The sequence below is a fragment of the Thiohalophilus thiocyanatoxydans genome (genome assembly GCF_004366735.1).
GTDB lineage: Bacteria > Pseudomonadota > Gammaproteobacteria > UBA6429 > Thiohalophilaceae > Thiohalophilus > Thiohalophilus thiocyanatoxydans.
This window is the reverse complement of record NZ_SOQX01000002.1, coordinates 518,223-630,084: the sequence shown is the minus strand read 5'-3', so window position 1 is coordinate 630,084 and position 111,862 is coordinate 518,223. Positions and strand designations below refer to the sequence as shown.

Sequence of the window (111,862 nt, the reverse complement as noted above, 5' to 3'; positions counted from 1 at the left end):
ACGCGACAGTTGTTGGCGAAGGCACCAGCCGGCGCAAGGCCGAACAGGCGGCGGCCGAGAAAATGTTACAGGCACTGACAAACTGATATGAAAAATGAAACTTTTCGTTGTGGTTATGTCGCCTTGGTCGGGCGCCCCAATGTCGGCAAATCCACGCTGATGAACCACTTGCTGGGGCAGAAGCTCAGCATTACCTCCCGCAAACCCCAGACGACCCGGCATCGGATCATCGGGATCAAGACCACGGAACACGCTCAGATCGTCTATGTGGACACACCCGGCATTCATCAACAGGCCAAAAAGGCGATGAACCGGTTTATGAATCGTGCTGCCAGTTCGGCGATTGATGATGTCCATGTTGTGGTTTTCGTCGTTGAGGCCCTGAAATGGACGGACGAAGACGAGATGGTCCTGTCCGCATTAAAAGATATCAGCGTGCCTGTCATACTGGCGGTCAATAAAGTGGATCGTCTCAAACAAAAAGAAGAGTTGCTGCCTTTTTTACAAATGCTGCACGAGAAGCTCAATTTTTCTGAAGTCGTACCGATCTCGGCCAAAGGGGGTACCAATCTGCCGCAGCTGGAGTCAGAAATTATCCATCACCTGGACGTTTCTGAAGCGTATTATCCCGAGGATCAGTTGACCGATCGCAGCAGCCGTTTTCTGGCGGCGGAGATCGTGCGTGAAAAACTGATGCGCAATCTGGGCCAGGAGCTGCCCTATGCCACGACCGTCGAGATCGAGAAATTCGAGGAACTGGAACGGCTGAACCGGATTCATGCCCTGATCTGGGTAGAGCGGGATAATCAGAAGTCTATCGTCATTGGCGAGAAGGGCGAACGGCTGAAAAAAGTCGGCCAGCAGGCGCGTCTGGATATGCAGAAGCTGTTCGACAAGAAGGTCCATCTCGAACTCTGGGTCAAGGTCAAGGCCGGGTGGTCGGATGATGAACGCGCACTGTCCAGCCTGGGTTATCGGGACGACCATTGACCCCAAAGTAGCCCAAACCCATGCCGGCGGACCATCGTCAACACTTGCAATACGGCTTTATCCTGCACAGCCGGCCGTATCGCGATACCAGCAGCCTGCTGGAAATCTTTACCCGTGACGGGGGCCGGGTCTCGCTGGTCGCCCGGGGCGTTCGCGGTAGTCGCGCGCGCAATAGCGCCCGTCTGGAAGCGTTTGTCCCGTTGCTGTTTTCCTGGGCCGGCCGCGGCGAGTTGCGAACCATGACCGCCGTGGAATCCGCCGGTGGGGTTTTTACGCTGCCGGGCAGTCGCATCATCAGCGGGTTTTACATGAACGAGCTGATCCTGCGATTGTTGCACCGCGACGATCCGCATCCCGAACTGTTTGTCTGTTATGAACGGGCTTTGCAGGCCCTGCTAGATGAGTCCAGGCCCCAGGAAGCGGTACTGCGTCGTTACGAGCGGGAGTTGCTGGACGAGCTGGGTTACGGGCTGCAATTGATGGAAGACGCGCACAGCGGCGAACCGCTGCACGCCGACAGCCAATATTGTTATCATCCGGAGCAGGGACCGATACAGCAGCCGGATCGGCAGCAAGCGGATTATCCACTGATCAGCGGGCGCACCCTGCTGGCGATTCGCGACAACGATTACCGCGATCCGCAAATACTGCGCGAAGCCAAGATCCTGATGCGGTTTTTGCTCAGCCAGCATCTGGACAACCGGCCGCTCAAGTCCCGCGAGCTCTACTGGCAAAGTCGTGACTTGTAAGTTGCTAGTATCTAGCGACTAGTAACTAGAAACTGATTTTTACCGAGGTAACCACTCCGTGTCCGACGCAAGCAATGAAATTTTACTGGGTGTCAACATCGATCACATCGCGACCCTGCGCCAGAGCCGGGGGACCCTGTATCCCGAGCCCATCCAGGCGGCGTTGCTGGCCGAGCAGGCCGGCGCCGATTCCATTACCCTGCATCTGCGCGAGGATCGACGGCACATTCAGGATCGCGACGTGGCGATGTTGCACGATATCCTGCAAACCCGGATGAATCTGGAGATGGCGGTCACTGATGAGATGCTGGCCATTGCCGAAAAAATTCAACCGGCGGACTGTTGTCTGGTGCCCGAACGACGCGAGGAGCTGACCACCGAAGGCGGCCTGGATGTCAAAGGTCAGCGCACGCGGATCGCCGAAGCCTGTCGGCGCCTGGCGGATGCCGGGGTGCGGGTCTCATTGTTCATCGACGCCGAGCCGGAACAGATCGCGGCGGCGGCCGACTGCGGCGCGCCGGTGATCGAGATTCATACCGGCCATTATGCCGATGCCGATTCAGCCGCGGGTCAACAGCGGGAATTTGTGAAAATTGCCGAGGCGGTGGAACACGGTGTGGCCGCGGGCCTGCAGGTCAATGCCGGTCACGGGTTGCATTATCACAATGTCTCCCGGATCGCCGCACTGCCGGCAATTCGCGAGCTGAACATCGGCCATGCGATTATCGCGCGCAGTCTCTTTACCGGTCTGGAGGAGGCGGTGCGGGAAATGAAACGGCTAATGGTAAACGCCCGGGTGAACCAGGGCGTTTAACCGCTCAGCGCCGATCATCGTGGCGCACCGGCAGAGGCGCAAGCAGAGAAACGGTCTTTGGCTTACCGCTGCCTGTCCCGGGCGTCAGGCGTTCACTCATCCCGCCGGAGCTGTTCGGTCAGTTGCGGGCCCTGTTCCAGCAGACGTTCGATCTCCGCGGCCAGTTGGGCAAAACAGGCTGTCAGCTCGGCTTTGTTCTGCTGCTTGATACATTCCTCCATGGCCCGGGCCGCCTCGCGCAGCGCGGGGACACCGCAATAGACGGTTGAGCCGTACAGCTTGTGGGCGTGATCCCACATGGCATCGGCCCGGTCATCGGCAATGGCCTGCTGGAGTTGCTGGCGCAGCACGGGCAGATCGTCCAGCAGCATGCCGAACAGCTCCCGGGCCAGGCTTTCACTGCCCCCGGCCTGTTCGAGTGCCTGATCTTTGTCCAGGAGCGCCCGGTTGTCGGTTGATGATGAATTCTCCGCCATACTCTCAGTAATCCGGTTCGTCCGATTCCCGGACAGGCCGGCTGGACGGTTTATTCTCGTTCTGGTATCGGTTATGGGCAAAATGGTAGCGGGTAATGAAAAGTCATGCCAGAACAAGGTAAACTGTCCCGATGAATTATCCCACGATTGAAGCTTTCGTCGGCAATACGCCGCTGGTGCGCCTGCAACGCCTGCCCGGCGAGACCAGCAATACCCTGCTGGTCAAGCTGGAGGGCAATAATCCCGCCGGCTCGGTCAAGGATCGGCCGGCGCTGAGTATGATCCAGCACGCCGAACAGCGCGGTGAAATCCGACCCGGGGCGACCCTGATCGAGGCGACCAGCGGCAATACCGGGATTGCCCTGGCCATGGCGGCGGCGATCAAGGGCTATCGGATGATACTGATCATGCCCGAGACGATGAGCGTCGAGCGCCGCGCCGCCATGAAAGCCTACGGTGCCGAGCTCGTCCTGGTCAGCGAACAGGAAGGCATGGAAGGGGCCCGGGATCGGGCCGAGCAAATGGCCGCCGACGGGCAGGGCAGGCTGCTGGATCAGTTTTCCAATCCGGATAACCCGCTGGCCCATTATGAAGGCACGGGGCCCGAGATCTGGCGGGATACGGACGGCAGCGTGACCCATTTTGTCAGCGCCATGGGGACCACGGGCACCATCATGGGGGTTTCCCGCTACCTCAAGGAGCAAAGTCCGGCGGTGCAGATCCTCGGCGTCCAGCCGACCGAGGGATCGAAGATTCCGGGTATCCGGCGCTGGCCCGAGGCCTATCTGCCGCGTATTTTCGAGGCCGCCCGGGTGGACCAGACTCTGGATGTCAGCCAGCAGGCCGCCGAGGAGACCACCCGCGCGCTGGCCGCGCAGGAGGGGATTTTCTGCGGGATCTCCTCCGGCGGGGCGGTGGCCGCCGCGCTGCAATTGTCACAACAGGTGGAGCAGGCCACCATTGTCTCGATCATCTGTGATCGCGGCGATCGGTATCTCTCCACCGATGTTTTCCCCGCCTGATCCGGTTGCGCTGCATGACGCTGTTTGCCAAACCCTGTCCCCGGTCAGGTAACCGACCGGCATCTGATCACTGATCCGTTTTTATGTCACGCAAACGTCGCAGCCTGCCGAGCGAACCCGTCGTCGCCAGGATCGAAAATATGACCCAGGAAGGCAAAGGGGTTGCCCGGATCGCGGGTAAAACCGTCTTCATCGATGATGCCCTGCCCGGCGAGCAGGTGGAGTTTGTCTATACCCGCAGCCGGCGCAACTATGACGAAGGCCGCCTGCATCAGGTGCTCGAGGCCGCCCCGGCACGGATCGAGCCGGCCTGTGACCATTTCGGACTCTGCGGCGGTTGCCGTTTACAGCATGTCTCCAGTGAGGAACAGGTCCGTCTCAAACAGCAGATTCTGCTGGAGGATCTGGCCCGTATCGGCCATGTGACGCCACAGACGGTCTTACCGCCGCTGACCGGTCCGGTGTGGGGTTACCGTAACAAGGCCCGGCTCGGCGTCCGTTATGTGGATAAAAAAGAAAAAGTCCTGGTCGGGTTTCGCGAGCGGGGCAGTCACTTTCTGGCACAACTGCAACACTGCAAAATTTTGACCCCGCCGCTGGGTGATAAACTGGTGGAACTGGGCGAACTGATCGGTCGGCTCAGCTGTTACCGACGCATTCCCCAGATTGAAGTGGCGGCCGATGATGAAAAGATCGCCCTGGTATTTCGCAACCTGGAGCCGTTGACCGAAGCGGATAGGGCCTTGCTGGTCGACTATGGCAAAACGACCGGCTTTGTCATTTATCATCAGCCCGAGGGACCGGAGAGTATCACGCTGCTGTATCCGCAACAGGCAACTTTGCGTTATTCGATTCCGCAGTTCGATGTCAGCCTCGAGTTTCAGCCGGCCGACTTTATCCAGGTCAACAGCGACATCAACCGGCGCATGATCAGCCAGGCCCTGCAATGGCTTGAGCCGCAGGCCACGGATCGGATCCTGGAACTGTTTTGTGGCCTGGGTAACTTCTCCCTGCCGCTGGCGCGTCATGGCGGCGACGTGGTCTCGGTGGAAGGCGAGGCGCAATTGATCGAGCGGGCGCGGGCCAATGCCGCATCGAACGGGATCGAGAATGTCCGCTTTCATGTCGCCAACCTGTTCGAGCCGACGGATCACGAACCCTGGATCAGGGGGCAACAGTATGACAAGGTCCTGCTGGATCCGCCGCGCAGTGGTGCCGCCGAAATAGTGCCATATCTGGCGGCCAGCGGCGCCCGGCGTATTGTGTATGTTTCATGTAACCCCGCTACCCTGGCCCGGGATGCGGGCGAACTGGTCAACCGTCATGGCTATCGTCTGCAACAGGTCGGTATGATGGATATGTTCCCGCACACGGCCCATGTGGAAACCATGGCCCTGTTTACCAAAGGCGCCTGATGGCAACCGAGATTGAACGTAAATTCCTGATTCGTGATGATCGCTGGCGCCAGCAGGCTGACGCGGGACAACGTATTGCACAGGGGTATCTGATCGGCGCCCGGGATGCCTCGGTGCGTGTTCGCATCGAGGGCGATCAGGCCAACCTGAATATCAAAAGCGCCACGCTGGGGATATACCGGCAGGAATACGAGTATTCCATCCCGCTGGAAGATGCCCGCGAGATGCTGGACAATCTGTGTGAAAAACCGATTATCGACAAAGTCCGCTACCATGTGTCGCATGCCGGCCATCTGTGGGAGATCGATGTCTTTGAGGGGGAAAATGTCGGCCTGGTGGTGGCGGAGATCGAACTGGACAGCGAAGATGAAGCGTTTGAACAGCCGGACTGGCTCGGTCAGGAGGTCTCCGACGATGCACGTTATTACAACGTCAGTCTGGTCAATCACCCCTATAAGGATTGGCAGTGATGCCTGAACAGATTGAGATCAAAGTCAGTGTGACGCGCCAGGAATTGTCTGTGCTGGAGCAGGGCCATTGTGTTGCCACGTTTTCCGTCTCAACCGGGAAAAACGGCGTCGGTGAACGCAATGGCAGTGAACAGACCCCCCGGGGGCAACACAAGATTCGCGCCAAAATCGGTGCCGGACAACCGGTCAATACGGTATTTGTCGCGCGGCGCCCCACCGGCGAGATCTACTCGCCGGCTTTACGTGAACAATATCCCGGGCGTGACTGGATTCTGACGCGGATTCTGTGGCTCAGCGGCCTGGAGCCGGGTATCAACCGGCTGGGCGTGGTGGATACCATGCGTCGCTATGTCTATATCCACGGCTGCCCCGACGAGGACAAAATGGGTGTACCGGGTTCCCATGGCTGTATCAAGATGCGCAACACCGATATTCTCACGCTTTTCGACATGGTACCGTATGGTACCCGAGTCCTTATAGAAGAATAGGCAAACAACGATGTCACTGGGTCCTGTCATGCTTGATATTGCCGGTACGGTCCTCTCCGATGAAGATCGGGCGGTACTGCTGCATCCGCATGTCGGTGGTGTCATCCTGTTCACCCGCAACTTTGAGTCCGTCGAACAACTGCATGCCCTGATCAGGGAAATCCATGCACTGCGAGAACCCCGCCTGCTGGTCTCGGTCGATCACGAGGGCGGTCGTGTGCAGCGCTTTCGCGACGGCTTCAGCCATATTCCGCCGGCACGTCTGTTTGGCCAGCTCTATGAACAGGATCATCAAAAGGCCCGGGTATTAACCCGGCAGGCCGGCTGGTTGATGGCGATCGAATTGCGCGCCCTGGAGATTGATTTCAGTTTCGCCCCGGTGCTGGATCTGGATTACGGGGTCAGCAATGTCATCGGTGATCGTGCCTTTCATCATAAACCGGAAATCGTTGCCGAACTGGCCCATGCCTGGATGCAGGGAATGGCCGATGCCGGCATGGCGGCTACCGGCAAGCACTTTCCCGGCCACGGTGCGGTGGCGGCGGACTCCCATCACGCCATTCCGGTCGACGGCCGTGACTATAATGAGATTTATGCCCACGACATACTGCCGTTTCGCCGCATGATCGGTTACGGCCTGAGCGCCATCATGCCGGCACACATTATTTATGACAACATTGATCGACTCCCGGCCGGTTTCTCCCCCGTTTGGCTTAAACAGATCCTGCGCGAGCGACTGCAGTTTCAGGGTGTGATTTTCAGCGACGATCTGGATATGGAAGGGGCCAGTGTGGCCGGCGAGCAGTATAGCGATCGGGCCCGGTCGGCCCTGCAGGCCGGGTGTGATATGGTTCTGGTTTGCAATAACCGCACTGCCGCTGTCGAGGCGCTCGACAATCTGGGCGAGTATAACGATCCGGTGGCGCACCTGCGACTGGCGCGCATGCACGGCAGGGGCGAGGTGGAACGACAGCAACTGCATAGCTCAAGCCAATGGCGCCAGGTTACCGAGCATCTGGATAAATACAGCGCGAATCCGACGCTGGCATTCGATTTTTAGCAACAGGCATATAAAGAATGGACATGCTTGAACTGATTACCCACTATGTCGATCAGCTGCTGGGCGGCAACTGGTGGATCGTGCACAGCTTTATCATCATTTTCGCCACGCTGTTGCTGGATTTTATTCAGAGACGGGTTCTGAAGCGTCTGGAGAAGCATCTTCAGCCAACCAAAAGTATCTGGGATAATTCGCTTGTCTATTCGATCCGCCATCCGATAACCCTGTTTATCTGGGTTCTCGGTGCTTCGTTTATCATGGCGCTGTTCGAATTCGAGATCGTCCGTGCGGTGCGGGAAGTCGCCGCGATCATTGCCATCGCCTGGGCGCTGATGCGCTTTGTGGAACAGATGGAGAAAAATATTCTTCAGCGCAATGATTTTGAAGACAAACCGATTGATCGAACCACGGCAGATGCTATTGCCCAGTTGGTGAAAGTGTCGGTGCTCATCACCGCCACCCTGGTGATGTTGCAGACCCTGGGTGTTAATATCTCGGCGATTATCGCGTTTGGCGGTATCGGCGGGATTGTGGTCGGTTTTGCCGCCAAGGATATGCTGGCCAATTTCTTCGGTGGCATGATGGTCTACTTTGACCGGCCCTTTGCTATCGGGGACTGGGTACGCTCTCCGGATCGGAATATTGAGGGGAATGTCGAGAAGATTGGCTGGCGACTGACGGTTATCCGCACCTTTGACAAACGGCCGATTTATGTACCCAATGCGCTGTTCTCCACCGTTGTGGTGGAAAATCCTTCACGCATGTTCAATCGACGGATTTTCGAGACCATCGGCTTACGCTACTCGGATATGGCTGTATTGCCGAAAATTATTGATGACGTCAAGGCCATGCTGCAGTCTCATCCGGAGATCGACCAGGAGCAGACCCTGATTGTCAACTTCAACACTTTCGGCGATTCATCGCTCGAGTTCTTTATTTATACGTTTACCAAGACGGTTAAATGGATCGAGTTTCACGAAGTCAAACAGGATGTGCTGTTCAAGATTAGTGACATCATTGCTCATCATGGTGCCGAGGTTGCCTTCCCGACCCGTACACTGCATATGCCGGATCTGATCGAAGGTGCGGCTTTACCCCAAACTCCAACAAAATAATCATGAATATTGAAACTGTGAACCAGACACTGTCCGAGGCGGATTGCCTCTACGATCAGCAACAGGTCGAAGCGGCGCTGGACAAGATGGCCGCAGCCATGACCCAGGTGCTTAAAAACAGCGATCCGCTGGTTTTATGTGTCCTGACCGGGGCGATTATCCCGGCCGGCCATTTACTGACCCGGCTGAACTTTCCCATGCAGATCGATTACATTCATGCCACCCGCTACGCCGGCGAGACCAGCGGTGGCGAACTCAACTGGCAGGTGCGGCCCAGTCACCCGCTGGCGGGGCGCAATATTCTGATTATCGATGATATTCTCGACGAGGGGATCACCCTGGATGCGATCATGGCGCATTGCCGTGCCGAGGGTGCCAGCGAGGTCTACAGTGCCGTGCTGGTCGAAAAACAGCATGATCGTAAAAATGGCTTGCAGGCGGACTTTGTCGGTCTGCGAACCGACGATCGCTATCTGTTTGGTTATGGAATGGATTACAAAGGCTATTTGCGCAATGCACCAGGAATCTACGCAGTAAAAGGGTTATAACATGTCAAAAGTCGCAATAATCGGCGGTACCGGACTGACCAGTCTGCAAAACCTGGAAATCTCCGGTCGTGAGATCATGCATACGCCGTATGGCGAACCCTCCAGTACCCTGGTGCGGGGGACGCTGGGTAATAACGATGTACTGTTTTTACCGCGTCACGGCTCGGGGCATACGATCACGCCGCATCGTATTAATTACCGCGCCAACCTCTGGGCTCTCAAGGAGGCGGGCGCCGAGATGATCATCGCAATCAACGCCGTCGGCGGGATTCAACCTGAGTATCAGCCCGGCTGTCTGGTAATACCCGATCAGATCATCGACTATACCTGGGGGCGCAATAACACATTTTTCGAAGAAGGGGACAACCCGGTCGTCCACGTCGACTTTACCTGGCCCTATTGCGAAACCTTGCGCCAGTCCCTGTTACAGGCGGCCAGCCAGGCCGGTGTCGACGTAATCAAGCAGGGCACCTATGGCGCTACCCAGGGGCCGCGACTGGAAACCGCAGCGGAGATCAACAAGCTCGAAGCTGACGGCTGCAACACCGTCGGCATGACCGGCATGCCCGAAGCGGTACTCGCAAGGGAACTGGAAGTCTGTTATGCGTCAGTCGGGGTGGTTGCCAACACTGCCGCCGGCCGGCATGAGGGGGAGATCACCATGGAAGAGATCGAACAACACCTGGCCGAAGGCATGAAAAACGTCCGCACCCTGCTGGAACACGTGATCCCATTGTTATAAATAGCTAGGACTCTGGAAGTAACGCAAAGGACGCGAAGGCGCAAAGAACGCAAAGTTTTATTTGTTAACTATTTTTCTTTGCGTCCTCTGCGCCTTTGCGAGCTCCGCGTTATTTGCGGAGAATACATAAGAGAATGTTACTCCGTCGAACTAGCTATTGATGGTTAGAGTTTGTCGGTTTCGACCGGATGCATGGTGATCAGCATCCCGAGCACGGGATGGTCGAGGTAGTGCAGTTCGGTACTGCGTATACGACGGCGCAGTTGTTTGAGCTGGTACACAACCGGCTCGTCGGCTTCTTCAATGAAGAACTCAAAGCGGTTTGTTTCCGGCCGGGTCCGTAACATGATATCGGCATCGACATGCAGGTAACGTGACAGGATCACGCGGATATACGCTTCCAGTTCGCCACGTTTGCCCTGGAGGGCCGTCTCTGTTTCCTCTGCATCCTCGGCTGATGCGGGAATTGTCCGGCTCAGGTGGACATTGAGCGCCTCTTTGTCGCTCATACCGGGCTGGCGCCATGCGGTATGCATCAGCACCCGGCGAGTCGATGACTCCTCGATTTTTTTAGCCGCATCGTTCAGGCGATACTCGCTCGTGGGCAGGCTTTTGAAGGTCAGTGACGGATCGTAGTTATCCGGGATCGGGCCCGGAAAGGGGCGGTCGAGTTCGAGCATGACCTCGGACTCGGGCAGACCCTGTTCCACCGAGCTTGGCCAGATTTCACTTTCTCTGCCGCGCTGACCAAGGTGCTCGAAGATGATCAGTTCGACATCGTAATAACGCACTTCCTCCTCGTCGGCGCCAATCGCGCCCAGTGGCAGCAGAGCGAGAATCGCCAGGCACAGATATTTTTTCAATGCTATATTCCTTGCTAACTATCAGGAGTGTAATGTAACCAATTATACCCCGACTTGACCAGCGAGAGGTGTTATGGCCGTCAAAGAAGTGCTAAAAATGGGGCATCCGCTGTTGCAACAGGTTGCCGGGCCGGTGAGCGAATTCAATACGCCGGAGCTCGACGACCTGGTCGCGGACATGCTCGATACCATGCAGGCCCTGGACGGCGCCGGCCTGGCCGCGCCCCAGATTGGCGTGTCGCAGCGGGTGGTGATCTTCGAGGTGGCCGCCAACCCTCGCTATCCCGAGGTTGAGAGCGTGCCGCGGACTATCCTCATTAACCCGGTCATCACCCGGATGGATGAGGAGCGCGAAGTGGGCTGGGAAGGGTGCCTGAGCGTGCCGGGCATGCGGGGCCTGGTCCCGCGCTATACCCGGATCCGCTACAGTGGCCTCGATCCGGCCGGGACGCCCATCGAACGCGAAGTCAGCGGCTTTCACGCCCGGGTCGTGCAGCACGAAGTGGACCACCTCGACGGCATCCTCTATCCGCAGCGGATGGAGGATATGCGCTATTTCGGCTTCGAGGAGGAACTGGTTCAATACGGCGTGCCTGGTAGTGGGCCAGCGTCCCGGGAATAAATCCAAAGATAGTTGGCAGAGGGCAGTTAGCAGTCGGCAGTTGCCGGAGCGGCTACACTGCGATTTGATTCGGGACAGGGTGCGGTACAGTGGTGTTCCATCGTGCGTGATGCTATGACGCACATGACAGAGAGAAAATTATTTTGGCAAGAATAAATAAAACCGGATAAAAATACAGAAAAAGTCAGACAGGATTGGATAGATGGGTTGGTTGAAAATTATTCATGTCAGTACGGTGGTTATCACGATCAGTCTGTTTGTGATCCGCGGATTGGGGCTGTTCATGAACGCGGGCTTCATGCGCCAGAAGTGGGTGAAGATCGTTCCGCATGTTAACGATACCGTGTTGCTGGTCAGCGGTATCTGGATGGCCGTGCTGATCCAGCAGTATCCGCTGGTGCACGGCTGGCTGACTGCCAAGTTGATCGCCTTGCTGGTGTATATCGGGCTGGGGTTGATGGTGTTCCGCTTTGCCAGAAGCCGGCGCGAGCGACTGGCGTACTGGCTGGTGGCGATTCTGGTGTTTGTGTATATGGTGAGTGTGGCGTTGTATCATCATCCGCTCGGGTGGCTGGTCACTCTCTAATACTTTCCCTCCCCTTCAAGGGGAGGGGTAGGGAGGGGTGATCTGTCGTCATGTCGGCACAAGCCGGTGTCCATTTTGCTTTGTGGGAGGCGATTTCATCGGCGACTTGCGTTAGGGCCACCGTGCTATCAAAAGGATCGCCCTGCGGGCGAGCTGTGATTTTGAAAGCGGGCTCTCGCGCCCGCGCGGCGAGTAACTTTTTGAAGCGGCAAAAAGTCACCAAAAACCGCTCCCGAAAGACGCCGCCGGTCCAGCCATTTCCAATGGCTGAACCGGTTCCCTGCGCTTCTCGCTCCAGTCGGGCTCGCCAGACGGCACCTCCGTGTGCCGACTGGCGAGTGCGCGCGTCCATGCGCGCACCCTTCGGGCGATTCCTCCCTCCACTGCGATGCTCGGCGGCGTCAGACGGGAATTAAGAGCCCACTAGCCAGGATTAGGGGTTATCGCGTATTGTGTCTTTATTCATAGCTGAGCTGGATCTTAAAGATATGCCGCAAGGTCAACAAAGTCATAACTTATTGATCCTGATCGCAATTTTTTGGGAAGGGGCTCAGGGGTAGTATACTAATTTATACTCCAATGTGGTTTAGTAGGTAAATAGCTGTATTGTCCCCGGAATTTAGAAAAACGGGGAAATGCTTGCTAAGATTGAAGAACTATATATGAATTGCTTATAGATATACTGGCGCAATAATTCATTAATTTATAAAGCTGTTGCAAATAGTTATGGAAGAATTACTTAATTTTTCAGTTAAGGCCAAGAATCTAAAATGTTTTGGCGAACAAGAACAGGGCTTTGATCAGATAAAGTCAATTAATTTAATAATAGGCCGGAACAACTCAGGAAAATCAACTCTTATTGACTTAATCGACTATGCAATAAAAGGAAAGGTTGATATTCCTGAGGGGAATTGGCATGGCCGAAATAATCCAGAAATAATTGCTGAAGCCAAATTGGTCGAGCAAGAACTAAGAGGGGTTTTTCGTGAAAACACAAGTGGCGGGTTATTAACCGGAAATCATTGGCAATTTGGGAAAAGATTCATTGGTGCGGTGTTAACGTGGAGTTTAGGGGCTGCGCAAGGGCAAAAGTTTGTATCAATCGGAAATTGTTTAGATGGTTCAAGACCTCTAGATCAAATTGAGAATGGGCATAACTTTTTGCAGAAAATAGCTGACAAAAAGAAAAATCCACTATCCCAAAAACTATTCCGCCGTATTTATGCTGAAAGAAATATTGCGCCAGAAAGTGATAATTCTAATCTGGATATATATGGCGATGGCAGGGGTGCTACTAATATAATTCAAAATTTTATTAATAAGGCTAACTTACAAAGCGAGTTGGTTGAGCGAAATCTACTTGATGAACTGAATAAGATATTTTTAACAGACGCTGTCTTCATTGATATCGTATGTCAACAACTTGATTCTGGGTTGTGGGAAATATATCTCGAGGAAGAATCTAAAGGTAGAGTCCCTTTGTCGCAATCAGGTAGTGGCCTTAAAACAATTATCTTGGTGCTTATTTATATTCATCTTATCCCGGTTGTTGCTGAAAGACCATTGTCTGATTTCGTTTTTGGGTTCGAAGAATTAGAAAACAATCTCCATCCTGCACTACAAAGAAGGCTTCTTTCATACCTGCGCAATATTTCTGATACATTCGGATGTATATTCTTTCTTACTACTCATTCTAACGTTGAAATAGATCTCTTTAGTAAAGATCAGGAGGCGCAATTACTGCATGTAACTCACGATGGTGCTAAGGCAGCTGCTCGAACTGTAAAGACATATATCGAAAATCGTGGGATATTAGACGATTTAGATGTTCGTGCTAGTGATTTGCTGCAATCTAATGGCATCATCTGGGTAGAAGGCCCTTCAGATAGAATTTACTTAAATCGATGGATTGATCTCTGGTCTAATGGTCAACTAAATGAAGGCAACCATTATCAGTGTGTTTTTTATGGTGGAAGACTTTTAGCTCATTTATCTAGTGAGGAGCCAGAGCTGGTCGAAGAAGGTATTTCAATATTGAGGGCGAACAGAAATTGTGCAATTTTAATCGATAGTGACAAGCGTACACAACAGGCGAGACTAAACTCTACGAAACGACGCATTATTGAGGAAATTAGTGACAATGAAGGGTATTCATGGGTCACAAAGGGAAAAGAGATAGAGAATTATATTCCAGCTGAGTCTATTGCCACTTGGCGCGATAGCCAGAATATTGAGCAAGTAGATCAGTACGCTAATTTTTTTGATTACCTTGATGGGGTAGAGAATGGCCAAGGTTATTATTATTCTAGTAGAAAGTCACTCCTTGCTGAAAAATTAGCTCCACATATGACTCGAGAGTCAATAGCTGGAGTGCTCGATCTGGGAGAAAAGCTTGAAGAGCTATGCCGAGTTATCAGAAGTTGGAATAACTTATAACAGCACAAGAAAAAGGTGGTAGATTTATTTCTGTAATTTCTTTTCTTTGCGTCCTCTGCGCCTTCGCGCCTCTGCGTTGAAAAAATATTAAATTCAGGCTGCTTCTTTTTCTGCCAATGTCGCCAGCAAGTTGTTGAGTTCCTTGATCCGGTCCCCGGTATCAGGAAGTTTCTTGTTAATACGTATTTTCTAGACAACATTGAATTTGTACCCGTTAGGATATTTCTGGATTGGCTGGATGATCCACATAATCCGTAAAGTTCCCTTTTTTAGTCTTGACCGAGAGATCGAAAACATATCTACTTGGGCCGACAATCATTGTTTCCTGACAAAAAGATGGCTGATCAATTTTGGTGGGACAAAATGACTAATCAGGTAAAGGCCCTGGTGGCCGATGTTGGATCGGATTTCTTAACCCCGCTTCCCCGGCATTGGGTTCGTATGGGGCTGATCCTGATCTTCCTTGTTCTGGGTGTGTTCCTCGTCTATGCAACCGGTGGCGCTGGCGGACCCTATACCTACGCCTTGCTGTTTCCGATCCTGGTTGCCGGTTTTTTCTACGGAGTGACGGGTGGAGTGGCGATAGGCGTGGTGGCCCCTCTTCTGATCGGTCCCTGGATGCCCTTTGACGTGGTTCTCGCGACTCCACAGACGATTGAGCAATGGCTAATCCGGTCAGGAGCCTTCCTGCTTGTCGGGTCTGTCACCGGGGTACTGTTCACTACGTTGTATCGGCGTCAGGCTGCCCAGTTGGCGATGATGCGAAAGGACCCGGCAACCGGTCTTCCCAATCAGGCGGCCTTTCAGAACGATCTTGACGCTTGCCTGGCCCAATTGCCGGACAATGTTCCCAGCCCCGGGGTGGCCCTGATACGGGCCACCGATCTGGCGGAAATCGTGGATATCCTCGGTCTTGAGGGTGCCGACCATGTGATGCGGAAGTGGGCCGATCAGATCAATCGGACCTTGCCGGAACTCGGTGGGCTCTATCGCTTTTCCAGCTCGGAGCTGGGTCTGATCCTGCCTGTGGACCCGGGAACCTCAACCCGACGGCTTGCCCGACAAATCCACGATGCGGCCAGAGCCTCGCTGGAGGTGGATGACGCCCCCGTTCGGCTGGAACCGGCCATCGGGGTGGGCCACGCGGGGCCGGATACGGGTGTTCAAGCCACAGAGCTAATCCGCCGTGCGCGGGTGGCCCTGCATCGGGCTCAAACACTCGACAGGGACTGGGTCAACTACGAGCCCTCGCTCGAAACGGACAACCACCAGAGTGTCACATTGATCGCCCAGGCCGAGGAAGCCCTGGAGGCGGGGGAGTTTGAGCTCCATTTTCAGCCCAAGGTCCGCCTCAGTGATCGGCAACCTGGCGGGGTGGAAGGCCTGATCCGCTGGCGCCACCCGGAGAACGGATTGATTCCCCCCGGACAGTTCATGCCCAAGCTCGAGCAGACCAGTCTTATCGAGCCTTTTAGTCGGTTCGTGATCCGTCAGGCGGTCGAACTCGCCCGCAGCGGCCTGGCCACGCCGGTAAGCCTCAACCTGGCCACCCGCAACCTGGCTGATTCGGCCATGGTGACCTATCTGCTCGATCTTCTGCGGACTACCGGGACCGATCCCGCCAGCCTCCTGGTGGAAGTCACCGAAGGCGGTATCATGCGGGAGCCGGACATGACCCTGGGGCTGCTCCATCAGCTTCGCGACTCCGGGGTGGGCGTCAGCATCGATGATTTTGGAACCGGTTACGCCTCCTTTGCCTACCTTCGGAACATCCCCGCCACGGAGCTCAAGATCGATCGCTCATTCGTCTCACCTATTGTGGGTGACGAGCGCGTCCGGCGGATGGTAAGCGCCATGATCGAAGTGGGCCACGCTCTCGGGATGAAAACGACGGCGGAAGGCGTGGAAACCGAGGCGCAGGCCAGCGTTTTAGCGGAACTGGGTTGCGAGCTTGGCCAGGGATTCCTCTGGAGTCCGGCGTTACCGGAACCGGAGCTCCAAAACTGGATAGCCCACTTCGGTGAGGACAAGGACGAGAACTGAAAAGAAAGATGACAGATTCATTTTCTTTATCCAAGCTTCCTCTCTGTGGGAGGCGATTCCATCAATTCACGGGGACAGTATACCTATTTCCGTATTTAACTAGAGACTAGCCCCTAGCCCCTGATCTTCAGGCTGCTTCTTTTTCTGCCAGTGTCGCCAGCAGGTTGTTGAGTTCCTTGATCCGGTCCCCGGTATCGGGCAGTTCCTTGTTGATGCGCAGTTTTTCGCCGCCGTCGAGTTTGTAGTCGTTGGGGTGTTGCTGGATGAGCTGAATGATCCGCATGGGATCGATGTCGGGTTGTTCGACGAACAGGATGCGGCCGCCTTCTTCGCCCAGTTCGATCTTGCGGATGCCCAGTGGGAGGGCCTGCAGTTTGAGTTGGGTGACGGCAAACAGGTTTTTGACGGCGTCGGGCAGCAGGCCGAAGCGGTCGATCATCTCAACCTGCAGATCCTTGAGTTCCTGCGAGTCGGCGGCGTTGGCGATGCGTTTGTAGAGGATCAGCCGCTCGTGGATGTCGGGCAGGTATTCCTCGGGGATCAGGGCGGGACAGTGCAGATCGATCTCGGCGCCGTGATTGAGGGGTTTGTCCAGTTGGGGTTCGTGGCCCTCTTTTAATGCCTTGACCGCGCGCTCCAGCAGTTCGGTATACATGTGATAACCGATCTCCATCATCTGACCGCTCTGTTCGTCGCCCAGCAGCTCCCCGGCGCCGCGGATCTCCAGATCATGGGTGGCGAGGGTGAAGCCGGTGCCCAGGGTCTGGATCGATTCGATCGCTTCCAGGCGCTTGAGCGCGTCCTGGCTCATGGCCCGGCGCGAGGGGGTGATCAGATAGGCGTAGGCGCGATGGTGCGAGCGGCCGACTCGGCCGCGTAACTGATAGAGCTGGGCCAGGCCGAAGCGATCGGCGCGGTTGATGACGATGGTGTTGGCCGACGGGATGTCGATGCCGGTTTCGATAATGGTGGTGCAGACCAGAATATTGAAGCGCTGGTGATAGAAGTCGGACATCACCTGTTCCAGCTCCCGCTCGCGCAGCTGACCGTGAGCGTGACGAATCGTCGCTTCGGGCACCAGCTCGGTCAGTTTGGCGACCTGTTTTTCGATGGTTTCGATATCGTTGTGCAGGAAGTAGACCTGGCCGCCGCGGCGGATCTCGCGCTGGCAGGCTTCCTGGATCAGGCCGTCCTGCCATTCACTGATAAAGGTCTTGATCGCCAGACGCCGCGCCGGCGGAGTGGCGATGATGGAGAGATCGCGCATACCGGACATGGCCATGTTCAGGGTGCGCGGGATCGGGGTGGCGGTCAGCGTCAACACGTCCACCTCGGCGCGCAGTGCCTTGAATTTGTCCTTCTGGCGCACGCCGAAGCGGTGCTCCTCGTCGATGATCACCAGCCCCAGGTTGTTGTACGTCACATCACTTTGCAGCAGCTTGTGGGTGCCGATGATGATGTCCACCTTGCCGGCTTCGAGCTCGCGCAGGATCGCCTGTTGCTGCTTGGCACTGATAAAGCGGGAGAGGACCTCGACCCGCACCGGCCAGTCGGCAAAGCGATCGCGGAAGTTCTCCAGATGCTGCTGGGTGAGCAGGGTGGTCGGGGCCAGCACCGCCACCTGTTTGCCGTCCTGTACGGCGATGAAGGCGGCGCGCATGGCGACCTCGGTCTTGCCGAAGCCGACATCACCGCAGACCAGGTGATCCATGGGCTGATCGGCACGCATGCTTTTGAGGACGTTGTCGATGGCCTGTTGTTGATCGGGCGTCTCTTCAAACGGAAAGTCGGCGGCGAAAGCGCGATACTGGGCCTCGTCAATATGATAGGCGTAACCGTGGCGGGCCTCGCGCTGGGCGTAGATGTCCAGCAGTTCGGCGGCCACGTCGCGCACCCGCTCGGCGGCCTTGCGCCGGGCCTTCTCCCACTGGCCGCTGCCCAGCTTGTGCAGCGGCGCGGTCTCCGGCGAGGCGCCGGTGTAGCGGCTGATCAGATGCAACGAGCTGACCGGCACATAGAGCTTGTCGCCGCCGGCGTACTCCAGAGTCAGAAACTCGGTGTCCTGGCCGTTGAGCTGCAGGGTCTGCAGCCCCTTGTAGCGGCCCACGCCGTAATCCTCGTGGACCACCGGCGCATCGACAGTCAGCTCGGCCAGATTGCGGACGATGGCGTCGCTGTCGCGATCGCTTTGTTTGCGCCGACGCCGCTGCAGGACCTGCTGGCCGAACAGCTGGGTTTCGGCGATGACCGCCAGGGCGGGGTCGTTCAGCAGCAGCCCCTGATCCAGCGGCGCCACGGTGATGGCCAGCGGCTCGTCGCTGTCGACAAACTGTTGCCAGCTCTCCACCTCGCGCGGGCGGATGTGGTAGTGGCCGAGCATCTCCAGAATGTATTCGCGCCGGCCGGTGGTTTCGGCGGCGAACAGGGCGCGGCCGGGGAAGTGGTCGAGAAATGCCTTGAGCTGGCGGGCCGGCTCGGCGGCGCGCACGTCCAGGTTCAGCGGGGGCGGGGCTTCGGTGGCGAACTGGATCGCCGAGTCATCCTCGAACTTGAAGTTTTGCAGCGCGACCCGTGGGTGCTGTTTGAGGCCGGCGAATAGCTCCGGGACCGGTAAAAACAGCTCGGGCGGGCTGAGCAGGGGGCGTTCCTGATCGTGGCGCAGCTGCTCGTAGCGGTGGCCGACCTCACCCCAGAACGCCTCGGCGGCCTCCTCGAGGGAGGCTTCGCCCAGGAACAGGGTTTCGCCCGGCAGGTAGTCGAACAGGGTGGCCATCTGTTCGTGAAACAGCGGCAGGTAGTATTCGATTCCGGCGCTGGCCAGCCCCTCGCTCACATCCTGGTAGACCCGTGCCTTTTGCGGATCGCCCTCGAAGCGGGCGCGAAACGCCTGGCGAAAGCGGGAGATGGCCTCCTTGTGCAGCGGGTACTCGTGGGCCGGCAGCAGGCGGACCTGGTCGACCTTGTCGGTGGAGCGCTGGGTTTCGGGATCGAAGATCCGGATGCTTTCGATCTCGTCATCGAACAGTTCGATGCGATAGGGCCGGTCACTGCCCATGGGAAACAGATCGAGAATGTTGCCGCGTACCGCGAACTCGCCGTGCTCCATCACCGCCGAGACACACTGATAGCCGGCTGACTCCAGGCGCCGGCGCATCGCGTCCAGTTGCAGCGTCTGGCCGAGATCCAGCATCAGGGTATTGGCCTGCAGATAATCGGGCGGTGGCAGGCGGTGCATCAGGGTCTGTACCGGAATCAGCAGGATGCCCTGCTGCATAGCGGGCAGCTGATAGAGGCTGGTCAGGCGCCCGGAGATGATGTCCTGATGGGGCGAGAAGACATCGTAGGGCAGGGTTTCCCAGTCCGGAAAATTGAGAATCGGCAGCTCGGTGTCGGCCAGGTAAAAGCGCAGCGCGTATTCCAGCCGCTGGGCGGCGGCGGTGTCGGCGGCAATGACCACCAGCGGCCCGTTGTGTTCACGGGCCGCCTGGCTGATGACCAGCGCCGGGCTGTTGCCATACAGCTGTCCCCAGCGGGACAGTTCGCCGGCACGGGCGGGCAACGGCGGATGAAACGGATTACACAGGGAGACGTCTGACATGCGAACGGTTGGCGGCTGACCACGGCGAAAACAGGGCGGCTATTTTAGCCGGTTCGGTGGCGGATGTGAAAACTATCCGCGCCGTTCACGGCCGGAATTCAGCGAATTTCATCGATCGAGAGTTTTTTATCCATAATATTGGGCGTGATCAGCCCGTGCCCCTGCTGCTGCCAGTGGACCAGTTCGGTGATGGCCGACGGGGCCAGTTTGATGAAATCCTGGAAGTCGTCGGTGCTGTAATCATAATCCTTGGCGGCCAGACCGCAGACGATGAACTCCACCCCCAGCTGGTCGTAATACTTCATCCGATCCACCGCGTCTTTGTATTTTTCATAATTATGTTTGGCGACTGTGACGATCTCGGTGCCGTGAATCACCACCTTGACACTCATGAACTCGGGCGAAAAGTTATACGGCGCCTCGCCCAGCGGATTGATATAAGAACGTACCCAGTACAGTGCCGAGTTGATCTTCTCCGGGTGATCGAAATAGAAGTCGAACACCACTTTGGGATCCTCGTACGGGGTTTTGACAATCTCCCCGCTATGCACAGGGCTATAGAACAACAACAGAGCGGACAACAGAACAAGTGGACGGGTCATGGCGGCACTCCTTTAACGGGGCCTGTATAACCCAGTATAGAAGAGACAGGGCCGAGTAACGAGGAACGAGTGACGAGTAAAAGCGCCGTTAACAGAAATAAATATGTCTTGTTAAGCGTAATGTTATTGCGTCGGGCAAAAGAAAAGGGCCGGGGAAGAGGATGATATTGCTCCTCGTCCCTCGGCCCTCGTCACTCGTCCCTGTGTTTTTAGAAGTCCAGATAAAGTCCGACAAAGGGTCCGTCGAATTCCATGTTGGCATCGACATCATCCAGATCATCCAGTTCCAGTTCCAGTGAACGGTAACCGGCTTCAACCCCGAGCAGGAAGTCCGTGGTGTAACTGACCTTGGCGGTATAGTCGGTCAGGCTGTTATCACCTACGCTCAGGGCGCTGCCTTCCAGGCGCAGTTCCACGCCGGGCCACGGTGTGGCGCCGATACCGAGATACCCCATGGGGACGACGCCGTCGAAGCTGTTGGTGACAGTTTTCTCGTTACCGCTGGTCTGACGCAGGGTCGCCTCGGCGTCAATCATCTTGGCGGTAAGCCCGAAATCAAAACTGACCACATTATCCAGCAACTGCCAGTAGAGTGTGACGTCGGTGTGATCCAGTTGCAGTTCGGAGGTAATGTCTTGGTTGGCCTCGTAGGTTTCGCCGCCATAGGTGAATTCCGAATTGATCGTCCCGGAGCCGTTGCTGGTCAGGCCGGTCCGCATCAGCTTGACGTTGGGGATCAACGGCACGGGGTGTTCGACCAGGGCGTAGAAATAGCCCTCCTGGTCATCCTCCAGATTGAGGTCGTCCTGCAGATCCGCGTTGTGGTTGCTGTTGGAGGTCTGATAACGGAGGTGACCGCCGGGGGTGTGGTCCCACATGCCGGCACCGAAGCGTGCGCCAAGGGTGTCCGCGAAGGCTGTCGAGCTTACCGCCAGCGCGGGCAGGATAATGGCAAGTTTACGTAACATCATGATCGGTTCCTTATTGGGTAGTGCGTGAATTCCTGATTATAAGTGTAATTATTATCGTATTGATTGTGAATGCAAGGAGTTTAATTCAGATTTGTGCGGCGGTTACAGACCCGGTGAGGCCGGGTTACTGCCGCAGGGTCAGGGTATCGCCCTTCTGGCTCATCTCCAGCTGGCGGAGGAAACTCATACCGAGCAAAATTTCGTCATGTCCGGCATGGGGATTGATGGAGGCGGGCAGATCGCCAAGCCGGATATTGCCGAGGCTGACGCTGTCGAGCCGGGTGCTGTATCCCCGGGCCACGCCGTTGGCGGTCTGAAACTGAACCTGCCGCCCGCGGGGAAGATCGAGCCGGTTGGCGATTTTTTCCGGAATGGCGATATCCGTGGCACCGGTGTCGAGCAAAAAGGTGACTTCCTGGCCGTTAATCCGGCCGTTCGCAATATAATGGCCCTGGCGGTTTTGCTTGAGCACCACCTCGCTGCGACCGTCGTCGGCCTGGCGTTGGGTTACCTGCTGGTTGGGGTTGTGCTGATCGCCCAGGTACTTGTCAAAAAACAGGGTCAGCAGGGCCAGGATCACCAGCCACATGGCAAACACCATGCTCTTGCCGATCTTCTGTTGCTGTTGTTCGGGTGAATTCATCTCACTATCCTGTTGCGCCGTTCCGGCAGGTTGTCCTTTCGAGCACACAGCGCACCGAAACATTGTACACATTGACCGCAAACCAGGTTCTCGCAAAGGCGCAGAGCCCGCTGAGTATGATCGATATCAGGTTACTTTGCGCCGTGGCGTCTTTGCGAGAGATAAGCTTTTCCTTCTGCTGCATACCCGACCAGACCACGAAAAAACTGCGCTGTGGCGGGCGCTTTTGATTATTTGCGGTCGCGATAGCGCAATAACAAGTCATCGTAGGCGTCGATGCGCCGATCCCGCAGATAGGGCCACATACGCCGTAGCGTCTCGCTGCGGGTCAGGTCGATCTCGCTCATCAGCAACTGCTCCTCATCGGCGGGGGCTTCGGCGAGTATTTCGCCCTGCGGACCGGCGACGAAACTGTGGCCCCAGAAATGAATGCGATCGCCGTTGACCGGATCGGTTTCCACGCCGGTGCGGTTGCAGGCGAGCACCGGCAGGCCGTTGGCGACCGCATGGGCGCGCTGGCTGAGCTGCCATGCGTCCAGCTGGCGCTGCTGTTCCTCGTCGGTGTCCCGTTCGTCCCAGCCGATGGCGGTGGGATAGAGCAGCAGCTGGGCCCCGGCCAGCGCCATCAGCCGCGCCGCTTCCGGGTACCATTGATCCCAGCAAACCAGCACGCCGAGACGGCCGACAGAGGTGTCGATGGGGGTAAAGCCGAGATCGCCGGGGGTGAAATAGAACTTCTCGTAATAGCCGGGATCGTCGGGGATGTGCATCTTGCGATAGATCCCGGCAATGCGGCCGTCGGATTCCAGTACCACGGCGGTGTTGTGGTACAGGCCGGCGGCCCGTTTTTCGAACAGCGAGGCGACGATCACCAGGCCCAGTTCGCGGGCCAGCGCGCCCAGCCGGTCGGTGCCGGGCCCGGGGATCGGTTCGGCCAGATCGAACAGGGCCGGATCTTCGCGTTGGCAGAAATAGAGCCCGGTATGCAGCTCCTGCAGTAATACCAGCTGTGCACCGGCCCCGGCTGCCTCACGGATACGCGTTTCACTGGTTTGCAGATTGGCCTCGCGCTCGGCACTGCAACGCTGCTGGACCAGGCCAACTTTCAGAGACTGTTTCATGCGAGCGATTTCCGGTTACTCCAGGGGGATAGTGTAGCAATGCCGCGACCGTCAAGGATATACGCATTTATCAAATCTGGTTATACTGCAAATGATGAGTGGATTCACGGCAAGGGGAAACGGATGAAATCATTGCTGGTTATCGGCCTGGCACTGTTACTGGGTGGCTGCAACACCACGCCGAATGAGCTGGATGCACTGGACAAGGTCTTGCGCGCTTACGAACACAGCATCCGCTGGTCGCGCCTGGAACTGGCCGGGCAATACTATAAAGATCCCCCCACCTTCAGCAAGCGCGATAAAGAACGCCTCAAGGAGATCAAGGTAACCGGTTACAAGGTCATGGACCTCAGGGCTTCCAAAACCGAAGCGGTCCATTTGGTGGAAATCAGTTACTTCAACACCAACAACGCCGTCGAAAAGGAATTCACCGATACCCAGCAATGGGAGTATGACGGGGAAGCCGAACGCTGGCAGTTGACCTCGGACTTTCCTGAATTCAAATAGTGGCCGGTTAACGGGCGCTGTCAAAGGTACTCCAACCCTCGATTTCAACCAGCAACTCCTTGCGGCATATATCGGCCTGCAGATAGAGCGGGGGACAGGCGCTGGCGAAGTGTTGCTGCATATAATCCCGAACCAGCGTGAAATCATCGGCGCGGCGCAGGTAGATCTTGAGCAGGGCCAGGTTGTCCAGATTGTCCCGGATCGGCGGGCATTGTTCCCGGGCCCGGGTCAGCAGGTGTTCTATGTTATCCAGGGTTAACTGCAACTGGCCCTGTATATCGCCCGTACGCCGGCTTTCATGACCCCGAATGCTGGCCGTTCCAGAGAGGTAAAACTGGGTACTGTCGGGCCAGTGTTTAACCGTGGCCCGGGAAAATGACGGACTCTTGGGTGCATAACAGGCCGGGTAATGAAATGCGCTTACCTGCAAGGGATTTTCAATCTGCAGCGCGGGTTCGTATGCGGCGATGAAGTAGATGACAAAACCGGCGCCGGTTGTGCCCAGCGCACTGGCCGCCGGCAGACGCGATTCGTAACCAGGCTCTGTTGCCAGTGCGGTATGTCGACCGGCGCAAAAAAGCCGGTAACGTTCCACGCCATGATCCGGGCCGACAATATCCGGCAGATAGTTCCACATACGCAACAGGTAGGGATAACCCCGCCTGCGCAGTTGCTCCAGGATTAGCGTATAGGCGTCTTGCGTTGCCTGTTCAAGTCCATTTCGCTCATCCACCTCCAGGGCACCGAATAAAAAGATACCATTGTAAAGCAGCTGCAACGGCCCGCTTTGTTCGTGTTGCATGGGGCGGTCGCTGCGCCATACCTCACAAGCGTGTTGCTGATCGCCGAGCACCGGCATTGCCACATCGATTTTCAGCAGATCGTCTTGATTGCGCGCAATGCGGCTGTTGCCGGCGCCGTAGCGAATTATCGCAAACGGCGGCGTTTTGCTGTCACTGTCAGTCGGGACAGGGGCGGTTGTGCCGAAATTGATAGACAGAAGTGACATAGGTGGTGGGGGGGTGGTTACGGCATCGCCATCCGGTTCGAGTGGGGGGTTAATTGAATACTGACACAAATTATATATAATCTGGCACCCGGCGGCCATACAAACACCCGTGTACCGCCTTGGCATAATTGCCGGCAATAACAATAATTAACGTGAGCCTCCCGGAATGGGGCCGTCTTTTACAGGATAACGAGCATGCCAGACTCTCTCACAGCGCTGTATGCCGGTGTGCACAGCACGGTCTTCGAACGCCCGGGCACGGATCCCATGCGGGGCGTTTGGTATTTTTTTGCCCCGGGCGCAGTCATTTATCCCTTGGCGCCGGTTGTCCATTGCATCAGCTAAGCTTGGCCCGCCGCGCTTCTTCATTGCTGGTGATTGCCTATCCGGTTGCCGTGCATTACGGCGTGGTCACGGGGCATTTTTTCCCGGCGATCGTGGTGCTGGGGGTGTTGGCCGGGGTGCTGGCGGGGGTGCGTACGCAGGGTTTTCGCTATTTGCCTGCCCTGCTGATTGCGACGCTTGTCATCCTGCTCGGGCTGAATCTGCAGGACCGCTTCGAATTGCTCATCTGGCCTCCACTGTTGTTTTACTTTGGTATCGCCGCGCTTTTTGCCCTGAGTCTGTTGCCCGGCCAGGAGCCGCTGGTGACCCGCTTTGCCCGCTTGCTGGATGGCGAGCCGGATGCGGCGGTGCGCCGCTACACACGGCAGGTCACACTGGCCTGGGTACTGTTTTTGACCCTGCTGGGGGTGGTGAGTGTCTTGCTAGCGTGTTGCGCCAGTCGTCAGGAGTGGTCGCTGTTTACCAACCTGCTGGGGTATCTGTTGGTGTTGCTGTTTTTCTTTATTGAGTTTGTTTTGCGCCGGCGGCGTTTTCCGCAGCGTTCGCGATACGGTTTTATCGGCTTCATGCGTAACATGGTACAACTCGTCTCCCGGGGTGGCTGGAAATGAGCCGGAAGCTACCGCTGACAACGCATCCGCCCGAGGCGATCATTGCCTGGCATCAGGGGGAGGCCATATCGACGCAGAAGTTTCTTGCTCAGGCGCAGGCGCTGGCGCAAAGCCTGCCCGAGGCGTCACACGCCGTGAATTTGTGTGAGGACCGTTATGCGTTTCTGCTGGCGTTTGCCGCGCTGTTGATTCGGGGGCAGGTGTGCCTGTTGCCGCCCAATCGGGCTACCGGCGTGGTCCACGCGGTGGCCGCGGATTATCCGGGCAGCTATTGTCTGGTTGATCAGCCTGGCACGGAACTGGCACTGAGCCAGTTTGCTGTCACCCCGCAGTCTGAGGTCAGCGGTATCAACCGCACCCCGCTGATTGACGCCAATCAGCAGGCGCTGGTGATCTTCACTTCCGGCAGTACTGATACCCCCCGGTCCTATGGCAAATACTGGGGCGATCTGGTGCGCGGGGCCGAGCTGGCCGCGGATCGTTTTGCGCTGGATCAGTTCGCCGGTGGGACGCTGGTTGCCACGGTGCCGCCACAGCATATGTACGGACTGGAATCCACCATTTTGTTTGCCTTGCATTCGCCGTTGGCGATGCAGGGAGAACGCCCGTTTTATCCGGAAGATGTGCGCCAGGCGTTGTTACAGGTGCCGGCCCCCCGGCTGCTGATCACCACGCCGGTGCACTTGCGTGCCTGTGTGGGTGCCGGGCTGGCATGGCCACCGATGGAGATGATTATTTCGGCCACGGCGCCCCTGTCCACTGCGCTGGCGGCCGAGGCGGAACGCCATTTTGGTTGTCCGGTGCAGGAGATTTACGGCTCGACCGAAACGGGCGCCATCGCCAGTCGCCACACTTTGACCGAACCGTTGTGGCGTCCCTATGAGAGCGTGCGCCTGCACTGCAAGGAGGGGCGTTGTCATGTGGAGGCCGATTTCCTGCCTCGGGCGATGCCGTTGAATGATATTATTGATTCCCGGGCGGCGGGTTTCACGCTGCTGGGGCGCGACAGTGATATGATCAATATTGCCGGCAAGCGCGCATCGCTGACCGATCTGACTCGCCGTTTGCAGGAAATCCCCGGGGTGGAAGACGGGGCGATGGTCTTGCAGGACGAAGAGCGCGAACGCGGCGGCCGGATCGGCGCGCTGGTGGTTGCCCCGGCCTTGTCCGAACGGGCGATACTGGCGGCCATGGGATCCGTGATGGATCCCGTCTTTATTCCGCGAACCCTCTATCGGGTGGAGCGGTTGCCCCGAAATGAAACCGGCAAGTTGCCACGTGCTGAACTGCTGGCCATGCTGGAACGTCTGCGTCAGCGCGATACCTGAACGTATGCCACAGCCAGCCAACGTGGCACCTTGCAACCTAACGTGAAGAGTGTATGTCGTTCGAGCCCTTACTGATTACCGCCTGCAGTACCATCAGCGCGCTCGGCCGGGGGCGCCAGATGGCGCAGGCGGCCTTGCTGCAGGAACGCAGCGGGTTGCGCGCCAATGATTACGATGACGGGCGCCTGACGACCTGGATTGGGCGGGTTGATGGTCTTGAATCGGTAGTGTTGCCCGATTCGCTGGCGCCGTTCGACTGTCGCAATAACCGTCTGGCGGCACTGGGGCTGGAGAGCGACGATTTTGCCGCCCGGGTGGCCACGGCCCGCCAGCACTACGGGGCCGGACGTATCGGCCTGTTTCTGGGTACCAGCACCTCGGGTATCGAGGCCACTGAACAGGCCTATCTGCAACGGGCTGACGACAACGGGCCGCTGCCGGCCAGCTTTGATTACCGGCATACCCACAATACCTATTCCAGTGCCGACTTTACACGCCGTTATCTCGAACTGGCGGGGCCGGCACAGGTGATCTCGACCGCCTGTTCCTCCAGTGCCAAGGTGTTTGCGACCGCCAGCCGCTACATCGAGGCGGGCTGGTGTGACGCGGCGGTGGTCGGCGGGATCGACAGCCTGTGTCTGACCACCTTGCTGGGCTTCAATGCCCTGGAACTGGTCTCCAGCGAGCCTTGCTGCCCCTGGGACAAGCACCGCAGCGGTATCAACATTGGCGAGGCGGCCGGCTTTGCCCTGCTGGAGCGGGCCGGCGGGCGAGCGGGCGTCGCGCTGCTCGGCTATGGTGAAAGCAGCGATGCCTACCACATGTCCACCCCCCATCCGCAGGGGGAGGGGGCCTTGCAGGCCATGCAACAGGCGTTGAATCACGCCAGCGTGACCCCGGATCAGGTGGATTATATCAACCTGCACGGTACGGCGACCCCCTCCAACGATCAGGCCGAGGATCAGGCGCTGGCCCGGCTGTTTGCTGATGTGCCGTGCAGTTCGACCAAGGGCTGGACGGGGCACACACTGGGTGCGGCGGGTATCACCGAAGCGATCTTTTGTGCTCTGAGTATTGAACAGGGATTTTTACCGGGAAGCCTCAATACGCAGGAGATCGATCCGGCCCTGGCCACGCCGGTATTGCGTCACACTGTGCAGCAGCCGGTACGGGTGGCGATGAGCAACTCCTTCGGTTTTGGTGGCAGCAACTGCGCCCTGGTATTCGGGTGGTGTGACTGATGCGGGTGAGTGTCGACAGTGTGGGTCTCATGGCCCCGGGGATGGCCGGATGGGACGCGGCCCGGTCGGTGCTGCGTGGTGAGCAGACGCTGGATCGGCAGCAGTTGCCGACATTTCGGCCCAATCTGCTGCCACCCAACGAGCGCCGTCGTACCACCGCCTTAATCAAGCTGGCGTTGCAGACCGCCGAGGATGCCTTGCAGCACAATCGCTATAGCATGAGCGAACTGGCCTCGGTGTTTGCCTCGTCGGAGGGCGACGGCGAAGTCGTGGATCGGATCTGCCAGAGCCTGACCTTGCCGGAACGGCCGGTCTCGCCGACCCACTTTCATAATTCCGTTCACAATGCGCCGGCGGGCTACTGGGCCATTGCCAGCCATTCACGGCAATTTTCCACTAGCCTGGCGGCGGGCGCGTATACCTTTACTGCCGGGCTGATTGAAGCGGCGACCGCCGCGACACTGCAACAACAGCCGGTATTGTTACTCTGTTATGACTCTGCCCTGCCGCCTGCCCTGGCCGGGCGTGGTTACGTGGACACCAGCTTCGCCACAGCACTCCTTTTGAGTGGGCAAGCGAATGCGGCAGCGCTTGGGAGTCTGCGACTCGAACTGAAGGCGGGCTCAACCCGGTTACCGGCGTTATCAAAAGAGCTGGAACAACTGCGCGAACACAATCCCGCGGCGGCATCATTACCGCTGCTGGTGGCTCTGGCGAAGGAGGAGGGGACCGACCTGAGCTTGCCATACCATGACGAACTGGCCGTGCAGATCGGGATTGATGTGTAAAATCGCGGGGGCTATCCCGCCCCCGCCCTGAACTGTTTGAGCGGAGCAGGGCGGGAACGCCGGGATAACAGTCCGACTGAGGTCAGACGCTGTCACCCAGGTGTTGGCCGTCGATGGGGTCCTCTAACCAGAAGGCGATATCTTTGCCCAGTGCCTTGACGGTGCGTCCCAGTACGGAGCAAGAACCTTTAAACCCGCCAAAAGCGCCACCGCCTGAGAAACGGGCGGCGGTGAAGGAGGCTACTTCCTTGCCGTTTTCATACAAGGTGCCGCTGACTTCGGTAAATTTTCTGTGTCCCAGAAAAGGGTTGCCCCGGCTGACTGCATCGACAATCTCGACTGACAGAACATGCCCTTCGCCCGCCGTATTGATACTGTCCACGCGATTTACCGCAATATTGTTCTCGCTGCCATAGGTGCGGATAAAGTTGGAAAGTTGCTCATTAATTATACATTCCGCCTTGATGTTGGGAGAGATTCTGGCGTCTTTCTTAAAAGGTATGAATTCGCGGATGGTGACATTCATGCTCGGGTTCTCAGGCAGGGGAGCCTCGCTGATGCCGCCATTAGCTTGCGTACCGGTTTGACAGGCGCCCAACAGTGGCAACATTGCCATAATGAACAGGATTTTTTTCATTGTCTGACTTCCTTTTGTTATTGGCTTGGACGGTAAATAGTCAGTGTCAGTGGGACAGGACTAATTAATTAAGCATACTGGCGTGTTTTTTTCTGTCAATAGACACATTGTTTATATGTGAAGCTCGTATCGCGCAGGCTGCCTGTATTATTCCTCATCCTGGGGGGTCGTCCCGCCGGCAAATTTCAGACGCGCATTACGTCGTCGGCGTATATAGAAACGTAGTGCACGCGGCAAGTTGGTAATAAAGCTCAGGTGGTAAATACCCTTGAACACCATCAGTGCCCAATGCACACGGGTGGTGCGGTAGACATCGCCTGCCAGCAGGGAGATGACAGCCTGTTCCATCTTTAATGTGTTACGGGGCGCCATAAACAAGTGGCGCATGGCCGGACTGTTGAACCGGTATATCATCCAGGAGAAGCGTTTGACGGCCCGACGCACATCCCGCTCGTAGGCTTTGAGTATGCGTTCGGCTTTGTGCGGCTGTTGCAGGCAACGATCGATCGCATCGGCGGCACGAAATGCACTGGACATGGCGATATACACGCCGCTGGAGAAGACCGGATCAACAAAGGTAAACGCATCGCCGACCAGCAGATACCCGGGACCGTGTGCCGTGTCGGAAATATACGAGAAATTACCGGTCGCGTTGACTTCGCTTACGCAGCGCGCCCCTTGCATGCGTGCCAATGCCGGCGGGCACAGGGCCAGTGTCTGCCAGAGAAATTCTTCCGGCGGGCACTGACGTTGTTTCAGGTATTCGGGGAAACAGACCGCGCCGACACTCATGGTTCCGTCGCGTAGCGGAATCATCCAGAACCAGCCATGCGCAAACCAGTAGATACTGATATTGCCGGCATCGCGGCCGGGCCGCCGGGATACGCCTTCGAAATGGCCAAAAATCGCCGCGCTGTTGTGTGCCGGATTGCGCTGTTTGAGCCCAAGCCGACGGGAGAGAAATGTATCGCGACCGGAGGCGTCGATGACAAAGTCTGTCTCGTAATAGTGCTGCTGGCCGGCGTCGTCCTGCGCGGTGATCCGTCGGGTTTGATCCTGATTTAACTCGACCTGGGTCACTTTCATGCCTTCCTGGACCCGGGCACCGAGGCGGGCGCAATTTTTCAGCAACAGGTGATCGAATTCGGAACGGCGTACCTCATAAGCATGGGGCGGGGTATCGGTATTCAACGCACGCTCGAAGTAATAGGTGCGGGGGTTGTCCGGTGCCTCGGGAACATTAAACTCGGCGCCGTATTTCATCACGCCAATCTGTTGCACTTGTTTGTCGATACCAAGCGCCCTGAACAGCGGCAGGTTCATCGGCAACAGCGACTCCCCGATATGAAAACGGGGATGGTGGTCTTTTTCCAGTAACACCACGTCGCGGCCTTTTTGCGCAAGCCGGGCTGCGACGGTCGAGCCAGCGGGGCCGCCGCCGATGATCAGCACCTGGCAGCGATGCGGTTTAGGACCCAGGGTATTTATTGTTTGATCGGTGGTGTCATGCATTAAGCCGGCCCCGGGTAATTATTCAGGACGATAGACGATTATCCATCATGTTGATCGATCGAATGCGTCGAGATTATGAACAGACGAGCGCGTTAATCAGTTCCCGGTTCGGCCTGGTTAATGTTGCCTGCCGAATCGGTCATTAAAAAAGTAGCATTTTTATTGTGCAATGCCAACGGAGGTATCTTTGTACCGGCGCAATATCGACGGCAGCTTGTTAAGCATACCTGCACGGTGCGATATTAAAGTACACCTGCGGGGAACTGCATGGTCAGGCAGTGCAGACTGCCGAACTGTTCAATTAATGGTCGACAATCGATACCGATGATCTCGCTGTCTGGAAAACAGCGTTGTAGCTGTGACAGTGCTTGCGGATCTTTCTCATCGCGGTACTGCGGGACCAACAGCGCGTCGTTCAGGATCAGAAAATTGGCGTAGCTGGCGGGCAGGCGTTCGCCCTGTGCATTGAAGATTGGTGCGGGCCAGGGCAGCGGGATTAACCGGTAGGGATGCCCATCACGGGTGCGCAGTTGTTCCAGTTCGCCCTGCATCGCCTGTAATTCCGGATAATGTTCATCTCCGGGATCATCGCACTGCATATAGGCGATCGTGTTGTCGGGGCAGAAACGGGCCAGCATGTCGATGTGACTGTCGGTGTCATCCCCGGACAGATAACCATGACTCAGCCAGTGGATGCGTTCGATCCCCAGCCACTGCTTCAGATGCTGTTCGATCTGCGCCTGCTCAAAACCGGGATTGCGATTCGGGTTGAGCAGACAGGCGCGGGTCGTCAGCAGGGTACCTTCGCCATCGGTATCGATGCTGCCGCCTTCCAGCACAAACTCGAGCGATTCCAGCGGTATCTCGCCAAAGCTGTCCTGACGTTGCAGCTCCCGGTTGATGGCGTTGTCCAGCCCGGCGGGGTGCTTGTTGCCCCAGCCGTTAAAGGTAAAGTCGAGCAGTCGCGGTTGATCGTTGGCCAGGACGGTAATCGGCCCGTGATCCCGGGCCCAGGTATCGTTACTCGGCGCGATGGCGAAGCGGACCTGGGTCAGCAGACAGGAGTGGCGAACAAGCTGCTGTTCGACATGCTGGCGATGGGAGGTGCCGGTCACCACGATCAACACTTTCTCGCGCTGGGCGATCTGACTGGCGATCTCGGCAAAGACGGGCTCCACCTCGTCCAGGCGTGACCCCCAGTCGCTGTCGGCATGCGGCCAGGTGAGCATGACGCCGCTTTGCGAGTTCCACTCGGCGGGCAACCGGCGTGTGATCATACAGGTTCAGGTTTTTGCAAAGGAGTGACTGTGGCGGTTATGGCTGGAGGGGTGCGGCGGCATCATCATGGGCTACCGCGTTAATGACATACTGATGTTCAAAGTAGACCGTGAAATCGGAATAGACCCAGCGGGTGATGGGTGGATCGCCCACCTTATTGTGTTTTGTGCGCGGTGTGCCAAAACGGTCTTCCACGGCGTTCATGTTCATGCCGCGACCGGGCAGGGTGAGACTGTGCGCCGCTGCGGACTCATCCTGCAGCGCCGGGGGAGCGGACGGCATCTCCAGCGTGTCGGCGTGAGCCGGTAGCAGAGAGATGGCGCTGAAAAGCGCGGTGAAAGCGGCGGTTTTCCACAACCTGGTCATGGGCGGACTCCTCTGGCACAGTGTTCGGCCGTCTATGCGGTAAAATATACTCTATCAATGATTTACACGCAAAAGTTTAAGCAGTTTTTCCAATGTTTGCCCTGACAGGTTGCCCAAATTGTGAATTTTGACCCGCCTCTGATTCCCGCCACACTGCTGTGTCGCTACAAGCGGTTTCTGGCCGATGTCCGCCTGGACAGTGGCGAGGAGCTGACCGTCCACACCCCCAATACCGGTTCCATGCTGGGCTGCGCCGATCCGGGGACCCGGATCTGGTTGCGCGACAGTGCCAATCCGGCGCGCAAATACCGCTATTCCTGGGAACTGGCCTCGAGCCCGGAGGGCATCCCCGTGGGAGTCAATACTCATCTGGCCAACCGGCTGGTAGAGGAGGCGATTGAGCAGGGGGTGATCCCCGAGTTACAGGGCTACACGCAGATCCGCCGCGAGGTGAAGTACGCCCAGGGCAGCCGGATCGATCTGCTGCTGTCGGCGCCCGGACGGGTGGATTGCTATGTGGAAGTCAAAAACGTGACGGCCCTGGATGACGGGCAGAGTGCGATCTTCCCCGATGCGCCCACCGAGCGGGGCCGCAAACATTTGCAGGCGTTGCGGGAGATGGTCCGGGCCGGCTATCGGGCCGTTCTGGTATTGCACGTGGCGCGCGATGATGCCCGGACGTTTCGCCCGGCGGCGGAGATCGATCCGGCGTATGCGCGACTGCTGGGCGAGGTGCACGCGCAAGGCGTGGAAGTGCTGGCCTGGGTGTCCCGTGTCTCAGCGCAGGCGATTGACCTGTATCGTTCGGTGCCTGTGCGCCTGGCGTGATGTGTTTTCACGCCAAGTATGTATAATGCCGCCCTATGTTCAGACCCTACGCCCTTTATGTCGGCCTGCGTTATACCCGCGCCAAGCGCCGTAATCACTTTATCTCCTTCATCTCGCTGACCTCCATGCTGGGGATCGCACTGGGGGTGATGGCATTGATTACCGTACTGTCGGTGATGAACGGTTTTGAAAAGGAGGTGCGCGAGCGGATTCTCGATATGGTCGCGCATCTGACGGTGACCGATTACCGGCGCGGGATCCCCGATTGGCCGGACGTGGCCCGTGCCACCGAATCCAATCCAAAGGTGATCGGCACCGCCCCCTTTGTGGAAGGCGAGGGCATGCTGATCCGGGGCAAGGGGGTCAATGGCGCGCGGATTCGCGGCGTGTTGCCCGACCAGGAGCCGAAGGTGTCGGCGGTCGGCGGCAAGATGGAAGTCGGCCAGTTGTCGGATCTCAGACCCGGGGCGTTTGATGTGATTCTGGGTCGCGATCTGGCCCGGATTCTGGGGGTGGACGTGGGCGACAAGATCACCATGGTCACACCCAGCCTCAACGTGACCCCGGCCGGCATGGCCCCGCGCATGAAACGTTTCGAAGTGGTCGGACTGTTTCATATCGGCATGTATGAGTACGACAGCGCGCTGGCGGTAATTCACATGGAGGATGCCCAGCGCCTGTTCCGAATGGGCAATCGGGTCACCGGCGTCCGGGCCAAACTGGACGATCTGTTCGCGGCACCCCAGGTCCGTTATGAGCTACAGGAGGAGGCCCTCAGCGGGTTTAACGTCCGTGACTGGAGTTCCTATCACGCCAACTGGTTTCGCGCGGTCAAGATCGAAAAGCGGATGATCTTCCTGTTGCTGCTGCTGATCATTGCCGTAGCGGCATTCAACATCGTCTCCACGCTGGTGATGGTGGTCACCGACAAGGAGAGCGACATCGCCATTTTGCGTACCCTCGGCGCTTCGCCGGGACACATCATGCGGATATTTATGGTCCAGGGCACGGTGATCGGGGTGATCGGCACCCTGCTGGGCACGATCCTGGGGGTCAGTCTGGCGCTCAATCTGGATGTGGTGGTGCCCTGGCTGGAAGGCCTGTTCGGGATCCAGTTCCTGGATCCGGGGGTCTATTACATCAGTGAACTGCCCTCGGATCTGCACTGGGATGATGTCGGGATGATCACTACGGTGTCGTTCCTGCTCGGCATCCTCGCCACCCTTTACCCGGCCTGGCGCGCCAGCCGGACCCAGCCGGCGGAGGCCCTGCGTTATGAGTGATCCGATTCTGGCCTGCCGCAACCTGACCAAGGTGTTCCGCGAGGGCAGCCGCGAGGTGGCCGTGCTCAAGGGCGTGGATCTGGCCGTCGCCCGGGGCGAGCAGGTGGCCATCGTCGGCGCCTCGGGCTCCGGCAAGAGCACGTTGCTGCATCTGCTGGGGGGACTGGATCTGCCCAGCGCCGGCGAGGTGGAGGTTAACGGCGAGAATATGGCCAAACTGGATGACGCCCGACGGGGACAACTGCGCAACCGCGATCTGGGCTTTGTCTATCAGTTTCACCATCTGTTGCCCGAATTTACCGCGCTGGAGAACGTGGCCATGCCGTTGCTGATCCGCGGTCTCAGTACCGCGGACGCGAGTGAACAGGCGGCGGCGATGCTCAGCGAGGTCGGCCTGGGCGATCGCCTGCGCCATAAACCCAATGCCCTCTCCGGTGGCGAGCGCCAGCGGGCGGCCATCGCCCGGGCACTGGTGACCCGCCCCAAATGCATTCTGGCCGACGAACCCACCGGCAACCTGGACAGTCAGACCGCCGAGCAGGTTTATCAGCGGATGCTGGAACTGAATACCGCGCTGGGGACCAGCTTTGTGGTGGTAACCCACGACACGGCCTTTGCCGAGCGCATGGACCGGGTGATGCATCTCAAAGACGGCATTCTTGAATTATAATAAAAACAGTGTCTTATAGAATAAACTTGATGTTGACTTAAAGTTATTTGTCAACATTGTTCGCGTCCTGATCCCGGCGTCTCAGGGAGAAGCGCAGCCTGCGATCGCGCAGATAATTGCGCAGCCGCAGACGCCAGAGCAGCCGGATCACGCCATAGCCCAGCGCCGCACTCACCAGACCCACCACGAAACTGCCAAGCAACAGCGGTTGCCAGATCACCCCCAGCTCACTGCTGAACCACTCCCAGGAGGGGGCGAACTGCACGGCCCGGATCGGCGTGCCCAAAAACCAGGTGCCGACCTTGTAACTGAAGAAAAAGATCGGCCCCATGGTAAAGGGGTTGGTGATCCAGACCAGGGCGACGGCGAGGGGCAGGTTGCAGCGCACGATGATGGCCGCTGCCGCGGCCAGCAGCATCTGGAACGGCACCGGCACAAAGGCGATAAACAGCCCCACGGCAAAGGCGCTGGAGACGGAGCGACGGTTCAGGTGCAGCAGATTCGGATCGTGGAGCAGATTGCCGAACACCCGGTTTAACTGGACATGGTTGCGGATCTTGTCGTGATCCGGCATATATTTTCTTATAAACTTGCGTGGCATGTCTGGCGATTCAGGGAACGTTGTCAGCCGGGCTATTATCCAGTAATTGTATTACAAGCGATAACCTTTTATGCGATCAGGGACGATAGCATTTCTTCTGGGCATTCTCTGCCTGCAATGGTTCAGTGTTCTGCCGGCGCCGGGCTGGATCGGCCTGTTGCTGCTGTCGATCCCCGCCGCCCTGTGGTTGCCGCTGCCCTGGCGTCTGCTCGGCTGGGGCGTGAGCGGTTTTCTCTGGTGTCTGTGGAGCGCCCATCACATTCTTGGCGTCAGCCTGCCGCCCGAGCTTGAGGGCCGGGATATTCAGGTGGAAGGGCATGTCGCCGGTTTGCCCGAATTTTTCGAACGCCGCACCCGGTTTGAATTCGTGGTGAGCCAGCTGTGGGTGGATGGCGAGCGACGCCAGTGGCCGGCGCGGATCCGCCTCAGCTGGTATGGCCGGACCCCGCCGGCCCTGGAGGCCGGTGACGCGTGGCGCCTGCAGGTGCGGCTCAAGCGGCCGCACGGATTTCGTAATCCCGGCGGGTTTGATTACGAGCGCTGGCTGTTTGCCCAACGCCTGCGGGCCACCGGCTATGTGCGTCATGAGTCCGTCGCACTCGAGCAGCCCGTGCCGTTGCGTTATCGGCTTGATCGTTATCGACAGCGGTTGAGCGAACGGTTGCAGAGCGCGTTGCAGGGACCGGCCGAAGGGCTGTTTCTGGCGCTGACCGTCGGCGATCGCCGGGCCATCGAGACGGACACCTGGGAGGTGCTGCGGGTGACCGGTACGGCCCATCTGCTGGCGATCTCGGGCATGCATATCGGGCTGCTGGCCGCGCTGGTGTTCTGGCTGGCCCGCCGGCTCTGGCCGCTGGCCGGCGAGCGGGCGTTGCTCTGGCTTGCGGCGCCGCGGGCGGCGGCGTTGCTGGCCACCCTGGCGGCCACGTTTTATGCCGCGCTGGCCGGGTTCGCCATTCCCACCCAGCGGGCGTTGATCATGTTGCTGGTGGTGATGCTGGCGTTGTGGCGGATGCGTCCATTACCGCCGGGCCGCACCCTGGCCTGGGCCGCCTTGCTGGTGTTGTTACTCGATCCGCTGGCGGTCCTCTCGGCGGGGTTCTGGCTCTCGTTTGCCGCGGTGGCGCTGATTCTGTATGCCCTGGGCGGACGCCGGGAACGGCTGGCCCGACCCTGGCAGTGGTTGCGCATCCAGGGCTGGATCAGCCTGGGCCTGGCTCCCTTATTAATACTCTGGTTCCAGCAGGTATCGCTGATCGCCCCGCTGGCGAACCTGGTGGCGATTCCCCTGGTGAGCCTGCTGGTGGTGCCGCTGGCCCTGCTGGCAGTGATCGGACTGCTGCTGGCTCCGGGCCTCGCCGAGGGACTGATCGGGGTGGTGAGCGGGTTGCTGGCGGGGTTGCTCGAGCTGTTGACGGCGCTGGCCGCCTGGCCGGGCTCCCACTGGCAAAGCGGGGTGGTCAGCGGCATCGCGATCCTGCTGCTGGCGCTGGGTCTCATCGTGTTACTGGCCCCGCGCGGCCTGCCGGGGCGCTATCTCGCCCCGTTGTTGTGTCTGCCACTGTTGCTGGGCGCCTTTGCCCGGCCCCCGCCGGGGCAGGCATGGCTGACCCTGCTGGATGTGGGCCAGGGCCTGGCGGCGACGGTGCAGACCCGTTCCCGGCTGCTGGTATTCGATACCGGGCCCCGTTACAGCGCGCGGTTTGATACCGGCGCGGCGGTGGTGGTGCCATATCTGCGCCAGGCGGGCTATCGGCGGATCGACCGGCTGGTGATCAGTCACGGCGACAATGATCACATCGGCGGCCTGGCGTCGGTGCGTCAGGCCCTGCCGGTCGGGCGGATCGATACCAGCGTCCCGGCGGCGATCGAGGGCGAGGGCGTGCATTCCTGCCGGGCCGGGCAGCAATGGCGCTGGGACGGGGTTCATTTTGCGTTTCTGGGGCCGGTGGCGGACAGCCGCGCCGGCAATGACGCCTCCTGCGTGCTGCGGATCGAGGCGGGCGGCCAGGTGGCGCTGCTCAGCGGGGATATTGAACAGGCCTCGGAGCGTGCCCTGGTGCGCCGGCAACGCAGCAAACTGGCGGCCCGGATCCTGGTGGCGCCGCATCACGGCAGCCTGACCTCTTCAAGTCCGGCGTTTGTCACCGCGGTCGACCCCGACTATGTGCTGTACCCGGTCGGTTATCGCAACCGCTACCGCTTTCCGCGCCCGCCGGTGGTCGAACGCTATGCCCGGCGGGGCGCGCGCCAGTACCGGGTGGATGAAGAAGGGGCCCTGCGCTTTGTGCTGGGGGAGCCAGACGGGCCGCGCAAACGGTTCAGTTATCGTCACGCCAGTCGTCGCTACTGGCACGATCCGGGTGGTGGTGAGCGAGAGTCGAAGGAGTGATCGGGGCGGCATGGGCGCGATCACGGCGATCAGCATCGGTGGTTTAATTTCGTCCCGAGTGACCCCCGCACTTTCAGGGGTGGCCGGTCTTTGTTAAAGTTAGCCGCAGTTTTTACATCTCCTTGTTTATCATCAAAAAGGACGTGCTACGTGTTTGAAATGATCCAGGCGGGCGGCTGGTTGATGCTGCCGATTCTATTGTGTTCCGTTATTGCGTTGGCCATCGTCGGCGAGCGTTTCTGGACCCTGCAACAAACGCGTATAGCGCCGAACTATCTGGTCGCGCAAGTCTGGCAGTGGTACAAAAACCAGTCACTCGACGAAACTCAGCTCCAATCCCTGTCACGTAATTCACCTCTGGGTCGGATTCTGGCAGCCGGACTGGTCAATCGCCAGCATCCGCGCGATATCATGAAAGAGAGTATCGAGGAGACCGGTCGTCAGGTGGTACTGGAGCTGGAACGCTATCTCAATACGCTGGGGACCATCGCCTCGATCACCCCGTTGCTGGGTTTGCTCGGTACCGTCATCGGCATGATCAAGGTGTTCGCCGCGATTACCACCGAAGGTGTGGGTAACCCGTCGGTACTGGCCGGCGGAATTTCCGAAGCATTGATCACAACCGCGGCCGGCCTGTCGGTTGCCATACCCAGTCTGATTTTCTACCGCTATTTTCGCGGCAAGGTCGAAATCCTGGTCCTGAAAATGGAAGAGGAGGCGATGAAAGTCGTTGATGTCATGCATGGCGATCGGGAAACCGGTCAGGATACCGCGGCATGATACTGCGTCACGATCGCAACAAGGAACCGGAACTGAATATCACTCCATTGATCGATGTGGTATTTCTGCTGCTGATCTTTTTTATGGTATCCACCACCTTTGAGAAAGAGTCGGAGATCAGCATCGAGTTACCCGAAGCGGCGGGTGAAAAAAGCGAGGACGAACGCTTTACTATTGAGGTTACTATCGACGGTGAAGGTCATTACTTTATTAATGAAAAACGGACCCGCGATGAACAACTGTCAACTTTGAAAAAAGCGTTGCGGGACGTGCGTGCCGATCACGAAGATCCCCGGCTGATACTCAGTGCCGATCGTAATACACCACATCAGGCCGTGATTCGGGCCATGGATGCGGCGCGCCAGATAGGGCTGGTGAATCTCACCTTCGCCACCAAACAGAACGAAGAGAAGTAGCCGCTGATGCGTTCGTCACCCGGTGACAGTGCCGATGGTTATGTGATTTATCGTCGGCTGCTTAGGCATGCCTTCCCGTACTGGAAAGTCTTTTTGCTCGCCGTGTTCGGTATGGTGATATTCTCCCTGAGTCAGGGGGCCTTCGCCAAGCTGATCGAACCGATGGTTGACGGCAGTTTTGTCGACAAGGATCCGGCGATGATCAAATGGATACCGATCCTGATGATTATCGTCTTTGCCATACGCACAATTGGCAGCTTTTTATCGGAATACGGTATGGCCTGGATCGCCCGCAGTGTCATCCAGAATCTGCGCAGCATGGTCTTCAACAAGTTGCTCTGCCTGCCCATCGGCTATTATGAAACAACCTCGTCCGGCGGCCTGTTGTCGAAGATGGTATATGATATCGAACAACTGGCGGATGCCGCATCGACAGTCGTAACTACCCTGATCCGTGACTCTCTGACCATAATCGTCCTGCTCGTTGTTATGATGTATCTGAGCGCCACGCTGACCCTGATCTTGCTGGTGGCTATACCGGTGATTGCCGTGGCCGTGGTGTTGGTCAGCAAACGTTTTCGTAAGCTCAGTCATCGAATCCAGCGCTCCATGGGTGATGTTTCCAATGTTACCGAGGAGACCATCGAAGCTAATCGTGAAATCAAGATTTTCGGCGGCCAGGAATACGAGACCGAACGATTTGAAAAGGTTAATGCCTACAACCGCCGCCAGCATCTCAAGCTGGTCGCAACCAATGCCATCAGCTCCCCGCTTATTCAACAAATTGTGGTAACGGCGTTTGCCGGGATTGTCTATATTGCCACCAAGCCGGGATTCCTTGACGAGATGACCGTTGGTAAATTTATGTCCTTTATGTTGTCAATGATTCTGTTATTGCAACATGCCAAGCGTCTGACCACCATTAATGCCAAGTTGCAGCGCGGTATCGCTGCCGCCTACAGTGTGTTCACTTTTGTGGACAGTGAACCCGAACCGGACAGGGGCACCCGCGAACTGACACACGTGGAGGGAAGGGTGCAATATCAATCGGTGACCTTCAGCTATGAGGGCATGGAAAACGAGCCGGTGCTGTCCGATATCGAACTGACAATTGAGCCGGGCGAGAGCGTCGCCTTTGTCGGCCGCTCCGGTGCGGGTAAATCCACTTTGGTCAGTCTGTTACCCCGGTTTTATGAAATCAAACAGGGCCGGATTTTAATTGACGACGTTGATATTAAGGATGTCACCCTAACCAGCTTGCGCAGTCAAATAGCTCTGGTTAGCCAGCAAGTCACACTTTTCAATGATACGATTGCCCATAATATCGCCTATGGCGCACTGGAACATGCGGATGAGACCGCGATCCGTGAAGCGGCCGAGGCGGCCTATGCCCTGGACTTTATCGAGCGATTGCCCGAGGGGTTTGATACCGTGGTGGGCGAGAACGGCGTACTGCTTTCCGGTGGACAACGTCAACGACTGGCGATTGCCCGGGCCATACTTAAAAATGCACCTATACTGATTCTGGATGAGGCGACTTCGGCGCTGGACACCGAATCAGAACGTTATATCCAGGGTGCTATCGAGCATCTTATGGAGGATCGTACCACACTGGTGATTGCTCATCGGCTGTCAACCATCGAGAGGGTCGACAAGATTGTGGTACTGGAAGCCGGACGGATTGTGGAAGTCGGCCGGCACGATGAACTGCTTGCCAAAAACGGACAGTACGCCAGTCTCCATGGCATACAATTCAGCACCACTTGATAAATAAACGGACTCAATACGTGTTGCAACAGAAACTGCAAGTCATTTGGGAAAAACGCTCGCTATGGGCGAGTTTGTTATTGCCCTTGAGCGGGCTGTTTTGTCTGGTGGTGGGATTGCGTCGTTATGCTTATCGCAAGGGGTTCCTGTCCCGGACACGGATGCCGGTTCCGGTGATTGTGGTCGGTAATATTACGACCGGCGGTACAGGCAAGACACCACTGGTGATTGCGGTGATTAGTATCCTCAAGCAGGCCGGCTTTAAACCGGGGGTTATCAGCCGCGGCTATGGCGGCAAGGCCAGCTCCTGGCCGCAACAGGTTCGTCCGGACGCGGATCCGGTGATAGTCGGTGATGAGCCAGTGATTATTTCCCGTCGCACCGGCTGTCCCATGGCGGTTGGACCCGACCGGGTCGAGGCAGCCCATTCGTTGCTGGCGCATCATGACTGCGATATTTTGATCAGTGACGACGGGCTTCAGCATTATGCCCTGGAAAGGGAAGTCGAAGTGGTGGTGGTTGACGGTGTGCGCCGTTTTGGCAACGGCTGGTGCCTGCCGGCCGGTCCGTTACGCGAGCCGGTATCGCGCTTGAACGAGGCCGATCTGATTGTGACCAACAGTGTCCCGGTGGGTGATGAATATCCCATGGATTACGTTGGACGCCAGTGGGTGAATGTTAAGGATAACAGCCGCACCGCCGAGATGGCGCAGTTTGCCGGCCAACGCATCCACGCTATTGCCGGGGTTGGCAATCCGCAACGTTTTTTTAATATGTTACGTTCTGAGGGGTTGGATGTTATCGAACATACCTACCCGGATCATCATGTGTTCCGGTCCGATGATTTTGATTTTGAGGAACGACAGCCGATTCTGATGACCGAGAAAGACGCGGTTAAATGTGAAAGACTGGAACTTGATGATGCCTGGTATGTGCCGATTCAGGCAACTATTGAGAAAAAATTTCATTACCATCTTTTAAATGTACTGGAGGCCAAACGTGGACACAAAACTGCTTGATATCCTGGCCTGTCCGGTTTGCAAGGGCACGCTGGTTTACAACAAGGAAAATCAGGAACTCATCTGCAAGCTGGATCGTCTTGCTTACCCGATACGTGATGATATTCCGGTTATGCTGGAAGACGAAGCACGGCAATTGAGCCCTGACGAAGAAGTTGAGTAATGTCTCCGGCAATCAAGCCCGGAGTGAAGCTCATGAACCACTGTAGTGTCTGTGATAAACAGCGCTTGTAGGACGGAAATACGTTAGATAGTGATTCTGTCGTGGATCAGGGGAGCTCGAGCGCCAGATACTGAGGGTGAAATTCGTATTTGTCGCGTGTCAGCACCGGGACCGTGAACGTCTCCTGTACCCGGCGATTGCCTTCGCCGTGTTGATTGGATTGTACGGGTTTGTTCGGGTTGCAGCTTTGCAGCACGATGGCGGGTCCGTCATCCAGAACCTCGATAATCTGACATGGAATGCCCTGGTGTACGACATGCAACCCGATCATGCCGCGCAGCTGTTGCAGGGTGATTCTGAGTTCACTCATTTTGTTTTATACCGCTTGTTGTGTTTGTTCGGATTAATGCAGAGCTCATGCCGCGTAGTCTTTGAGTCGCACCGGCTGACGTTTGGCGCCCCAGTTCCCCGGCCGGGATTCAAATACGCCGGCACAGGCGGTGCCGCACTGGTTACATTTACCGTCGGCAGTCAGATTCCATTCGCCCAGAACATACCAGTCACGGCCAATCAGTTTGTTTCCGCAATGATGGCAATAGGTGCTGCCGCCGGTTTCATCATGAACATTACCCGTATAGACATAACGCAGCCCGTTTTGCATGGCAATGTTGCGAGCCCGCGTCAGGGTGGCGGTCGGGGTTGGCGGGATGTCCATCATCTTGAAATCGGGATGAAAGGCGCTGAAGTGCAGCGGCACATCCGGTCCCAGTTCGTCGACAATCCACTGGCTCATTGACTCAATTTCCTTGTCCGAGTCGTTTTTATCGGGAATCAGCAGGGTAGTCAGTTCCATCCAGACATCGGTTTCGTGTTTGAGATATTTAATAGTATCCAGTACCGGCTCCAGGTGACCGCCGGTCAGTTTGTAATAAAAGTTCTCGGTAAAAGCTTTGAGATCGACATTGGCCGCGTCCATATGTTGATAGAATTCGACTCGCGGCTCCGGCGTGACATAACCGGCCGTCACTGCCACCGATTTAATGTCCCTCTCATGACAGGCTTTGGCCACGTCGATGGCATATTCGTGGAAAATGACCGGATCATTATAGGTATAGGCGACACTGCGACAGCCGAGCTGCTCCGCGGCGCTGGCGATCAGTTCCGGGGAAGCCTCATCAGCCAGGGTATCGATCTCGCGGGATTTACTGATATCCCAGTTCTGGCAGAACTTGCAGGCCAGATTGCAGCCGGCGGTGCCGAATGACAATACCGGTGTGCCGGGCAGGTAATGGTTCAGCGGTTTTTTCTCGATGGGATCGATGCAGTAGCCGCTGGAACGCCCGTAGGTGGTCAGCATGATCTGGTCGTCGATATTCTGGCGGACAAAACAGAGCCCGCGCTGCCCTTCGTGCAGCTTGCAAAAGCGCGGACAGAGATCGCACTGGATGCGACCATCATCGAGTTTGTGCCAGTAGCGGGTAGGGACGGTATCTTGCATGGTATTCGGCGACGGCTTCCAAAGAGTGATAGTTACAATATAGGGTGTCTCAGCCTGAATTCAAATACAGCCGGCAATCCGGCGAGTTTCGGGAACGGCCGGATTGCCAACGGCCGCCGGGAATCTGCTAAAATCGCGACTCAGTTTTTCAGGTGCTTGAAAAAAATGGAAAAAGTCAGTGTGTTGTTTGTCTGTCTGGGCAATATCTGCCGCTCGCCGACCGCCGAGGGGGTTTTTCGTCATCTGCTGCGCCAGGAGGGGCTGGACGGACAGATTGTGACCGATTCGGCCGGGACCCATGCCTATCATGTCGGATCGCCGCCGGATCAGCGCGCCCAGGAGACCGCCCGCGGTCGCGGAATCGATCTCGGGGATCTGCGCGGCCGCAAGGCGCTGGCTGACGATTTCGAGAAGTTCGATTATGTGCTGGCGATGGACCGTGAGAACTACCACAATCTGGCGAAGATCTGCCCGCCCGAACATCGCGATAAATTGCACATGTTTCTCGATTTCGCCCCGCAGCTGAACGAATCCGAGGTGCCGGATCCCTATTACGGCGGGCCGAAAGGATTCGATCGGGTCTTCGATATGGTGGAAGCCGCCTCGCGCGGGTTGCTCGCGGACATTCGCCAGCGCCATCTCGGGTGAAAACATAAAGATATTCACCACGAAGACACGAAGGCACGAAGAAAAACCAAATCAATTGAAAACACTTCGTGTCATCGAGCCTTCGTGGTGATATTTTATAAAAGACAGGAAAGCAGACGCTCCTGCCGATGCGGAAAATGTCAGGTAGCACTGCGCTCAACCTGACCTATGCCTCTGCGAACCTTTTAGGAACAGATATAGATATTTAACCACGAAGGCAGGAAGGGACGAAGAAAACAAATCGCTTGAAAACAAACACTTCGTGTCTTCGAGCCTTCGTGGTGAGGCTTTTAAATCAGGCAGGATAGCAACGCGTCTTCGACTTTGTCCCAGTCCGGATCACCCTGCATGATGATTTCAATCCGGTTTTGCGGCGGAGTTTCCCGGGGGCTGACCTGCATGTCGCCCTCGATGCTGTTGAACAGATAATCGCCCTGATCCGTTCTTAGCGAGGCCTTGATGCGCTCTGCGCTCATGGCTGTAAGCAGGCTGTTGATTTTCGGGTAATCGAAGCGCAGCTGCTCGGCAAACAGCCAGCCACAACCGGCAAACTCGCCGCTGCGGTTCTCCAGCCGCCGCCAGGACTCGCCCGCCTCAAGTTGAACGGTCTCGATTTGCGTGCCGGCCTCCGGCGCTGCGCGGGCGTGTACCAGGGAGCGGCCGCTATCTTGCCGACGGGCATGGGGCAGATCCAGCCAGGCGAGTTGCAGTTGTCCGTGTGAAACCTGGCCACTGGCGCCGGGCTGGCGGGTCTCGACCAGTTGAGCGAAGGCGGCCAGCTGCGCATCATCACACTGGTCCACCTTGTTGGCCACCAGCACATCCGCGATATCAAGCTGTTCACGGTAGTATTCATTCTCACGGTAACGGGGATTATCCAGATGCCGGGGATCGATCAGGGTAATACAGGCGCGCATAGCGAGCGTCTGATCAAAGGGCGGTTGGGTCAGTTGCTTGATAATCTGTTTCGGGTGACCGATGCCGGTTGGTTCGATCAACAGACGATCAGGCCGTGAGTTGGCCAGCAGGGCATTGATCCCGACCTGGACCGAAACACCGGCGGCGCAACACATGCAGCCGCCGGGTAACTCCTTGATCGCCACCCCGTCCTGTTCCAGTATCTGTCCGTCGATGCCGATCTGACCGAATTCGTTTACCAGCACGGCCCAGCGCTCTGTTGCCGGTTTGTGCTTGAGCAGATGCAGGACCGCCGTGGTCTTGCCGACCCCGAGAAAGCCGGTAATGACATTGGTGGGAATATGCCGGATTAATTCAACCATAAAAGTCTCAGACAATAAGTCGCTTGCGGGTCAGCACCACGGCGAAATAATACCCGATGAGGGTATAGCCGGCCAGAACCCCAAGGTGGAGTAATGGATGCTCCACCGGATTGCCGGCGATCAGTGGTCGGGTCAGTTCCACCGCATGGGTTAACGGCAGGAGATAGACGATGGACTGCATCACCTCGGGCAGGGTCGAGATGGGATAGAAGACCCCGCACATTATAAACATCGGCGTAACAGCCAGCACGAAGTAGTAATTGAAAAAGTCATAGCCGGGCGAGAGCGCGCTCATGATAATGGCCGGTCCGGCGAAACAGAGTCCGGTTAGAAACACCACCGGAATGGCCCACAGGGCGTGCCAGCTGTGCACCGCACCCAGCAGGGCGGCGACCAGCAAAATGGCAATGCCGCTGAACACACTCTTGGTGCCACACCAGAGCATTTCACCGGCCAGAATGTCATCGATATCCAGAGGCGTGGTCAGGATCGCTTCATAGGTGTTTTGCGGCACCATGCGGGTGTAGACCGAGTACATCCCTTCAAACGAGGCGGTGGTCATGGCGGTGGAGGCGATGATGCCGGAGGCAAGAAAGGTCAGATAGGGCATGTTGGCCATCTCGCCGATGAAAAAGCCGAGCCCGAACCCCAGGCCCAGCAGATAGAGCGCCGGTTCACCGAAGTTCATGACGATCGCCGGACCGATTAGCTTGCGCCAGACCAGGATGTTGCGCCGCCAGATGGTCAGCGCGCTGCGCCGGATAATCGGTAACTGCCAGTTCATCGCGTTCATGTATCGCGCAACTCCCGGCCGGTCAGCTTGAGAAACACGTCTTCGAGATCCGCCGGACGATGCAGGAAGATGAGATCCTGCTGGTTCTGGAGATGATCCAGCAGAGGGCGCGGATTATGGGCATAACAATAGTGTGAGCGGCCGATGTGTTCGATCCGGCAGAGTTGCTCGAGCTCACTGCTGTCGGGCAGCTCGCCGCTGATCTCGATCACTTCCGGTTCCACATGGCGTTTGATCAATTGTGCCGGGCTGCCCTGGTCCAGAATCAGCCCGTGATCCATCACCACCAGCTCGTCACACAACCGTTCTGCCTCTTCCATGTAATGGGTGGTGAGCACCAGAGTGGTACCGCGATCGCGCAGCTCACTCAGTTTGGCCCAGATGACATGCCGCGCCTGGGGATCCAGACCGGTGGTCGGTTCATCCAGAATGACCAGCTCGGGGTCGTTGATCAGGGCCCGGGCGATGGTCAGTCGCCGCTTCATGCCGCCGGAGAGATGCTCGGTTTTGGCATCGGCGCGTTCGCTCAGGGCGGCGAATTCGAGCAGTCTGTCGATCCGGCTTTCGATTTCGCGTCGGGGAAGTGCAAAATAGCTGGCATAGATCTGCAGATTTTCACGCACCGTAAAGTCGGGGTCCAGATTGTCCTGTTGTGGCACCACCCCGATACGCCGACGAATCTCGCGCGCCTGTTGCTGAATATCCAGATCAAAAACGGTTAGTTGACCGCCGGTGGCCGGCGACAAACCCAGCAGAATGCGCAGGATAGTGGTTTTGCCGGCGCCGTTGGGACCGAGAAAACCGAAACACTTGCCGCGCGGAATAGTGAAGCTGACATCCTTCACCGCGGTAAATCGGGCAAAATGTTTTTCCAGGTGCCGTGCCTGAACGATGGGCTGCATCTCAGTTTCGCTGCGGGTTGTAGTCAATGGCATTGATATAATAGGTCACGCTGCCGCCCGGGGTCTCGACCCGGACTTCATCATCGACTGCCTTTTTCAGCAGTGCCCGTGCCAGGGGCGAGTCGATACTGATATCGCCCTGATCCGGCGCCAGCTCGTCGGGTCCGACAATACGGTATTCTACCGTTTCTCCGTTGTCGCTCTCCAGCGTTACCCGGGCACCGAAAAAGATCTGTTGCGGATTGGAGGGAGCATCCGGGGCAATGGTCAGTTCCGGAAGGCGTTTTTGCAAATAGCGGATACGCCGGTCGATTCCGCCCAGTTCCTTTTTACGATAAATGTATTCGGCGTTCTCGGAGCGATCCCCTTCGGCGGCCGCCGCGGCCAGCGCCTGGGTCACTTCTGCGCGCCGATCCCACAGGCGGCGCATCTCCTGCTGCAGCCGATCGTACCCCTCCCGGGTAATATAGGGTGAGGCTTTGGGTTGGGGAGGGCGGTAACGTCCCATCTATATCAAGTTCCGAGTTCCGAGTTCTAAGTTCCAAGTACTAAGTACTAAGCACCAAGTTCTAAGTTCTAAGTTCTAAGCACTAAGCACTAAGCACTAAGTACTAAGTACTAAGTACTAAGTACTAAGTACTAAGTACTAAGTACTAAGTACTAATGATGACGGGCCTGTCTGGAGGACAGGCCGGTTTTTCGTGAACCTGCATTAAGTTTCAGGTTGGTGTTGAATTCGGGCTCGCCTTTCATGCCGCAGGTGGTGTAATCCGCGTACAGGGCGTCATACAGTTGCTGTTCGTCGAGGTCGAACAGTTCCCGCGCGCCCTGGTAGATCAGGCGAAACAGTCGGGGCAGGGCGATCTTGTGGGTCTGCCCGGTGGTGGCGTATAACCAGTCCGACAGCCGGAGAAACCGATCGAAAGGCGCCTTGTCGAGCAGCAACGGGCGGGTCCGGTTGAACCGCCCCGAGTTGCCGATCATGTCCCAGTAGCGGGCAAAGCGGCTCAGCCGTTGCATGGTGGCAAAGTCGATATCCCGGGTACTGAGAATATTGTACGGCGGCGCGGGATTAAAGCGCAGTTGATAGTTGTCGATGTGACGAATAATGGGCGCGCCGCGCAGCCGTTTGAGTATGCCGACCTGGATTTCATGCGGATTGAGTTCAATCAGTCGATCAAAACCCCGGGCGATACTCGCCACATCTTCACCGGGCAGGCCCAGGATCAGATCCGTATGCAGGTGCGCGGGAGTCTGCTCGCGCAGAAAGCGGATATTCGCCTCGGCCTTGTCATCATTCTGGCGGCGACTGATGCGTTCCTGTACCTCGGGATTGAACGTCTGGATACCAATCTCGAATTGCAGTGTTCCGGGCGGGAATTGCTGAATCATGGTTTTCAGTTGCTCGGGGAGATGATCCGGAATCAGTTCAAAATGCAAAAACAGCCCGTCGTTGACTCGTGCCAGGAAGAATTCCATGATCTTCAGGCTGCTGGCCACCTTGAGATTGAAGGTGCGATCGATGAACTTGAAATGCCGGGCACCGCGTTGATAGAGATCGTCCATGTGGGCAAGAAATTGGTCCAGATCGAACGGCCAGGCGGTTTTATCCAGTGCCGAGAGACAGAATTCACACTTGAACGGGCAGCCGCGCGAGGCCTCGACATAGATGAAGCGGTTGCGGATATCCTCGTCGGTATAATAGGGGTAGGGGAAGGCCAGATCCGCCAGTTTGAACGGTTCCGGCTGCAGGACCTTCTCCTCCACCGTTTCGCCATCCAGCAGGCGGTGACAGAGTCCGGCAAAAGCCCGATCCCCCTGGCCGCTGACTATATGATCCACCTCGTCATAAAAAGGCAGGGTGGTCTGTTCATAGCTGACCTCCGGCCCGCCGACAATAATGATGAGATCGGGACGCACCCGACGCAGGATGGCGATCAGCTCCCGGCTTTGCGCAATATTCCAGATATAAACACCCAGGCCGATGATTTTCGGATTATCCGCCAGCAGCTGCTCGGCAATCTCGATGGGGCGCTGATTGATAATGAACTCCCGGATCCGGGCACGGGGTTGCAGCTCGCCAAGATTGGCGTACAAATAGCGCAATCCCAGCGAGCTGTGAAAATAGCGGGCATTGAGTGTGCAAAGGGTGATATCAGTCATGCCCGGTCTCTTGCGCTTTGCGTTGACGTTTGTGTAGCGCCTTGTTGATGGCGCGCGAGGCGGCGATCATGCCGAACGTGGCGGTGACAAAGACCGCCGAACCGTAACCGAAGCGGCAATCCAGGTTAACGCCGTGAATCCCCGGCTTTTGATGACTCACGCTACCGTCCTCTTTGGGGTAGAGTTTATGCTGCGAGGAGAACACACATTCGACGCCGAAACCGCGCCTGGGGTTCTTGCTGAAACCGAAACGGGAGCGCAGATTGTTGCGCACTTTGGCGGCGAGGGCATCGTTGTAGGTTTTGCTCAGATCCGCGACATGGATCAGATTCGGGTCAGTGACGCCACCGGCACCGCCGGTGGTGATAATCGGCAGTTTGTTGCGTCGGCAGTGGGCAATCATCTCGGTCTTGAATTTGATACTGTCGATGGCGTCGATAACGTAATCATAGTTTTTTTCAGGTGAAAGATAGTCGCGCAGATTGTCGCTGTTGATAAAATCATCGATCACATCGACCTGGCAATCGGGATTGATGTCCCGGATCCGCCGGGCCATGACCGTGGATTTTTTCTCGCCGAGGGTGTCATTCAATGCCGGCAGTTGCCGGTTGATGTTGCTGGCGGCCACCGTATCGTAATCGATCAGGGTCAGTGTGCCGACACCGGTGCGCGCCAGCGCTTCCACGGCCCAGGAGCCGACCCCGCCCAGCCCGACCACGGCAATGTGCAGTTGCGCCAGCCAGGGATAGAGTTGCTCGCCATACAGGCGGCGCAGGCCGCCGAAGCGTTCATCATAGTCGTCGTGGGTCATGGCTCAGTGCAATCCGAGCACGGCTTCGGCATTGGCGGTGGTTTGTCGCGCCACCTCGGTGGGATCGGCATTGCGCACCTCGGCCAATGCCGCCAGGCATTCGGGCAGGTATTCGGGACTGTTGCGTTCACCGCGATGGGAGGCGACCGTCATGTCCGGCGCGTCGGTCTCCAGTACGATCGCCTCCAGGGGCAACTCACGGGCCAGTTTGCGCAGTTTGTTGGAGCGCTCGTAGGTGAGCATGCCGCCGAACCCCAGTTTGAAGCCCAGTTCGATATATTGATGCGCCTGTTGCAGGCTGCCGTTGAAGGCGTGGGCGATACCGCCCCGGACCGGGATCTCACGCAGGGCCTTGAGGATCCGATCGTGGGCCTTGCGGCAATGCAGCAATACCGGCAGCTCGGTATGCCGGGCGAAGTCCAGCTGGGCGCGCAACAGGGATTCCTGGTTTTGCGCGTCCGGGTTCTCAATATAGTAGTCCAGCCCGATTTCGCCGACGGCAAGGGGCCGGCTCTCCTCCAGCAAGCTGGCCAGTTGATCCAGATGTGCCGGTTTGTGCGCCTCGAGATACATGGGATGCATGCCCAGCGCCGGATAGAGACCGGCGTGTGTCTCGCACAGCGCCAGCAGTCGGGACCAGCTCTCGGCAGTTACGCCTGGGACCACAATCCGCCGCACACCCGCCTGTTCGCAGCGGGCAAGGACCTGCGCGCGATCGCTCTCGAAGCGGCTGTCATCGAGATGGCAATGGGTGTCGATTAAATCCATTTGGCTATTCTAGCGGCTCAGCGGGTCGAGTGTAAATAACTGAAACAAAAGGGTTTTTGAGGTGTTCGAGGTAAATTCTCGCGCCCCGGTCCGGCCCGGCCCCCTGGAAACCTGCACATGAATCCCTATAATGGTGTATAACCGAGTTCTATACTCAAGTAAACCGCAAGGAGGTAAGTGATGTCGACAGGTACATTCAAACCCAAAGCCGATCCGTTGAATCGGCCGGATGACGCCACCGGCTTCCGTATCGGCTGGAAGTACAAGACCAAATTCGAACGGGGCCATTTTGACGATGAGATGACCTACGGCGAAGCCAAGAAAAAGGCCGAGGAGTTAGCCGCCAAGGAACCGGAAAAAACCTTCTGGCCGGAAATCATGTACGAATAAATCGCTTCGCAAACCGGGCGCCTGCCCGGTTTTTTGTTTACCCTATTCGCTGTTTTAGCCGACCCCTCCCTCTTCCAAGTGTATCGCGCCCGCCTTGTTCATCGGGCTCCCGCAAACCTGGCAGCGAGCCGTCCTTTTATCCCTGTCCCGGAGCAAACCCGATGGATAAAACATCGAACAACTTTTTTTATCGAAACGATTCTGCTATAGATTGAAAAGATTATGTGTTCTATGCCAAGAGGAGACACCATGGCGACGAAGAAAACGGGAGCAGGTTCGGGGTTCAGAGAGTCGGTGCGTACCCGCGCCAGTGATGCGCTGAAGGAAGTGGAGAAAATCCGTGAGCTGATGATGAAAGAAATCCATGAGGGATTCGACAAGGTCAGTGACAAGGTTTCTTCCGCCGCCAAATCGACCTCGCAAAGGACGGAACATTTCCGGCACCAGGTTTCCGACATTCACCCACGGGAATATTGGGAGAAGACGGTCAGGGAGGTCGAAGAACTGAGAGATGAGTTGATCACCGGGGTTTCGGATCGGGTCAACCAGTTGCGCAAGGCGACGGAAAATGCGTTCGCTAAATCCGGCAAGAAAACCAGTAAAAAGAAAGCCGAAAAGAAATCAGCAAGTAAAAAGAAAGCCGCAAAGAAAAAGACGGCCGGAAAAAAAGCCAGTAAAAAGAAAACAGCAGCCAAGAAGACGGCTAAAAAGAAAGCGACCAGGAAAAAAGGTGTCAGGAAAAAAACAACCAAAAAGAAGGTCGCTAAAAAGAAAGTCAGTAAGAAAAAACCGGTCAGGAAAAAGGCGCGTGGTTAGGCGATGGCCATTTCTGGACGTCCGTCATAAACCCGCCAATGACGGCCGTCCAGCTCCTTCAAGGTCGATAGTGTAAACAGGACTCCTCACTCCGCGTCTCTTTTAACAATAATATCTGAACACCGGGGTTGCTAACGGATTTGTCATAGTGTGGTATCTGCCGCTAGAATCAAGCTGCTGGTCACAAATATGACAAATGTAATGCTGGAAACCTTTGCACAGCTTGGTATCGCCATCGCGATCGGCCTGATTATCGGCCTCGAACGGGGCTGGCGAGGTCGCGAAGTGGAAGAGGGTATGCGGGTAGCCGGCCTGCGCACTTTCGGCCTGATTGGCCTGTTGGGCGGATTATGGGGCTTGTTAGGTGATGAGCTTGGTATCGGGCTGCTTGGTTTTGCTTTTGGGTCCCTGGCCGCGTTGTTGATCGTCGGCCATGCATTGGCCGTCAAGCAAACAAACGATTTCGGTATTACCACGATTATCGCTGCACTGATCACCTTTGCGCTGGGCGCGCTGGCGGTGAGCGGCTTTTTGCATGTCGCCGCCGCCGGTGCAATTGTGACGGCGCTGATTCTGAGTCTCAAGTCCCTGTTACACGGCTGGTTGCGACTCATTGAGTATGATGAGCTGTCGGCGATCCTCAAGCTGGCGCTGATCTGGATTGTGATTCTGCCGTTGTTGCCTGACCAGGGTTATGGACCCTGGCAGGCAATCAACCCTTATCAGATCTGGTGGATGGTGGTATTGATTGCCGGTATTTCGTTTGCCGGTTACATGGCGATCAAAACCGTCGGCTCGCACAAGGGCTTGCTGATCACCGGTTTTCTGGGCGGCCTGGTCTCCTCGACCGCCGCGACGATCAATTTATCCAAACTGGCACAGAAGAAAGCCCGGATAACGGTGATCTGCGCCGCCATTTTGCTGGCGGAGACCATCATGTTTCCGCGAATGCTGCTGGAAATTACGGTAGTCAACCGCGCCCTGCTGGTTCCTGCATTGTTGCCGATCCTGTTGATGACCGCTGTTATGCTGATTGGCGTCATTGTTATCTGGCAGCGTAAAGCGGCGTCGGGGGAGGCTGAATTACCCGTCACCAACCCTTTTCAAATCAAGATGGCCCTGCAGTTCGGGTTGCTGCTGGCGCTGGTGATGTTTCTGGCGCAGGCCTTCATGGCCTGGTTGGGTGATGCCGGTATCTATCTGGTTGCGTTGATCTCGGGGATCGCCGATGTGGATGCGATCACGTTGTCATTGGCCTCGATGGCCAGGTCGGATCTGGCGCCGGAGACCGCCGTGCGCGGTATCGTGATCGCCGCCATTGCCAATACCTTGTTCAAGACGGCACTGGCACTGGTGATTGCAGGCCGACAAATGTTATGGCGTCTTTTGCCCGTGGCGCTGATTGCCTGTATGGCGGGCGGGGCGAGCCTGTTCTGGCTGTAGGGACAATACGTATCAATACGCTTGTTGTGTACTGTGTTGATCCCAATAAAAAAGGAGACCCATGGGTCTCCTTTTTGCCGGGGCGGTCAGATTGCTAAACCTGACTGTCCGGTTTATCCGAACCGGTATGCGGGGTATCGTCGCCTTGTTGAGTTTGCCCGGAATCGGCTTTTTTGTTCTGGCCGGGGGCCTGGTCCCGATCCGATTCCTGTCCGGGCTTATTGGCGGTTTCTACCTGAACCAGTGAGCCTGACCGGGAACGCTCTTCAGCCTGTTTGGGATCGGCGGAACGGTCGCTCGTGGCTTTTTGCTCGGGCTGCGGCTTGTCGGCATTGGACGTGGGTGAGGCAGGCGCTTCGGCCGGCTTGCTGGTGGCGCGCTCTTTTGCTTCACTTTGTTGTTCCGCCGGCTTCACCCTGGAGGTGTTGTCGCCGGTTTTGTCACTGGCGCCGCTGACCTCGGGTTGTGCCGGGCTTGTCGATGCCTCGGGTTGCCGGGCAGAAGAACCTTTGTTGTCCTCCGCTTTCTGCTGGGGAGCAGCCGACTGAGGGGAACCGCTGGCTGTCTCGTTCTCCTTGCGTCCTGGCGAGTTATCCGCGGGCCTGTCCTGCGCCTGCGATTCATTGCCCCGGTTGTCATTCTCGCCGGACTGCTGCGCTGCGGAGGCGGCCTTGTCAGCCTTCTCTTTGTCGGCTTTGGCCGGCGCACCGCGGTTGTCGTTGCGATTGCCGTTATTCTCGTTTTTGTTCTCGCCTTTATTCTCGCCTTGCGAGGACTGATCGCCACTGTCGGCGGACGATGCAGAAGAAGGACGCCGGCGACGTCGGCCACCCCGTCGGCCCCGGCGACTGCCGGAACTGCGTTGCTGCTGCTGTTCACCTTGTTGTCCCGCCGTGCCACTGCTTTCCGGCGACTTCTGTTTGCTCTCCTTGCTCTCTTTGTTTTCCTTACTCTCCGCTGCCGGCTCGCTGGCGGGCTTGTTCTTGCTGCTGTCAGTCTGCCTGGCCGCGGCCGGCTTGTTCGAGCCTTGCTGGCCTTGTGACCCGCTTTGCTGAGTGCGCCGACTCTGTTGTTGACCGCCGGTTTTGCGCCGTTGACCTTCGCCGGCACTGGTTTTGCGGCGGGGACGGGGTGTCGTGCCGGATTCCTGGCGCGGTTTTTGAGGCCTGGGTTCATCACTGCCGAACAGGAGGCGCCACAACCGGACAAACAGACCGGGCCCGCTCGGTGCGGCGGCGGGCGAGGCTACCGGCCGGGGGGTGGCCGGCTTGACCGATTTGACCGCCGGCTCTTCGGGCGGAATGGCGGTTGAACTGACCGAGGTGGAGACCGCTTCAATGCCTTCCTCATCATGGCGCTCGACCAGCTGAAAACTCTGTTTGTTCTCTTCCAGTGACGGATCATCGTCGCGGACGCGGGTCACTTCGAAATGCGGTGTCTCCAGATCGATGTTCGGAATCAACAGGATTTTGATCCCGTGGCGATTTTCGATCTCCTGCAGCACATCGCGTTTTTCGTTCAGCAGGAAGGTGGAGGCATCCACCGGCAGCTGGGCCACGACGCGCGCGGTCTTTTCCTTCATGGATTCTTCTTCCACCAGGCGCAGGATCGACAGCCCCAGCGACTCGATGCCGCGAATGGTGCCGTGTCCGCTGCAGCGCGGGCAGATGATCTGGCTGGATTCGCCCAGCGAGGGACGCAAACGCTGGCGGGACATCTCCAGCAGACCAAAGCGTGAGATACGCCCGACCTGGACCCGGGCTCGATCCGCCTTGAGGGCTTCGCGCAGCCGGTTTTCCACTTCGCGCTGGTTCTTCGCGGGACTCATGTCGATAAAGTCGATGACCACCAGGCCGCCCATATCGCGCAGACGCAGCTGGCGGGCGATCTCCTCGGCCGCTTCGAGGTTGGTGTTGAGCGCGGTCTCTTCGATATCGGCGCCCTTGGTGGCGCGCGAGGAGTTGATATCGATGGAGATCAGCGCTTCGGTATGGTCGATGACCACCGCGCCCCCGGAGGGCAGACGCACCTCGCGCTGGAACGCCGATTCGATCTGCGATTCGATCTGGTAACGGGTGAACAGCGGCACCGGATCCTGATAGAGTTTGATCTTGTTCAGGTTGTGCGGCATCACCTGGGCCATGAACTCACGGGCCTGTTCATAGACCTTGGGCTCGTCGATGATGATTTCGTTGATGTCGTTGCGGAAATAGTCGCGAATCGAGCGGGTGATCAGGTTACTTTCCTGGTAGACCAGAAACGGCGCGGATTTCTGTCCGGCGGCTTCCTCGATCGCCTTCCACAGATTGAGCAGGTAATCCAGGTCCCACTGCAGCTCTTCGACATTCTTGCCGACGCCGGCGGTGCGGATGATGATGCCCATGTCCTGGGGAATTTCCAGCTGGGCGAGGGCGTCGCGGGCTTCATTGCGATCGTCGCCCTCAATGCGACGAGAAACCCCGCCGGCACGCGGGTTATTGGGCATCAATACCAGATACCGTCCGGCCAGGCTGATAAAGGTGGTCAGGGCCGCGCCCTTGTTGCCGCGCTCCTCCTTGGCCACCTGGATGACCAGTTCCTGGCCTTCCTTCATGGCATCTTTGATATTGAGCTTGCCGCCGGGATCGACCCCTTCGCGGAAATATTCGCGGGAGATCTCCTTGAGGGGCAAAAAGCCGTGGCGTTCGGCGCCGTAATCGACAAAGGCCGCCTCGAGACTGGGCTCGATACGGGTGATTTTCCCTTTATAGATGTTCGACTTTTTGGATTCGCGGGCGCTGGTTTCGATATCCAGATCGTAGAGGCGCTGGCCGTCGACCAGTGCAACACGCAACTCTTCCGGCTGAGTTGCGTTAAACAACATTCTTTTCATTGTATAACCTTTATGCGTGCGTGCGCTCTGACCCCGGTCGCTTATACTTCGGACCGTGGGCAATGCCACAACAGACCTTCGCACGAACCCGGCATCGCCGACAGCCGGCGTGACTCATCAAGATCCACTCGGGTCACGTGCTGGTCTGCCCACCCGATCGCGAAACGTGTCGCGGCCCCGGGGAGCGCGTATGTTCATCCTCGGCTATTCGTCGTGTTAACAGGTTGCGAATAGCCACATTTGTCTTGCAGTTATCACCTGCGCGAAGCAGATGATGGAAAACCGGTTTTTGACCGTCTGCGCCGCCCTATATAGTCAGTCGGAGATATAGTAGCGGCAAACTCCCACAATAATCGGAAGTTAGGCGAATATATCAGTGTTGCGCCAGTGCATCAATCGCTGGAGGAAAAATGCTAGAATAGGCCCCATCATGGCGACAAATAGCAGTAATCCGGGCCCTACCGAGGTCAAACTGGTCACAATCGGGCCCGAACAGGCCGGCCAGCGCATCGACAACTATCTGCTCACCCGGCTCAAGGGGGCGCCCCGCAGCCTGATCTACCGCATCCTGCGCAAGGGCGAGGTCCGGGTCAACAAGGGGCGGATCAAGGCCCCTTACCGGCTCAAGGCGGGGGACGAGGTGCGCATCCCGCCGGTGCGCCTGGGCGAGAAAACCGTCACCACGCCGGCCGAGCGGGTGCTGCGCCAGGTCGAATCGGCGATTTTGTACGAAGACAAGCGGATTCTGATTCTCAACAAGCCCAGCGGTCTGGCCGTGCATGGCGGCAGCGGGGTCAGCTACGGGGTGATCGAGGCCCTGCGTGCCCTGCGGCCCGACGCCCCGTTCCTGGAGCTGGTGCACCGGCTGGATCGCGACACCTCCGGCTGTCTGGTCATCGCCAAAAAGCGCAGCGCCCTGCGGACCCTGCACGAGCTGCTGCGCGAAAACCGGATGAACAAGTATTATATCGCCCTGGTTATGGGTCCCTGGCAGGGCGGGGCATGGCGTGTCGAGGCGCCGCTGAAAAAGAATGTGCTGGCGTCCGGTGAACGGATCGTCCGGGTGGATGAAACCGGCAAGGCCGCGGCCAGCCTGTTTCGGCCCCTGGCGGTCAATGCCACGGCGAGCCTGGTCGAGGTCAAGCTGGAGACCGGGCGTACCCACCAGATCCGGGTGCATGCCGCCCATCAGGGGCACCCCATCGCCGGCGACGAGAAATACGGCGATCCGAAATTCAACAAACAGCTGCGCGAGGTGGGACTCAAGCGGCTGTTTTTACATGCCCACCGGCTGGTATTTGCATTTGATGATGACGGTCCCCATATTGACGTGACAGCGCCGCTGGACACGCATCTGCAAACATTACTCGCAAAACTGAACCTGGAGTTTCATGAATAACACGCAACTGATTGTTTTCGACTGGGACGGGACCCTGATGGATTCAGAAGGGGAGATTCTCACCTGCATGCGCGCCGCGATCCGTGATCTGGATCTGGCGCCGCGCAGCGATGATCAACTGAAAAACATCATCGGCCTCGGATTGCAGGAAGCGCTGCGCGCCCTCTATCCGCAGGGCCGCCCCGAAGAGTTGATTCAGCTGACCGCCCGCTATCGACACCACTTTCTGGAAAGCGAACGCGAACCGTCCCAACTGTTTGCCGGCGCGCGGGAGATGATCGAGGAGCTGCATTGCGCCGGTCACTTTCTGGCCGTGGCCACCGGCAAGGGTCGGCAGGGACTGAACAAGGTGCTGCAACAGACCGGGCTGGATGAGTATTTTCACACCACCCGCTGTGCCGATGAGTGTCATTCCAAACCCCATCCGCAGATGCTGCACGAGATCATGGATTATCTCGGCGTCGAGACGGACGCGGCACTGATGATCGGCGATACCGAATACGATTTGCAGATGGCCAGCAATGCCGGTGTAAAATCCCTGGCAGTGAGTTATGGTGTCCATGAGCGTCAGCGCCTGCTCGATTGCAAGCCGCTGGACTGCCTGGATAGCATCGGCGATGTTCACAACTGGTTAAAGGAACGCAGCAACCTGGCCGCGTGACAACAGACTCCTTAACAATAGCGCCAGCGGCGCGATAACATGCACGAGAATGGAAGGGATAACATGAGCGACGAACAAAGCAGTCAAGACTCAGCCACACAGCAATGGCAACAGGATGTCATCAACCGTCTGGCATTCGCCGCGCTGAATGAACAAAAAAAGAGCCGCCGCTGGAAAATCTTTTTCGTGCTGCTGTTCTTCTCCTATTTGTTTCTTGTCTACTTCACTACATTTGTCCCGACGGAATCGGCTCGCGGCAGTATCATAAGTAAAAAGCACACGGCCCTGATCGAGGTCAACGGCGTAATTGCCGATGATCAGTCCGCCAGTGCCGATAACATCGTCACCGGACTGCGCAACGCCTTTCAAAACGAGAAAGTTTCAGGAATCATCCTGCGTATCAACAGCCCGGGAGGCAGTCCGGTTCAGTCCGGTTATGTCTATGACGAAATAGCCCGACTGCGTGAACAGTATCCCAATACCAAGGTTTATGCCGTGATCACCGATATTGGTGCTTCCGGGGGATATTACATTGCCGCCGGGGCGGATGAGATCTACGCCGACAAGGCAAGTCTCGTCGGTTCCATCGGAGTCATTATGAACAGCTTCGGTTTTACCGAGGCGATCGACAAGCTGGGTGTCGAACGACGCCTGTACACGGCGGGTGAGAGCAAGGGCTTTCTGGATCCGTTCACTCCTGAAAAGCAGGAAGAAGTTCAGCATGTAAAGGGTATGCTAAATAACATACATCAGCAATTTATCGAGACCGTCAAGCAGGGGCGCGGTGACAGATTGAGTGATGATCCTGAGATTTTCAGTGGATTAATCTGGACCGGCGAGGAGAGTCTCGAGCTGGGATTGATCGATGGCCTCGGCAGCAGTAGCTATGTTGCCCGGGAGGTTATCGAGGCCGAAAATATTGTTGACTACACCCCGCAGCCTGACTTTTTTGAGCGCTTTACCCGGCAACTCGGTGCGGCCATGGCCGGCACTATGAGCAAGACGCTGGGTTTGGAAGGCGGCCGTATACGCTAAAAGATTCAGTTTCGCTCTATGGTGATGGTGGTGAGCGGGCAGTGGAGTGTAGTGACTTCGTCACTATATCCATTTCCAAAAGATCATCCCAGAGTCTTGACCACGTTGGCCAGTCATGATTGCCTGCAACCGTATGAATATTCTCTGGCGGCAGGAGTTGTTTGAACCCGTTGTACTTGGGTGCAATATCATCCTGTCGTCCATAACCCAGATAAATATTATCCAGCGTATTATGTTGTTCAAAGTCGGCCAGACGATCCCAGTAAGTATAGGGAACTTGTTGAGATTTGGCGGGTGAGTGATCTCTGTCGATAAATTGAAGTATGCGATACATGGGATCCCGTTCTTTGTTAACGCCGGTGTACGGGGATAGGAGTATCACTCCTTCAATTGTTTCCGGATGGTCCAGGTAGTAAGAGAGCGCAAAATAACCCCCGAATGATATGCCCAGTAACCAGATTGACTGGTAGCCATTTGACTGAACGGGGGTAATAACATCCGCCATGAAGCGTTCGGGAAAATTGCCGCGTATCAGATATGCAGCATTTGCATCGACCGAAAGAAAGTCATGTGTCAGTCCATTTTTGTGTGCGATATCGATAAAACCATGGTCTTCAAAGTCAGCGCGGTCTCCCCAGAGCCCCGGTAGTAGAATTATAATTTTCCGGTTGTCATTGTCCTTGGAATGATGCCAGGTCATTTTCATTGGGTTATTTGCTTGCGGAATAAATGAGCAGGAAGTAAGAAGCACAGAACAAAGTAAGTAAAATAACGATCTGGCGATGTGGAAGTGCAGGAACATGAGTCTATGGGGATCCTTGTGTGAACTGGTCCTGTCCAATCAAGCTATGCTACAAGCTTATAGCTTAACCAAGCTGATAATGACATTAAATATAAGTTGTATGTGGAAGTACTTGCAAATGTCGTTCCCCATAATTTGCTTCTAGCCATAACCCTCAATGAGAAATGGTTTCATTTCATTGTAAGGTAAAAGAGCATAGACAGACTCTTGACGGGGTTAAATCCTGTCTAATATAGTATTTCTATACTAAATATTGCATTGCTGAAGGTGAAAGTGCACTCCAGCAAGGCATATTAGTTTTGTTTAATATTCTTTAAAAGAAAACGATCATGGTTAAATGTCATCTTTCGAAAATAATGGGTGAAAGAAAACTGAAAATATCAGATGTAGCTCGGGATACAGGGATTAGCCGGGGAACAATCACCCGCTTGTATCAGGAAACGGCGCAGCGTATCGAGATTGACGTGGTTAACAAGTTGTGCCGATATCTCGATTGTCAGATTAGCGATTTGTTTGAAGTGACAAATTAGAACACCTGACACTCAGAATGACTTGATTATTCGACCGGCGCTATTACTTGTCGGTGCTACAAAAGAATAGTATAAACTTATAAGAGGTCTTAGTCGTGGGGATGACGAATTTTGAAAATGAAATTGCAGGATTGATCATTGAATCACTTAACCTGGAAGATATCGAGGTTGATGATATTGATCCCGAAGAACCTTTATTCAATGAAGGGCTTGGGCTGGACTCAATCGATGCACTGGAGTTGTCGGTTGCATTGTCCCGGAAATATGGGATAAACCTTCGCGCGGACAATCCCGATATTCAAAAAATATTCTCTTCTCTACGTATGCTGACATCATATGTCGAATCTAACGCCACTATCGGCAAGTAACCCTCGTTGATGTTATTTGCATATGCATTGTCTTCATCTTGATCATGTCTATGATTAGGTCATCTTTTTATGTCTCACGGAACCATGCCTGCCTGGAAGGGCATTTCCCAGGGAATCCGATTGTCCCGGGAGTTGTGGCGCTGAATCTGATGTCAGAAGAGCTAATTAAAGAAGTCGATAATGTTTATGTATGTGGTTTTCCGCAAATCAAGTTTCATTCTCCCATATTTCCTGAGCAAAAGGTTGCTGTTCAGTTTATTCATAAAAAAGATTTTTTGTACGACTTCATCTGCGATGTGGATGGTACAAAAGTGATTTCAGGAAAAATCAGGCTTGTATCCAACGGGTGTAAAAATGGTTGAAACCTGGGATGCGCAAAAAGAGCGTAGTAATCCTTTTTTACTGAAATTTATCTGTAAATTCGCGCTCAATATGCCAAGGTCTATTGCTCGTTTGTGGTTATGGCCAATCAGTCTTTACTTTCTCTGTTTTTCGCCGACTTCTCGTGCTGCTTCAGCGGACTACCTTCGTCGCAATCCAAAAACGTCAAGTGATATATTTTCAATTTACAAGCATATCTATACGTTTGCCTCGGTGATTCTCGACCGAGTTTATTTTATTACTGGTAAATTCGATAAATTTAGTATCAGCTACGACCTGGACCCCGAAGCACTCGCGGCGCTTGAAGACAAAAGTGGAGCAGTCTTTCTGGGCGCGCATATCGGTAGTTTTGAAGCTATGCGTTGCCTTGCGCTCAAGCAGGCAGACCTTGAACTGAAAATACTAATGTATCGTGATCATAACGCGATGATCACTCGTGTTCTCGATGAGTTAAATAGTGATATTGCCGGTTCTGTCATCAATATCTCAGACCAAAATGCCTTGTTTCAGGCGCAAGAGGTCATTGAGAATGGCAGTGTTGTTGGTCTGCTTGGTGACAGGGGAGTGCCCGGCGAGAAAATGACTCGATGCAGCCTGTTTGGAGGAGAAGTTGATATTCCATCTGGTCCATTTTCCATCGCACTGATTCTGGGTGTGCCGATTATTGTGGTTTTTGCGACTTACGTTGGCGGTAATCGATATCATATAACCCTCACGAAATTAAGTGAGGCGGTAATGGCGCCAAGAAATGAAAGAGATGCACTTATTCGGAATTTGACAGATGATTATGTTGTTCAGATTGAAACGGTTCTGAAACGTTATCCTTATAACTGGTTTAATTTTTATGACTATTGGGGTGCCCTGTGAGTCGGCTGTGGTTTTTAATTCTCATAGCAAGTTTTTCCTGCCTGGCCCAGGCCGACTTTCTCGACCGGCGACTGGGTGAAATATCTGCACAGACCGAGATGACAGCAGAGTTCACCGACATCTGGCGCGCCGAGTATCTTGATGAAGATGTTGTGAGCCACGGCAAGTTATATTTCAAGAGCCCGGATCTGTTAATTAAAGAGGTGATTTCACCTGAGCCCGCGACCTATACGGTTTCCGGGGAGTCTGTCAAAGTTGAGCAGGGTGAAACGGTAAAGCACATCCAGCTATCTGATCATCCCGAGCTTGGAATGGGTATCTATGCACTGAGGATGCTATTGCAGGGTAACCGGAAGGGTCTTGATAGAATGTTTCTGTATCAGTTTCGCCATTCTGATAATAGTTTTGAGTCCTGGGTTATTGAACTTTTTCCGAAATCAACTTACAGCAAGGAAAAAGTCAGAAAAATCGAGGTTGCAGGTGAGAAAGGTGAGCTTCGCGAAGTTAAAGTCATCTATACAAGCGCTGACGTTTACATAACCCGCATCAAGGCGAATGAATAAAACAAAACCCATAATATTCCATGTTATCTGGTTTGCGGCAGTTACGCTCCTGTCAATCTACCTTGTTTTTAACTTGCATACAATTACTGATATCAAGCAGTTCATCCCGGCTGATAAAGAAGATAGTACATTTCATACCCTGCAAAGTGAACTATTGAGTAGAAGTGAGTCTTCATCAATACTTCTAAATATTCATGGGGCGAATGCTGAAGAATTGGTCAGGCTCAGTCGTGGTTTGCGAGCTGAATTCACTGAGACTGACAGCAATGTGATACTCCAGAATGGCGAGGAAAGCTTTGATACCACCGGTATTGAAATACTAAATGAGAAACGTTTTCTGCTGGTTGATACTGACTGGTCTGTCGAAGGTCTGAAACAAGCACTCAAACAACGTATATCTGATCTTCGTCACGGTCAGGGTCCGGTGATTGGGCAGTTGATCAAGTCAGATCCCTACTTGTCTGTTAAAAAATATTTTCAATCTATAGAACGCCCGACGACCTTAGATAAGCAATATCCGGTATGGTACGCTCACGATACCGGCGCAATACTGCGTGTTGACTTCAGAAACGAAGATGTTGATCTTGATACGATTGAGCAGACTCAGGAAATACTAAACAGTATATTTCAGGAGTTGTCACCCCCGGAAAGCGCCCGTCTGGAAATGACAGGACCTGGCGCCATTGCTGTTGCCACACGCGAGGAAATCCGAACCGTCACTCAAAGATTGAGCTGGGTTGTTCCTCTCTTATTGCTGCTTGTATTCTGGATTGCTTATCGGTCAGTCTTTCTGGCCTGGTATGCCGGAATCCCACTGGTAACTGGCGCTCTGGTTGCCCTGGTCGTTACCCAGGTTGTCTTTGCCAATGTTCATGGTGTTGTCATCGCCTTTGGCATTACGATGCTTGGCGTTGCGCTGGATTATCCTGTTCACCTGTTCAGTCATAAATATCCGGATGAGGCACTACGCACCTCAGCCAGCCGGATCTGGCCGGTTTTGCGCCTGGGGGGATTCAGTTCTGCCGGGGCATTTCTGGTTTTACTATTCAGTGGCTTTGAAGGACTTTCGCAGCTGGGTGTTTATGCCGGTTCTGGACTGATCACCGCATTGCTCGTAACACGGTATTTTCTGCCTGTACTTACCAACATGGGTAATGTGAAGCCCAGGCTATTTGTGTTGCATCAAAATATGCCAATGTCGTACACAATCATCATTTTGATGTTGATTGTTATTTCTGTGTTAGTGCCCTGGATACAACGTGATATCCACTGGAACGATAGCGTGGATGCCCTCAGCCCTGTATCCCAGGAGAAAAAGAAACAGGACGCGAAGTTAAGGGATATAATTGGCGGGATGGAAGTGTCGGATATTTTTGTGCTTGAGGATGCTGATCTGAACAGATTGCTGGTGTCTACTGAACAACTATCAGAAAATCTCAGTGATCTGGTCAATGAGGGAATTGTCAGCGCTGTCTTTCCTGTAACAGACTTTCTGCCCTCAGCCACAAAGCAGAAGGCTCGACAAAAAGCTATCCCGCAAAGTCAGGAGCTGCAGCAGCGAGTACGATATTCGGTTGAAAACACACCGTTCAATAAATCAGCCTTCCAGGAATTTATTGAGCTGGCTGAAAAAGCGAAACAGCAAGATATTATTTCCTATGAGGAGATATTGCGCTCGCCGGCCGGGCCTATTGTCCGGCAAGGACTTATAAAAACCGGTGATAGTTGGCTATCTGTTGTTCGTGTTAGTGGACTGTCGTCACCAGAGCGATTTACTGACTGGCTGGATGAAAATCCGAACGTTAAAAAATATCATATTAATATCAGAGAACAGGTGAGTAATTTATTCGGGAAATACCGAGAGAGAACTCTGTCCGGAGTTATTCTCGTGCTTATTATTCTCGCTGTTATTGTTTTTGTTTACTGCAGGAATTTCATAACTTCACTGCGTCTGATCTCTCCGGTATTCATCGGCGTCGCCGGCGGGCTTGCAGCAGGACTGCTGGTCGGGCAAGGTCTGAACATATTCCATTTGATGGCTGTATTTCTGGTGATTGGAATGGGGTTTGACTACAGTCTGTTTTTCAATCATGGTCGTGGTAATAAAGATGTTTTTTCCCGAAGTTTTCACGCCATCAGTATCAGTGCGGTTACCACGGTAACTTTGTTCATTTTTCTTGCTCTTTCCCCGATACCTGTTTTGTCCGCCATGGGGAGCGTCATTGTCGCAGGAATTCTATTGAGCTTTGCCTCGGCCTGGTTGGTAGCCGGACTTGATTGACAATGGTAAGCCGTTCTTTTATACATCTATGACTCTATTAGTCGAAAAAACAGTCCATATTTGTGTTCTTTGTTGTGAGATAGTCAATTATGTCATTGATTGAACAAAACGAGATTCGCCAGCGGATTCCTCATGCCGGCGACATGTGTCTCATCGAGACTGTCAGGGAATGGAGCCAGGATGCGATAACATGTATATCCAGTACACATGTTGATGCCAAAAACCCATTGCGTCATAAAAACCAGCTACCTATGTCCGCGTTGATTGAATATGGTGCTCAAGCGATGGCAATACACGGCAGTCTGGTCAATGAGCAGCAGGGTGAGCCTCAAGGCGGCTATCTTGCAGGTCTCAAAGGAGTTCGCCTTGCCGAGGGTGATTTGTCCGGCATTCATGATAAACTTGTTATTTTTGCTAACAAGATCTACTCCGACGGAAAGAATATGATTTATGATTTTTCAGTGTCTGCTGGTGAAACTGAACTGGCGTCGGGCCGTGCCACGGTCTTTGGTGGCATCGTAACCGGAGACCAGCCATGAGACGCGCACTTGTCACAGGTGGGAGTGGAGACATTGGCGGGGCGATTGCCCGATCTCTTGCTGAGGCAGGCTGTTTTGTCTATGTTCACGCTAACTCCAATTATGAACAGGCCGAACGTGTGGTGGAGGACATCACTCATAACGGCGGCCAGGCTTTACCTGTGCAATTTGATGTTACCAACAGGGACGAGGTTAACCTCAGGCTTGAAGAGATTCTTGAGGCCGGCCCCATTCAGGTGCTGGTCAATAATTGCGGTAGTCATAATGATGCAGTAATGGCCGGAATGCAGGGTGCACAATGGGATAATGTTATTAATGTAAATCTCACCGGTTTTTTTAATGTAACCCAACCCCTTCTTTTGCCGATGATCAAGACCCGTTGGGGGCGAATTATCAATATTTCATCCGTTGCCGGGGTTATGGGCAATCGAGGCCAGGCCAACTATGCTGCCGCCAAGGCGGGCCTCATTGGTGCCGCCAAAACTATGGCCCAGGAAATGGGGTCGCGTGGTATTACCGTAAATGTCGTCGCGCCGGGTATTATCGAAGGAGCTATGACACAGGAAATATTTGATAAGGAAGCAATTAAGCACCTGGTACCGATGTCCCGATCGGGGAAGCCAGAGGAGGTTGCCAACGTGGTTACTTTTCTGGCTTCTGAATCTGCAAGTTATGTTTCCGGCCAGGTTATTGGCGTGAACGGGGCAATGGTATAATCAGGGTATCTTGTTTAACGACTGATGCGCGACAGCCATGCCTTGTTATTGGTGGCTCTTGAATATAATAAACCTGTGATATACCAGTGCAATAAAACGGCTTCACCAATATATTTCATAAACATGTTTCTTGAGCCGGCCGGTTTTGCCGGGCAAAGGTATACCTGAAATCCGAATTGTCGCGCCATGTAGCCTGCACGTGCCTGATGGTATTGACTCGTGATCAGTATAATTTCCTGATCTTTCCCGGGCAGATTTTCTCGTAGTTCTGTCAGGTTCTCCAGTGTATTGCGTGATGCTCCTTCTGTATGCACCAGTTCAGGCTTTACACCCTGTCTTATCAGGTATTTTGCCCCGGCACTGGACTCGCTGATTTCCATATTCGCGGTTATTCCGCCCAGCAGGTAAAATTGAAGCTGGTGGTTCTTATGATAAAGCTGGAGTGCAGTATCCAGTCGGTGAATGTATTCTTGATCCGGCTGGTTGTCTTTCAGTCGTTTACCAAGGATCACTGCATAATTTCGGTCTTCCGGGCACGTTTCCTCTCTTGCCGTCTTTTTGATGTACAAAAAAACACCCAGTAGCGAGATGCCCAGGGTCAGGATAATGACAAGTAGAGAGAGCAGGCCCATAAGGTATCCGGCATACTCTGGTTTACCCTGGTATTCGGGCAACAATCGGGGCTTGATTGCCGAGCGATAGAGGCCTTTTGGATACATTCCTCTTCGGAACAGGTGCCGGGCTACCATCAGCGTTATCAGACTGATATCTCTTACTCCCCGGAAGTGGCTGGGTCGCGCATTCGGGGTATAAACAGCGGGAATGGTAACAGCCTGACTCTTGATTCCACGCTGCGCTGCCTTGATTAAAATTTCACTTTCAAAGACAAAGCTGCTGCGCTTCGACGTGGATATTTTAAGATCTTCGAATAGTCGGGCCGGGTAAATCCTGAATCCGGACTGACTGTCTGACAGCGGGTATCCCGCAGCCCAGGCCAGCCAGAAGTTGGCAATCCGGTTGGCATAATAGCGTTTTGCCGGAATTGCCGACTTGTCCGCCAGCCGAGCCCCGATAATGATATCGTCCGGGTATTGCTCCAGTTTACTTAGCAAGCGGGGAATATCCGATGGCGAATGCTGGCCGTCCCCATCAAGTGTGACGTAATAGTCAACCTGGTGTTTTCTGGCTTCCTGTATACCTTGCCACAGGCTGGCCGCCTTACCCTGGTTTTGTACATGTTCAATAAGTAAGACAGGAAGGTCTTTAACCACCTGTGAGGTCTCATCCTGTGAGCCGTCATTCACTACGATCACAATATTAGAAAAATCTAATGCACTTTTGGCAATATTGCGTAGCGTCCTGGCTTCGTTATAAGCCGGAATGATGATGGCGTAGTTGCTGGACATGTGGCGGAATCTTTTTATACACTATTTTTGTGCTACCTTAGCATAAATCGCATGTCAAAAAATATAAACAGGAGGGTAAATGAAATTCTCAAAATGGATGATGACGGGGTTACTGGTGGCTATCACCGTGCTGGCGGGTTGTCGTTCGAATCCGGTAATGAATGTTGATGAAGCCGCGATCTCACTTCAAAACGAACCCGAGATGCAGCAGGTTGAAAAGGCTATTATTCGTGCTGGCAGCACACTGGGCTGGAACATGAAGAAGACAGCACCGGGAAAGATGGAAGGTCGTCTCATGATCCGCAGCCATGTTGCGGTAGTGGATATTACCTATGATACCAAGAGCTATTCGATTCGTTACAAGGATTCCGAGAATCTGGATTACGACGGTACCAATATCCATTCCAACTACAATGGCTGGGTGCAGAATCTGGACCGAAATATTCAGCAGCAACTCATGACTCTGTAATTGAGCAGGGCTTGTTTCTATAAAGGGCGGTATCACCGCCCTTTTTTACGAACACAGTATATTGGTTGCTCCCGGCATCCGGTCGTCATGTTCGAATGACGACCGGATGTGGTATGGGCTTAATGATGCAGTATCTCGCCTTTCAGGGAATAGGCGATCGCCAGAACATCTTTTTGGGTTTGCGCGTCGATCTGCTCCTCTTCGAGTGCTGCCATAATGTCATCAACTGCCGCCAGATATTCTGTCGCATTGATATTCATTCCACGGTGCGTCTCCGGCATCGAGCGCCCCCGGTATTCAGCATTCCCACCGCTACCGGCTTCGAGAAATGCACACAGATGTTGCTTGGTCGTCGCCAGTTTTTCCGGGGTGTCCAGATAGGGACGAAAGCGCGCCCGGATGGTCGGGTTCTCCATGTGGTTGGCGACAATTTTCTCTACCAGGGTATTGATACCGTTACTGCCCCCCAGACGTTCATAAAGTGATGCATTTTCCATTGTCTGTCTCCTTATGGTTTGCGTTCAGATCGTTTGTTTTACTGCACATTAATAGACCGGTCGGTCTATTTTTTACACGGCATTTCCCGGCAACAGCAGTGCTATAAGCATATTGATCTCCTAGGCCGAGGCCATGCGGAAATAGAAATCCAGCATTTCCCGCAACGGCGCCGGGTCACGTCGCAGACGGGTCCGTAAAGCCGCGCCTTCCCAGCAGTTGACGAGCAGTTCCGCCAGTTTTTGCGGGTCGGTATTTTCAGCGAGTTCTCCGCGTTCTATCGCCTCCTCAAGGCTGACGGCGATACGCTGGGCGATCTCGAAGAAACACTGTTCCACCTTCTGACGAAAGACCTCGCTGACCCCGGACAGCTCCTGGCCCAGTCCGCCCAACAGGCAACCCAGGTAGCCCTCGGTGCGATACTTCTCCTCGCTGAGTTCGAAAAAACGGCGCACCCGCTCCAGCGGGGCGAGACTTTTGTCACCCAGACAATGGTCAAGCCCGGCATGTACCTCTTCCATGTAGAGGTCGATGGCCTGAAGCCCAAAGTCCTCCTTGGAGTTGAAGTGGTGGTAGAAGGATCCTTTGGGGATCGCCGTCGCTTCCAGTACCGCCGATATCCCGAGATCGTGATACCCGTGGCGCAGCAGCATCGTCATGCCTTGTTGAAGTAAGAGCTGTTTGGTGTCGGTTGCCATGCTGTCTCAGATCGCTAATAGACCAGTCAGTCTACAATAGTTAATTAATAGCACAATCGGGCCTGTGGTCAAGGCGGATACAGAGCCCTGTCTGTGGGATAAGTGAAATAATATTATAAAACAAAGACTTGAGGGTAACTCTTCAAAGCCGGATGAAGTTGTCTGGCGAGCTGTTTGTTGCGGCGCAAGGAAAGCCGGGGGAGGGGGCCTGGCCGGACCGGAGCAGCAGGTGCCGACCGGTGCGCTAATTGCCGGAAACGGTGAAAGGGAGGAAAACGTGACGTTGCTCGTCCCACTCGTAGCCTGTGATGGCTTCGCTTCCTTCGCGGCCATATAACACCGTGTTACCCCTCAGGTGGATTCTCAGATCCAGCGGATTCACGCCATAGGCCCTGTGATTTTCCGTCTTGATACTGTCAAGGAGGGTAGCTTCCCAATAGTCGCTGTGTCGGTGAAACCACAACAGCAATTCGTTGTTACCATCCGTGACCAGCATGAATATATCGTTGTCGGATTGTCCGGTTACTTTTCCCTCTTTTCTGTCGATAACCCGCCAGCCATCCGGTGCCCGGGTGATTCTTGCCAGATTTGAAGGTGATGTTCTATGCGGTAGCCATCCGTTGGCGGCTCCTCATCGGCGACGCAGAGTGTACTGTAGAACGGCATGCTCAAAATGATGGGCAGGTGTCGAACAATAAATGATAGAGACATCCCGGACATATAATTACCGAACTAAATATCTGTTCCTAAAAGGTGCGCAGAGGCGTAGGTCAGGTTGCGCGCAGCGCTACCTGACATTTTCCGCATCGGCAGGGTGTCACGCAGGCTAACGCCAGCGTGACCTACACAATTAGCTGAGTATAAAGTGTGCATGAATTTGGAACAGTTATTTAGATGATCCGAAACCCTTCTTCTTCCAACATGCGTATCAATCTGATCAACGGCAGCCCGATCAGGGTATTGGGATCGTCGCCTTCGAGTCTGTCGAACAGGGCGACGCCCAGCCCTTCGGATTTGAAACTGCCGGCGCAATTGTAGGGCTGTTCCCTGTGCAGATAGTTCTCGATCTGACTGTCGTTCAGCTGACGAAAGTGAACCTTGAAGGGCACCACGTCACACTGGGCGTGATCTGTGCGACTGTTATAAAGACACAGGCCGGTGAGAAAGTTGACGGTTTTACCGGACGCGGCGCGCAGTTGTTCGATGGCCTTGTCGTGACCGCCGGGCTTGCCGAGAATTTCGTCCCCGATCACCGCGACCTGATCGGAGCCGATGATCAGCGCCCCGGGAAATTGTTCGGCCACCGCGCGGGCCTTGGCTTCGGCCAGGCGCTCGACCAGTTGTTCGGCGGACTCCCCGGCCTGCGCCGTTTCATCCACCTCAGGGGAGGCGGTATCAAACGGCACACCGAATTTTTCCAGGATCGCCTTGCGAAACGGCGAAGTGGAAGCGAGAACCAGTTTATTACTCATAGACAAATATCTTAAATTTTAGTTTTTAACCACCAAGACGCCAAGACACGAAGTAATTATTATTGGTTTTCTTCGCGTCTTGGTGTCTTCGTGGTTAATTTATTTTGTTTATTCGATTTCCACCAGCGCCTCATCCGGGTTGACGCTTTCGCCCTTGGTGACGTGGATGGCCTTGATGATACCTTTAATCGGCGACTGGATCTCGGTTTCCATTTTCATCGCTTCGGTGATCAGCACTGGATCGCCGGCTTCGACCTCGTCACCGACGCTGACCAGCACATCGACGATGGTGCCGGGCATGGAGGTCGAAACGTGCCCCGGAGTCGTGGCGCGCGGGCGTTTGCCGGCCGCGGAGCGGGCATGGCCGGTATCGCCGCCTTCACCACCGAGAGCAATCTCATCCAGCGATTCGAGCAGGATCTCCTCGGGCACGCCATCCACGGTCACGTAGTAGGGACGCAGGTGTTCCTTGGGATAACCGCGCCCGGTGACCTTGATGTGATAACTCTCGCCGTGCAGAGTGACATTGAACTCGGTGGCGGCTTTGTGTCCGTTGGCGTTGTTGACGTTGGGGGGTTCCAGCGGTTCGGGGATCAGCTTGCCGTCCTCGCGCTGTTGCAGAAAATCGCGGCCCAGTTCAGGAAACATGGCGTAGGTCAGCACATCCTCTTCCGATTTGGCCAGGGGGCCGATCTCCTTGCGCAGTTTCTCCATTTCCGGCGGGATCAGATCGGCGGGGCGGCATTTGATTACCTCTTCATTACCGATGGCCATGTGCTGCACCTGCGGGCTGATCTCACCCAGGGCCTGGCCGTAGCGGCCCTGCAGATAGTGTTTCACCTCGTTGGTGATGGTCGCATAGCGCTTGCCGCCAAGCACATTCATCACCGCCTGGCTGCCGACGATCTGCGAGGTGGGCGTGACCAGGGGCGGATAACCCAACTCCTTGCGCACCCGGGGGATCTCCTCGAGCACCTCGTTCATGCGGGTCAGGGCACCCTGTTCCTTTAACTGATTCGACAGATTGGAGATCATGCCGCCGGGCACCTGATTGACCTGTACACGGGTATCGAGGCCGGTGAATTCGCTTTCGAACTGATGGTACTTCTTGCGTATCTCGCGAAAGTAAAACCCGACCTCCTGCAACAGGGGCAGGTCCAGGCCTGAATCGTATTCGGTATCCCTGAACGCGGCGACCATGCTTTCGGTGGGCGGGTGGCTGGTGCCGCCGGAGAAGGAGGAGATGGCGGTATCAAAACCGGCGGCGCCGTTTTCCACCGCCTTGTAGTGACACATGTCGGCCAGCCCGGCGGTGGCGTGCGAATGGGTAAACACCGGGATCTCCAGCTCGCTGACCAGCGCCGAGACCAGTTGCGCAGTCACATTCGGGGTTAACAGCCCGGCCATGTCCTTGATGGCGACACTGTCGCAGCCCATCTCCTGAAGGTCTTTGCCCAGTTGTACAAACCGATCCAGAGTATGTATGGGGCTGGTGGTGTAACAGATGGCGCCCTGGGCGTGCTTGCCGCTTTGCTTGACCGTCTCGATCGAGACCCGGATGTTACGCAGATCGTTCATGGCATCGAAGATGCGGAAAATATCCATGCCGTTGTCCGCGGCCCGGGCCACGAACTCGCGCACCACATCGTCGGCATAGTGGCGATAGCCGAGCAGATTCTGACCGCGCAACAGCATCTGCAGCTGCGTATTGGGCAACGCCTTGCGCAACTGGCGCAGCCGCTCCCAGGGATCTTCTTTTAAAAACCGCACACAGGCATCGAAGGTCGCGCCGCCCCAGACCTCCAGTGACCAGTAACCGACCCGATCCAGCTTCTCACAGATCGGCAGCATGTCCTCGGTGCGCATACGCGTGGCGATCAACGACTGATGGGCGTCGCGCAGAATCGTGTCGGTAATCTTGACCTTGGGCATGGAAAATTCCTAATTCTCGATGTGTGTCATTCCGCCGAAGGGCGGAATCCACTCTCTCTATGATTTCACAATCAGAATATTAGAGTAACTGTTTATATAGATCACGCCACTGTGAGTTTGTTTCTTCAATCAGCCGTATTTTCCAGGCTCGATTCCAGTTCTTGAGTGATTTTTCACGTTTGATTGCCGATTCCATACTTTCATGAACTTCATACCAAACCAGAACTGTTACATCATATTTTTTGGTGAATCCATCAACGCTATGAGTCTTATGTTCCCAGACGCGCTTTAACAAGTTTGAAGTTACTCCAGTATACAATGTCCCATAGCGTTTACTGGCCAGTAGATAGACACAGGGCTGTTTCTCCATAACGGCCTCTTTCCGAAACTGGATTCCGGCCTGCGCCGGAATGACGATAAATTGAAAGTTGATCTTTTTCTGACGCTGAAGCCTTGCATCTTTTTAGAGCCCCATGTTCGCCGCGATTGCCACGGCGATGGTGGCGGCGATGGCGCGGTCGTCGCGCCGTTCGGAGTAGTCGATCAGCTCCGGATGGGCTTCGACGAAGCCGGTATTAAAGTGTCCGGATTGGAATTCGGCGTTGCGCAGGATTTCCATGTGATAGGGAATGGTGGTTTTGACGCCGTAAACGCCGATATCCTGCAACGCGCGTAATGAGCGGTCGATAACCCCATCCCAGGTCGGTGCCCAGACAATCAGTTTGGCACACATGGAATCGTAATAGGGCGGGATCTCGTAACCGGTGTAGATGGCGCCGTCGGTGCGCACCCCGGGGCCGCCGGAGGCGAAGTAACGGGTAATACGCCCGAAGCTGGGCAGAAAGTCGTTTTTCGGGTCCTCGGCGTTGATCCGAAACTCGATGGCGTAGCCGTGACGCCGGATATCCTGCTGGCTGAAGCTCAGGGTCAGGCCCGAGGCGATGCGGATCTGCTCCTGGACGATGTCCACCCCGGTGATCGCCTCGGTCACCGGGTGCTCCACCTGCAGGCGGGTGTTCATCTCCATGAAGTAGAAATTCTCCTCGCTGTCCATCAGAAATTCCACCGTGCCGGCATTGGTATAGCCGACCGCCTCGGCGGCGCGCACGGCCAGATCGCCGATCAGCTGGCGCTGCTCGTCGTTGAGCTGGGGGGAGGGGGCGATCTCCAGCAGCTTCTGGTGGCGACGCTGGATGGAGCAGTCCCGCTCCAGCAGGTGGATCACGTTGCCGTGCTGGTCGGCGAGGATCTGCACCTCGATATGCCGCGGGTTGCCGATGTATTTTTCGATGAAGACCTCGGCACTGCCGAAGGCCTTCTCCGCCTCGGAGATGACCCGACCGTAGCTGCGGCGCAGTTCCGGCTCGTTGTCGCAGCGGCGAATACCCCGGCCGCCACCGCCGGAGGTGGCCTTGAGCATCACCGGGTAGCCGATCGCATCGGCCACCGCCACGGCGTCCTCCAGATCGGTGACATTACCCTCGCTGCCGGGGGTGACCGGCACGCCGGCCTGGCGCAGCAGGTCGCGGGCCTGGGTCTTGTCGCCCATCTGGCGGATCACCCGTGCCTCGGGGCCGATAAACTGGATATTACGCCGGGCGCAGATCTCCGCCAGTTCCGGATTTTCCGAGAGAAAGCCGTAGCCGGGGTGCAGGGCGTCACAGCCGGTGGCTACGGCCAGGTTGACCAGCCGATGGGCGTTGAGATAGCCGGCCACGGTGTCCGGGCCCAGGCTGTAGGCCTCGTCGGCCTTTTTGACATGCAGGGCATAGCGGTCGGCCTCCGAATAGACGGCCACCGATTTGATGCCCAGTTCCGTACAGGCCCGGATGATCCGCACCGCGATCTCGCCACGGTTGGCGATGAGGATTTTTTTGATCATCTAATGCCTTGAAAATAGTGTGTGAACAACGTTGGCGCCGGGCATTCACTGTTTATGTGAACGCACCGCGCCTGTCAAGCAGCCGCCCAGGGTGGCGGCGCGAGGGAGCCCGAATCGGGCCTTTGGGGATGTGGGCGAGTTCACGGAACAGCCCGATATACAAGGAATTTTTTGACACCATGACGGCACACCGATACAATTCGCGGCTTATGTCAAATCGGCAAGATCGGCTGCCGGTGCAGGTTGACCCCTATCGCCTGGCTGAACAAGGTCGGGAATATGACGGGGTGTTACCGCTGCGCCAGATGAAGCGCCTGTCGCCCTTGCTGGCGACGGATGAGGGCGGGGCGACGGTCAGCTTGCGCTTTGGTGTCGATGAGATGGGCGTGCGTTTTCTGCAGGGTTCGATCCGCGTCAGTCTGCAGTTGCGGTGCCAGCGTTGTCTCGAACCGATGGCATGGCCGGTCGATACCGAGCTGGCGCTGGGGTTTGTGGACTCCACGGCCGAGGCGGACCGCCTGCCGGGCGGCTATGAACCGTATATAGTAGAATCGGTCCCGCTGGTACTGGGCGATATAATCGAGGACGAACTGCTCCTCTCACTGCCGCAGATACCGATGCATGATTTGGACAACTGTCCGGCTCAGGAATATGTTGAGCCCCAGGACGAACAGGACGCACAACAGGACAAGGCCGGTCAGGACAATCCGTTTCAGGTCCTGGCCGATTTGAAAACACCGGATAAAGATTAAACGAGGTAATCCCGATGGCTGTTCAACAGAACAAGAAATCCCCTTCCCGGCGCGGCATGCGTCGTTCGCACGATGCGCTGGGCACCGCCGCGCTGTCGATTGAACCGACGACGGGGGAAACCCACCTGCGTCACCATGTCAGCCCCGATGGCTACTATCGTGGCCGCAAGATCATCGACAAGGGCGAGTAAGCCGCTCCGTCGCGCCGGCAGTCTGCCCCGCAGACGGGTTACCATGACACGATAATAACAGGGACACGGGACATGGAGTATTCCATGTCCCGTCTTTGCTTGGATCGCTGAAATTCAAATTGACAGTTTGATGACCAATACATCAATCACAATTGCACTGGACTGCATGGGCGGCGATTTTGGCCCGGATGTCGTCGTGCCGGCGGCTTTCAAGGCGCTCTCCCGCCATCCGGAACTGAATCTGATTCTGGTGGGCCAGGAAACGGTGATCGAACAGGCTATCCAGGCACAAAAGAAGACCAGCGAGCGCTTGTCGATCCATCATGCGACCGAGATCGTCGGCATGGACGAGTTGCCGTCCCAGGCCTTGCGCGGCAAGAAGGACTCTTCCATGCGTGTGGCCATCAACCTGGTCAAGGAGGGCACTGCCCAGGCCTGTGTCAGTGCCGGCAACACCGGTGCGCTGATGGCCACCGCCCGCTTCGTACTGAAGATGCTGCCCGGCATCGATCGTCCCGCCATCTGCACCACCTTGCCGACCATCGAAGGTCACACTCATGTACTGGATCTCGGTGCCAATGTCGATTCCGACGCCCAGACACTGCTCGAGTTTGCGGTAATGGGGGCGGCGTTGACCAGTGCGGCCAACAACCAGCATCAACCGACTATCGGCCTGTTGAACATCGGCGAGGAAGAAATCAAAGGCAATGAACGGGTCAAGGAAGCGGCACGCCTGCTGGGCAACAGTCATCTCAATTATATCGGTTACGTCGAAGGAGACGGCATCTTCAAGGGCGCCGCGGATGTGATCGTTTGCGACGGCTTTGTCGGCAATGTCATGCTCAAGACTACCGAAGGCGTGGCCAAGATGATCAGTTATTACATGAAGCAGGAATTCAAACGTAACCCGCTGACCCTGCTGGCCGGTCTGATCGCCATGCCGGTACTCAAAGCGTTTAAAAAACGCATCGATCCCCGAGAATACAACGGAGCCAGTCTGCTGGGCTTGCAGGGCATTGTGATTAAAAGCCATGGCAGTGCGGATGCCTACTCCTTTGCCACCGCGATTTCAGAAGCGGTGCTGGAAGTGAAAAAAGATGTGCCGACGCGTATTACCCGGGTGCTGGAAGGTCAAGTAGCAGAGAGGCAGACAAGTTGATCTATTCACGCATTAATGGCACCGGCAGCTACTTGCCTGAAAAGATCCTGACCAATCAGGATCTGGAAAAAATGGTGGAAACCTCGGACGAATGGATTACCGATCGTACGGGGATCAAGGAACGCCACATCGTGGAAAATGAAACCACCTGCGATCTCGCCGAGCAGGCCTCGCGTCGCGCGATTGAGGCGGCCGATCTCGAACCGGCGGACATCGATATGATCGTGGTCGCCACCACCACGCCCGATCGCGTATTTCCCAGCACCGCCTGCCTGTTGCAGCAACGCCTCGATATTCACGGCTGTCCGGCATTCGATATCCAGGCGGTCTGTACCGGTTTCGTTTATGCGTTAAGCGTGGCCGATCTCTACATCAAATCCGGCACGGTCAAAAATGCGCTGGTGGTCGGCGCCGAAACGCTTTCCAATATTATCGACTGGACCGATCGCAGCACCTGCGTGCTGTTCGGTGACGGCGCCGGCGCGGTGGTGCTCTCCGCCAGCGACGAGCCGGGCGTGCATTCCACCCACATTCATGCCGACGGCCAGTACAAGGAGCTGTTGACCGTCCCGGCCGGGATCGCCGAACATCCGGAGCAATTCAAGGACGGTACAGCCCGCATCCAGATGAAGGGCAACGAGGTCTTCAAGGTGGCGGTCAATACACTGGGTCGTATCGTCGACGAGACCCTGGCGGCCAACAACATGAGCAAGTCGATGATCGACTGGCTGGTGCCGCATCAGGCCAACATTCGCATCATCGCCGCCACCGCGCGCAAACTGGATATGTCGATGGACAACGTCGTCGTCACCGTGGGAGAACACGGCAACACCTCGGCCGCCTCGATCCCGCTGGCCTTCGACATCGCCGTGCGCGACGGACGAATTAAACGAGGTGAACTGATCATGCTGGAAGCCTTCGGCGGCGGCTTCACCTGGGGCTCGGCGCTGCTCACATTCTAGGTTGGTGGAAATTAACGCAGAGTTCGCGGAGGCGCAGAGGCGCAGAGACGAGAAATATAATGTTGAATGTTGAATGTTGAATTTTAAATTTTGAATTGTAGGCAGGCACTTGATTCAACATTCAAAATTCAGCATTCAACATTACGTAACATACTCCGCGGCTCCGCGCCTCTGCGCCCTCCGCGTTTGTTACCAGAGAATTCGAAAAGAGGTAAGAAATGACACTGGCGTTTGTTTTTCCCGGGCAGGGCTCACAATCCGAAGGCATGTTGAAGGATCTGGCCGAGGCCTATCCATTGGTGGGTGAGACCTTCGCGCAGGCTTCGGACAAGCTCGGTTATGACCTGTGGCAGATCGTGCAGAACGGACCGGCCGAGGATCTGAATCGGACCGATATCACCCAGCCGGCGATGCTGGCGGCGGGGGTGGCGACCTGGCGGGTCTGGCAGGCGCAGGGCGGGGCGATGCCGGCGGTCATGGCCGGTCACAGCCTGGGCGAGTACAGCGCGCTGGTCTGTGCCGGCAGCCTCGATTTTTCCGATGCCATCGCGCTGGTGGCCGAGCGCGGCCGCCTGATGCAGGACGCGGTCCCGGCCGGCGAGGGCGCCATGGCGGCGATTCTCGGGCTGGATGATGACGCGGTGCAGCAGGCCTGCGCGGATGCCGCCGACGGTGAGGTGCTGGCGCCGGTCAATTTCAACTCGCCCGGCCAGGTGGTCGCGGCGGGGAACAAAAGCGCGGTCGAGCGCCTGGTTAACCTGGCCAAGGAGCGTGGCGCCAAGCGCGCGCTGCTGCTGCCGGTCAGTGTGCCGTCCCACTGCAGCCTGATGCAGCCGGCGGCCGACAAGCTGGCCGGCGTGCTGGAGCAGATCCAGGTCAAGGTCCCGCAGACTCCGGTGATCAACAATGTGGATGTCGCCGCACCCACCGACCCGGCCGCCATTCGTGACGCGCTGGTGCGCCAGCTCTCCAACCCGGTGCGCTGGGTCGAAACCGTACAGAAAATGGCCGCCGACGGCGTGGATCGTCTGATCGAATGCGGCCCCGGCAAGGTGCTGGTCGGCCTGAACAAACGGATCGACAAGAGCATGGCCGCCGAAGCCATCTTCGATAGCGCATCCCTTGATGCGGCGCTGAACACGGATTGAAGGGATTAACCACGAAGGCTCGAAGACACGAAGTGATTTAATAGGGTTTCTTCGTGACTTCGCGTCTTCGTGGTGAAAATTAAGCAAGAATTGGGAGAGAACCTATGAGCCTTGAAAACGAAATTGCCTTTGTCTCCGGTGCCAGTCGCGGTATTGGCAAGGAGATCGCGCTGGAGCTGGGGCGTCAGGGCGCGAAAGTGATCGGTACGGCGACCTCCGAGGACGGTGCCGGCAAGATCACCGCTTATTTAAAGGAGAACGGGATCGAGGGCATGGGGGTGATGATGGATGTCACCGACTCGGCCAGTATCGATGCCGCTCTCAAGCAGGTGGAAGCCAGCTATGCGGCGCCGAGCATTCTGATCAACAATGCCGGCATCACTCGTGACAACCTGCTGATGCGTATGAAAGACGAGGAGTGGGAAGATATTATCAACACCAACCTGAATTCCATCTTCCGTCTGACCAAGGCCTGCCTGCGGCCGATGAGCAAGGCCAAAAAAGGCCGGATTATCAGCATCGCCTCGGTGGTGGGGGTTTCCGGCAACGCCGGGCAGGCCAACTACGCGGCGGCCAAGGCCGGGGTCATCGGCTTCAGCAAATCGCTGGCCCGGGAAGTGGGCTCGCGCGGCATCACCGTCAACGTGGTGGCCCCCGGGTTCATCGACACCGATATGACCCGGGCCCTGCCCGAGGCCCAGCGTGAGGCGCTGCTGGGGCAGATCCCGCTGGCCCGGCTGGGGGAGCCGGCGGAAATTGCCAAGGCGGTCGCCTTCCTGGCCTCACCCGGCGCGGCCTATATCACTGGCGAGACACTGCACGTCAACGGCGGGATGTATATGGCCTAGATTACTGTAAGTTGATGAATTTAATAGACTAATACGGGTGTCAAAGTGCGGGGTGTTTAACGGTCTGGAATGTGGCATATTGACCATGATTTCACTACAATAGCGGCCGCACACAGCGCTCAGGGCTGAAAGTTTCAAACATTAAGAGGATGAAAACACATGAGCAGTGTTGAAGAACGCGTAGAAAAAATCGTAGTTGAACAATTGGGCGTGAAGGCGGAAGAGGTCACCAAAGAAGCGTCTTTCGTTGATGATCTGGGCGCAGATTCACTGGATACCGTGGAATTGGTGATGGCTCTGGAAGAAGAGTTCGAAACCGAGATTCCGGATGAAGACGCCGAGAAGATTACCACCGTTCAGCAGGCCATCGATTACATTAACAACAACGTTAAGTAATCGACCTGCTAAGCGTTTCTGCAGGCCGCACCACGTTAAACTGTGAGTGCGGCCTTTTGCTTATATTCCGTCTCGCCATCAATAGCAACGACTGCTAAGAGGACTCACCGTGTCAAAACGTCGTGTTGTTGTCACCGGCATGGGTATGTTGTCGCCCGTCGGTAATAACGTCAAAACAGCCTGGGAAAATATTCTGGCCGGCAACAGCGGCATCGGTCCGATTGACCATTTCGATGTGTCCGGGTTTGCAGTACGTTTCGGCGGTTCGGTTCGGGATTTTGATGTTAGCAGCATCATGTCCAGCAAGGATGCGCGCAAGATGGATACCTTTATCCATTACGGCATCGCCGCGGCCATTGAGGCAATCGAGCACAGCGGGCTGGAAGTGTCCGAGAGTAACGCCGAGCGCATAGGCGTGTCGATCGGGTCAGGTATCGGCGGTCTGGGTACGATTGAAAAGAACTACGAAGCTTTCGAGAAAGGCGGTCCGCGCAAGTTCTCGCCATTTCTGATTCCCGCTTCGATCATCAACATGATCTCCGGCAACCTGTCGATCCGTTACGGCTTCAAGGGACCGAACATCGCCCTGGTCACCGCCTGCGCCACCGCGACCCACAGCATCGGCGATGCGGCGCGTCTGATCGAATACGGCGATGCCGATGTGATGATCGCCGGTGGTGCCGAAATGGCGACCACCCCCTCCGGGCTGGGCGGTTTTGCCGCGGCCCGTGCCCTGTCCACGCGTAACGACGATCCGCAAACCGCCAGCCGCCCCTGGGATCAGGAGCGCGACGGGTTTGTTCTGGGTGACGGTGCCGGTGTCGTGGTGCTGGAAGAGTACGAACAGGCCAAAGCACGCGGTGCGACCATTTATGCCGAAGTGATTGGCTACGGTATGAGCGGTGATGCGTATCATATGACCTCGCCGTCGGAAGGCGGCGAGGGGGCGGCCCGCTGCATGAATGCCGCATTGAAAAACGCGGCCATCGATCCGCAGCAGATCGATTACATCAATGCCCACGGCACTTCGACCCCGGCGGGCGATGCCGCGGAAGTCGCCGCCGCCAAACGCACGTTCGGCGATCGCGCCTACAAACTGGCGATGAGTTCCACCAAATCGATGACCGGCCATCTGCTGGGCGCCGCCGGCGGGATCGAGGCGATCTTCACCTGCCTGGCGATCCGCGATCAGGTGGCTCCGCCGACGATCAATATTTTCAATCCAAGCGAGAACTGCGATCTCGATTTCGTCGCCGGCGAAGCCCGGCCGATGAAGATCGACACAGCACTGTCCAACTCGTTCGGCTTCGGCGGCACCAACGGCACCCTGGTCTTCTGCAAACCGACTTAGGCCCTTCGGGCCAGGTTCTAGTTACTAGCAGCTAGCAGCTAGGACCTGATTACTGTCGACCTGGGACACAAAGTCGGTTTAGTGACTGTAAGGTGGTTCAGCGAGAGACTCTCATGCCAAGCACCGAAACCAAACAGGTCGACCTGCTGGCATTACACCGCCTGAACCCTGAACGCTATCCCTTTTTGTTGCAAAGCGCCGTGATGGCGGAACCGCGGCCGGTGACGGCGCGCTATGACATCCTGTTTGCTTTCCCGGGTGACAGTTACGCCCTGTGGTCGGATAATCGCATTACCCGCAACGGGCAGTCTTATAGTGAAGGCGATTTTCTTGAATTACTGGATCGGCTCTGGCGCGAAGAACAACTCGATGCGGGGATGTCTGATGATCTGCCCTTTACCGGGGGCTGGTTTGTTTATCTGGGCTATGAACTGGCCGGACAGATTGAACCGCGGCTGACCCTGCCAATGGATAGTGAGCAACCCGTTGCGGTGCTGACACGGATTCCGGCGGCGGTGATCCATGATCATCAAACGGGGCAAACCACGCTGCAGGCCGAACCCGGTCAGGAGTCGAAACTGGCGCAAATGGCGCAGGATGTTGAACATGTCACCGGACTGGCGCGTAATGCGCTGCCGGCAATCTCGGTCAAAATGGAAGCGGATGATCCGCAACATTATCTGCGCGGCGTCGAGCGAGTAAAACATTACATCGTCGAAGGTGATGTGTTTCAGGTGAATCTGTCGCGCGGTTGGCAGGGTAGCGTGACGCCGTCACCGGCAGCGGATCTTTATCAGCAGTTATGCCACGCCAACCCGGCACCATTTGCCGCCCTGGCGCAATTGCCGGGGTTGAATGTCATCAGTTCCTCGCCCGAACGACTGGTCAAGGTTGCTGACGGGTGTATCGAAACCCGCCCGATCGCCGGAACCCGGCCACGGGGCAAGGAGCAACACGGCGATACAGCCAATCTGCAGGAGCTGATCGGCCATCCCAAGGAGCGCGCCGAACATATTATGCTGATCGATCTGGAGCGCAATGACCTGGGACGGGTCTGCGAGCCGGGCAGTGTCGAGGTCGACGAGCTGATGGGGCTGGAAACCTACGCCCATGTGCATCACATCGTCTCCAATGTCACGGGCCGACTGCGCAGGGACGTAACCCCGGGCAAGGTGATTCGCGCGGTATTTCCGGGCGGCACCATTACCGGCTGTCCCAAGGAGCGCTGCATGGCGATCATCGCCGAACTCGAACAGGTCCCGCGCGGTGCCTATACCGGCTCACTGGGCTATCTGAATCATAACGGCGATCTCGATCTGAATATTTTAATCCGCACCATTACCCAGCAGCATGAACACATCGCTTTACGCGCCGGCGCGGGCCTGGTGTTCGATTCGATTGGGGAAAACGAGCTGCAGGAAACCGAACACAAGGCTCGCGGTATGTTGCTGGCACTGGGGAGTGAGCGCTGATGCTGGCCTGTCGGATTAACGGTATCGAGAGCCGCCAGCTGGCGATCACCGACCGCGCCTGTCAGTACGGCGACGGGCTGTTCGAGACCCTGGCGGTGCGCAATGGCAAGGTCGAGTTTCTCGACGCCCATCTGCAGCGGCTGGCCGACGGGGCACAACGTCTGGGTATCCCGATGCCCGATCCCGCTCTGTGGCGCACCGACATCCGGGAGATCGTGAGCGGCCGCCAGCAGGCGGTGCTGAAATTGATCCTCACTCGCGGTTCGGGTGGACGGGGTTATCTGGCGCCCGCTGATCCGGTGGTCAGTCGCATTGTGATGCTCCACCCCTGGCCGGCGCACCCGGTCGAGTATGTCGAACAGGGTGTGCGCTTGCGCTTTTGCAGCATCCGCCTGGCCGAGCAACCGCAACTGGCCGGGATCAAGCACCTGAACCGGCTGGAGCAGATACTCGCTCGTCGCGAGTGGGATGCCGAGACGATTCAGGAAGGGGTGATGCTGGATACACAGGATCGGCTGATCGAGGGCACCATGAGTAATCTTTTCTGGCTAAAGGGTGACACACTGCATACCCCGGACTTATCAGCCTGCGGCGTACAGGGTATTATGCGCCAGCAGATCATCGACCTGGCCCCGACCCTGGGATTGAGTGTGGCGATCGGTCATTATCCCCGTCAGGCACTGGACGAGGCGGATGGTCTGTTTTTGACCAACAGCGTGATCGGTCTCTGGCCGGTGCGACAACTGGAAGCGCGTTTGTTCGATTCCCTCCCGGGGCTCAAACAGATTCAGGATAAACTCGACGCAGTACGATGGCAGCATGCGGAAACTGATTTTTAGACTGGCAGGAGTCATGGTAGTGCTTGCCGTGGTGGCGGGCAGCTGGTTGTGGATGGATTATCGTCAATATCTCTCCTCTCCCTTACCCTTGCCCGATGAGGCACCCCTGGTATTCGAGGTCGAGCCCGGTTCAAGCCTGAAGCGGATTGTTAACGATCTGGCCGAGCAGGGCGTGATTGAAAAGCCCCGTTATATTCTCGCCAACGCGCGCCTGACCGGGAACGGCACCCGTATCCATGTCGGGGAATATCGCCTCGAGACGGGTATGCAGGTCAATGATTTTATTAACATGCTGTACCAGGGCAAGGTTATTCAATACTCCCTGACCCTGATCGAGGGCTGGAACTTCAAACAGATGATGGAGGCCATCCAGACCACGCCGCAGCTGGAACAAAAGACACTGGGCTTGTCGGACAAGGTGATCATGCAGGCTATTGGCCACGAGGACAAACATCCCGAAGGGCGGTTTATGGCCGATACCTATCGCTTTACCCGCGGCATGAGCGATGTGGACATTCTCACACGAGCGTATAACGCCATGTCGAAATATCTCGCGGAGCAATGGCCGAAGCGCGCTGATGACTTGCCGTATGATACGCCTTACGAAGCACTGATCATGGCGTCGATCGTCGAAAAAGAGACCGGCGTACCGGACGAGCGTGACACCATCGCCGGGGTGTTCGTCAACCGGCTGGAGAAAGGCATGCGGCTGCAGACCGATCCCACCGTGATCTATGGCATGGGCGACGATTATGACGGCAATATTCAGCGTCATGATCTGCGCACCGACACCCCCTACAACACCTATACCCGGGGCGGGCTGCCGCCGACGCCCATCGCCATGCCGGGGCGCGAGGCGATTCATGCCGCCCTGCATCCCGAGGATACCGAGTATCTCTATTTTGTTTCCCGGGGTGACGGCAGTCACTACTTTTCCAAAAATCTGGAAGAACATAATCAGGCGGTGATCAAATACCAGCTCAAGGGGCGCAAGCGTCCCTTCTCTTCCTACAATAACGACAAAGAGGAAAAGCAATGAGCGGTTATTTCATTACCGTCGAAGGCGGCGAGGGTGTTGGCAAAAGCAGCAACCTGGGGTTTATTGAAAGCTGGCTGCGCGAAGCGGGCAAAGATGTGGTCATGACCCGCGAACCGGGCGGCACCGCGCTGGGCGAGAAAATCCGCGAGCTGTTGCTGGATGCCGGGCAAAACAACATGATGGTGGATACCGAGCTGCTGTTGATGTTTGCCGCCCGGGCGCAGCACCTGGAGGAGGTGATCAAACCGGCCCTGGCCGAGGACAGATGGGTGGTCTGTGACCGTTTTACCGATGCCACCTACGCCTACCAGGGCGGCGGGCGCGGTGTCGATTTTCAGCGCATCGCCCAGCTGGAGCAGTGGGCGCAGGGCAATCTGCGCCCCGATCTCACCCTGCTGCTGGATATGCCGGTCCAGCAGGGGCTGCAACGGGCCGGGCGGCGCAGCGCGCCGGACCGCTTCGAGCGGGAGCAGCAACACTTTTTCGAGCGGGTCCGGGAGACCTATTTGATCCGGGCCCGCCAGGAACCCGGCCGCTTCCGGGTGATCGACGCGGCGCCGGCCCTGGAACAGGTGCAACAACAGATTACCGCGGTATTATCGGTCCTGATATGACGATTCCGGTTACACAATGGCACGCCGCTGCCTGGCAGCAGTTGCAGGCCAGCCGCCAGCAACAGCGGCTGCCTCATGCCCTGTTGCTCAGCGGGGAGGCGGGCATTGGCAAGGCCGAATTCGCCGCCCAGGTGGCCGCCTCGCTGCTGTGCGAGCAGCCCGCCGCGGATGGCCGGGCCTGCGGTCACTGTCACGCCTGCCAGCGGGTGGCGGCACAGACCCACCCGGACCGGATTCAGCTGGCACCGGAGGAGCCGGGCAAACCGATCAAGGTGGACGCTATTCGCCAGCTCATCCAGGCGCTCTCCCTGACCGGCCATTACGGTCGTTACCGGGTGGTGCTGATGGAGCCGGCCGAAGTGATGAACTCCAATGCGGCCAACGCCTTTCTCAAGAGTCTGGAAGAGCCGCCGGCCAACACCCTGCTGATCCTGGTTACCTCGGCCCCGGCCCGCCTGCCGGCGACCATTCGCAGCCGTTGCCAGCCTCTGCGGCTGAAAAGCCCCGACAGCGCGGCCGCCGCCGCGTGGCTGAGCCAGGAATCCGGCGACAGCAGCCAGGCGGAGATTGAACTGGCCCTGCGCCTTACCGGTGGCGCCCCCTTGCTGGCGGCCCGGTACCTGCGTAACGGCTGGCTGGGGGAACGCCGGCGGCTGCTGCAGGCGCTGGCGGGTTGTGCCACCGGCGAGACCTCCCCCCTGGACGCCGCCACGCTGGCCACCCAGCTCCTGAAGCTGGATCGACAGTTACCGATATACTGGATGTATTACTGGGTTGCCGATTTTATCCGCCTGGCCTATGATGATAACAATATTAAAAACAATGACATGACAAGCGATTTGCAGAAACTCCCCAGACAGGTGGAACAGCAGGCCCTGCACCGGCTGCTGGGCAAGCTGCAACAGGCCCGGCGCCTGACCGAAACGACCGTCAACCCGCAGTTACTCTGGGAAGACCTGATGATCGACTGGTCCAGCTTGTTTGCCGACCAGCGCGGCTAACCGACCAACGCGAACGAGGATTTTATGGCAGCAGAACCTCCCAAAGCGCCCGGTGGCGGTCGACAGGGTATTCTCTCGTTGACCATCAAGGACAAAAGCGCGCTTTATGCCGCCTATATGCCCTTTGTCAAAAACGGCGGGCTGTTCATTCCCACCAGTAAAAGCTACAACCTCGGCGACGAGGTCTTCATGCTGCTGACCCTGATGGAAGAGAAGGAAAAATTGCCGGTCGCCGGCAAGATCGTCTGGATCACCCCCAAAGGCTCCCAGGGGAACCGCGCCGCCGGCATTGGCGTGCAGTTCAGCGAACAGGACGGCGGCAACGCCCGCACCAAGATCGAAACCTACCTGGCCGGCGCCCTCAAATCCGATCGGCAGACCCACACGATGTAAACAACAGGGCCGAGGGACGAGGGCCGGGATAAAAGGCCCGTTTGTTTTCCTCGTTACTCGTACCTCGTACCTCGTTACTTTTCTGTTGTATCATAGACGGCCAAATTCACCGGTGATATTAAAGCTTTATGTATCTGGTCGATTCCCATTGTCATCTTGATCGTCTCGATCTCGAACCCTTCGACGGCAAGCTCGAAGGTGCGCTGCAAAACGCCCGCGAGCACGGGGTGGAGCACATGCTGTGCGTCTGCATCAACATGGAAAACCGCACCGAGGTGCTGGATGTCGCCCGCCAGTACGACTTCATTTCCGCGTCCGTGGGCGTGCATCCCAATGAGGATGAAGGCCACGATCCGGAGGTCGATGAATTGGTCGAACTGGCGGCGGATGAGAACATCGTCGCCATCGGCGAGACCGGTCTGGATTACTTTCGCAGCGAAGGCGATCTCCAATGGCAACGGGACCGTTTCCGCCGCCACATCGCCGCCGCCAAACAGAGTGACAAGCCGCTGATCATCCACATGCGTGACGCCACCGATGATACCTTGCGCGTCATGCAAGAAGAGGGCGCCGACGAGATCGGCGGCGTCATGCACTGTTTCGTCGAGGACTGGGAGACCGCCAAAAAAGCGCTGGATCTCAACTTCCACATCTCTTTTTCCGGCATCGTCACCTTCAAAAACGCCAAGGCGCTGCAGGAAGTGGCGAAAAACGTCCCGGCCGACCGCTACCTCGTCGAAACCGACTCCCCCTATCTCGCCCCGGTCCCGTACCGCGGCAAAAGCAATCAGCCCGCCTGGACCCGCCACGTCGCCGAATTTATCGCCGAACTGCGCGGGACGGAAGTTGAGACGATTGCTGAACAGACAACCCACAATTACTTTGAGCTTTTCAGACATGACAGACAGTAAATATGAAGTGGGCGAAAGCCCGATCCACGGCAAGGGGCTGTTTGCCACGGCGCCGATCAAAAAAGGTGAATTCCTGGGGAATCTCAAGACCCGTGCGGCGAAAAAGGACGGGCCCTATGTGCTGTGGTGTGATGATGGCAAGGGGCGTGAGGTGATCTGCGATTTTCGCTTTATCAATCACTCGCGCAAGGCGAATGTGGCCTATTACGACGATCTGACCGTGATGGCGCTCAAGAACATCAAGCCCGGTGAGGAGCTGGTGCACAATTACGGGGATGAGTGGGAAGATTGAGGATGCGGTGGCTCCGCATTGCCTGAGCCACCCTGCAATCCGGGTCGGTGTAAATAACCTGATAAATCTATAAAAACAAAAAGTTACGAGTTATTTCTCAACCCATTTCTCTCCGCTTTTCCGATACTTTTTCTTGACTGCACTCCAGGCCACCTTGTGCGCCGTGGCCTCACGGTCGTCCTGATCCGCATATTCCTCCCAGGCGTGGTTGAAGGCTTCCTTGTAGATATGCTGAGCCTTGTTGGGCAGGTGATTGCGCACCGAATCGGGGAGTTCATCAATACGGTCGTAGGGCATGGTAATAAGTTCTGAGTTCTGAGTTCCGAGTTCCGAGTGCTTAGCCTGAATGCCGGATACCGCGTTGCTATATCCGGCCTACCTCTAAGAACTAAGTACTCAGAACTCAGAACTCAGAACTCAGAACTAAGCACTATCGCCCACCGGGCGAGGTTTGCCCTGTTCGTCGATGGCGACGTAGGTGATTTCGGCTTCGGCGACGCGGTCGCATTCGTCGGTGCCGCGGCTGCGTTCGGCGAAGCCTTCGATCATGACCCGGATGGAGGTGTTGCCGACGTGGATCACCCGCGAATAGAGGCTGACCAGGTCGCCGACGTAGACCGGGTTGATGAAGCGGAATTCGTTGACCGCGATGGTGACGATGCGCCCGCGGGCCCGGCGATAGGCGGCGATGCTGCCGGCAATATCCACCTGGGACATGAGCCAGCCGCCGAAGATGTCGCCGGAGGCGTTGGTGTCGGCCGGCATGGCCATGACCCGGATCTGGGGTTCTTCGCCCCGGGGCAGTTTGTCGGAGTGCAGGCTTTCGCTCATCAGTGGCCCTTGTAGAAGCGGTCGATGTCATCCCGGAACTTGTCGATCAACTCATTGCGTTTGAGTTTCAGGGTCGGGGTGATCAGACCCTCTTCGATAGTCCAGGGCGCCAGGGTTGCCTTGACGCAATAGATATTCGCATAGCCGGGAAAGTCGTGCAGCTGGTGATTGATCTTGTCCAGCAGCAGCTTGATGATGGTCTCGTTCTCCAGGCTGGCGCTGTCATCGGGATCGAGGTTGTAATCACCGGCGATTTTCTGCCAGCTGTCGGGATTGAGGACGGTGATACAGCTTAAAAAGGGTTTGCCTTCGCCGATGACCATGGCCTGATCGAAGAGGGGATCGCTGGCGATGGCCATTTCGATATCGGCCGGCGGGACCTTCTCGCCGTTGGCCATGACGATGATGTCCTTGATGCGCCCGGTGATATAGACAAAGCCGTTGTCGATCCGCGCCACATCGCCGGTATGCAGCCAACCCTGATCGTCGATGAGCTCGCGCGTGGCCTCCTCGTTGTTCCAGTAGCCTTTCATGATGCCGGGACTGCGCACCAGCAGTTCGTCGTTCTCGCCCAGTTGGACTTCCACATCGTCGAGCACCGTGCCGACACTGGCGGGATCGTTATTGTCGCGGCGATTGACGGTCGCTACCGGACTCAGTTCGGTCATGCCATAGCCCTGCAGCAGCGGCAGACCCAGGCCGATAAAGGTTCGGGCGACATCGGTGGGCAGCGGCGCGCCCCCGCAGACGGCGATGCGCAGCCGTCCGCCGAGTTTTTGCATGATTTTCTTCGCCACCAGCGCTTTAAAAACGGGCCAGAGCAATTGTCCCGGACGCCAGTGATCGCGACCCTGCTGGTGTTCGAACATTTGCCAGCCGGTGGCCACCGCGCCGAGAAACAGTTTGCGGGCCAGGGGGGATTTGGTTTCCAGCTGCGCCTTGATCTTGTTGTTGACCCGTTCGTAGATCCGCGGCACCGAGACCAGAATGGTCGGCCGGATGCTCACTAGGTCCTCGGCCAGTTGTTCAATGGAGCGTGCATAGGCCACGGTGGAACCGGCCACCATGGGCAGATAATAACCCGCGGTGCGCTCGAACATGTGTGACAACGGCAGGAAGGAGAGATACATGTCATCGTTATAAAAGCGCTCGCACTTCGCGCAGGCGCAGGCATTCCAGAGAATATTCTCGTGGCTCAGCATCACCCCCTTGGGTTTGCCGGTGGTGCCCGAGGTGTAGACAATCGAGGCCAGATCCCGGGGTTCGATATCGGGCAGAGCCGGTCTGGTGTGTTTGTCGGGGAGCCATTGGTCGATGGCAGTAAGGCGGTCAGCTTCCTGATGGTCAAGATAGTGCAGGCTGATAAAGCGTTGGACCGTACCGAGGCGATCCATGACACCCTGCAGCACTTGCCAGTGTTCCTCGCCTTCGAACAGCAGGCATTTAACATCGGCATTGTCGATAATGTAGGCGATGTTGTCGGGACGATCGTTGGTGTACAGGGGCACGACCACCAGGCCCAGCCCGAGGGCGGCCTGCTCGAACTTGACCCATTCGGGGCAGTTGCGCAGGATCAGCCCGACGCGCGCGCCACTCTCCAGGTTTTCCCGCGCGAGCGCCGCCTGCCAGCGGGCGACGTCATCGGCCATTTGTTGCCAGTTGATATCCTCCCATTGTTCACTCTCGGTGTAGTAGTGACGATAGGCAATGCGTTGCGGACTGCGCCGCACCCGTTCCTGAAACAGGCCGTGCAGGTTGCCGGCGTCTTCCTGGCTGATCAGATCGCTTATTTGACTCATGCGCTGTTCCTGTTAATCCATCAGTGGAACTGAGACCAGCCGCTGTCGGGGGTGAAGCGGGGGCCATAACGTTGCTGTAACTGGCTGAGCATCTTCTCCACCTGCTCGTATCCGCGTGAATTCGCATACTGCAACGGGCCGCCGCGGAACGGGGCGAAGCCGGTGCCGAAGATCACACCGGCGTCGGCCAGATCCGCATCGTCGATCACCTTATCGCGCAGACAGGCGACCGCTTCATTGATCAGGCGCAGAATCATGCGATCCTGAATGTCGGCCGGGGGCGTATAGCTTTTATCAGGCTTCGGTTTGACCGGCTTGCCTTTTTTGAAGGTGTAAAAGCCCTGGCCGCTTTTCTTGCCCAGGTTGCCCTTGTTCACCAGCGTGCGCAGCGCCTCGGGAACCTGAATCTCCATTGACTCGGAGAGGATCTCCGCAACCTTGAGACAGATATCCAGCCCGACCGTGTCGGCCAGTTCGATCGGCCCCATCGGCATGCCGAATTTGACCGCTTCATCATCAATGACTTTCAACGGGATACCTTCGTCGGCGAGCGTGACAGCTTCCATCAGATACGGCATCAACACCCGGTTGACCAGAAAGCCCGGCTTGCTGGCCACCGGCAGGGGCAATTTGCGTATGGATTTGGTGAAACTGCCGGCCTGATTCACACTCTCTTCGCTGGTTTGTTGACCGTGGACGATTTCCACCAGCGGCATTTTGGCCACGGGATTGAAAAAGTGCAGCCCCACCAGTCGCTGCGGTTTGTTCAGTGCCGTGGCCAGTTTTTCCAGCGGGATGCTGGAAGTGTTGGTCGCAATCAGGGCGTGTTCCGGCAGCTTCGGTTCGATGTCGCGCAGCAGATCCTGTTTGACCTGCACGTCCTCGAAGATCGCCTCGATCACAATATCCGCACGCTTGAGGCCATGGCCATGGGGATCGGGGATGAGCCGATCCATGGCGCCATTGATCGCAATGCGGGCCTTCAGTTTGCTTTTGTATAACGTGTGCGCCGCCTTGATCACCCGGCCGATGGCCTCGGTCTTCTGGTCCTGGATCGTGACCTGAAAACCCTGCATGGCGCACCAGGCGGCAATGTCGCCGCCCATGACCCCGGCGCCGATCACATGCACCTGTTTGGGGGCATAATCGATCTGTCGGCCGAGGGATTTCATCTGTTCCTGCAACTGGAACACCCGGACCAGATTGCGCGCGGTCTTGCCGACGATCAGCCGGGCGACGGATAACGCTTCTTCCTTGAGCATCTGCTGGCGGTCGTCGAAATGGTTCTGCCACAGATCGAGTAAGGCGTAGGGCGCCGGGTAATGGGCCCGCGGCGCCTTGGCGGCGACTTTTTTGGCCATGTATTTGGCCAGCCAGGGACGCAGCCATTTATGGTTCAGCCACGGCATCCAGAAGGGCAGTGTCTGTTTGGCCGGTGGATGCAACACGGTCCGGGTTGCGGCATTGAGCAGATGACGTTTGGGTACCGCATGCTGGATCAATTTCATCCGTTTGGCGGCACGCGCCGAGAGGGTGCGGCCGGTCAGCATCAGATCCAGGGCATTGAGCGGGCCGAGGGTCTCGATGCTGCGCACGGTCCCGCCAAAGCCGGGATGGATCCCGAGCTTCACTTCCGGCAGGCCGATACGGGTGGCCGGATCCTCGTCGGCGATGCGATAGCGACAGGCCAGTGACAGTTCCAGTCCGCCGCCCAGACAAAAGCCGTGGATCAATGCCACCGTCGGGCAGGGCAGATGCTCCAGTTTATTGACGATCGTGTGGCCGCGCTCGATGGCGGCCTGGGCTTCGCCCTGATCGTTGAATTCGGTGAACTCCTTGACGTCAGCGCCGGCGATAAAGCCATTGCTCTTGTCGGATAACAGAATGACCCCGCGCGGGGGTTTGCTGAGCAGTTGATTCAGTATCTCGTCCAGTTCGTTAAGGACGTCGGCCGAGAGGGTATTGGTACTGCTGTTGGCCTTGTCCAGATGCAACCAGGCAATGTGCTGTTCATCGTGGACGACGTGCCAGTTCTGATAGTTTGTCGTTGCCATTATTTTTTTATCCTGTTTGCGTTACGCGGATTCGATCAGCATGGCGCCACCCTGGCCGCCGCCGATGCAGAGGCTGGCCATGCCGCGTTTGGCATTGTGTTGTTTCAGGACCTGCAACAGGTGCAGCACGATACGCGCCCCGCTGGTGCCGACCGGATGACCGAGGCTGATGCCGCCACCGTCCACATTGAGCCGCTGCTGATCGACGCTGCCCATGGCGCCGCGCAGACCCAGTTCGCTCTTGCAGTAACTGCTGTCCTCCCAGGCGCGCAGACAGGCCAGCACCTGGGCGGCGAAGGCTTCGTTGATCTCCCAGTAATCGATGTCTTCAGGTTTGAGTTTGTGGCGTTGCATCAGCGGTGTCATGGCATGCACGGGACCGAGGCCCATCTGGGCCGGATCCAGTCCCGCCCAGTTGGCGTCGACAATCCGGCCGAGCACCGGCAGGTTGTGTTCCTTGACCGCCTTTTCACTGGCCAGCAGCAGCATGGCGGCGCCGTCGGTCACCTGGGCGCTGTTGCCGGCGGTGACGTTACCGAACGGCTTGTCGAATACCGGCTTCAGATTGCCCAGTTGTTCTACCGTGCTGTCGGCGCGGATGCCGTCATCATGGTCGTAGACCTTGCCGCGAGTGTCATACAGCGGCTCGATCTCGTCCATCCGGCCTTCCTTCTGGGCGGTGGCCAGGCGATGATGGCTGCGTACCGCGAACTCATCCATCTCCTGGCGGCTGACGCCAAAACGCCAGGCCAGGTTTTCGGCGGTCTGGCCCATGGAGAGGCCGACCACCGGATCGGTGAGCCCGCGCAACAGGCCGATGACCGGTTTGAAATGTTGCGGGCGCAACTGGCCGAGGGTCTTGAGCCGCTGGGTAAATGTTTTGGCGCTCATCCAGGCGCCCAGCCAGCCGACCATCTCCTCGGTCCAGAGCACCGGGGCGTGGCTCATTGCTTCGACGCCGCCGGCCAGCACCAGATCGGCACGGCCGATGGCGATGTCCTTGGCGGCACTGTCCAGCGCCTGCATGCCCGAGGCGCAGTTGCGTTGTACGGTCCAGGCCGGCACATGCTCTCCGAGACCCAGCCGCAGGCTCACCACCCGGGCAATATTCGCTTCATCGGGGCCGGGCATGACGCAACCGGTGATCACCTCGTCGATCAGGCCGGGATCAAAGGCCTGGCGTAACAGCAGTGGGCGGGTGCAACCGAGCAACAGATCGGCGGCGGCAAACGGCCCCGGTTTGTTGCGCGCCTTGAGATGCGGGGTGCGGCTGCCGTCCACGATATAGACCGGGCGTTGGCCGCCGGCACCGCTACTGCTGGCGGTCTTCTTGCGGGTGGCGGCTTTTTTCGTGGTTTTTTTCTTTGCTTCTGCCATGGAGTAACCTTTGCTATTTGAGGTCGGGGCCGAAATCATCCACCTTGATCACCTCGCGCCGTGCGGCATCGGCGGCACGGACGGTCTCGGCCTCCTGTTCACTGATAATAGCCTGTTTGAGCGCGGCGTGTAACAGCCCCTCCAGACCGTGGTAATCCGGCTCGTAATCGGTCAGTTGATCGCGGATCCGTTTTTCGATGGGTTCGGCGGCAATCACCTTGTGCAACGCATCCTCGATCCGTTGCAGAGGCTCGTCACTGGCATGGGGCTGGTACAAGCCTTCGCCGAGTCGCTCGCGGGCCTCGCCGGGATTGATCAGCAGGCGGGCGACACCGTGGCCGAGTTTGTCGCCGGGCTGCTTGAAGTGTTGTCCCCAGGGAAAGACCATCCAGCGCATCACCCAGGCAATGGGACGATTGGGAAGGTTTTGCAACAACCCGTCGAAGGCGCGCTGCATTTCAAACAGCGCATGCTGACAACACCAGTGCAACAGCGGCTCGTCCTGTTTCGGATGGGCCTGATCCTCGAAGCGCTTGAGACAGGCCGAAGCCAGATAGAGCTGGCTGAGAATGTCGCCGAGGCGGCCGGAGAGTTTCTCCTTGCGCTTGAGATCGCCGCCCAGCGTGAGCAGGGCGACGTCGGTCATCAGCGCAAAGGCCGCACTCATGCGGGTCAGTTGCTGATAATAGCGGCGTACCGGCCGGCGACCGGGCGCCCAGACCAGACGCGCGCCGGTCAGCCCGTGGAACAGGCTGCGGAACATGTTTTTGGTCGTAAAGCCAATGTGGCTGAACAGGGCGCGATCGAAGTTTTCCAGCGAGGCGTCGGCATCTTCCATGCCCATCGCTTCCAGCTCCTTGAAGATATAGGGGTGGCTGCGGATCGCGCCCTGGCCGAAGATGATCATGGTGCGGGTGAGAATGTTGGCGCCTTCGACCGTGATGCTGATCGGGGTGGACTGATAACCCCGGGCAAGAAAGTTGCGCGGGCCCAGACAGATGCCGGCACCGCCCAGCACATCCATGCCGTCGTTGATCACCTGACGCATGCCCTCGGTCAGATGGTATTTGACGATGGCGGAGATGACCGACGGTTTTTCGCCATGATCCAGCGCCACGGCAGTCAGTCCGCGCGCGGCATCCATCATATAGGTGTAGGCGCCGATCCGCGCCAGGGCCTCCTCGACGCCTTCGAAACGGCCGATAGGCAGCTTGAACTGGCGGCGAATACGGGCATAGCCGCCGACCGCGCGGGTGACCAGCTTGCCGGCGCCGACGCTCAGCGCCGGCAGGGAGATCCCGCGTCCGTCGGACAGGCATTCCATCAACATGCGCCAGCCCTGACCGACCCGATCCTGGCCGCCGATGATCCAGTCCATGGGAATGAACACATCCTTGCCGCTGTTGGGTCCGTTCATGAACGTCACATTGAGCGGAAAGTGACGCCGGCCGATGTTAACCCCGGGGGTGTCGGTGGGAATCAGCGCCAGCGTAATACCCAGATCGTCCTCGTCACCGAGCAGGTGATCGGGATCATAAAGGTGAAAGGCCAGTCCCAGCAGCGTGGCCACCGGTCCCAGGGTGATATACCGTTTCTCCCAGGTGACGCGCATCCCCAACACGTCTTTCTGGCCCTGAAAGTCCTGGCGACAGACGATGCCGTAATCGGGCATGGATCCCGCATCGCTGCCGGCTTCGGGGCTGGTCAGGGCGAAGCAGGGGATCTCCTCGCCTTTGGCCAGCCGCGGCAGGTAATGGTTTTTCTGCTCCTCGGTGCCGTATTCGAGCAGCAGCTTGGCCGGGCCCAGCGAGTTGGGCACCATCACTGTCACCGCGCCGGTGATACTGCGGGTCGCCAGTTTCATGACGATGGCCGAGTGGGCCAGGTTGGAATAGTCGAGGCCGCCGTACTCCCTGGGGATAATCAGGCTCAAAAAGCCCTGTTCTTTTATATACTGCCAGGCCTGCTCGGAGAGATCGTAACGTTCGCTGGTGATCGTCCAGTCATCGAGCATCTGGCAGAGTTTTTCCACCGGCCCGTCGAGAAACGCCTGTTCCTCGGCCGAGAGAATCGGCGCCGGCAGGCTGCGCAGTTTGCTCCAGCGCGGACGGCCGCTGAACAGTTCGCCGTCCCACCAGACCGATCCGGCTTCCAGGGCTTCACGTTCGGTCTGGGACATGCGTGGCGAGACCCGTTTGAACAACGTCAACAAAGGCCGGGAGATCCAGTGTTGTCGCCAGCCTTTGACTTTCCGGGTCACGCTGTTCATGGGATGTCTCCTTTGCGCATGATGCTGCCATCCACCGTCATTATTTAGAGTCACGTTCCTGGTAGAACGTTCACTCGTGTAAAGACTTTATCCCGTTCCCGCCGGGTTCGTGTCGTTTATGGCACCGCCTCTCCCGTATACCCGGGGTTTGACGTCTGCGCCCTCGCGCAGCGAATCGTTACCTCACTTGCCGGTTTGACGCTGTGCTGATGTAAAACTTTCATCCTTTTCCTGACTTTATGCGTCCCGGTCGGGTTCAGCAAGCCCGGTTAACGGCTTAGTCCGTACCCGTGTTGGCCATTTGCAGACCCTGTACAATTTTCGCCCATGGCGTATAAAAATGGGGTGAAAAGCGGATGCCGCCACCACGCCGGGCGCACAGCACGTGTTGTTCCATTAACCTGCTATAGAGTTGCTCGGCCGGTATCTGCCTGTGTTTGAATACCACGATTCCTGCATAACGTCCTGCTTGCGTATCGGTGAGTAGTTCGAGGTTGGGAAACTGGCCAATGGCCTCGAACATACGCTGGCTGTTTTCCAGCACCTGCTGTTCGATCGTTGCCATGCCGATCGCCTCGAGCAGGGAGAGGCTGGCATCCAGGGTGTGAATGCAGAGCATGTTGGGACTGCCGCATTCGAAACGGCGCGCGCTGTGCGCCGGTATCCAGTGCGGGTTATCGAAGTCGCCCATCTCTTCGACCATGTGCCAGCCATACTCCAGCAGTTGCAGGCGTTCACGGCTTTGCGGTCGGGTGTAAAACAGGGCCAGCCCTTCGGGGCCCAGCATCCACTTGTGCCCGTCGGCCATGACAAAGTCGGCGCCGCAGGCCTGCACATCCATTTCCACCGCGCCGATGCTCTGGATCGCATCGACGCAAAACAGGATGTCCTGTTTGCGGCACTGTTCACCCAGTTGTTCCAGGTTGACCCGCAACCCGGAGGCATACTGGACCGAGCTGATGGCCAGCAATCGGGTGTTCGAATCCATGGCGTCGATCAGGGCCGCTTCCGGTGACTTGTCACCGTGCAGGTTAACCTGGCGCACTTCCACGCCACGGGGCTTTAGCGATTCCCAGACAATCCGGTTGGAGGGAAATTCCTCGTCGCTGATGACGATATTCTCCCCGGGCTGCCAGCTCAGGCCATAAGCCACCATGGAGAGCGCTTCGGAGGTGTTTTTCACCAGCGCAATATCCTCGGCAGCGGCATTGATCAGCCGGGCCAGACGCTCGCGCACCCGGGTTTCGGTCGTGACCCATTGCGGATAGTGCAGGGAACCGACCCGGTTGTTGTCGCGGGCAAAGGCTTCCACCGCCTCACGGGTTCGTCGGGGCCAGGGCCCCACCGCCGCATGATTGAGATGAATCAGATCATCCTGCAGGTTGAACTCCTGCTCGATCAACGCCGGAACATCACTCATCAGGATAAGCTACTCCATCTCGATAATCACTCAACCAATCGGCCAGGGACTGGCCTCCTGCAGCCTGCAGATTACATCCCAAACAAACAACCTCTCTGTGGGAGCCGAGCCCTCTCGGCGATTTTACCTCGACGAGATCGCAGCACCCTGTTCAACAATCGGCCAGAGGGCTGGCCTCCTACTGACAGGGATTACGATTCAATCCGCTTCACGTTCAATACTACAGCAATGGTGCGTACTTTGAATATCGTCGCTGCTGAGAATGGCGCCGGTCACCGGATTGGGGCGATAGGTGGTGCAACCTTTTAAACCGCTCTCATACGCCAGACGATAGAGATCAACAAACTCCTCAAACGGGTAATCCTGCGGGACATTGATGGTTTTGGAGATGGCGTTATCCACATGTGGCTGCAGTTGCGCCTGCATCTTCAGATGATCCCGCGGAGCAATCTGCAGGGCGGTTTGAAAATAATCGGGCGTCGGCTGATCGGGGTGTTGTTGTCGCCACTGCCGCCACGCATCGTCCTCGATGGTAAACTGGTTGAATTCACCGTCGTGGTTCAGTACCCGGCGACTGGCGCTCAGATCATAAACCGGCTCAATGCCGCTGGAGACATTCCGGGCAAACAGACTGATGGTGCCGGTCGGCGCAATCGCCACCAGATGACTGTTGCGAATGCCGTATTGCCTGATCTGCTGTTGCAGTTTGTCGGGCAGGCGCCGGATAAAGGGGCTGCGCAAGTAATCGTCCGCCTGAAAAAACGGAAATGGCGTTTTCTCCCGGGCCAGCTCGATGGAGGCGGCATAGGCACTGTGACACAGGTGTTGCAGAATCGCCTCGGCCTGTGCGCGTCCTGTGTCACTGGCATAAGCGAGTCCCAGCATCATCAGGGTGTCGGCGAGGCCGGTGATGCCGAGCCCGATGCGCCGGCTGCCGCTCTCATAGGCCTGATGCCGGGCCAGGGGAAAGCGGGAAATGTCGATCACGTTATCCAGAAAACGGACAGCCAGACGGGCATCGGCCTGAAGCCGTGCCATGTCGATCTGCGCCCGGGACGAGAATGGATCCTGTACATAGCAAGTCAGGTTCAATGAGCCCAGATTGCACGCGCCGTAAGGGGGCAGGGGGATCTCGCCACAGGGATTGGTGGCGGCGATGGTTTCCCGATAAGCGAGATTGTTCTCCCGGTTGATGCGATCATAAAACAGTACCCCCGGTTCGGCATACGCATAGGTTCCACGCATGATCTGCTGCCACAACTTCTGCGCGTTGATCCGGCGGACGATTTTGCACGGGACCGGTTGTTCGTAACCGGGCCATTCAGCCAGCAAGTCCGCTGTGCCGGCGGCCGGATCCTCGAGTGGAAAGATCAGCGGCCAGTCATCATCGTTGCTGACCGCCTCCATGAATGTATCCGTTACCAGCACCGACAGATTAAAGTGGGTGAGGGCGCCGCTCTGCTGTTTGGCGTGAATGAATTCCTCAATATCGGGATGATCACACCGCAAGGTGGCCATCATGGCGCCGCGTCGCGCGCCGGTGGAGAGTACCGTGGCACACATCGCATCCCAGATCCGCATGAACGAGACCGGCCCCGAAGCGACCGTCCCGCGATGGTGGGCGACGAAACCGCGCGGCCGCAGGGTGGAGAAATCGTAACCAACTCCACCACCCTGTTGCATGGTGATGGCCGCTTCCTTGAGGGCATCGAATATTCCGTCCATCGAATCCTCGATGGTGCCCATCACAAAACAGTTGAACAGGGTGACATCCTTGTCGGTGCCGGCGCCGGCCAGAATACGACCGCCGGGCAAAAAGCGAAAATCCTTTAATAATTCATAAAAGCGCTGTTGCCAGAGCTCGATCGATTCTGTTTCCGCCTGCGCGGCGGCCAGCGCGACCCGCTGCCATGTATCGCTGATCGCCGTATCCACGGGATTACCGTCCAGGTAATAGCGGTACTTGGTTTCCCAGATATGGTTGGCGATGTCACTTTGCATAATGGCTAACGAAACAGGCCGGTAATCTTACCGGCCTGAAGTGGGTTTTAGTGAAGTTCCAGATTGGGTAAATACTCGGGAAGATGTTTACGAATGTCCGCCGGTTTATACTGGGTCAGATTCTTGTCCAGTTGCAGAGTCAGACTACGACGGGTGTTGTGGTTCAGGTTATCACGCAACAGCCCGAGAAAATTCGGAGCGGCGACAATAATCAGTTGCCGGAACTTGTTCTTACTGTGTGACTTGTTCAGATGTTGCGTCACTTCACGGGCAAAGTTGATGGCTTCCTGGTGTTTGGGATCGGTCTCCTGAGTCATGGCATGCGCAAAACTGCCGTTAATCCCTTTGCCGTTCTGTTTGCCGGGCAGGTCGGAGGTGATCTCCTGTTCATGTTGTCGGCTGGCGGGGTGAGTAAAAGTTTCCAGTTCTACCAGGGGTGAGGATGCGCTGTCGGCAAGAAAAAGACGCGCCCGGCTGCTGTCGGCAACCAGAATCCAGGTCTTGGGCATAAATAACTCCTCCTTCGGGTTAGACATTAATACAAAAAGGCGAAAGTGGTAATGCTTGCAGCTTCATGTTTTGTGCACGGCTATCCCAACTGCCGATGACGCTTGCACTCAATCCGGATCTCCGGCCCGGGTTGGTAAAAACGGTAATGTCATCAATGCGCGGTATCACGCCAGTAAAACGGGTTGTGGCGTACGGATCAAAAGCGAGTTCGTTGTTGAATATATATAAGGAGTGAAGGTACTGCTCACTCATGGGTTCAATGCCCTCCCGCTCTCAGCGTCTCTCCGGCCGGCGAACAGGGCCGGTCCGACTCCAGACAGAGAGAGGAAATCAATCGGATCCATATTACTAACAGTGTAGCTCTTCAGCGCGCCTTGTCACATTCCGGACTGCTTTTTCCATCGCCGGCAATAGTGCCGGTAAGTGATTGAAAAATCGTAGTGATACTCCGGGAACGACGCGGTTCGGGCGCTCTGGTCTCAAGCGGCTTGACGGGCCAGCGCGGCGTCAATCGCCTGACAAAATGGCTCAAGATCAGCCGGCTTGCGCGAGGTAATCAGGTTACCGTCCACGACCACCGGTTCATCGACCCACACCGCACCGGCATTGAGCAGATCGGTACGCACCGAGGGCCAGGAGGTGAGGGTGCGGCCGCGGACCTGGTCCGCCTCGATCAGCAATTGCGGGCCATGGCAAATTGCCGCCACCGGCTTGCCGGTACTGACAAAGCCCTCGACAAAAGCCACGATTTTCTCATTTGTCCGCAGGCGATCCGGACCAAAGCCCCCGGGAATGACCAGGGCGGCATAATCGTGCGGATAGGCCCCGCGGGCATCGATGTCGATATGGGCGGCGAAACCGCCGCGTTTGCCGTGCACATCCACCCCGGCCTCATCACCCATCACATCGATCGCATGGCCGGCCTTTTTCAGGTGTTCGTAGGGCACCTGAAACTCCGAATCCTCAAAACCTTCGCCAACAATAAAAACCAACTTGCTCATTATGGCCTCCGGGACGGTGAGTCTTGATCTGGCGTAATCGTTATTTACAGTAAAGCTGTTTTGCAACGATCCTGCAGGGAAATTTTCAGATTTTTACCCGCAAAGATTCAAGGGCGATAAAGGCCGTCCAGCTGTTATACACTGGGTACAGTTGATGCAATTTTTCTAAATTTAAATGGAGGTACTATGTTACAGAGCGGCCAGATGGCACCGGATTTCTGCACCCCGAACCAGGACGATAAAACCGTCTGTCTGGGTGACTTCAGGAATAACAAACATGTCATTGTCTATTTCTACCCCAAAGACGATACCCCGGGCTGTACCATCGAGGCCAACCAGTTCACCGAACTGGCGGATGAGTTCGCGCAACAGGATACGGTCATTCTTGGCGTCAGCAAGGATGACTGTGACAGCCACCGGCAATTTATCAGCAAGTTCGGCCTGCGCGTTGATCTGCTGGCCGACACCAGCGGCGAGCTGTGCGAAAAATACGGTGTCTGGCAGGAGAAGGAGAAAAACGGCGAGAAGAAAATGGGCGTCGTGCGTTCCACCTTCGTGATCGACAAGACCGGCAAACTGGTCCATGTGGAATACGGCGTGAACCCCGAAGGGCACGCCCAGGCCATGCTGAAGACAGTCCAGGAGCTGTAAAATAACTTTCTTTTGGGATGCGCCCGGCCAGGTCAGTCTATCGGGCACGCATCCCTTGTTGTCACCTCGCTTGATAATATAAGGATCTTCTTATTTTATTGCGGGCAATAAAGCATTTGACTTGTGTGTAGCTCACACCTTTTACACTGATCAGTAATTTCCATGCTGAACCGGGTTCGAAAACCGGCCTTCAAACCCGCACCCACGGCTTTAGTGATTGCAGGTTGAGCGCTGCGTCAGAAGGTGTTTTCAGAAAACAGTGTGGGAGTCAGAATGTCGTATCTCCATGCACGTGGAAACTTTTAATTACAGACTCATAGAAGGGGGATGTTATGGACGTCAAGATTATCGCCACAAAAGAGTGTACGCACAGACCCAATCTCGAACATGAACTTCAACAGTTAGGTGTCGAGTACGAACTCATCTTTGTTGAAGACGCACCGGATGTTGTTAAACAGTTCAATATTCGTCACTCTCCGAACCTGGTGCTGGATGAGGAAGTGGTGTTTCGCAGTCAGCCGAGTGAGGAGGAACTCAAAGCGGCTCTGGGATTGACCAAATAAGGTGATGAATTCAGCACCCGGGAAAAGCGATGGTCAATCGCGCATGACTATTGAATACTTTTCCCTGGCGTTAAAACAGGACTGAAAGCTTATTGCCTACATAACGGGTGACGTATCATGCAACAAGAGCAGGATAAACTCAAAGATCCCGTTTGTGGCATGTTGGTGCCGCGTGATAAATACGCGGTTGATTATCTGGACATGCATTTTGCCTTTTGCTCACAACAATGCCAGAGCCGTTTTCTGGCCAATCCAAATCTTTATATTGGCAAACCCGGCCACCCGTCACATAAAGACGAGGTGATCAAACGGCGCCGTTTGAAATTATCCGAAGCGTTGTCCTCACAGCAATCCGAAGAACTGGTCAAAGAATTGGGCAGTATGATGGGTATCAAACAGGTGACTGTAATGCAGGAGGAAGTGGAAATCACCTATGATCTGTTACAGGCCACGGCGGAACAGGTCGAACACAGGATTGTTCAGCTAGGCGGTCGTCCTGGTAATGGTATGGCCGAAAAATTACGTCGCGCATTTGTTCATTACCTGGAGGAGACCGAAGTCGACAGCCTTGAAGGCAGTTCCTCATCGCATGGCCATCATCACTAATAACCCCGAATCGCAAGACGCCTGTCTGCAAGATAACAAGGCACTGGATCTGCGCGAACCTCAAAGCCATTACTGCAGGGGAAAGGGTGTATTTCTCCTGACAGCTTTGATAGGGTGAAAAAGCTGACAGTTTCCCGGAGTCGGCGCGCGAACCAATCGGCAAAACAAGGGTCAAAATCAGTGTCATCCGACGTATAATCAATCATGTTTTATAAGATACTGAAATTATTAATTTTAGCGCTGGCGTTCGGTGTCTCTGCCGCGCAGGCCGGCCCTGCCGTGGCGGCTGAACCGGCAGTGACGCCGGCCCTCGAGCGCCCCGTTGTCACCCTGCAGCAGGCCCCGGATCACGCCAGCATGGCAGATTGTTGTGGGGAACAGGCCGGCTGTCAGCATTGCTCGGACAACAGCTGCGAGAGCGGCAGCTGCGGTTCCTGCTCGCATTGTGTTACAGCCCTGTTACACGATCTTTCTGAATCCTCCGATACTGATCCAGCCTATCGGCAAATTCCCGTAAAATTCTTTCTCTCTTTCTATCAGGCGACTGAACCCCGTCCTCCCCGAACCTGAACTCCTGTCTACCGTGTCCGCCTGGGCGGACATGCCGTGTTGCTATTTTTTATTCTGATTCCGGCACGCTGATGCGGCTTTGCTCAGTTGTGCTATACGTTATGGAGAAAGGGAGATGTTCACATGAACAAATATCTCGAACCGAAAAGCCCACGCTCGCCCGGCCGCCGGCAATTTTTGCAGGGCGCGGCGGCGATGGCCGTCCTCGCGGGACTGGGCCGGCTGGCGCCGGCCTATGCCTGGCAACAGACAGGTAACCTGTTGGCAGATAAAACCGTGTCCGGCAATACCGATATCTTTGATCTGACGATCGATCATACGCCGATGAAAATCGGATCTCGGGAAGCCAACCCCATTACTATCAACGGCTCCGTGCCGGGTCCGCTGATCCGGATGCAGGAGGGGCGTGAGGTGATGTTGCGCGTCACCAATAACCTGTCAGAGAGCACCTCGATTCACTGGCATGGCATTTTGCTGCCGGAAAACATGGACGGGGTGCCCGGTGTCAGCTTCCCCGGCATCAAGCCCGGTGAAACCTTCGTTTATCGTTATCCCGTCAAACAGAGCGGCACCTACTGGTACCACAGCCATTCCGGCCTGCAGGAGCAGCTCGGCCATTACGGGCCGCTGATTGTCGATCCGGCGCAGCCCGAACCCTTCGAGTATGATCGGGACTATGTGGTCATGCTCTCGGACTGGACCTATGACGATCCCTATCACGTGCTGGCCAATCTGAAAAAAGCCGAAGGGTATTACAACTACCAGAAACGCACGATCGGCGATTTCTTTGACGATGCCGCCAGCATGGGCTGGGGCCCGGCGATGGACAAATGGAAAATGTGGGGCCAGATGCGCATGAGTTCCCGGGACATTATGGATGTCACCGGCAGTGTCTATACCTACCTGATCAACGGTCTGCCGTCCGAGTCCAACTGGACCGCGCTGTTCCGTCGCGGCGAGAAGGTCCGGCTGCGTTTCATCAATGGCTCCGCCATGTCGTTCTTTGATGTGCGCATTCCCGGCCTGAAAATGACCGTGGTCGCGGCCGACGGCCAGAATGTCGAGCCGGTGCCGGTCGATGAATTTCGTATCGGCGTGGCCGAAACCTACGACGTCATTGTCGAACCGGATGACGAACGAGCCTATACCATCTTTGCCGAGTCCATGGATCGATCCGGCTATGTGCGGGCGACCCTGGCCCCGCGCGAAGGAATGACCGCGTCGGTACCGGAGCCCCGTCCGCAACCGGTGGAACGCGGCATGAAATCCATGGGCATGGAGCATGGTGATATGCAGATGGATATGTCTTCCAACAGCGAGATGGATCACAGCAACATGTCAATGGATGGGCAAGCGGGCAGCAGTGGAGGCATGGATCATAATCAGGACAACATGTCGATGGAGCAGGGCAGTGATATGCAACATGACATGAACGATGCTGAGAAAGCCTCTGACTGGGTGCTGAAAGATCGCAAAATTACCCACGGGCCCGATAATCATGGATCCGGGGCGGCGATGGTCTCACCCAATCCGATGAACCGGATGGATGATCCCGGGGTCGGACTGGATGATGTCGACCATAAAGTTCTGGTCTACAACGATCTGCGCAGTCTGAAAATCTGGCCGGATCAACGTGAACCCGAACGGGAAATCGAGCTGCATCTGACCGGCAACATGGAGCGTTATATGTGGTCATTTGACGGCGAGAAGTTCTCCGAAGTGGATGGCCCGGTGCAGTTTCATCACGGTGAACGCCTGCGCCTGATTCTGGTGAATGACACCATGATGGACCATCCCATCCATCTGCACGGAATGTGGATGGAACTGGAAAACCGGCATGGCGAATACCGGCCACGCAAACACACGCTCAGTCTCAAACCCGGCGAAATGCTTTCTGCGCAAATCACCGCGGACGCACCGGGCGACTGGGCATTTCATTGTCACCTCCTGTACCACATGAAAGCGGGTATGTTCCGCGTGGTATCGGTCAGTTAATCCAGAGGAGGCAAAACAATGAAACGCTTATTATCAAACGTGATCCCGTCGGCCATCGCCATGGTTTTGATGTTGCAACTGTCGATCGTCTCTTTGGGCGCACAGGCAGAACCCAAACCGAAAAAACCCGGCTGGCCGATCCCGGTACATGATTCGACAAACTACAGCAAGTTACTCATCGATCGGCTTGAATATGCCTGGGGTGACGAGGAGGATACCGTCAACTGGGAAGGCCAGTACTGGTACGGCGGCGACACTAACCGTCTCTATATAGAAGGTGAAGGTGAAGATGTCGTCAGCGGCGGTGAAGGCGGGGAAATCGAAACCCTGGATGTCCTCTACAGCCGCATGGTTGCGCCGTTCTGGGATCTCCAGATGGGCGCCGGTTACCAGAGCGAATACGGTCCCGGTCCCGACAAGGAGCGTGGCTTCGCCGTGTTCGGCATTCAGGGCCTGGCGCCATACTGGTTCGAGATCGACGCCAATCTGCGGCTGAGCGATGACGGTGACACCTCGGCGGATCTCGAGGCCGAATACGACTGGCTGCTGACCCAGCGAACCATTTTGCAGGGCCGGTTTGAGACAGCGTACTCAGCCAACGACGTGCCGGAATTCGGTATCGGCAAGGGGATCACCAATGCCAAGTTCGGCTTGCGCTTGCGGTATGAATTTCGTCGAGAATTTGCGCCCTATATTGGCGTAAGCTGGAACAAGTATCTTGGTGACACGGCAGATTTGCGTGAAGCCGAGAGCGAAGATACCGACCACTCAGCCGTTGTGGCGGGCATCCGCATGTGGTTCTGAAAACGTCAGGCATGGAGCCAAACCAAGGCCCCGGGGAAAACCCCCGGGGGCTTGGTTGACCGAACCAGACAGGTCTCTGGGCCCGAATCCCGTTGCCTTCTTTGGTTCGCATAATGTATATTATGTTAAATTTAAGATATGACGCTAATGGGCTGATATTCAAGAACTTCCACCCCTCCTGGTTTGCGACATAATGCCCAGATTGACCACTCAGGTGGTTCAATCCGCACTGTACACCAGGTTCAGATCCTCGGTTATCGACCGCAGGCGCTTGTCTCTTGTCCAGAGTTGTGTCGAGCCACTCAGGGTTACAGCCGCCAACAAGTGCGCGTCGATATAGCCGATCCCCCGGCCCATCAGCGTGTGGCGTTCGATGAAGAACAGTACCTCCGCCTCGCTGGCGACCGTCGCTTGTGGCAGATTCCCGAGCAGTTGCAGCACCTTGCCACGGTTGCGTAGATTGCCGCACGCCAGCTCACCAAGCACAAAAGGATGCATCAGCACCTGGCTGTGGTTCAGCAATTCCTCCAGCGTGGCATCACCGACGCGCAGGTGATCCACCCACACCGAGGTGTCGACCAGAATCATGCCGGATCGGACTGCCGGCGCGGCACGGACTCCAGTTGCGGCTCACTGCCGCCCAGCTGCGCCAGGCGCCGGGCGCTCTCTCGTTCGATCAGCGCGCGCAGACCCTCCCGCACCAGGGCGGCTTTTTCGGTCATCCCGGTAATACGCCGGGCCTCGTCCAGCAACTGATCATCAATATTCAGGGTGGTACGCATGAAAACACCTCATTCGATGGCACTGCATCAAAGAATACACTATTTGATGCTGTTTGTCGTGCCGCTGGGAAATGGTGTGGCGGGTATTTGGTCCTGGCTGGCCCTGAAAAAAGTTGCGTCACATAGGCTGCCGCCAATGTGACCTACATTCTGCGGACTGCTATCTGCCGACTGCCGACTGCTATCGGTGCAATCTGCCGACTGAGACCAGCCCCGGAACCAATTCCCAACCAGTCTGTCTACCTGTATACGTCGATAATCAGATCGGTTATGCAATCGCCTGGCCCGGTACGGCGTGAACTTGGCAAGGCAGGAGAATCAGGACATGAACAGACGCCGCTTCATCACCACACTCGCCGGCATCAGCTCGGCTACCCTGCTTGCGCCCCGGCTCCTGCTCAGTGCAGAGGAACGCCAGGCGGCGATCGAGAAAATCACCAAAAGCGAAGCCGAGTGGAAGCGGATCCTGACGCAGGAACAGTTCGATATCCTGCGCGAGGACGGCACCGAACCGGCCTTCTCCAGCCCGCTGGACGACGAAAAGCGCAAGGGCACCTATGTCTGCGCCGGCTGCGCACTGCCGCTGTTCACCTCCGAGATGAAATATGACAGCGGCACCGGCTGGCCCAGTTTCACCACCACCCTGCCCGACGCCGTCGAAACCAGTCTCGACTTCAAAATGGTCTGGCCGCGCACCGAATACCATTGCGCCCGCTGCGAAGGTCACCAGGGCCACGTATTTGACGACGGCCCGGAACCCACCGGCAAGCGCTGGTGCAACAACGGCCTGGCCCTAAAATTCATCCCGGCATAGTCACTCACTAGTACTAAGTACTAAGTACTAAGTACTCAGTATCTGCCAACTGCAAACTGCCGACTGCCAACTGTCTCATCACTTAAATTGATGTGCTATTTCCCCGCAAAGGGTCCATAGTGGATCGTAGTCATCACTACACACCCTGTGGATTGGCCAGCCGGTTTCAACACAGACTCGTGTTCCTGCAAGGAGTGGCTCAGAACGTATGAGCATACAGGCAGTCAGTGATGATCCACAGGAGAGTCACCATGAATACATTCTTTACCGCCCCCTACAATGCCTCCACCCGCACTAATTATCTCAAAGCGATCAACACCCATTACCTGACATGGGGCAAGCTCCAGAGCCAGCCCCAGCACGAACCGGAATCGCACAAAAACCAGGTGGAGCCCATGCCCGGCAATGCGATGAATAAAATCAAGACTATCAAACTGAACCCGTCCCATACGGCCAGCAATCACAGCAAACAGGACGCTTGACGATAACCGGTCCACCATTGAGCTAAACCAAATGTTCCGGATACCAGTCCAGAGATATTGCTTCGTTACGTTGTTCCTCGCAATGACATCTCTACTTACGGTCATTGCGAGCGAAGCGAAGCAATCTTTTGAACAAGTGTTTGGGTATTCGGAAACACTATTTAGGCCTGATACAGCGCAAGCTGAGATCAGGCCCACCGGCGGAAAACCCGTCACCAGAAAGACGCAATAACCCAATACGCCTCAACGGCACTGGAAACAGCATGACCCAATACGCAATACAAGCCCGGGATAGCGAACCCACCGGTTACGACACGCCCGAACGTCACACAGAACTCCATGAACAGGACTGGAACCGCGAAAAGTCCACCGCCCTCGCCGCCAACGAAGGCATCGCGCTGAACGACGACCACTGGAACGTGATCATGTACCTGCGCAAGCAGTATCTCGAGCAGGGATCGCCGAGACATGCACGCAGCCTGGCCCGGGAACTGGATCGGTACTTCGTTCTAAAAGGCGGCAGCCGCTATCTGCGCCAGCTGTTCACCGGCGGCCCGGTCACCCAGGGCAGCCGCCTCGCCAACCTGCGCGCGCCGGCCAACACCACCGATCTCTCATTCGGCACCAATTTCTGACAGAAACCCAACGACGTAACGTAACTTGCACAGGGAGGTGCTTATGCTTCATCAATAAAGGAATAATCCATGAGTAGAAACCAGAAAAGCACGAAAGAAAACAAGAAACAACCGTTATTAACCGCAAAAGAAAAGCGCTTCGCCAGGCGAAACAAAGACCCGATGCCGAATAGCATCGGCACCGCCATCGACAACAATAGCCGAAAAACTGTTCATCAAAAGGAACATTAATGCCTGGTAGCCAGTGAGCGAGTCAAACCGATTGACTGAACGTCAAACCAGGGATAAAGCGGGTTACTCGCGAGTGCCGTTATCCAGGTGACCGACCTTGACCAGAATCAACGTGGGCTCTTCGACACGGGGATAGTGTTGACTCATATGGGGGCTGCGTAGCCAGCTCCCGGCCGGGTATTCACCGTGTTCGTCGATAAACCGCCCTTCGAGCACCACGATCTCCTCACCACCCCAGTGAGTATGGGGCTGGAAGACCTCATTGGCCGGCCAGTAGACCAGGGCCGTGCTCTCGGTGCCATACGTGTGCAGTGGCAAGACGCTCAGGTTGCCGATCCCGGGCTGCCAGTGCTGCTCCTCGGGGCGCAGGACGACAGGTTGCGTATCCGCTTTCTGGAACTGATCCAGCTTCACAAACAAGGTGCAGCCTTGCTCGGTATACGGTCTGTGCCGTGATCCCGGCGGGTTACGCAGGTAAGATCCCGCCGGATAATCACCGTTCTCATCAGAGAACACCCCATCGAGGACATAGATCTCTTCCCCCATTGGATGGCTATGCGCGCTAAAGGACGAACCGGGCTCAAAGCGGACAAAGCTGGTCGTGTGGCCCGACTCGGCCGCCTCGCGCTCCAGATGAATGCGCGACACGCCATCCGCCGGGCTCGTCACCCATTGCTGCTCCCCGGCCAGCACGCAGGCCACCTGGGAAAAGTCCATATTAAGACGATACGAATCGGCCATCTTTTCACCTTTCAATATCCCGGGAATTGAGGGGGCCGTCTATTTCGATCAGGGAACAGGCCTACGGTCCCCGTTTAGTTAGCTTGCATAATACTAAAGCAGCGCCGCCTGTTGAGCGAGTTTCTTGCTGGAGACCGGCAGCAATGTAGGTCAGGTTGCGCGCAGCGCTACCTGACATTCTCCGTATCGGCAGGGGTGTCACGCAGCCTAACGCCAGCGTGACCTACAGGATTAGCCAGCTGAACAATGGCATCGACGTCCCGCGTTACACGAATCGGAGGCGCCGCGGGATCGGTAATCAGCAAGCCTGTCGCGCAACCGCCCAGGAACACCATCTCCTCCGCAAGCTCGCCCAGCTTATCAACGGCGAGCATCAATATTTCAAGATTCGGGTTTTTTTCTCTAGCCATAGTGTTCCAACCGCTTTTTTAATTCCTTTTTAGCGATATCGCGTTCTCTGGCCCGACCACCGCGAACCGCGTCCACCAGGGCAAGCATCTCATAGAGATCAGAATCATGTTTTGCCGCAACCGGCGCTGACTTGTATAAAGGCGAAAAGGACT

Annotated in this window: 120 protein-coding genes (2 of these 120 only partly in view); 72 read left to right on the top strand and 48 right to left on the bottom strand. The window is 56.5% G+C overall.

What is annotated here, in order from left to right; all coding sequences use genetic code 11:
• The 4 genes in view from rnc to pdxJ are tightly spaced (at most 58 nt apart) and all read left to right on the top strand, a layout consistent with a single transcriptional unit that may run on beyond the window.
• Positions 1 to 86: the 3' portion of a ribonuclease III gene (gene rnc / locus EDC23_RS06705; protein WP_134082316.1), read on the top strand. The gene continues 586 nt to the left of window position 1, outside the view; only the last 86 of its 672 coding nucleotides appear in the window; the start codon falls outside the window, past its left edge; it ends in the stop codon at positions 84 to 86.
• A gap of 1 nt (position 87) precedes the next feature.
• Positions 88 to 990, top strand: coding sequence for a GTPase Era (era, locus tag EDC23_RS06700; RefSeq protein WP_134082314.1), 903 nt, complete (start codon positions 88 to 90; stop codon positions 988 to 990).
• Positions 991 to 1,010: 20 nt separating this feature from the next.
• Positions 1,011 to 1,739, top strand: a complete 729-nt coding sequence (gene recO / locus EDC23_RS06695) for a DNA repair protein RecO (RefSeq protein ID WP_134082311.1) — start codon at positions 1,011 to 1,013, stop codon at positions 1,737 to 1,739.
• 58 nt (positions 1,740 to 1,797) lie between these two features.
• On the top strand, positions 1,798 to 2,553 hold the full coding sequence (gene pdxJ / locus EDC23_RS06690) for a pyridoxine 5'-phosphate synthase (protein WP_134082308.1): 756 nt from the start codon (positions 1,798 to 1,800) through the stop codon (positions 2,551 to 2,553).
• Between the two features lie 92 nt (positions 2,554 to 2,645).
• Here the strand turns inward: pdxJ and EDC23_RS06685 are convergent, their stop codons facing one another.
• The gene (locus EDC23_RS06685) at positions 2,646 to 3,029 is read right to left on the bottom strand and encodes an Hpt domain-containing protein (protein WP_134082305.1); all 384 of its coding nucleotides are present in this window, start codon (positions 3,027 to 3,029) and stop codon (positions 2,646 to 2,648) included.
• Positions 3,030 to 3,160: 131 nt separating this feature from the next.
• On the opposite strand from EDC23_RS06685, the gene cysM reads away from it, so the two are divergent.
• The 8 genes from cysM to EDC23_RS06645 all read left to right on the top strand — a co-directional run bounded on the left by cysM (position 3,161) and on the right by EDC23_RS06645 (position 9,889).
• Positions 3,161 to 4,051, top strand: a complete 891-nt coding sequence (gene cysM / locus EDC23_RS06680) for a cysteine synthase CysM (RefSeq protein WP_134082302.1) — start codon at positions 3,161 to 3,163, stop codon at positions 4,049 to 4,051.
• Positions 4,052 to 4,134: 83 nt separating this feature from the next.
• On the top strand, positions 4,135 to 5,466 hold the full coding sequence (gene rlmD, locus EDC23_RS06675) for a 23S rRNA (uracil(1939)-C(5))-methyltransferase RlmD (RefSeq protein WP_134082300.1): 1,332 nt from the start codon (positions 4,135 to 4,137) through the stop codon (positions 5,464 to 5,466).
• Positions 5,466 to 5,936 (top strand): CYTH domain-containing protein, encoded by a 471-nt coding sequence (locus tag EDC23_RS06670; protein ID WP_134082298.1) that lies wholly within the window; start codon positions 5,466 to 5,468, stop codon positions 5,934 to 5,936. Before rlmD ends, EDC23_RS06670 begins: the two co-directional genes overlap by 1 nt.
• Entirely contained in the window at positions 5,936 to 6,424 is a 489-nt protein-coding gene (locus EDC23_RS06665; RefSeq protein WP_208321300.1) for a L,D-transpeptidase, read from the top strand. Before EDC23_RS06670 ends, EDC23_RS06665 begins: the two co-directional genes overlap by 1 nt.
• 10 nt (positions 6,425 to 6,434) lie before the next feature.
• Entirely contained in the window at positions 6,435 to 7,484 is a 1,050-nt protein-coding gene (gene nagZ / locus EDC23_RS06660; RefSeq protein ID WP_134082295.1) for a beta-N-acetylhexosaminidase, read from the top strand.
• 17 nt (positions 7,485 to 7,501) lie between these two features.
• Complete coding sequence (locus tag EDC23_RS06655) at positions 7,502 to 8,599, top strand: mechanosensitive ion channel family protein (protein ID WP_134082292.1); 1,098 nt, start codon at positions 7,502 to 7,504, stop codon at positions 8,597 to 8,599.
• Complete coding sequence (locus EDC23_RS06650) at positions 8,596 to 9,147, top strand: hypoxanthine-guanine phosphoribosyltransferase (protein WP_208321313.1); 552 nt, start codon at positions 8,596 to 8,598, stop codon at positions 9,145 to 9,147. The genes EDC23_RS06655 and EDC23_RS06650 overlap by 4 nt, the downstream gene beginning before the upstream one ends.
• A 1-nt stretch (position 9,148) precedes the next feature.
• Entirely contained in the window at positions 9,149 to 9,889 is a 741-nt protein-coding gene (locus tag EDC23_RS06645) for an S-methyl-5'-thioinosine phosphorylase (RefSeq protein WP_134082286.1), read from the top strand.
• Positions 9,890 to 10,053: 164 nt separating this feature from the next.
• On the opposite strand, the gene EDC23_RS06640 is transcribed toward EDC23_RS06645, so the two are convergent.
• Positions 10,054 to 10,752, bottom strand: coding sequence for a CsiV family protein (locus tag EDC23_RS06640; protein WP_166668790.1), 699 nt, complete (start codon positions 10,750 to 10,752; stop codon positions 10,054 to 10,056).
• A 73-nt stretch (positions 10,753 to 10,825) separates the two neighbouring features.
• Between EDC23_RS06640 and def the strand changes: the two genes are divergently transcribed.
• The 4 genes from def to EDC23_RS06620 all read left to right on the top strand — a co-directional run bounded on the left by def (position 10,826) and on the right by EDC23_RS06620 (position 16,439).
• Entirely contained in the window at positions 10,826 to 11,374 is a 549-nt protein-coding gene (gene def / locus EDC23_RS06635; protein WP_134082280.1) for a peptide deformylase, read from the top strand.
• A 202-nt stretch (positions 11,375 to 11,576) separates the two neighbouring features.
• Positions 11,577 to 11,960, top strand: coding sequence for a SirB2 family protein (locus EDC23_RS06630; RefSeq protein ID WP_134082277.1), 384 nt, complete (start codon positions 11,577 to 11,579; stop codon positions 11,958 to 11,960).
• A gap of 726 nt (positions 11,961 to 12,686) precedes the next feature.
• Positions 12,687 to 14,396, top strand: coding sequence for an ATP-dependent nuclease (locus EDC23_RS06625; RefSeq protein ID WP_134082274.1), 1,710 nt, complete (start codon positions 12,687 to 12,689; stop codon positions 14,394 to 14,396).
• A 363-nt stretch (positions 14,397 to 14,759) separates the two neighbouring features.
• Positions 14,760 to 16,439: a putative bifunctional diguanylate cyclase/phosphodiesterase gene (locus EDC23_RS06620; RefSeq protein ID WP_166668789.1), complete on the top strand. Its 1,680-nt coding sequence runs from the start codon at positions 14,760 to 14,762 to the stop codon at positions 16,437 to 16,439.
• Positions 16,440 to 16,566: 127 nt separating this feature from the next.
• Here the strand turns inward: EDC23_RS06620 and mfd are convergent, their stop codons facing one another.
• The 5 genes from mfd to EDC23_RS06595 form a co-directional block, all read right to left on the bottom strand.
• Entirely contained in the window at positions 16,567 to 20,037 is a 3,471-nt protein-coding gene (gene mfd / locus EDC23_RS06615; protein WP_134082268.1) for a transcription-repair coupling factor, read from the bottom strand.
• Between the two features lie 98 nt (positions 20,038 to 20,135).
• A complete protein-coding gene (locus tag EDC23_RS06610) occupies positions 20,136 to 20,639 on the bottom strand; it encodes a DsrE family protein (RefSeq protein ID WP_134082265.1) in 504 nt (167 codons plus the stop codon).
• Between the two features lie 209 nt (positions 20,640 to 20,848).
• Positions 20,849 to 21,610: a TIGR04219 family outer membrane beta-barrel protein gene (locus EDC23_RS06605; protein WP_134082262.1), complete on the bottom strand. Its 762-nt coding sequence runs from the start codon at positions 21,608 to 21,610 to the stop codon at positions 20,849 to 20,851.
• Between the two features lie 124 nt (positions 21,611 to 21,734).
• A complete protein-coding gene (locus EDC23_RS06600) occupies positions 21,735 to 22,253 on the bottom strand; it encodes a retropepsin-like aspartic protease family protein (protein ID WP_134082259.1) in 519 nt (172 codons plus the stop codon).
• Positions 22,254 to 22,483: 230 nt separating this feature from the next.
• Entirely contained in the window at positions 22,484 to 23,374 is an 891-nt protein-coding gene (locus tag EDC23_RS06595; protein ID WP_279585917.1) for a carbon-nitrogen hydrolase, read from the bottom strand.
• A gap of 123 nt (positions 23,375 to 23,497) precedes the next feature.
• Here EDC23_RS06595 and EDC23_RS06590 point away from each other — a divergent pair, with 123 nt between their 5' ends.
• Complete coding sequence (locus EDC23_RS06590) at positions 23,498 to 23,881, top strand: hypothetical protein (protein WP_134082255.1); 384 nt, start codon at positions 23,498 to 23,500, stop codon at positions 23,879 to 23,881.
• Positions 23,882 to 23,888: 7 nt separating this feature from the next.
• Here EDC23_RS06590 and EDC23_RS06585 read toward each other — a convergent pair whose 3' ends face one another.
• Entirely contained in the window at positions 23,889 to 24,890 is a 1,002-nt protein-coding gene (locus EDC23_RS06585) for a chorismate transformation enzyme, FkbO/Hyg5 family (protein ID WP_134082252.1), read from the bottom strand.
• 347 nt (positions 24,891 to 25,237) lie between these two features.
• Between EDC23_RS06585 and EDC23_RS06580 the strand changes: the two genes are divergently transcribed.
• From EDC23_RS06580 to EDC23_RS06565, 4 genes are read left to right on the top strand one after another with little or no spacing between them, the layout of a single operon-like run.
• A complete protein-coding gene (locus tag EDC23_RS06580) occupies positions 25,238 to 25,846 on the top strand; it encodes a COG4648 family protein (protein ID WP_208321298.1) in 609 nt (202 codons plus the stop codon).
• Positions 25,843 to 27,174 (top strand): AMP-binding protein, encoded by a 1,332-nt coding sequence (locus EDC23_RS06575; protein WP_134082246.1) that lies wholly within the window; start codon positions 25,843 to 25,845, stop codon positions 27,172 to 27,174. The genes EDC23_RS06580 and EDC23_RS06575 overlap by 4 nt, the downstream gene beginning before the upstream one ends.
• A 53-nt stretch (positions 27,175 to 27,227) precedes the next feature.
• Positions 27,228 to 28,415 (top strand): beta-ketoacyl-[acyl-carrier-protein] synthase family protein, encoded by a 1,188-nt coding sequence (locus EDC23_RS06570; protein ID WP_134082243.1) that lies wholly within the window; start codon positions 27,228 to 27,230, stop codon positions 28,413 to 28,415.
• Positions 28,415 to 29,203 (top strand): beta-ketoacyl synthase chain length factor, encoded by a 789-nt coding sequence (locus tag EDC23_RS06565; protein WP_134082241.1) that lies wholly within the window; start codon positions 28,415 to 28,417, stop codon positions 29,201 to 29,203. The genes EDC23_RS06570 and EDC23_RS06565 overlap by 1 nt, the downstream gene beginning before the upstream one ends.
• A gap of 82 nt (positions 29,204 to 29,285) precedes the next feature.
• On the opposite strand, the gene EDC23_RS06560 is transcribed toward EDC23_RS06565, so the two are convergent.
• From EDC23_RS06560 to EDC23_RS06545, 4 genes are all read right to left on the bottom strand, one after another.
• Positions 29,286 to 29,840, bottom strand: a complete 555-nt coding sequence (locus EDC23_RS06560) for a hypothetical protein (protein ID WP_134082239.1) — start codon at positions 29,838 to 29,840, stop codon at positions 29,286 to 29,288.
• Positions 29,841 to 29,987: 147 nt separating this feature from the next.
• The gene (locus EDC23_RS06555; protein WP_134082599.1) at positions 29,988 to 31,292 is read right to left on the bottom strand and encodes an NAD(P)/FAD-dependent oxidoreductase; all 1,305 of its coding nucleotides are present in this window, start codon (positions 31,290 to 31,292) and stop codon (positions 29,988 to 29,990) included.
• A gap of 302 nt (positions 31,293 to 31,594) precedes the next feature.
• Entirely contained in the window at positions 31,595 to 32,629 is a 1,035-nt protein-coding gene (locus tag EDC23_RS06550; RefSeq protein WP_134082237.1) for an agmatine deiminase family protein, read from the bottom strand.
• A 37-nt stretch (positions 32,630 to 32,666) separates the two neighbouring features.
• Positions 32,667 to 32,996, bottom strand: coding sequence for a phosphodiesterase (locus EDC23_RS06545; protein WP_134082229.1), 330 nt, complete (start codon positions 32,994 to 32,996; stop codon positions 32,667 to 32,669).
• Positions 32,997 to 33,116: 120 nt separating this feature from the next.
• Here EDC23_RS06545 and sfsA point away from each other — a divergent pair, with 120 nt between their 5' ends.
• The 3 genes from sfsA to lolD are packed head-to-tail and all read left to right on the top strand — an operon-like array spanning position 33,117 to position 35,777.
• Complete coding sequence (gene sfsA, locus EDC23_RS06540) at positions 33,117 to 33,824, top strand: DNA/RNA nuclease SfsA (protein WP_134082228.1); 708 nt, start codon at positions 33,117 to 33,119, stop codon at positions 33,822 to 33,824.
• A gap of 35 nt (positions 33,825 to 33,859) precedes the next feature.
• Positions 33,860 to 35,107 carry a lipoprotein-releasing ABC transporter permease subunit gene (locus EDC23_RS06535; protein ID WP_134082227.1) on the top strand — a complete coding sequence of 416 codons (1,248 nt, stop codon included), beginning with the start codon at positions 33,860 to 33,862 and terminating at the stop codon, positions 35,105 to 35,107.
• On the top strand, positions 35,100 to 35,777 hold the full coding sequence (lolD, locus tag EDC23_RS06530; RefSeq protein ID WP_134082226.1) for a lipoprotein-releasing ABC transporter ATP-binding protein LolD: 678 nt from the start codon (positions 35,100 to 35,102) through the stop codon (positions 35,775 to 35,777). Before EDC23_RS06535 ends, lolD begins: the two co-directional genes overlap by 8 nt.
• Positions 35,778 to 35,820: 43 nt before the next feature.
• On the opposite strand, the gene EDC23_RS06525 is transcribed toward lolD, so the two are convergent.
• On the bottom strand, positions 35,821 to 36,378 hold the full coding sequence (locus EDC23_RS06525) for a DUF2062 domain-containing protein (protein ID WP_134082224.1): 558 nt from the start codon (positions 36,376 to 36,378) through the stop codon (positions 35,821 to 35,823).
• Between the two features lie 70 nt (positions 36,379 to 36,448).
• Here EDC23_RS06525 and EDC23_RS06520 point away from each other — a divergent pair, with 70 nt between their 5' ends.
• The 6 genes from EDC23_RS06520 to EDC23_RS06495 all read left to right on the top strand — a co-directional run bounded on the left by EDC23_RS06520 (position 36,449) and on the right by EDC23_RS06495 (position 42,915).
• A complete protein-coding gene (locus EDC23_RS06520; RefSeq protein WP_134082223.1) occupies positions 36,449 to 38,770 on the top strand; it encodes a DNA internalization-related competence protein ComEC/Rec2 in 2,322 nt (773 codons plus the stop codon).
• 150 nt (positions 38,771 to 38,920) lie between these two features.
• Positions 38,921 to 39,550 (top strand): MotA/TolQ/ExbB proton channel family protein, encoded by a 630-nt coding sequence (locus EDC23_RS06515; RefSeq protein ID WP_208321297.1) that lies wholly within the window; start codon positions 38,921 to 38,923, stop codon positions 39,548 to 39,550.
• Entirely contained in the window at positions 39,547 to 39,966 is a 420-nt protein-coding gene (locus tag EDC23_RS06510; protein ID WP_134082222.1) for an ExbD/TolR family protein, read from the top strand. The genes EDC23_RS06515 and EDC23_RS06510 overlap by 4 nt, the downstream gene beginning before the upstream one ends.
• Before the next feature lie 6 nt (positions 39,967 to 39,972).
• Positions 39,973 to 41,733, top strand: coding sequence for a lipid A export permease/ATP-binding protein MsbA (gene msbA / locus EDC23_RS06505; RefSeq protein ID WP_134082221.1), 1,761 nt, complete (start codon positions 39,973 to 39,975; stop codon positions 41,731 to 41,733).
• Between the two features lie 20 nt (positions 41,734 to 41,753).
• Positions 41,754 to 42,752, top strand: a complete 999-nt coding sequence (gene lpxK / locus EDC23_RS06500; RefSeq protein WP_134082220.1) for a tetraacyldisaccharide 4'-kinase — start codon at positions 41,754 to 41,756, stop codon at positions 42,750 to 42,752.
• Positions 42,733 to 42,915 (top strand): Trm112 family protein, encoded by a 183-nt coding sequence (locus EDC23_RS06495; RefSeq protein ID WP_134082219.1) that lies wholly within the window; start codon positions 42,733 to 42,735, stop codon positions 42,913 to 42,915. Before lpxK ends, EDC23_RS06495 begins: the two co-directional genes overlap by 20 nt.
• A gap of 106 nt (positions 42,916 to 43,021) precedes the next feature.
• On the opposite strand, the gene EDC23_RS06490 is transcribed toward EDC23_RS06495, so the two are convergent.
• Both EDC23_RS06490 and amrS read right to left on the bottom strand, forming a co-directional pair.
• Positions 43,022 to 43,285, bottom strand: coding sequence for a hypothetical protein (locus EDC23_RS06490; protein ID WP_134082218.1), 264 nt, complete (start codon positions 43,283 to 43,285; stop codon positions 43,022 to 43,024).
• Between the two features lie 45 nt (positions 43,286 to 43,330).
• The gene (amrS, locus tag EDC23_RS06485; RefSeq protein WP_134082217.1) at positions 43,331 to 44,413 is read right to left on the bottom strand and encodes an AmmeMemoRadiSam system radical SAM enzyme; all 1,083 of its coding nucleotides are present in this window, start codon (positions 44,411 to 44,413) and stop codon (positions 43,331 to 43,333) included.
• Positions 44,414 to 44,569: 156 nt separating this feature from the next.
• Here amrS and EDC23_RS06480 point away from each other — a divergent pair, with 156 nt between their 5' ends.
• Positions 44,570 to 45,061 (top strand): low molecular weight protein-tyrosine-phosphatase, encoded by a 492-nt coding sequence (locus tag EDC23_RS06480; RefSeq protein WP_399359074.1) that lies wholly within the window; start codon positions 44,570 to 44,572, stop codon positions 45,059 to 45,061.
• Positions 45,062 to 45,351: 290 nt separating this feature from the next.
• On the opposite strand, the gene EDC23_RS06475 is transcribed toward EDC23_RS06480, so the two are convergent.
• From EDC23_RS06475 to EDC23_RS06445, 7 genes are all read right to left on the bottom strand, one after another.
• Positions 45,352 to 46,341 (bottom strand): CobW family GTP-binding protein, encoded by a 990-nt coding sequence (locus EDC23_RS06475; protein ID WP_134082214.1) that lies wholly within the window; start codon positions 46,339 to 46,341, stop codon positions 45,352 to 45,354.
• A 7-nt stretch (positions 46,342 to 46,348) separates the two neighbouring features.
• Positions 46,349 to 47,134 carry an ABC transporter permease gene (locus tag EDC23_RS06470; protein ID WP_208321296.1) on the bottom strand — a complete coding sequence of 262 codons (786 nt, stop codon included), beginning with the start codon at positions 47,132 to 47,134 and terminating at the stop codon, positions 46,349 to 46,351.
• Positions 47,131 to 48,036 carry an ATP-binding cassette domain-containing protein gene (locus EDC23_RS06465; RefSeq protein WP_134082213.1) on the bottom strand — a complete coding sequence of 302 codons (906 nt, stop codon included), beginning with the start codon at positions 48,034 to 48,036 and terminating at the stop codon, positions 47,131 to 47,133. Before EDC23_RS06465 ends, EDC23_RS06470 begins: the two co-directional genes overlap by 4 nt.
• Before the next feature lies 1 nt (position 48,037).
• Positions 48,038 to 48,544 carry a transcription elongation factor GreB gene (gene greB, locus EDC23_RS06460; RefSeq protein ID WP_134082212.1) on the bottom strand — a complete coding sequence of 169 codons (507 nt, stop codon included), beginning with the start codon at positions 48,542 to 48,544 and terminating at the stop codon, positions 48,038 to 48,040.
• A 152-nt stretch (positions 48,545 to 48,696) separates the two neighbouring features.
• Positions 48,697 to 50,199, bottom strand: a complete 1,503-nt coding sequence (locus tag EDC23_RS06455) for a B12-binding domain-containing radical SAM protein (protein ID WP_134082211.1) — start codon at positions 50,197 to 50,199, stop codon at positions 48,697 to 48,699.
• A complete protein-coding gene (gene tcdA / locus EDC23_RS06450) occupies positions 50,192 to 51,010 on the bottom strand; it encodes a tRNA cyclic N6-threonylcarbamoyladenosine(37) synthase TcdA (protein WP_134082209.1) in 819 nt (272 codons plus the stop codon). The genes EDC23_RS06455 and tcdA overlap by 8 nt, the downstream gene beginning before the upstream one ends.
• A 3-nt stretch (positions 51,011 to 51,013) precedes the next feature.
• Positions 51,014 to 51,778: a TatD family hydrolase gene (locus EDC23_RS06445; RefSeq protein ID WP_134082208.1), complete on the bottom strand. Its 765-nt coding sequence runs from the start codon at positions 51,776 to 51,778 to the stop codon at positions 51,014 to 51,016.
• Positions 51,779 to 51,958: 180 nt separating this feature from the next.
• Between EDC23_RS06445 and EDC23_RS06440 the strand changes: the two genes are divergently transcribed.
• The 3 genes from EDC23_RS06440 (at position 51,959) to EDC23_RS06430 (ending at position 54,427) form a co-directional block, all read left to right on the top strand.
• Positions 51,959 to 52,168, top strand: coding sequence for a hypothetical protein (locus EDC23_RS06440; protein ID WP_134082207.1), 210 nt, complete (start codon positions 51,959 to 51,961; stop codon positions 52,166 to 52,168).
• Between the two features lie 249 nt (positions 52,169 to 52,417).
• Positions 52,418 to 52,984, top strand: a complete 567-nt coding sequence (locus EDC23_RS06435; protein ID WP_134082206.1) for a hypothetical protein — start codon at positions 52,418 to 52,420, stop codon at positions 52,982 to 52,984.
• A gap of 189 nt (positions 52,985 to 53,173) precedes the next feature.
• Positions 53,174 to 54,427 carry an MgtC/SapB family protein gene (locus tag EDC23_RS06430; RefSeq protein WP_134082205.1) on the top strand — a complete coding sequence of 418 codons (1,254 nt, stop codon included), beginning with the start codon at positions 53,174 to 53,176 and terminating at the stop codon, positions 54,425 to 54,427.
• A 94-nt stretch (positions 54,428 to 54,521) separates the two neighbouring features.
• Here the strand turns inward: EDC23_RS06430 and rne are convergent, their stop codons facing one another.
• Entirely contained in the window at positions 54,522 to 57,299 is a 2,778-nt protein-coding gene (gene rne / locus EDC23_RS06425; RefSeq protein WP_134082203.1) for a ribonuclease E, read from the bottom strand.
• A gap of 430 nt (positions 57,300 to 57,729) precedes the next feature.
• Here rne and rluC point away from each other — a divergent pair, with 430 nt between their 5' ends.
• The 3 genes from rluC (at position 57,730) to sppA (ending at position 60,394) form a co-directional block, all read left to right on the top strand.
• Complete coding sequence (gene rluC, locus EDC23_RS06420; protein ID WP_134082202.1) at positions 57,730 to 58,698, top strand: 23S rRNA pseudouridine(955/2504/2580) synthase RluC; 969 nt, start codon at positions 57,730 to 57,732, stop codon at positions 58,696 to 58,698.
• Positions 58,691 to 59,359: an HAD-IA family hydrolase gene (locus EDC23_RS06415; RefSeq protein ID WP_134082201.1), complete on the top strand. Its 669-nt coding sequence runs from the start codon at positions 58,691 to 58,693 to the stop codon at positions 59,357 to 59,359. The genes rluC and EDC23_RS06415 overlap by 8 nt, the downstream gene beginning before the upstream one ends.
• Before the next feature lie 63 nt (positions 59,360 to 59,422).
• Positions 59,423 to 60,394, top strand: a complete 972-nt coding sequence (gene sppA / locus EDC23_RS06410; protein ID WP_134082200.1) for a signal peptide peptidase SppA — start codon at positions 59,423 to 59,425, stop codon at positions 60,392 to 60,394.
• 16 nt (positions 60,395 to 60,410) lie between these two features.
• On the opposite strand, the gene EDC23_RS06405 is transcribed toward sppA, so the two are convergent.
• Complete coding sequence (locus EDC23_RS06405) at positions 60,411 to 61,196, bottom strand: alpha/beta fold hydrolase (RefSeq protein ID WP_134082199.1); 786 nt, start codon at positions 61,194 to 61,196, stop codon at positions 60,411 to 60,413.
• Positions 61,197 to 61,525: 329 nt separating this feature from the next.
• On the opposite strand from EDC23_RS06405, the gene EDC23_RS06400 reads away from it, so the two are divergent.
• The 8 genes from EDC23_RS06400 (at position 61,526) to fabG (EDC23_RS06365) (ending at position 67,441) form a co-directional block, all read left to right on the top strand.
• Positions 61,526 to 61,726: a helix-turn-helix domain-containing protein gene (locus tag EDC23_RS06400; RefSeq protein ID WP_134082197.1), complete on the top strand. Its 201-nt coding sequence runs from the start codon at positions 61,526 to 61,528 to the stop codon at positions 61,724 to 61,726.
• Between the two features lie 101 nt (positions 61,727 to 61,827).
• Complete coding sequence (locus EDC23_RS06395; RefSeq protein ID WP_134082196.1) at positions 61,828 to 62,094, top strand: phosphopantetheine-binding protein; 267 nt, start codon at positions 61,828 to 61,830, stop codon at positions 62,092 to 62,094.
• Positions 62,095 to 62,228: 134 nt separating this feature from the next.
• Positions 62,229 to 62,456 carry a hypothetical protein gene (locus EDC23_RS06390; RefSeq protein ID WP_243830728.1) on the top strand — a complete coding sequence of 76 codons (228 nt, stop codon included), beginning with the start codon at positions 62,229 to 62,231 and terminating at the stop codon, positions 62,454 to 62,456.
• Positions 62,449 to 63,342, top strand: coding sequence for an LpxL/LpxP family acyltransferase (locus tag EDC23_RS06385; RefSeq protein WP_134082194.1), 894 nt, complete (start codon positions 62,449 to 62,451; stop codon positions 63,340 to 63,342). The genes EDC23_RS06390 and EDC23_RS06385 overlap by 8 nt, the downstream gene beginning before the upstream one ends.
• Positions 63,339 to 63,905: a LolA family protein gene (locus EDC23_RS06380; RefSeq protein ID WP_134082192.1), complete on the top strand. Its 567-nt coding sequence runs from the start codon at positions 63,339 to 63,341 to the stop codon at positions 63,903 to 63,905. Before EDC23_RS06385 ends, EDC23_RS06380 begins: the two co-directional genes overlap by 4 nt.
• Positions 63,898 to 66,186 carry an MMPL family transporter gene (locus EDC23_RS06375; RefSeq protein ID WP_134082191.1) on the top strand — a complete coding sequence of 763 codons (2,289 nt, stop codon included), beginning with the start codon at positions 63,898 to 63,900 and terminating at the stop codon, positions 66,184 to 66,186. Before EDC23_RS06380 ends, EDC23_RS06375 begins: the two co-directional genes overlap by 8 nt.
• Before the next feature lie 89 nt (positions 66,187 to 66,275).
• Complete coding sequence (locus EDC23_RS06370; RefSeq protein ID WP_134082190.1) at positions 66,276 to 66,725, top strand: 3-hydroxylacyl-ACP dehydratase; 450 nt, start codon at positions 66,276 to 66,278, stop codon at positions 66,723 to 66,725.
• On the top strand, positions 66,722 to 67,441 hold the full coding sequence (gene fabG, locus EDC23_RS06365) for a 3-oxoacyl-ACP reductase FabG (protein ID WP_134082189.1): 720 nt from the start codon (positions 66,722 to 66,724) through the stop codon (positions 67,439 to 67,441). The genes EDC23_RS06370 and fabG (EDC23_RS06365) overlap by 4 nt, the downstream gene beginning before the upstream one ends.
• A gap of 14 nt (positions 67,442 to 67,455) precedes the next feature.
• On the opposite strand, the gene EDC23_RS14115 is transcribed toward fabG (EDC23_RS06365), so the two are convergent.
• Positions 67,456 to 68,847: a glycosyltransferase gene (locus tag EDC23_RS14115; RefSeq protein ID WP_166668787.1), complete on the bottom strand. Its 1,392-nt coding sequence runs from the start codon at positions 68,845 to 68,847 to the stop codon at positions 67,456 to 67,458.
• Positions 68,848 to 68,926: 79 nt separating this feature from the next.
• Between EDC23_RS14115 and EDC23_RS06355 the strand changes: the two genes are divergently transcribed.
• Positions 68,927 to 69,316 carry a hypothetical protein gene (locus tag EDC23_RS06355; protein ID WP_134082188.1) on the top strand — a complete coding sequence of 130 codons (390 nt, stop codon included), beginning with the start codon at positions 68,927 to 68,929 and terminating at the stop codon, positions 69,314 to 69,316.
• 119 nt (positions 69,317 to 69,435) lie between these two features.
• Here the strand turns inward: EDC23_RS06355 and EDC23_RS06350 are convergent, their stop codons facing one another.
• The 7 genes from EDC23_RS06350 to EDC23_RS06320 form a co-directional block, all read right to left on the bottom strand.
• Entirely contained in the window at positions 69,436 to 69,813 is a 378-nt protein-coding gene (locus tag EDC23_RS06350; protein ID WP_134082186.1) for a group I truncated hemoglobin, read from the bottom strand.
• A gap of 120 nt (positions 69,814 to 69,933) precedes the next feature.
• Positions 69,934 to 70,509, bottom strand: coding sequence for a TetR/AcrR family transcriptional regulator (locus EDC23_RS06345; RefSeq protein ID WP_134082185.1), 576 nt, complete (start codon positions 70,507 to 70,509; stop codon positions 69,934 to 69,936).
• Positions 70,510 to 70,753: 244 nt separating this feature from the next.
• Complete coding sequence (locus EDC23_RS06340) at positions 70,754 to 71,005, bottom strand: hypothetical protein (RefSeq protein WP_134082184.1); 252 nt, start codon at positions 71,003 to 71,005, stop codon at positions 70,754 to 70,756.
• A 394-nt stretch (positions 71,006 to 71,399) separates the two neighbouring features.
• Positions 71,400 to 71,981, bottom strand: a complete 582-nt coding sequence (locus EDC23_RS06335) for a Maf family protein (protein WP_134082183.1) — start codon at positions 71,979 to 71,981, stop codon at positions 71,400 to 71,402.
• A 108-nt stretch (positions 71,982 to 72,089) separates the two neighbouring features.
• A complete protein-coding gene (oadA, locus tag EDC23_RS06330) occupies positions 72,090 to 73,913 on the bottom strand; it encodes a sodium-extruding oxaloacetate decarboxylase subunit alpha (RefSeq protein ID WP_134082181.1) in 1,824 nt (607 codons plus the stop codon).
• A gap of 79 nt (positions 73,914 to 73,992) precedes the next feature.
• The gene (locus tag EDC23_RS06325) at positions 73,993 to 74,283 is read right to left on the bottom strand and encodes a GIY-YIG nuclease family protein (protein ID WP_134082180.1); all 291 of its coding nucleotides are present in this window, start codon (positions 74,281 to 74,283) and stop codon (positions 73,993 to 73,995) included.
• A 93-nt stretch (positions 74,284 to 74,376) separates the two neighbouring features.
• Positions 74,377 to 75,795, bottom strand: coding sequence for an acetyl-CoA carboxylase biotin carboxylase subunit (locus EDC23_RS06320; protein WP_134082179.1), 1,419 nt, complete (start codon positions 75,793 to 75,795; stop codon positions 74,377 to 74,379).
• Positions 75,796 to 76,004: 209 nt separating this feature from the next.
• Here EDC23_RS06320 and EDC23_RS06315 point away from each other — a divergent pair, with 209 nt between their 5' ends.
• From EDC23_RS06315 to EDC23_RS06240, 16 genes are all read left to right on the top strand, one after another.
• The gene (locus tag EDC23_RS06315; protein WP_166668786.1) at positions 76,005 to 76,547 is read left to right on the top strand and encodes a YceD family protein; all 543 of its coding nucleotides are present in this window, start codon (positions 76,005 to 76,007) and stop codon (positions 76,545 to 76,547) included.
• Between the two features lie 14 nt (positions 76,548 to 76,561).
• Positions 76,562 to 76,738 carry a 50S ribosomal protein L32 gene (gene rpmF / locus EDC23_RS06310; protein ID WP_134082176.1) on the top strand — a complete coding sequence of 59 codons (177 nt, stop codon included), beginning with the start codon at positions 76,562 to 76,564 and terminating at the stop codon, positions 76,736 to 76,738.
• A gap of 130 nt (positions 76,739 to 76,868) precedes the next feature.
• Entirely contained in the window at positions 76,869 to 77,897 is a 1,029-nt protein-coding gene (plsX, locus tag EDC23_RS06305; RefSeq protein WP_134082175.1) for a phosphate acyltransferase PlsX, read from the top strand.
• Complete coding sequence (locus tag EDC23_RS06300) at positions 77,894 to 78,859, top strand: beta-ketoacyl-ACP synthase III (RefSeq protein WP_134082174.1); 966 nt, start codon at positions 77,894 to 77,896, stop codon at positions 78,857 to 78,859. Before plsX ends, EDC23_RS06300 begins: the two co-directional genes overlap by 4 nt.
• Before the next feature lie 218 nt (positions 78,860 to 79,077).
• Positions 79,078 to 80,007, top strand: a complete 930-nt coding sequence (gene fabD, locus EDC23_RS06295; protein ID WP_134082173.1) for an ACP S-malonyltransferase — start codon at positions 79,078 to 79,080, stop codon at positions 80,005 to 80,007.
• A 104-nt stretch (positions 80,008 to 80,111) separates the two neighbouring features.
• A complete protein-coding gene (fabG, locus tag EDC23_RS06290) occupies positions 80,112 to 80,855 on the top strand; it encodes a 3-oxoacyl-ACP reductase FabG (RefSeq protein WP_134082171.1) in 744 nt (247 codons plus the stop codon).
• Between the two features lie 159 nt (positions 80,856 to 81,014).
• Complete coding sequence (gene acpP, locus EDC23_RS06285; protein WP_134082170.1) at positions 81,015 to 81,251, top strand: acyl carrier protein; 237 nt, start codon at positions 81,015 to 81,017, stop codon at positions 81,249 to 81,251.
• A 109-nt stretch (positions 81,252 to 81,360) separates the two neighbouring features.
• Positions 81,361 to 82,602, top strand: coding sequence for a beta-ketoacyl-ACP synthase II (gene fabF, locus EDC23_RS06280; RefSeq protein WP_134082169.1), 1,242 nt, complete (start codon positions 81,361 to 81,363; stop codon positions 82,600 to 82,602).
• Positions 82,603 to 82,715: 113 nt separating this feature from the next.
• Positions 82,716 to 84,074 carry an aminodeoxychorismate synthase component I gene (locus tag EDC23_RS06275; protein ID WP_134082168.1) on the top strand — a complete coding sequence of 453 codons (1,359 nt, stop codon included), beginning with the start codon at positions 82,716 to 82,718 and terminating at the stop codon, positions 84,072 to 84,074.
• Positions 84,074 to 84,913: an aminodeoxychorismate lyase gene (gene pabC, locus EDC23_RS06270; RefSeq protein WP_134082166.1), complete on the top strand. Its 840-nt coding sequence runs from the start codon at positions 84,074 to 84,076 to the stop codon at positions 84,911 to 84,913. The genes EDC23_RS06275 and pabC overlap by 1 nt, the downstream gene beginning before the upstream one ends.
• A 13-nt stretch (positions 84,914 to 84,926) precedes the next feature.
• Entirely contained in the window at positions 84,927 to 85,952 is a 1,026-nt protein-coding gene (gene mltG / locus EDC23_RS06265; protein ID WP_243830727.1) for an endolytic transglycosylase MltG, read from the top strand.
• On the top strand, positions 85,949 to 86,566 hold the full coding sequence (gene tmk / locus EDC23_RS06260) for a dTMP kinase (protein ID WP_134082164.1): 618 nt from the start codon (positions 85,949 to 85,951) through the stop codon (positions 86,564 to 86,566). Before mltG ends, tmk begins: the two co-directional genes overlap by 4 nt.
• A complete protein-coding gene (locus tag EDC23_RS06255) occupies positions 86,563 to 87,567 on the top strand; it encodes a DNA polymerase III subunit delta' (RefSeq protein ID WP_134082163.1) in 1,005 nt (334 codons plus the stop codon). Before tmk ends, EDC23_RS06255 begins: the two co-directional genes overlap by 4 nt.
• Positions 87,568 to 87,591: 24 nt before the next feature.
• Positions 87,592 to 87,960, top strand: coding sequence for a PilZ domain-containing protein (locus EDC23_RS06250; protein ID WP_134082161.1), 369 nt, complete (start codon positions 87,592 to 87,594; stop codon positions 87,958 to 87,960).
• A gap of 128 nt (positions 87,961 to 88,088) precedes the next feature.
• The gene (locus EDC23_RS06245; RefSeq protein WP_134082160.1) at positions 88,089 to 88,871 is read left to right on the top strand and encodes a TatD family hydrolase; all 783 of its coding nucleotides are present in this window, start codon (positions 88,089 to 88,091) and stop codon (positions 88,869 to 88,871) included.
• A complete protein-coding gene (locus EDC23_RS06240) occupies positions 88,858 to 89,163 on the top strand; it encodes an SET domain-containing protein (protein ID WP_134082159.1) in 306 nt (101 codons plus the stop codon). Before EDC23_RS06245 ends, EDC23_RS06240 begins: the two co-directional genes overlap by 14 nt.
• A 90-nt stretch (positions 89,164 to 89,253) precedes the next feature.
• On the opposite strand, the gene EDC23_RS06235 is transcribed toward EDC23_RS06240, so the two are convergent.
• From EDC23_RS06235 to EDC23_RS06185, 11 genes are all read right to left on the bottom strand, one after another.
• Positions 89,254 to 89,460, bottom strand: a complete 207-nt coding sequence (locus EDC23_RS06235) for a ChaB family protein (protein WP_134082158.1) — start codon at positions 89,458 to 89,460, stop codon at positions 89,254 to 89,256.
• 126 nt (positions 89,461 to 89,586) lie between these two features.
• Positions 89,587 to 89,994, bottom strand: a complete 408-nt coding sequence (locus EDC23_RS06230; RefSeq protein ID WP_134082157.1) for an acyl-CoA thioesterase — start codon at positions 89,992 to 89,994, stop codon at positions 89,587 to 89,589.
• Positions 89,994 to 91,793 carry an AMP-dependent synthetase/ligase gene (locus EDC23_RS06225; RefSeq protein WP_134082155.1) on the bottom strand — a complete coding sequence of 600 codons (1,800 nt, stop codon included), beginning with the start codon at positions 91,791 to 91,793 and terminating at the stop codon, positions 89,994 to 89,996. The genes EDC23_RS06230 and EDC23_RS06225 overlap by 1 nt, the downstream gene beginning before the upstream one ends.
• A 20-nt stretch (positions 91,794 to 91,813) precedes the next feature.
• On the bottom strand, positions 91,814 to 93,847 hold the full coding sequence (locus EDC23_RS06220) for a 3-hydroxyacyl-CoA dehydrogenase NAD-binding domain-containing protein (protein ID WP_134082154.1): 2,034 nt from the start codon (positions 93,845 to 93,847) through the stop codon (positions 91,814 to 91,816).
• A 21-nt stretch (positions 93,848 to 93,868) separates the two neighbouring features.
• Positions 93,869 to 95,224, bottom strand: a complete 1,356-nt coding sequence (locus EDC23_RS06215) for an acetyl-CoA C-acetyltransferase (protein ID WP_134082153.1) — start codon at positions 95,222 to 95,224, stop codon at positions 93,869 to 93,871.
• A gap of 13 nt (positions 95,225 to 95,237) precedes the next feature.
• Complete coding sequence (locus EDC23_RS06210; RefSeq protein ID WP_134082152.1) at positions 95,238 to 97,493, bottom strand: acyl-CoA dehydrogenase; 2,256 nt, start codon at positions 97,491 to 97,493, stop codon at positions 95,238 to 95,240.
• Between the two features lie 277 nt (positions 97,494 to 97,770).
• A complete protein-coding gene (locus tag EDC23_RS06205) occupies positions 97,771 to 98,913 on the bottom strand; it encodes an aminotransferase class V-fold PLP-dependent enzyme (protein ID WP_134082150.1) in 1,143 nt (380 codons plus the stop codon).
• A 198-nt stretch (positions 98,914 to 99,111) separates the two neighbouring features.
• Positions 99,112 to 100,914, bottom strand: coding sequence for an adenosylcobalamin-dependent ribonucleoside-diphosphate reductase (locus tag EDC23_RS06200; RefSeq protein WP_134082149.1), 1,803 nt, complete (start codon positions 100,912 to 100,914; stop codon positions 99,112 to 99,114).
• A 47-nt stretch (positions 100,915 to 100,961) separates the two neighbouring features.
• The gene (locus EDC23_RS06195) at positions 100,962 to 101,423 is read right to left on the bottom strand and encodes a host attachment protein (protein ID WP_134082148.1); all 462 of its coding nucleotides are present in this window, start codon (positions 101,421 to 101,423) and stop codon (positions 100,962 to 100,964) included.
• Positions 101,424 to 101,442: 19 nt separating this feature from the next.
• Positions 101,443 to 101,676, bottom strand: coding sequence for a hypothetical protein (locus EDC23_RS06190; RefSeq protein WP_134082147.1), 234 nt, complete (start codon positions 101,674 to 101,676; stop codon positions 101,443 to 101,445).
• A gap of 227 nt (positions 101,677 to 101,903) precedes the next feature.
• Complete coding sequence (locus EDC23_RS06185; protein WP_134082146.1) at positions 101,904 to 102,425, bottom strand: type 1 glutamine amidotransferase domain-containing protein; 522 nt, start codon at positions 102,423 to 102,425, stop codon at positions 101,904 to 101,906.
• Between the two features lie 186 nt (positions 102,426 to 102,611).
• On the opposite strand from EDC23_RS06185, the gene EDC23_RS06180 reads away from it, so the two are divergent.
• The 5 genes from EDC23_RS06180 to EDC23_RS06160 all read left to right on the top strand — a co-directional run bounded on the left by EDC23_RS06180 (position 102,612) and on the right by EDC23_RS06160 (position 107,614).
• A complete protein-coding gene (locus tag EDC23_RS06180; protein ID WP_134082144.1) occupies positions 102,612 to 103,076 on the top strand; it encodes a peroxiredoxin in 465 nt (154 codons plus the stop codon).
• A 332-nt stretch (positions 103,077 to 103,408) separates the two neighbouring features.
• On the top strand, positions 103,409 to 103,639 hold the full coding sequence (locus EDC23_RS06175) for a thioredoxin family protein (RefSeq protein WP_134082143.1): 231 nt from the start codon (positions 103,409 to 103,411) through the stop codon (positions 103,637 to 103,639).
• Positions 103,640 to 103,756: 117 nt separating this feature from the next.
• Positions 103,757 to 104,245 (top strand): YHS domain-containing protein, encoded by a 489-nt coding sequence (locus EDC23_RS06170; RefSeq protein ID WP_134082142.1) that lies wholly within the window; start codon positions 103,757 to 103,759, stop codon positions 104,243 to 104,245.
• A 693-nt stretch (positions 104,246 to 104,938) separates the two neighbouring features.
• Positions 104,939 to 106,810, top strand: a complete 1,872-nt coding sequence (locus EDC23_RS06165) for a copper resistance system multicopper oxidase (protein WP_134082141.1) — start codon at positions 104,939 to 104,941, stop codon at positions 106,808 to 106,810.
• Between the two features lie 18 nt (positions 106,811 to 106,828).
• Entirely contained in the window at positions 106,829 to 107,614 is a 786-nt protein-coding gene (locus EDC23_RS06160; RefSeq protein WP_208321294.1) for a copper resistance protein B, read from the top strand.
• Between the two features lie 219 nt (positions 107,615 to 107,833).
• Here the strand turns inward: EDC23_RS06160 and EDC23_RS06155 are convergent, their stop codons facing one another.
• Complete coding sequence (locus EDC23_RS06155) at positions 107,834 to 108,202, bottom strand: type II toxin-antitoxin system VapC family toxin (protein WP_134082139.1); 369 nt, start codon at positions 108,200 to 108,202, stop codon at positions 107,834 to 107,836.
• Complete coding sequence (locus EDC23_RS06150) at positions 108,199 to 108,396, bottom strand: type II toxin-antitoxin system VapB family antitoxin (RefSeq protein WP_134082138.1); 198 nt, start codon at positions 108,394 to 108,396, stop codon at positions 108,199 to 108,201. The genes EDC23_RS06155 and EDC23_RS06150 overlap by 4 nt, the downstream gene beginning before the upstream one ends.
• Between EDC23_RS06150 and EDC23_RS14110 the strand changes: the two genes are divergently transcribed.
• From EDC23_RS14110 to EDC23_RS14105, 5 genes are all read left to right on the top strand, one after another.
• The gene (locus EDC23_RS14110) at positions 108,395 to 108,538 is read left to right on the top strand and encodes a hypothetical protein (RefSeq protein WP_166668785.1); all 144 of its coding nucleotides are present in this window, start codon (positions 108,395 to 108,397) and stop codon (positions 108,536 to 108,538) included. The two genes, EDC23_RS06150 and EDC23_RS14110, sit on opposite strands and share 2 nt — an antisense overlap.
• Positions 108,539 to 108,721: 183 nt before the next feature.
• Positions 108,722 to 109,210, top strand: coding sequence for a peptide-methionine (R)-S-oxide reductase MsrB (gene msrB / locus EDC23_RS06145; protein WP_134082137.1), 489 nt, complete (start codon positions 108,722 to 108,724; stop codon positions 109,208 to 109,210).
• 251 nt (positions 109,211 to 109,461) lie between these two features.
• On the top strand, positions 109,462 to 109,692 hold the full coding sequence (locus tag EDC23_RS06140) for a hypothetical protein (RefSeq protein ID WP_134082135.1): 231 nt from the start codon (positions 109,462 to 109,464) through the stop codon (positions 109,690 to 109,692).
• 263 nt (positions 109,693 to 109,955) lie between these two features.
• Entirely contained in the window at positions 109,956 to 110,327 is a 372-nt protein-coding gene (locus EDC23_RS06135) for a TusE/DsrC/DsvC family sulfur relay protein (RefSeq protein ID WP_134082134.1), read from the top strand.
• A 69-nt stretch (positions 110,328 to 110,396) separates the two neighbouring features.
• Positions 110,397 to 110,558, top strand: a complete 162-nt coding sequence (locus EDC23_RS14105; RefSeq protein ID WP_166668762.1) for a hypothetical protein — start codon at positions 110,397 to 110,399, stop codon at positions 110,556 to 110,558.
• Between the two features lie 63 nt (positions 110,559 to 110,621).
• Here the strand turns inward: EDC23_RS14105 and EDC23_RS06130 are convergent, their stop codons facing one another.
• The 3 genes from EDC23_RS06130 to EDC23_RS06120 form a co-directional block, all read right to left on the bottom strand.
• Positions 110,622 to 111,299 (bottom strand): cupin domain-containing protein, encoded by a 678-nt coding sequence (locus EDC23_RS06130; RefSeq protein WP_134082133.1) that lies wholly within the window; start codon positions 111,297 to 111,299, stop codon positions 110,622 to 110,624.
• A gap of 167 nt (positions 111,300 to 111,466) precedes the next feature.
• Entirely contained in the window at positions 111,467 to 111,709 is a 243-nt protein-coding gene (locus EDC23_RS06125) for a hypothetical protein (RefSeq protein WP_134082132.1), read from the bottom strand.
• Positions 111,702 to 111,862, bottom strand: the 3' end of a protein-coding gene (locus tag EDC23_RS06120) for a hypothetical protein (protein WP_243830726.1). 403 nt of this gene lie beyond the right edge of the window; only the last 161 of its 564 coding nucleotides appear in the window; the start codon falls outside the window, past its right edge; its stop codon occupies positions 111,702 to 111,704. Before EDC23_RS06120 ends, EDC23_RS06125 begins: the two co-directional genes overlap by 8 nt.

Bases quoted from the DNA above. Each gene is read 5' to 3' on its own strand.
- era (WP_134082314.1), top strand. From the start codon at position 88: ATGAAAAATGAAACTTTTCGTTGTGGTTATGTCGCCTTGGTCGGGCGC.
- recO (WP_134082311.1), top strand. From the start codon at position 1,011: ATGCCGGCGGACCATCGTCAACACTTGCAATACGGCTTTATCCTGCAC.
- EDC23_RS06685 (WP_134082305.1), bottom strand. From the start codon at position 3,029: ATGGCGGAGAATTCATCATCAACCGACAACCGGGCGCTCCTGGACAAA.
- cysM (WP_134082302.1), top strand. From the start codon at position 3,161: ATGAATTATCCCACGATTGAAGCTTTCGTCGGCAATACGCCGCTGGTG.
- rlmD (WP_134082300.1), top strand. From the start codon at position 4,135: ATGTCACGCAAACGTCGCAGCCTGCCGAGCGAACCCGTCGTCGCCAGG.
- EDC23_RS06670 (WP_134082298.1), top strand. From the start codon at position 5,466: ATGGCAACCGAGATTGAACGTAAATTCCTGATTCGTGATGATCGCTGG.
- EDC23_RS06665 (WP_208321300.1), top strand. From the start codon at position 5,936: ATGCCTGAACAGATTGAGATCAAAGTCAGTGTGACGCGCCAGGAATTG.
- nagZ (WP_134082295.1), top strand. From the start codon at position 6,435: ATGTCACTGGGTCCTGTCATGCTTGATATTGCCGGTACGGTCCTCTCC.
- EDC23_RS06655 (WP_134082292.1), top strand. From the start codon at position 7,502: ATGGACATGCTTGAACTGATTACCCACTATGTCGATCAGCTGCTGGGC.
- EDC23_RS06645 (WP_134082286.1), top strand. From the start codon at position 9,149: ATGTCAAAAGTCGCAATAATCGGCGGTACCGGACTGACCAGTCTGCAA.
- def (WP_134082280.1), top strand. From the start codon at position 10,826: ATGGCCGTCAAAGAAGTGCTAAAAATGGGGCATCCGCTGTTGCAACAG.
- EDC23_RS06630 (WP_134082277.1), top strand. From the start codon at position 11,577: ATGGGTTGGTTGAAAATTATTCATGTCAGTACGGTGGTTATCACGATC.
- EDC23_RS06625 (WP_134082274.1), top strand. From the start codon at position 12,687: ATGGAAGAATTACTTAATTTTTCAGTTAAGGCCAAGAATCTAAAATGT.
- EDC23_RS06620 (WP_166668789.1), top strand. From the start codon at position 14,760: ATGACTAATCAGGTAAAGGCCCTGGTGGCCGATGTTGGATCGGATTTC.
- mfd (WP_134082268.1), bottom strand. From the start codon at position 20,037: ATGTCAGACGTCTCCCTGTGTAATCCGTTTCATCCGCCGTTGCCCGCC.
- EDC23_RS06610 (WP_134082265.1), bottom strand. From the start codon at position 20,639: ATGACCCGTCCACTTGTTCTGTTGTCCGCTCTGTTGTTGTTCTATAGC.
- EDC23_RS06605 (WP_134082262.1), bottom strand. From the start codon at position 21,610: ATGATGTTACGTAAACTTGCCATTATCCTGCCCGCGCTGGCGGTAAGC.
- EDC23_RS06600 (WP_134082259.1), bottom strand. From the start codon at position 22,253: ATGAATTCACCCGAACAACAGCAACAGAAGATCGGCAAGAGCATGGTG.
- EDC23_RS06595 (WP_279585917.1), bottom strand. From the start codon at position 23,374: ATGAAACAGTCTCTGAAAGTTGGCCTGGTCCAGCAGCGTTGCAGTGCC.
- EDC23_RS06590 (WP_134082255.1), top strand. From the start codon at position 23,498: ATGAAATCATTGCTGGTTATCGGCCTGGCACTGTTACTGGGTGGCTGC.
- EDC23_RS06585 (WP_134082252.1), bottom strand. From the start codon at position 24,890: ATGTCACTTCTGTCTATCAATTTCGGCACAACCGCCCCTGTCCCGACT.
- EDC23_RS06575 (WP_134082246.1), top strand. From the start codon at position 25,843: ATGAGCCGGAAGCTACCGCTGACAACGCATCCGCCCGAGGCGATCATT.
- EDC23_RS06570 (WP_134082243.1), top strand. From the start codon at position 27,228: ATGTCGTTCGAGCCCTTACTGATTACCGCCTGCAGTACCATCAGCGCG.
- EDC23_RS06565 (WP_134082241.1), top strand. From the start codon at position 28,415: ATGCGGGTGAGTGTCGACAGTGTGGGTCTCATGGCCCCGGGGATGGCC.
- EDC23_RS06560 (WP_134082239.1), bottom strand. From the start codon at position 29,840: ATGAAAAAAATCCTGTTCATTATGGCAATGTTGCCACTGTTGGGCGCC.
- EDC23_RS06550 (WP_134082237.1), bottom strand. From the start codon at position 32,629: ATGATCACACGCCGGTTGCCCGCCGAGTGGAACTCGCAAAGCGGCGTC.
- EDC23_RS06545 (WP_134082229.1), bottom strand. From the start codon at position 32,996: ATGACCAGGTTGTGGAAAACCGCCGCTTTCACCGCGCTTTTCAGCGCC.
- EDC23_RS06535 (WP_134082227.1), top strand. From the start codon at position 33,860: ATGTTCAGACCCTACGCCCTTTATGTCGGCCTGCGTTATACCCGCGCC.
- lolD (WP_134082226.1), top strand. From the start codon at position 35,100: ATGAGTGATCCGATTCTGGCCTGCCGCAACCTGACCAAGGTGTTCCGC.
- EDC23_RS06525 (WP_134082224.1), bottom strand. From the start codon at position 36,378: ATGCCACGCAAGTTTATAAGAAAATATATGCCGGATCACGACAAGATC.
- EDC23_RS06520 (WP_134082223.1), top strand. From the start codon at position 36,449: ATGCGATCAGGGACGATAGCATTTCTTCTGGGCATTCTCTGCCTGCAA.
- EDC23_RS06510 (WP_134082222.1), top strand. From the start codon at position 39,547: ATGATACTGCGTCACGATCGCAACAAGGAACCGGAACTGAATATCACT.
- msbA (WP_134082221.1), top strand. From the start codon at position 39,973: ATGCGTTCGTCACCCGGTGACAGTGCCGATGGTTATGTGATTTATCGT.
- EDC23_RS06490 (WP_134082218.1), bottom strand. From the start codon at position 43,285: ATGAGTGAACTCAGAATCACCCTGCAACAGCTGCGCGGCATGATCGGG.
- amrS (WP_134082217.1), bottom strand. From the start codon at position 44,413: ATGCAAGATACCGTCCCTACCCGCTACTGGCACAAACTCGATGATGGT.
- EDC23_RS06475 (WP_134082214.1), bottom strand. From the start codon at position 46,341: ATGGTTGAATTAATCCGGCATATTCCCACCAATGTCATTACCGGCTTT.
- EDC23_RS06470 (WP_208321296.1), bottom strand. From the start codon at position 47,134: ATGAACGCGATGAACTGGCAGTTACCGATTATCCGGCGCAGCGCGCTG.
- EDC23_RS06465 (WP_134082213.1), bottom strand. From the start codon at position 48,036: ATGCAGCCCATCGTTCAGGCACGGCACCTGGAAAAACATTTTGCCCGA.
- greB (WP_134082212.1), bottom strand. From the start codon at position 48,544: ATGGGACGTTACCGCCCTCCCCAACCCAAAGCCTCACCCTATATTACC.
- EDC23_RS06455 (WP_134082211.1), bottom strand. From the start codon at position 50,199: ATGACTGATATCACCCTTTGCACACTCAATGCCCGCTATTTTCACAGC.
- tcdA (WP_134082209.1), bottom strand. From the start codon at position 51,010: ATGACCCACGACGACTATGATGAACGCTTCGGCGGCCTGCGCCGCCTG.
- EDC23_RS06445 (WP_134082208.1), bottom strand. From the start codon at position 51,778: ATGGATTTAATCGACACCCATTGCCATCTCGATGACAGCCGCTTCGAG.
- EDC23_RS06440 (WP_134082207.1), top strand. From the start codon at position 51,959: ATGTCGACAGGTACATTCAAACCCAAAGCCGATCCGTTGAATCGGCCG.
- EDC23_RS06435 (WP_134082206.1), top strand. From the start codon at position 52,418: ATGGCGACGAAGAAAACGGGAGCAGGTTCGGGGTTCAGAGAGTCGGTG.
- EDC23_RS06430 (WP_134082205.1), top strand. From the start codon at position 53,174: ATGACAAATGTAATGCTGGAAACCTTTGCACAGCTTGGTATCGCCATC.
- rne (WP_134082203.1), bottom strand. From the start codon at position 57,299: ATGAAAAGAATGTTGTTTAACGCAACTCAGCCGGAAGAGTTGCGTGTT.
- rluC (WP_134082202.1), top strand. From the start codon at position 57,730: ATGGCGACAAATAGCAGTAATCCGGGCCCTACCGAGGTCAAACTGGTC.
- EDC23_RS06415 (WP_134082201.1), top strand. From the start codon at position 58,691: ATGAATAACACGCAACTGATTGTTTTCGACTGGGACGGGACCCTGATG.
- sppA (WP_134082200.1), top strand. From the start codon at position 59,423: ATGAGCGACGAACAAAGCAGTCAAGACTCAGCCACACAGCAATGGCAA.
- EDC23_RS06405 (WP_134082199.1), bottom strand. From the start codon at position 61,196: ATGTTCCTGCACTTCCACATCGCCAGATCGTTATTTTACTTACTTTGT.
- EDC23_RS06400 (WP_134082197.1), top strand. From the start codon at position 61,526: ATGGTTAAATGTCATCTTTCGAAAATAATGGGTGAAAGAAAACTGAAA.
- EDC23_RS06395 (WP_134082196.1), top strand. From the start codon at position 61,828: ATGACGAATTTTGAAAATGAAATTGCAGGATTGATCATTGAATCACTT.
- EDC23_RS06385 (WP_134082194.1), top strand. From the start codon at position 62,449: ATGGTTGAAACCTGGGATGCGCAAAAAGAGCGTAGTAATCCTTTTTTA.
- EDC23_RS06375 (WP_134082191.1), top strand. From the start codon at position 63,898: ATGAATAAAACAAAACCCATAATATTCCATGTTATCTGGTTTGCGGCA.
- EDC23_RS06370 (WP_134082190.1), top strand. From the start codon at position 66,276: ATGTCATTGATTGAACAAAACGAGATTCGCCAGCGGATTCCTCATGCC.
- fabG (WP_134082189.1), top strand. From the start codon at position 66,722: ATGAGACGCGCACTTGTCACAGGTGGGAGTGGAGACATTGGCGGGGCG.
- EDC23_RS14115 (WP_166668787.1), bottom strand. From the start codon at position 68,847: ATGTCCAGCAACTACGCCATCATCATTCCGGCTTATAACGAAGCCAGG.
- EDC23_RS06355 (WP_134082188.1), top strand. From the start codon at position 68,927: ATGAAATTCTCAAAATGGATGATGACGGGGTTACTGGTGGCTATCACC.
- EDC23_RS06350 (WP_134082186.1), bottom strand. From the start codon at position 69,813: ATGGAAAATGCATCACTTTATGAACGTCTGGGGGGCAGTAACGGTATC.
- EDC23_RS06345 (WP_134082185.1), bottom strand. From the start codon at position 70,509: ATGGCAACCGACACCAAACAGCTCTTACTTCAACAAGGCATGACGATG.
- EDC23_RS06340 (WP_134082184.1), bottom strand. From the start codon at position 71,005: ATGCTGGTCACGGATGGTAACAACGAATTGCTGTTGTGGTTTCACCGA.
- EDC23_RS06335 (WP_134082183.1), bottom strand. From the start codon at position 71,981: ATGAGTAATAAACTGGTTCTCGCTTCCACTTCGCCGTTTCGCAAGGCG.
- oadA (WP_134082181.1), bottom strand. From the start codon at position 73,913: ATGCCCAAGGTCAAGATTACCGACACGATTCTGCGCGACGCCCATCAG.
- EDC23_RS06325 (WP_134082180.1), bottom strand. From the start codon at position 74,283: ATGGAGAAACAGCCCTGTGTCTATCTACTGGCCAGTAAACGCTATGGG.
- EDC23_RS06320 (WP_134082179.1), bottom strand. From the start codon at position 75,795: ATGATCAAAAAAATCCTCATCGCCAACCGTGGCGAGATCGCGGTGCGG.
- EDC23_RS06315 (WP_166668786.1), top strand. From the start codon at position 76,005: ATGTCAAATCGGCAAGATCGGCTGCCGGTGCAGGTTGACCCCTATCGC.
- rpmF (WP_134082176.1), top strand. From the start codon at position 76,562: ATGGCTGTTCAACAGAACAAGAAATCCCCTTCCCGGCGCGGCATGCGT.
- plsX (WP_134082175.1), top strand. From the start codon at position 76,869: ATGACCAATACATCAATCACAATTGCACTGGACTGCATGGGCGGCGAT.
- fabD (WP_134082173.1), top strand. From the start codon at position 79,078: ATGACACTGGCGTTTGTTTTTCCCGGGCAGGGCTCACAATCCGAAGGC.
- fabG (WP_134082171.1), top strand. From the start codon at position 80,112: ATGAGCCTTGAAAACGAAATTGCCTTTGTCTCCGGTGCCAGTCGCGGT.
- acpP (WP_134082170.1), top strand. From the start codon at position 81,015: ATGAGCAGTGTTGAAGAACGCGTAGAAAAAATCGTAGTTGAACAATTG.
- EDC23_RS06275 (WP_134082168.1), top strand. From the start codon at position 82,716: ATGCCAAGCACCGAAACCAAACAGGTCGACCTGCTGGCATTACACCGC.
- pabC (WP_134082166.1), top strand. From the start codon at position 84,074: ATGCTGGCCTGTCGGATTAACGGTATCGAGAGCCGCCAGCTGGCGATC.
- mltG (WP_243830727.1), top strand. From the start codon at position 84,927: ATGGTAGTGCTTGCCGTGGTGGCGGGCAGCTGGTTGTGGATGGATTAT.
- tmk (WP_134082164.1), top strand. From the start codon at position 85,949: ATGAGCGGTTATTTCATTACCGTCGAAGGCGGCGAGGGTGTTGGCAAA.
- EDC23_RS06255 (WP_134082163.1), top strand. From the start codon at position 86,563: ATGACGATTCCGGTTACACAATGGCACGCCGCTGCCTGGCAGCAGTTG.
- EDC23_RS06250 (WP_134082161.1), top strand. From the start codon at position 87,592: ATGGCAGCAGAACCTCCCAAAGCGCCCGGTGGCGGTCGACAGGGTATT.
- EDC23_RS06245 (WP_134082160.1), top strand. From the start codon at position 88,089: ATGTATCTGGTCGATTCCCATTGTCATCTTGATCGTCTCGATCTCGAA.
- EDC23_RS06240 (WP_134082159.1), top strand. From the start codon at position 88,858: ATGACAGACAGTAAATATGAAGTGGGCGAAAGCCCGATCCACGGCAAG.
- EDC23_RS06235 (WP_134082158.1), bottom strand. From the start codon at position 89,460: ATGCCCTACGACCGTATTGATGAACTCCCCGATTCGGTGCGCAATCAC.
- EDC23_RS06230 (WP_134082157.1), bottom strand. From the start codon at position 89,994: ATGAGCGAAAGCCTGCACTCCGACAAACTGCCCCGGGGCGAAGAACCC.
- EDC23_RS06225 (WP_134082155.1), bottom strand. From the start codon at position 91,793: ATGAGTCAAATAAGCGATCTGATCAGCCAGGAAGACGCCGGCAACCTG.
- EDC23_RS06220 (WP_134082154.1), bottom strand. From the start codon at position 93,847: ATGGCAACGACAAACTATCAGAACTGGCACGTCGTCCACGATGAACAG.
- EDC23_RS06215 (WP_134082153.1), bottom strand. From the start codon at position 95,224: ATGGCAGAAGCAAAGAAAAAAACCACGAAAAAAGCCGCCACCCGCAAG.
- EDC23_RS06210 (WP_134082152.1), bottom strand. From the start codon at position 97,493: ATGAACAGCGTGACCCGGAAAGTCAAAGGCTGGCGACAACACTGGATC.
- EDC23_RS06205 (WP_134082150.1), bottom strand. From the start codon at position 98,913: ATGAGTGATGTTCCGGCGTTGATCGAGCAGGAGTTCAACCTGCAGGAT.
- EDC23_RS06200 (WP_134082149.1), bottom strand. From the start codon at position 100,914: ATGCAAAGTGACATCGCCAACCATATCTGGGAAACCAAGTACCGCTAT.
- EDC23_RS06195 (WP_134082148.1), bottom strand. From the start codon at position 101,423: ATGCCCAAGACCTGGATTCTGGTTGCCGACAGCAGCCGGGCGCGTCTT.
- EDC23_RS06190 (WP_134082147.1), bottom strand. From the start codon at position 101,676: ATGAGTGAGCAGTACCTTCACTCCTTATATATATTCAACAACGAACTC.
- EDC23_RS06185 (WP_134082146.1), bottom strand. From the start codon at position 102,425: ATGAGCAAGTTGGTTTTTATTGTTGGCGAAGGTTTTGAGGATTCGGAG.
- EDC23_RS06180 (WP_134082144.1), top strand. From the start codon at position 102,612: ATGTTACAGAGCGGCCAGATGGCACCGGATTTCTGCACCCCGAACCAG.
- EDC23_RS06175 (WP_134082143.1), top strand. From the start codon at position 103,409: ATGGACGTCAAGATTATCGCCACAAAAGAGTGTACGCACAGACCCAAT.
- EDC23_RS06170 (WP_134082142.1), top strand. From the start codon at position 103,757: ATGCAACAAGAGCAGGATAAACTCAAAGATCCCGTTTGTGGCATGTTG.
- EDC23_RS06165 (WP_134082141.1), top strand. From the start codon at position 104,939: ATGAACAAATATCTCGAACCGAAAAGCCCACGCTCGCCCGGCCGCCGG.
- EDC23_RS06160 (WP_208321294.1), top strand. From the start codon at position 106,829: ATGAAACGCTTATTATCAAACGTGATCCCGTCGGCCATCGCCATGGTT.
- EDC23_RS06155 (WP_134082139.1), bottom strand. From the start codon at position 108,202: ATGATTCTGGTCGACACCTCGGTGTGGGTGGATCACCTGCGCGTCGGT.
- EDC23_RS14110 (WP_166668785.1), top strand. From the start codon at position 108,395: ATGAAAACACCTCATTCGATGGCACTGCATCAAAGAATACACTATTTG.
- EDC23_RS06150 (WP_134082138.1), bottom strand. From the start codon at position 108,396: ATGCGTACCACCCTGAATATTGATGATCAGTTGCTGGACGAGGCCCGG.
- msrB (WP_134082137.1), top strand. From the start codon at position 108,722: ATGAACAGACGCCGCTTCATCACCACACTCGCCGGCATCAGCTCGGCT.
- EDC23_RS06140 (WP_134082135.1), top strand. From the start codon at position 109,462: ATGAATACATTCTTTACCGCCCCCTACAATGCCTCCACCCGCACTAAT.
- EDC23_RS06135 (WP_134082134.1), top strand. From the start codon at position 109,956: ATGACCCAATACGCAATACAAGCCCGGGATAGCGAACCCACCGGTTAC.
- EDC23_RS14105 (WP_166668762.1), top strand. From the start codon at position 110,397: ATGAGTAGAAACCAGAAAAGCACGAAAGAAAACAAGAAACAACCGTTA.
- EDC23_RS06130 (WP_134082133.1), bottom strand. From the start codon at position 111,299: ATGGCCGATTCGTATCGTCTTAATATGGACTTTTCCCAGGTGGCCTGC.
- EDC23_RS06125 (WP_134082132.1), bottom strand. From the start codon at position 111,709: ATGGCTAGAGAAAAAAACCCGAATCTTGAAATATTGATGCTCGCCGTT.